The organism is Ensifer canadensis (assembly GCF_017488845.2).
Lineage (GTDB): Bacteria > Pseudomonadota > Alphaproteobacteria > Rhizobiales > Rhizobiaceae > Ensifer > Ensifer canadensis.
In genome coordinates this window covers 3,568,609-3,683,951 of record NZ_CP083370.1, presented here as the reverse complement: position 1 = coordinate 3,683,951, position 115,343 = coordinate 3,568,609, and the positions used below count along the sequence as shown (strand labels likewise).

General features: G+C 61.9%; 87 protein-coding genes and 2 pseudogenes (2 of these 89 only partly in view). 52 read left to right on the top strand and 37 right to left on the bottom strand.

What is annotated here, in order from left to right:
- Together J3R84_RS17815 and J3R84_RS17810 are read left to right on the top strand one after the other, a co-directional pair.
- Window positions 1–251: the final stretch of a GntR family transcriptional regulator gene (locus tag J3R84_RS17815; RefSeq protein WP_025425319.1), read on the top strand. The gene continues 628 nt to the left of window position 1, outside the view; only the last 251 of its 879 coding nucleotides appear in the window; its start codon lies beyond the left edge, outside the window; the stop codon is at window positions 249–251.
- Between the two features lie 20 nt (window positions 252–271).
- A complete protein-coding gene (locus J3R84_RS17810) occupies window positions 272–1,360 on the top strand; it encodes a mannitol dehydrogenase family protein (RefSeq protein ID WP_025425318.1) in 1,089 nt (362 codons plus the stop codon).
- Here the strand turns inward: J3R84_RS17810 and hpaI are convergent.
- Together hpaI and gabD are read right to left on the bottom strand one after the other, a co-directional pair.
- On the bottom strand, window positions 1,354–2,160 hold the full coding sequence (gene hpaI / locus J3R84_RS17805) for a 4-hydroxy-2-oxoheptanedioate aldolase (protein ID WP_203529141.1): 807 nt from the start codon (window positions 2,158–2,160) through the stop codon (window positions 1,354–1,356). The genes J3R84_RS17810 and hpaI overlap by 7 nt on opposite strands.
- A gap of 109 nt (window positions 2,161–2,269) precedes the next feature.
- Window positions 2,270–3,724, bottom strand: coding sequence for an NADP-dependent succinate-semialdehyde dehydrogenase (gabD, locus tag J3R84_RS17800; protein WP_025425316.1), 1,455 nt, complete (start codon window positions 3,722–3,724; stop codon window positions 2,270–2,272).
- Between the two features lie 276 nt (window positions 3,725–4,000).
- Here gabD and J3R84_RS17795 point away from each other — a divergent pair, with 276 nt between their 5' ends.
- A complete protein-coding gene (locus J3R84_RS17795; protein ID WP_025425315.1) occupies window positions 4,001–4,597 on the top strand; it encodes a nitroreductase family protein in 597 nt (198 codons plus the stop codon).
- A 166-nt stretch (window positions 4,598–4,763) separates the two neighbouring features.
- Here the strand turns inward: J3R84_RS17795 and gyrB are convergent, their stop codons facing one another.
- From gyrB to J3R84_RS17770, 6 genes and pseudogenes are all read right to left on the bottom strand, one after another.
- Window positions 4,764–7,199: a DNA topoisomerase (ATP-hydrolyzing) subunit B gene (gene gyrB, locus J3R84_RS17790; RefSeq protein ID WP_057206475.1), complete on the bottom strand. Its 2,436-nt coding sequence runs from the start codon at window positions 7,197–7,199 to the stop codon at window positions 4,764–4,766.
- Between the two features lie 135 nt (window positions 7,200–7,334).
- Complete coding sequence (locus J3R84_RS17785; protein WP_025425313.1) at window positions 7,335–7,712, bottom strand: helix-turn-helix domain-containing protein; 378 nt, start codon at window positions 7,710–7,712, stop codon at window positions 7,335–7,337.
- Window positions 7,709–8,056: pseudogene (locus tag J3R84_RS39030) on the bottom strand (Smr/MutS family protein); the annotation flags it as partial. The pseudogene J3R84_RS39030 and the gene J3R84_RS17785, both read right to left, overlap by 4 nt.
- A 110-nt stretch (window positions 8,057–8,166) precedes the next feature.
- Window positions 8,167–8,278, bottom strand: a pseudogene (locus J3R84_RS39025) (Smr/MutS family protein); the annotation flags it as partial.
- Window positions 8,271–9,377: a murein transglycosylase A gene (mltA, locus tag J3R84_RS17775; protein WP_025425311.1), complete on the bottom strand. Its 1,107-nt coding sequence runs from the start codon at window positions 9,375–9,377 to the stop codon at window positions 8,271–8,273. The pseudogene J3R84_RS39025 and the gene mltA, both read right to left, overlap by 8 nt.
- Window positions 9,378–9,392: 15 nt before the next feature.
- Window positions 9,393–10,097, bottom strand: coding sequence for a Tim44/TimA family putative adaptor protein (locus J3R84_RS17770; protein WP_025425310.1), 705 nt, complete (start codon window positions 10,095–10,097; stop codon window positions 9,393–9,395).
- Window positions 10,098–10,227: 130 nt separating this feature from the next.
- Between J3R84_RS17770 and J3R84_RS17765 the strand changes: the two genes are divergently transcribed.
- Both J3R84_RS17765 and secB read left to right on the top strand, forming a co-directional pair.
- A complete protein-coding gene (locus tag J3R84_RS17765) occupies window positions 10,228–10,734 on the top strand; it encodes an FxsA family protein (protein WP_025425309.1) in 507 nt (168 codons plus the stop codon).
- A gap of 80 nt (window positions 10,735–10,814) precedes the next feature.
- Window positions 10,815–11,318, top strand: coding sequence for a protein-export chaperone SecB (secB, locus tag J3R84_RS17760; protein WP_025425308.1), 504 nt, complete (start codon window positions 10,815–10,817; stop codon window positions 11,316–11,318).
- A gap of 57 nt (window positions 11,319–11,375) precedes the next feature.
- On the opposite strand, the gene dnaQ is transcribed toward secB, so the two are convergent.
- Genes dnaQ through J3R84_RS17735 form a run of 5 tightly spaced genes read right to left on the bottom strand, consistent with a single transcriptional unit; the run spans window position 11,376 to window position 14,977 of the window.
- A complete protein-coding gene (dnaQ, locus tag J3R84_RS17755; RefSeq protein WP_025425307.1) occupies window positions 11,376–12,083 on the bottom strand; it encodes a DNA polymerase III subunit epsilon in 708 nt (235 codons plus the stop codon).
- Window positions 12,076–12,675, bottom strand: coding sequence for a dephospho-CoA kinase (coaE, locus tag J3R84_RS17750; RefSeq protein ID WP_203530126.1), 600 nt, complete (start codon window positions 12,673–12,675; stop codon window positions 12,076–12,078). The genes dnaQ and coaE overlap by 8 nt, the downstream gene beginning before the upstream one ends.
- Window positions 12,672–13,532 carry a shikimate dehydrogenase gene (locus tag J3R84_RS17745; RefSeq protein WP_025425305.1) on the bottom strand — a complete coding sequence of 287 codons (861 nt, stop codon included), beginning with the start codon at window positions 13,530–13,532 and terminating at the stop codon, window positions 12,672–12,674. The genes coaE and J3R84_RS17745 overlap by 4 nt, the downstream gene beginning before the upstream one ends.
- Window positions 13,525–14,124, bottom strand: coding sequence for a Maf-like protein (locus J3R84_RS17740; RefSeq protein WP_025425304.1), 600 nt, complete (start codon window positions 14,122–14,124; stop codon window positions 13,525–13,527). The genes J3R84_RS17745 and J3R84_RS17740 overlap by 8 nt, the downstream gene beginning before the upstream one ends.
- A gap of 31 nt (window positions 14,125–14,155) precedes the next feature.
- The gene (locus J3R84_RS17735; protein ID WP_025425303.1) at window positions 14,156–14,977 is read right to left on the bottom strand and encodes a pyruvate, water dikinase regulatory protein; all 822 of its coding nucleotides are present in this window, start codon (window positions 14,975–14,977) and stop codon (window positions 14,156–14,158) included.
- Window positions 14,978–15,383: 406 nt separating this feature from the next.
- Between J3R84_RS17735 and hemE the strand changes: the two genes are divergently transcribed.
- From hemE to J3R84_RS17695, 8 genes are all read left to right on the top strand, one after another.
- The gene (hemE, locus tag J3R84_RS17730) at window positions 15,384–16,415 is read left to right on the top strand and encodes a uroporphyrinogen decarboxylase (protein WP_025425302.1); all 1,032 of its coding nucleotides are present in this window, start codon (window positions 15,384–15,386) and stop codon (window positions 16,413–16,415) included.
- The gene (gene hemJ / locus J3R84_RS17725; protein WP_025425301.1) at window positions 16,415–16,954 is read left to right on the top strand and encodes a protoporphyrinogen oxidase HemJ; all 540 of its coding nucleotides are present in this window, start codon (window positions 16,415–16,417) and stop codon (window positions 16,952–16,954) included. Before hemE ends, hemJ begins: the two co-directional genes overlap by 1 nt.
- Window positions 16,955–17,145: 191 nt before the next feature.
- On the top strand, window positions 17,146–18,411 hold the full coding sequence (gene rho, locus J3R84_RS17720) for a transcription termination factor Rho (RefSeq protein ID WP_025425300.1): 1,266 nt from the start codon (window positions 17,146–17,148) through the stop codon (window positions 18,409–18,411).
- A gap of 404 nt (window positions 18,412–18,815) precedes the next feature.
- On the top strand, window positions 18,816–20,141 hold the full coding sequence (gene mnmE, locus J3R84_RS17715) for a tRNA uridine-5-carboxymethylaminomethyl(34) synthesis GTPase MnmE (protein WP_025425299.1): 1,326 nt from the start codon (window positions 18,816–18,818) through the stop codon (window positions 20,139–20,141).
- A gap of 95 nt (window positions 20,142–20,236) precedes the next feature.
- Complete coding sequence (gene mnmG, locus J3R84_RS17710) at window positions 20,237–22,120, top strand: tRNA uridine-5-carboxymethylaminomethyl(34) synthesis enzyme MnmG (RefSeq protein WP_203529735.1); 1,884 nt, start codon at window positions 20,237–20,239, stop codon at window positions 22,118–22,120.
- On the top strand, window positions 22,117–22,758 hold the full coding sequence (gene rsmG / locus J3R84_RS17705; protein ID WP_025425297.1) for a 16S rRNA (guanine(527)-N(7))-methyltransferase RsmG: 642 nt from the start codon (window positions 22,117–22,119) through the stop codon (window positions 22,756–22,758). The genes mnmG and rsmG overlap by 4 nt, the downstream gene beginning before the upstream one ends.
- A gap of 15 nt (window positions 22,759–22,773) precedes the next feature.
- Window positions 22,774–23,568: a ParA family protein gene (locus J3R84_RS17700; RefSeq protein ID WP_025425296.1), complete on the top strand. Its 795-nt coding sequence runs from the start codon at window positions 22,774–22,776 to the stop codon at window positions 23,566–23,568.
- Window positions 23,569–23,603: 35 nt separating this feature from the next.
- Window positions 23,604–24,491: a ParB/RepB/Spo0J family partition protein gene (locus J3R84_RS17695; protein WP_025425295.1), complete on the top strand. Its 888-nt coding sequence runs from the start codon at window positions 23,604–23,606 to the stop codon at window positions 24,489–24,491.
- A 153-nt stretch (window positions 24,492–24,644) separates the two neighbouring features.
- Here the strand turns inward: J3R84_RS17695 and holA are convergent, their stop codons facing one another.
- The 3 genes from holA to leuS all read right to left on the bottom strand — a co-directional run bounded on the left by holA (window position 24,645) and on the right by leuS (window position 28,934).
- Window positions 24,645–25,679, bottom strand: a complete 1,035-nt coding sequence (gene holA / locus J3R84_RS17690) for a DNA polymerase III subunit delta (RefSeq protein ID WP_025425294.1) — start codon at window positions 25,677–25,679, stop codon at window positions 24,645–24,647.
- Between the two features lie 113 nt (window positions 25,680–25,792).
- Window positions 25,793–26,317 (bottom strand): LPS assembly lipoprotein LptE, encoded by a 525-nt coding sequence (gene lptE / locus J3R84_RS17685; protein ID WP_025425293.1) that lies wholly within the window; start codon window positions 26,315–26,317, stop codon window positions 25,793–25,795.
- Window positions 26,304–28,934, bottom strand: a complete 2,631-nt coding sequence (leuS, locus tag J3R84_RS17680; protein WP_203529740.1) for a leucine--tRNA ligase — start codon at window positions 28,932–28,934, stop codon at window positions 26,304–26,306. The genes lptE and leuS overlap by 14 nt, the downstream gene beginning before the upstream one ends.
- Window positions 28,935–29,158: 224 nt before the next feature.
- On the opposite strand from leuS, the gene J3R84_RS17675 reads away from it, so the two are divergent.
- Window positions 29,159–29,818, top strand: coding sequence for a YggS family pyridoxal phosphate-dependent enzyme (locus J3R84_RS17675; RefSeq protein WP_025425291.1), 660 nt, complete (start codon window positions 29,159–29,161; stop codon window positions 29,816–29,818).
- 113 nt (window positions 29,819–29,931) lie between these two features.
- Window positions 29,932–31,839, top strand: a complete 1,908-nt coding sequence (locus J3R84_RS17670) for an AMP-binding protein (protein WP_025425290.1) — start codon at window positions 29,932–29,934, stop codon at window positions 31,837–31,839.
- A gap of 122 nt (window positions 31,840–31,961) precedes the next feature.
- Here J3R84_RS17670 and J3R84_RS17665 read toward each other — a convergent pair whose 3' ends face one another.
- Window positions 31,962–32,831, bottom strand: coding sequence for a LysR substrate-binding domain-containing protein (locus J3R84_RS17665; protein ID WP_025425289.1), 870 nt, complete (start codon window positions 32,829–32,831; stop codon window positions 31,962–31,964).
- A 137-nt stretch (window positions 32,832–32,968) separates the two neighbouring features.
- On the opposite strand from J3R84_RS17665, the gene J3R84_RS17660 reads away from it, so the two are divergent.
- Window positions 32,969–33,355: an ectoine synthase gene (locus J3R84_RS17660; protein ID WP_025425288.1), complete on the top strand. Its 387-nt coding sequence runs from the start codon at window positions 32,969–32,971 to the stop codon at window positions 33,353–33,355.
- Between the two features lie 63 nt (window positions 33,356–33,418).
- Here J3R84_RS17660 and J3R84_RS17655 read toward each other — a convergent pair whose 3' ends face one another.
- A complete protein-coding gene (locus J3R84_RS17655; protein WP_025425287.1) occupies window positions 33,419–34,120 on the bottom strand; it encodes a DUF1013 domain-containing protein in 702 nt (233 codons plus the stop codon).
- 223 nt (window positions 34,121–34,343) lie between these two features.
- Between J3R84_RS17655 and acs the strand changes: the two genes are divergently transcribed.
- Window positions 34,344–36,293 carry an acetate--CoA ligase gene (gene acs, locus J3R84_RS17650; RefSeq protein WP_025425286.1) on the top strand — a complete coding sequence of 650 codons (1,950 nt, stop codon included), beginning with the start codon at window positions 34,344–34,346 and terminating at the stop codon, window positions 36,291–36,293.
- A 237-nt stretch (window positions 36,294–36,530) separates the two neighbouring features.
- Here the strand turns inward: acs and J3R84_RS17645 are convergent, their stop codons facing one another.
- A complete protein-coding gene (locus J3R84_RS17645) occupies window positions 36,531–36,731 on the bottom strand; it encodes a DUF1674 domain-containing protein (protein WP_038575773.1) in 201 nt (66 codons plus the stop codon).
- 125 nt (window positions 36,732–36,856) lie between these two features.
- On the opposite strand from J3R84_RS17645, the gene htpX reads away from it, so the two are divergent.
- From htpX to purH, 4 genes are all read left to right on the top strand, one after another.
- Window positions 36,857–37,819 (top strand): zinc metalloprotease HtpX, encoded by a 963-nt coding sequence (htpX, locus tag J3R84_RS17640; protein ID WP_025425285.1) that lies wholly within the window; start codon window positions 36,857–36,859, stop codon window positions 37,817–37,819.
- Window positions 37,819–39,231 carry an RsmB/NOP family class I SAM-dependent RNA methyltransferase gene (locus tag J3R84_RS17635; RefSeq protein ID WP_025425284.1) on the top strand — a complete coding sequence of 471 codons (1,413 nt, stop codon included), beginning with the start codon at window positions 37,819–37,821 and terminating at the stop codon, window positions 39,229–39,231. Before htpX ends, J3R84_RS17635 begins: the two co-directional genes overlap by 1 nt.
- A gap of 334 nt (window positions 39,232–39,565) precedes the next feature.
- A complete protein-coding gene (locus J3R84_RS17630) occupies window positions 39,566–41,251 on the top strand; it encodes a heparinase II/III family protein (protein WP_203529741.1) in 1,686 nt (561 codons plus the stop codon).
- Window positions 41,252–41,385: 134 nt separating this feature from the next.
- Window positions 41,386–42,996 carry a bifunctional phosphoribosylaminoimidazolecarboxamide formyltransferase/IMP cyclohydrolase gene (gene purH / locus J3R84_RS17625; protein WP_025425282.1) on the top strand — a complete coding sequence of 537 codons (1,611 nt, stop codon included), beginning with the start codon at window positions 41,386–41,388 and terminating at the stop codon, window positions 42,994–42,996.
- A gap of 144 nt (window positions 42,997–43,140) precedes the next feature.
- On the opposite strand, the gene J3R84_RS17620 is transcribed toward purH, so the two are convergent.
- Window positions 43,141–44,574 carry an MFS transporter gene (locus J3R84_RS17620; protein WP_025425281.1) on the bottom strand — a complete coding sequence of 478 codons (1,434 nt, stop codon included), beginning with the start codon at window positions 44,572–44,574 and terminating at the stop codon, window positions 43,141–43,143.
- 239 nt (window positions 44,575–44,813) lie between these two features.
- Window positions 44,814–49,607, bottom strand: coding sequence for an NAD-glutamate dehydrogenase (locus tag J3R84_RS17615; RefSeq protein WP_025425280.1), 4,794 nt, complete (start codon window positions 49,605–49,607; stop codon window positions 44,814–44,816).
- Between the two features lie 282 nt (window positions 49,608–49,889).
- Here J3R84_RS17615 and pdxY point away from each other — a divergent pair, with 282 nt between their 5' ends.
- Together pdxY and J3R84_RS17605 are read left to right on the top strand one after the other, a co-directional pair.
- Window positions 49,890–50,771 (top strand): pyridoxal kinase PdxY, encoded by an 882-nt coding sequence (gene pdxY, locus J3R84_RS17610; protein WP_025425279.1) that lies wholly within the window; start codon window positions 49,890–49,892, stop codon window positions 50,769–50,771.
- Between the two features lie 69 nt (window positions 50,772–50,840).
- Window positions 50,841–51,488, top strand: a complete 648-nt coding sequence (locus tag J3R84_RS17605) for a carbonic anhydrase (RefSeq protein WP_025425278.1) — start codon at window positions 50,841–50,843, stop codon at window positions 51,486–51,488.
- A 223-nt stretch (window positions 51,489–51,711) separates the two neighbouring features.
- Here the strand turns inward: J3R84_RS17605 and J3R84_RS17600 are convergent, their stop codons facing one another.
- The gene (locus J3R84_RS17600; RefSeq protein WP_025425277.1) at window positions 51,712–52,533 is read right to left on the bottom strand and encodes a lytic murein transglycosylase; all 822 of its coding nucleotides are present in this window, start codon (window positions 52,531–52,533) and stop codon (window positions 51,712–51,714) included.
- Between the two features lie 207 nt (window positions 52,534–52,740).
- Window positions 52,741–53,775, bottom strand: a complete 1,035-nt coding sequence (locus J3R84_RS17595) for an aspartate-semialdehyde dehydrogenase (RefSeq protein ID WP_025425276.1) — start codon at window positions 53,773–53,775, stop codon at window positions 52,741–52,743.
- A 388-nt stretch (window positions 53,776–54,163) separates the two neighbouring features.
- Here J3R84_RS17595 and J3R84_RS17590 point away from each other — a divergent pair, with 388 nt between their 5' ends.
- The 5 genes from J3R84_RS17590 to J3R84_RS17570 all read left to right on the top strand — a co-directional run bounded on the left by J3R84_RS17590 (window position 54,164) and on the right by J3R84_RS17570 (window position 60,493).
- Window positions 54,164–55,915: an alkaline phosphatase gene (locus J3R84_RS17590; protein ID WP_025425275.1), complete on the top strand. Its 1,752-nt coding sequence runs from the start codon at window positions 54,164–54,166 to the stop codon at window positions 55,913–55,915.
- A 109-nt stretch (window positions 55,916–56,024) separates the two neighbouring features.
- Window positions 56,025–56,489: a hypothetical protein gene (locus J3R84_RS17585; protein WP_025425274.1), complete on the top strand. Its 465-nt coding sequence runs from the start codon at window positions 56,025–56,027 to the stop codon at window positions 56,487–56,489.
- A gap of 3 nt (window positions 56,490–56,492) precedes the next feature.
- Window positions 56,493–57,182, top strand: coding sequence for an ABC transporter ATP-binding protein (locus J3R84_RS17580; RefSeq protein WP_025425273.1), 690 nt, complete (start codon window positions 56,493–56,495; stop codon window positions 57,180–57,182).
- Window positions 57,179–58,432: an ABC transporter permease gene (locus tag J3R84_RS17575; RefSeq protein ID WP_025425272.1), complete on the top strand. Its 1,254-nt coding sequence runs from the start codon at window positions 57,179–57,181 to the stop codon at window positions 58,430–58,432. Before J3R84_RS17580 ends, J3R84_RS17575 begins: the two co-directional genes overlap by 4 nt.
- Window positions 58,433–58,603: 171 nt before the next feature.
- Window positions 58,604–60,493 carry an MFS transporter gene (locus J3R84_RS17570; protein WP_025425271.1) on the top strand — a complete coding sequence of 630 codons (1,890 nt, stop codon included), beginning with the start codon at window positions 58,604–58,606 and terminating at the stop codon, window positions 60,491–60,493.
- A 62-nt stretch (window positions 60,494–60,555) separates the two neighbouring features.
- On the opposite strand, the gene J3R84_RS17565 is transcribed toward J3R84_RS17570, so the two are convergent.
- Together J3R84_RS17565 and leuB are read right to left on the bottom strand one after the other, a co-directional pair.
- On the bottom strand, window positions 60,556–61,245 hold the full coding sequence (locus J3R84_RS17565) for a phosphatase PAP2 family protein (RefSeq protein WP_025425270.1): 690 nt from the start codon (window positions 61,243–61,245) through the stop codon (window positions 60,556–60,558).
- Between the two features lie 292 nt (window positions 61,246–61,537).
- On the bottom strand, window positions 61,538–62,650 hold the full coding sequence (leuB, locus tag J3R84_RS17560) for a 3-isopropylmalate dehydrogenase (protein WP_057258488.1): 1,113 nt from the start codon (window positions 62,648–62,650) through the stop codon (window positions 61,538–61,540).
- Window positions 62,651–63,165: 515 nt separating this feature from the next.
- Between leuB and J3R84_RS17555 the strand changes: the two genes are divergently transcribed.
- From J3R84_RS17555 to J3R84_RS17545, 3 genes are all read left to right on the top strand, one after another.
- Window positions 63,166–63,807, top strand: a complete 642-nt coding sequence (locus J3R84_RS17555; RefSeq protein WP_025425268.1) for a LysE family translocator — start codon at window positions 63,166–63,168, stop codon at window positions 63,805–63,807.
- A 132-nt stretch (window positions 63,808–63,939) separates the two neighbouring features.
- A complete protein-coding gene (locus J3R84_RS17550) occupies window positions 63,940–66,003 on the top strand; it encodes a M3 family metallopeptidase (protein WP_203528726.1) in 2,064 nt (687 codons plus the stop codon).
- 92 nt (window positions 66,004–66,095) lie between these two features.
- Window positions 66,096–66,233: a hypothetical protein gene (locus J3R84_RS17545; protein ID WP_156408076.1), complete on the top strand. Its 138-nt coding sequence runs from the start codon at window positions 66,096–66,098 to the stop codon at window positions 66,231–66,233.
- Window positions 66,234–66,298: 65 nt separating this feature from the next.
- Here J3R84_RS17545 and J3R84_RS17540 read toward each other — a convergent pair whose 3' ends face one another.
- Window positions 66,299–67,471, bottom strand: a complete 1,173-nt coding sequence (locus J3R84_RS17540) for a dihydrodipicolinate synthase family protein (protein ID WP_025425266.1) — start codon at window positions 67,469–67,471, stop codon at window positions 66,299–66,301.
- 317 nt (window positions 67,472–67,788) lie between these two features.
- Between J3R84_RS17540 and J3R84_RS17535 the strand changes: the two genes are divergently transcribed.
- The 5 genes from J3R84_RS17535 to J3R84_RS17515 are packed head-to-tail and all read left to right on the top strand — an operon-like array spanning window position 67,789 to window position 73,734.
- A complete protein-coding gene (locus J3R84_RS17535; protein ID WP_025425265.1) occupies window positions 67,789–68,832 on the top strand; it encodes a LacI family DNA-binding transcriptional regulator in 1,044 nt (347 codons plus the stop codon).
- Window positions 68,829–69,830 carry a Gfo/Idh/MocA family protein gene (locus J3R84_RS17530; protein WP_025425264.1) on the top strand — a complete coding sequence of 334 codons (1,002 nt, stop codon included), beginning with the start codon at window positions 68,829–68,831 and terminating at the stop codon, window positions 69,828–69,830. Before J3R84_RS17535 ends, J3R84_RS17530 begins: the two co-directional genes overlap by 4 nt.
- Window positions 69,831–69,834: 4 nt before the next feature.
- On the top strand, window positions 69,835–71,454 hold the full coding sequence (locus tag J3R84_RS17525) for an acyl CoA:acetate/3-ketoacid CoA transferase (RefSeq protein ID WP_025425263.1): 1,620 nt from the start codon (window positions 69,835–69,837) through the stop codon (window positions 71,452–71,454).
- Window positions 71,447–72,226: an enoyl-CoA hydratase/isomerase family protein gene (locus J3R84_RS17520; RefSeq protein WP_025425262.1), complete on the top strand. Its 780-nt coding sequence runs from the start codon at window positions 71,447–71,449 to the stop codon at window positions 72,224–72,226. The genes J3R84_RS17525 and J3R84_RS17520 overlap by 8 nt, the downstream gene beginning before the upstream one ends.
- The gene (locus J3R84_RS17515) at window positions 72,226–73,734 is read left to right on the top strand and encodes an aldehyde dehydrogenase family protein (protein WP_025425261.1); all 1,509 of its coding nucleotides are present in this window, start codon (window positions 72,226–72,228) and stop codon (window positions 73,732–73,734) included. The genes J3R84_RS17520 and J3R84_RS17515 overlap by 1 nt, the downstream gene beginning before the upstream one ends.
- 202 nt (window positions 73,735–73,936) lie before the next feature.
- On the opposite strand, the gene J3R84_RS17510 is transcribed toward J3R84_RS17515, so the two are convergent.
- Window positions 73,937–75,001, bottom strand: coding sequence for a LacI family transcriptional regulator (locus J3R84_RS17510; protein ID WP_025425260.1), 1,065 nt, complete (start codon window positions 74,999–75,001; stop codon window positions 73,937–73,939).
- Between the two features lie 316 nt (window positions 75,002–75,317).
- On the opposite strand from J3R84_RS17510, the gene J3R84_RS17505 reads away from it, so the two are divergent.
- The 9 genes from J3R84_RS17505 to J3R84_RS17465 all read left to right on the top strand — a co-directional run bounded on the left by J3R84_RS17505 (window position 75,318) and on the right by J3R84_RS17465 (window position 85,257).
- Window positions 75,318–76,550 (top strand): ABC transporter substrate-binding protein, encoded by a 1,233-nt coding sequence (locus J3R84_RS17505; protein WP_371412274.1) that lies wholly within the window; start codon window positions 75,318–75,320, stop codon window positions 76,548–76,550.
- A gap of 179 nt (window positions 76,551–76,729) precedes the next feature.
- A complete protein-coding gene (locus tag J3R84_RS17500) occupies window positions 76,730–77,611 on the top strand; it encodes a carbohydrate ABC transporter permease (RefSeq protein WP_025425258.1) in 882 nt (293 codons plus the stop codon).
- On the top strand, window positions 77,608–78,489 hold the full coding sequence (locus J3R84_RS17495; RefSeq protein WP_025425257.1) for a carbohydrate ABC transporter permease: 882 nt from the start codon (window positions 77,608–77,610) through the stop codon (window positions 78,487–78,489). Before J3R84_RS17500 ends, J3R84_RS17495 begins: the two co-directional genes overlap by 4 nt.
- A gap of 4 nt (window positions 78,490–78,493) precedes the next feature.
- Entirely contained in the window at window positions 78,494–79,609 is a 1,116-nt protein-coding gene (locus J3R84_RS17490) for an ABC transporter ATP-binding protein (protein WP_025425256.1), read from the top strand.
- Window positions 79,610–79,615: 6 nt separating this feature from the next.
- Window positions 79,616–81,115, top strand: coding sequence for an FAD-dependent oxidoreductase (locus J3R84_RS17485; protein WP_025425255.1), 1,500 nt, complete (start codon window positions 79,616–79,618; stop codon window positions 81,113–81,115).
- A complete protein-coding gene (locus J3R84_RS17480) occupies window positions 81,112–81,891 on the top strand; it encodes a 3-ketoacyl-ACP reductase (protein WP_025425254.1) in 780 nt (259 codons plus the stop codon). Before J3R84_RS17485 ends, J3R84_RS17480 begins: the two co-directional genes overlap by 4 nt.
- A gap of 107 nt (window positions 81,892–81,998) precedes the next feature.
- Window positions 81,999–83,654, top strand: a complete 1,656-nt coding sequence (locus J3R84_RS17475; protein WP_025425253.1) for a GMC family oxidoreductase — start codon at window positions 81,999–82,001, stop codon at window positions 83,652–83,654.
- 8 nt (window positions 83,655–83,662) lie between these two features.
- Entirely contained in the window at window positions 83,663–83,980 is a 318-nt protein-coding gene (locus J3R84_RS17470) for a Dabb family protein (RefSeq protein ID WP_025425252.1), read from the top strand.
- A gap of 5 nt (window positions 83,981–83,985) precedes the next feature.
- Window positions 83,986–85,257: a glycerate kinase type-2 family protein gene (locus tag J3R84_RS17465; RefSeq protein WP_025425251.1), complete on the top strand. Its 1,272-nt coding sequence runs from the start codon at window positions 83,986–83,988 to the stop codon at window positions 85,255–85,257.
- Window positions 85,258–85,344: 87 nt separating this feature from the next.
- Here J3R84_RS17465 and aptA read toward each other — a convergent pair whose 3' ends face one another.
- Window positions 85,345–86,682, bottom strand: a complete 1,338-nt coding sequence (gene aptA / locus J3R84_RS17460) for an omega-aminotransferase AptA (RefSeq protein ID WP_025425250.1) — start codon at window positions 86,680–86,682, stop codon at window positions 85,345–85,347.
- Window positions 86,683–86,831: 149 nt separating this feature from the next.
- Between aptA and J3R84_RS17455 the strand changes: the two genes are divergently transcribed.
- Window positions 86,832–87,380, top strand: a complete 549-nt coding sequence (locus tag J3R84_RS17455) for a cupin domain-containing protein (RefSeq protein WP_025425249.1) — start codon at window positions 86,832–86,834, stop codon at window positions 87,378–87,380.
- A gap of 182 nt (window positions 87,381–87,562) precedes the next feature.
- Here the strand turns inward: J3R84_RS17455 and J3R84_RS17450 are convergent, their stop codons facing one another.
- The 4 genes from J3R84_RS17450 to hglS are packed head-to-tail and all read right to left on the bottom strand — an operon-like array spanning window position 87,563 to window position 93,200.
- Complete coding sequence (locus J3R84_RS17450) at window positions 87,563–88,795, bottom strand: pyridoxal phosphate-dependent aminotransferase (RefSeq protein ID WP_057210881.1); 1,233 nt, start codon at window positions 88,793–88,795, stop codon at window positions 87,563–87,565.
- 9 nt (window positions 88,796–88,804) lie between these two features.
- Complete coding sequence (gene amaB / locus J3R84_RS17445) at window positions 88,805–90,337, bottom strand: L-piperidine-6-carboxylate dehydrogenase (protein ID WP_025425247.1); 1,533 nt, start codon at window positions 90,335–90,337, stop codon at window positions 88,805–88,807.
- Between the two features lie 30 nt (window positions 90,338–90,367).
- Window positions 90,368–91,789 (bottom strand): FAD-binding oxidoreductase, encoded by a 1,422-nt coding sequence (locus J3R84_RS17440; protein WP_025425246.1) that lies wholly within the window; start codon window positions 91,787–91,789, stop codon window positions 90,368–90,370.
- Window positions 91,790–91,799: 10 nt separating this feature from the next.
- Window positions 91,800–93,200, bottom strand: a complete 1,401-nt coding sequence (hglS, locus tag J3R84_RS17435) for a 2-oxoadipate dioxygenase/decarboxylase HglS (protein ID WP_025425245.1) — start codon at window positions 93,198–93,200, stop codon at window positions 91,800–91,802.
- Window positions 93,201–93,313: 113 nt separating this feature from the next.
- On the opposite strand from hglS, the gene J3R84_RS17430 reads away from it, so the two are divergent.
- From J3R84_RS17430 to J3R84_RS17420, 3 genes are all read left to right on the top strand, one after another.
- Window positions 93,314–94,207 (top strand): LysR family transcriptional regulator, encoded by an 894-nt coding sequence (locus J3R84_RS17430; RefSeq protein ID WP_025425244.1) that lies wholly within the window; start codon window positions 93,314–93,316, stop codon window positions 94,205–94,207.
- Window positions 94,208–94,577: 370 nt separating this feature from the next.
- Complete coding sequence (gene ndvB / locus J3R84_RS17425; RefSeq protein ID WP_203528727.1) at window positions 94,578–103,193, top strand: cyclic beta-(1,2)-glucan synthase; 8,616 nt, start codon at window positions 94,578–94,580, stop codon at window positions 103,191–103,193.
- Window positions 103,194–103,405: 212 nt separating this feature from the next.
- Complete coding sequence (locus tag J3R84_RS17420; protein WP_025425242.1) at window positions 103,406–104,563, top strand: OpgC family protein; 1,158 nt, start codon at window positions 103,406–103,408, stop codon at window positions 104,561–104,563.
- 248 nt (window positions 104,564–104,811) lie between these two features.
- Here J3R84_RS17420 and J3R84_RS17415 read toward each other — a convergent pair whose 3' ends face one another.
- Together J3R84_RS17415 and J3R84_RS17410 are read right to left on the bottom strand one after the other, a co-directional pair.
- Entirely contained in the window at window positions 104,812–105,114 is a 303-nt protein-coding gene (locus J3R84_RS17415) for a hypothetical protein (protein WP_025425241.1), read from the bottom strand.
- 349 nt (window positions 105,115–105,463) lie between these two features.
- The gene (locus J3R84_RS17410) at window positions 105,464–107,221 is read right to left on the bottom strand and encodes a glucan ABC transporter ATP-binding protein/ permease (RefSeq protein WP_025425240.1); all 1,758 of its coding nucleotides are present in this window, start codon (window positions 107,219–107,221) and stop codon (window positions 105,464–105,466) included.
- A gap of 388 nt (window positions 107,222–107,609) precedes the next feature.
- Between J3R84_RS17410 and J3R84_RS17405 the strand changes: the two genes are divergently transcribed.
- Together J3R84_RS17405 and pyc are read left to right on the top strand one after the other, a co-directional pair.
- Entirely contained in the window at window positions 107,610–108,350 is a 741-nt protein-coding gene (locus tag J3R84_RS17405; RefSeq protein WP_057210879.1) for a helix-turn-helix transcriptional regulator, read from the top strand.
- Between the two features lie 115 nt (window positions 108,351–108,465).
- Window positions 108,466–111,924 carry a pyruvate carboxylase gene (gene pyc, locus J3R84_RS17400; RefSeq protein WP_025425238.1) on the top strand — a complete coding sequence of 1,153 codons (3,459 nt, stop codon included), beginning with the start codon at window positions 108,466–108,468 and terminating at the stop codon, window positions 111,922–111,924.
- Window positions 111,925–112,238: 314 nt separating this feature from the next.
- Here the strand turns inward: pyc and J3R84_RS17395 are convergent, their stop codons facing one another.
- The 3 genes from J3R84_RS17395 to J3R84_RS17385 form a co-directional block, all read right to left on the bottom strand.
- Window positions 112,239–113,000, bottom strand: coding sequence for an amino acid ABC transporter ATP-binding protein (locus J3R84_RS17395; RefSeq protein WP_025425237.1), 762 nt, complete (start codon window positions 112,998–113,000; stop codon window positions 112,239–112,241).
- A complete protein-coding gene (locus J3R84_RS17390; RefSeq protein ID WP_025425236.1) occupies window positions 112,997–113,677 on the bottom strand; it encodes an amino acid ABC transporter permease in 681 nt (226 codons plus the stop codon). The genes J3R84_RS17395 and J3R84_RS17390 overlap by 4 nt, the downstream gene beginning before the upstream one ends.
- Window positions 113,678–113,889: 212 nt before the next feature.
- Window positions 113,890–114,663: an amino acid ABC transporter substrate-binding protein gene (locus tag J3R84_RS17385; protein WP_025425235.1), complete on the bottom strand. Its 774-nt coding sequence runs from the start codon at window positions 114,661–114,663 to the stop codon at window positions 113,890–113,892.
- Window positions 114,664–114,935: 272 nt separating this feature from the next.
- On the opposite strand from J3R84_RS17385, the gene J3R84_RS17380 reads away from it, so the two are divergent.
- A protein-coding gene (locus tag J3R84_RS17380) for a DeoR/GlpR family DNA-binding transcription regulator (RefSeq protein WP_025425234.1) crosses the window boundary here: on the top strand, window positions 114,936–115,343 show its 5' portion. 375 nt of this gene lie beyond the right edge of the window; 408 of the gene's 783 nt are visible here — the first part of the coding sequence; the start codon lies at window positions 114,936–114,938; its stop codon lies beyond the right edge, outside the window.

Here is a 115,343-nt window from a genome sequence, read left to right as displayed (position 1 = left end):
GCTTCCACCTCCTGGTGCACAAGTCGTCGAGCAATCGTTTCATCGTCGATTTCTACGACATCATCTCGATCGTGTTCCACTATCACTACCAATGGAACAAGACCAACGCGCGGCAGCGAAATGCGCGCGCGCTTGAAGAGCACCTTGCTTACATCGAAGCGCTCAGGTCTCACGATCCAAAACGTGCCGAGGAAGCCTGCCGGCGACACCTGCGCTCGGCACGCGAGACCCTGCTGCAATCCATTCCATAGCCAGCTACCGGAGCACCGGCATGAAGACCCCATTTGTGCAGTTTGGAACGAGCCGCTTTCTTCAGGCGCATGCCGATCTCTTCATCAGCGAGGCGCTGGAAAGGCAGGAAGCACCGGGGCGGATCACGGTGGTACAGACGACCGGCTCAGCGGAACGGTCGGGACGCCTGGTGGCACTGACGCAACCCGATGGTTATCCCGTGATGATCCGTGGCCTTGCCGACGGCAAGCCGGTGGACAAGATCGAGCGGGTCAAGAGCGTCGTCCGGGCCGTGTCAACAAACGACAACTGGGATGCTGTTTGCCATATCGTGGCGGACGAGGCCGAATTCCTGATCTCGAACACCGGTGATACCGGCTACGACGTTTCCGGCGACGACCTGTCGACATACGTGCCGCTGTCTTTTCCCGGCAAACTTCTCCTGCTTTTGAAAGCCCGCTTCGATGCCGGCGGCAAACCGCTGACCATCCTTCCGTGCGAACTGGTGTCGCGCAATGGCGACGTGCTGAAAGCCATCGTGCTGGAGCTCGCGCGCGAGCGCCTCGGCGACCCGCAATTCGTGTTCTGGCTGGCGAACGCGATAATCTGGGCCAACACGCTGGTGGACCGGATCGTCTCGGAACCGATCGAGCCCGCCGGCGCCGTGGCCGAACCCTACGCTTTATGGGCGATCGAGAAACAGCGGGGGTTGAGAGCGCCTTGCGCGCACGAATGCGTGATACTGGTCGACGACCTGACGCACTACGAAAAATTGAAGCTTCATATCCTCAACCTCGGCCACACGGTGCTCGCGGATATCTGGCTGAGGCAGGGCCGCGATCCCGACGAAACAGTCCGGCAGATCCTTGCCGATGCGGACGTCGCCAGGCGGCTCGAGGATATCTACGCACAAGAAGTCGTTCCTGCCTTTGCCGCCAAGGGCCTCGGGCGACAGGCGAGTGCCTATGTCGCAACGACGCTCGACCGCTTCCGAAATCCGTTCCTTGACCATCGCATGGGCGATATCGCCAACCATCACACTGAAAAGATCGTGCGACGGATTGCCGAGCTCCGGCGCTGGAGCCCTGAAGTTGCCATGCCGATGCTCAGCGCGATCTGCGATCAGTAGCCGGATTCCAGCTTGTCGGGTTTATGCCCCTGCTCGTCGGTAAATTCCTGGCGCAGCTCCTGTGTCGCCCGAACCAGGGATGTGACATCGGTGCCGATCGCCATGAAATCGGCCCCGAGATCGCGATACTCGCGTGCCTGCGCGAGATCGAGCGTCATGATTCCGCGCGCTTTTCCGGCCTTGTCGATGCGCGCGAAGGCATCGACAATCGCCGCCCGTACATCCGGGTGTCCTGGGCTGCCGAGATAGCCCATATCCGCGGCGAGATCCGACGGTCCGATGAACAGGCCGTCGACGCCTTCAAGAGCGGCAATCTCATCGATCGCCGCCAGGCCGGCGCGGCTCTCGATCTGCAAGAGAAGGCAGATCTGGTCATTTGCGGTGTGGAGATAGTCGGCTATCCGGCCGAATTGCGATGCACGCGCCAGTGCCGCGCCGACACCGCGAATGCCATGCGGCGGATAGCGGGTTGCTCGAACAAGTTCCCTGGCCTGCTCGGCGCTTTCGACCATCGGGATCAGCAGCGTCTGGACGCCGACATCGAGGATCTGCTTGATCAGCGCGGTATCGCCGACAGGAAGGCGAACGATCGGGTGGCTGGCGGATGCCGTCACTGCCCGGAACTGCGCCGACAACAGCGGCAGGTCGTTGGGCGCATGCTCGCCGTCGATCAACAGCCAGTCATAACCGCTGTTGGAGACGACTTCGGCCGCATAGGGGCTCGCCAGCGCGACCCAAAGCCCGAGTTGAAAGCGCTGCTCGCGAAGGGCGGCCTTGAAGGGGTTGGTTGGTGCCGGCATCGCGTCATCTCCTCTTTTCACGACGTCAACTTCTGTACCGGCAAACGAAAAAACCGGCCAGAGCTTTCCGGCCGGTTTCGCGATCAGATTGTATCGGACTGCAAATGCGTCAGGCGATGCCGCCGAGGCAGACATATTTGATCTCGGTAAACTCCTCGATCCCGTACTTCGAACCTTCGCGGCCGAGGCCCGAGAGCTTGACGCCGCCGAACGGTGCTTCCGCCGTGGAGATCAGCCCGGTGTTGACGCCGACCATGCCGTATTCCAGCGCCTCGGCCACGCGGAACACCCGCGCCAGATCCTTGGCATAGAAATAGGAGGCCAGCCCGAACTCGGTGTCATTGGCCTGTTCGACGACATCGGCCTCATCCTTGAAGCGGAACAGCGGCGCGACCGGGCCGAAGGTTTCCTCGCGGGCGACTGCCATCGCCTGGGTGACATCGGCCAGAACCGTTGCTTCGAAGAAGGTGCCGCCGAGCGCATGGCGCTTGCCGCCCTGGATGACGCGCGCGCCCTTGGCGGTGGCATCGGCGATATGCTCTTCCACCTTCTCCAGTGCCGCCTTGTCGATCAGCGGGCCGAGGATGACGCCCTGGTCGAGACCATTGCCGATCTTGAGCTTGGCAACGGCCGCCGCCAGCTTGTCGGAGAAGGCATCATAGACCTTGTCCTGCACGTAGATACGGTTAGCGCAGACGCAGGTCTGGCCGTTGTTGCGGAACTTGGCGATCAATGCGCCTTCCACGGCCGCATCGAGATCGGCGTCGTCGAAGACGATGAACGGCGCATTGCCGCCGAGTTCCAGCCCGAGCTTCTTGATCGTGCCGGCGCTCTGGCGATAGAGCTCGGCGCCGACCTCGGTCGAGCCGGTAAAGGTCAGCTTGCGCACCACCGGATTGGCGGTCATTTCGGCACCGATTTCGCGGGCCGAGCCGGTCACGACGCTGAAGAGCCCCTTGGGCAGGCCGGCGCGCTCGGCAAGAACGGCGATGGCAAGGGCCGAGAACGGCGTCTGCGACGCCGGCTTCAACACCATGGCGCAACCGGCGGCAAAGGCCGGGCCGGCCTTGCGGGTGATCATCGCGTTGGGGAAGTTCCAGGGCGTGATCGCAGCGACGACGCCGATCGGCTGCTTCATCACCATGATGCGCTTGTCCGGCTGATGGCCTGGGATCAGGTCGCCGTAGATGCGACGGCCCTCTTCGGCAAACCATTCGACGAAGCTGGCGCCATAGACGATTTCGCCGGTCGCCTCTGCCAGCGGCTTGCCCTGTTCGAGCGTGAGGATGCGGCCGAGATCGTCCTTGTTCTCGATCATCAGCTCAAACCAGCGGCGAAGCACACCGGCGCGATCCTTGGCGGTGCGGGCAGCCCAACCCTTCTGCGCCAGACGCGCCGCTTCGATTGCCGCCTTGGTTTCCTTGCCTCCAAGCTTCGGTACGCGGCCGACGAGTTCGCCCGTTGCCGGGTTCACCACATCGATCGCATTGGCGGCATCCGCTTCGATCCATTCGCCGCCAATCAAGGCAGCCTGGCGAAACAGTGACGGGTCCTTAAAAGTCATCGCGCGTCCTCTCTCAGAAAAATCTACAGAACTTATACAACTTTTTTATCGATCTCGACAATCACCCGAAACGCCGTTTCTGCATATTCCGTTTTAGCACCGGATCGGGCCGACAAAAGGACCGACGATCCGCGCGCAAAGCCGGTTTCATCGCTCCTCGATCCCATGTAGCGTCCGCAGCGAATCTCGCCCTACGTCTCGCTAACGACGGCAATCGTCATCGACGGCGGCGCGCTCCTCCCACGGGATTCCCGATACGATAAAAGAGGTATGTTCATGACGGAAAGCAATCACAGAACCGCCGACCACCCGATCGACACCATGTTCCTGAAACGCTGGTCGCCACGTGCGTTCACCCAGGAGGAGATCAGCGAAGAAGAACTGCTCTCACTGCTCGAAGCCGCCCGCTGGGCACCCTCGGCGAGCAACAGCCAACCCTGGCGGTTCGTCTATGCCCGCCGCGGCACCGAGCATTTCGCGCGCCTGCTGGATATTCTCAACGAGAGCAATCAGCGCTGGGCGAAGCATGCCGCAGCCCTGGTGATCGTTATCTCCAAGACGCACACGCAGGCAGCCACCGGCGAGATGCGGGCCGCCTACACCCATGCCTTCGACACCGGCGCCGCCTGGTTCAGCCTTGCGCTCCAGACAACCGCTGCCGGCTGGCACGCGCATGCAATGGCGGGCATTGATCGCGACAAGGCGATGACGAGCCTTGGCGTGCCCGCGCACTACCGGGTCGAGGCGGCGGTAGCAATCGGCCGGCTTGCCGACCCCTCGACGCTTCCGGACGATCTGCGTGAGCGGGAAAAGCCGAGCCAACGCAAGCCGCTTGCCGAACTGGCCTTCGAAGGCCGGTTCAAGGGGGAATAGAGCCTTTCCAAGAAAGGTGCGGAACGGTCTTCCGCCAGGAAGTGCGCAAAAACAAAGAGATAGAGCGTTTCTGCGTCTCAGTTTAAGCCGGAGACACTCCAGACAAAAAAGATCCCGGTGCCTTGCGGCACCGGGATCATTAGAAGTGCGGCTGATCGTATTGCGATCAGATATCGAGGTTGGCGACGCTCAGCGCGTTTTCCTGGATGAAGTCGCGGCGCGGCTCGACCTCGTCGCCCATCAGGCGCGAGAACAGGCCATCCGCGTCCGTCGCGTCGTTCACCCGAACCTGCAGCAGCGAACGCACGTTCGGATCGAGCGTCGTCTCCCAGAGCTGCTCGGCATTCATCTCGCCAAGACCCTTGTAACGCTGCATCGACAGACCCTTGCGGCCTGCTGCGAAGATTGCATCCAGAAGCGCGCGTGGGCCGCTGATATCTTGCCCACCATCGCGGCGGCGAAGCACCGGAGGCGCGGAATAGATCTCCTTGAGCTTCGATGTCAGCTGGTCGATGTGGCGGGCGTCGGACGAGCCGATCAGCGCCATATCGAGGATGGCGACTTCCTTGACGCCACGAACCATGCGTTCAAGCTTGAGACCGCCTTCGGCGGTGACCGCTCCGGTCCAGCCGCGTTCAGTCTCTTCGGCGATCACATCAAGCCTGCGCGCCACTTCGATCGCGACCTGCTCGTATTGTTCGCGCTGGCCGTTGAGTTCGACATTCAAGGCGCCGGCAATGGCTGCCTGTTCGACAATCGAACGATTGTAGCGCGAGTGAAGACCATCCATCAGGTTACGCACGCGCAACGCATCGTTGATGACTTCGCGCAGGTCCTGACCGGCGCGAACCTCACCGGAAGCAAGCTCCAGCGTAGCTTCCTCGAGGCCCATCGAGATCAGGTAATCTTCCAGCGCCTGCTCGTTTTTCAGGTACTGGGCGGACTTGCCGCGCGTCACCTTATAAAGCGGTGGCTGGGCAATATAGAGGTGGCCGCGCTCGATCAGCTCCGGCATCTGCCGGAAGAAGAAGGTGAGCAGCAGGGTGCGGATGTGGGCGCCGTCGACGTCGGCGTCCGTCATGATGATGATCTTGTGGTAGCGCAGCTTGTCGGCGTTGAACTCGTCTTTACCGATCGATGTGCCGAGCGCGGTGATCAGCGTGCCGATTTCCTGGCTCGAAAGCATCTTGTCGAAACGCGCGCGTTCGACGTTCAGGATCTTGCCACGCAGCGGCAGGATCGCCTGGTTTTCGCGCGAGCGTCCCTGCTTGGCCGAACCGCCTGCCGAATCACCCTCCACCAGGAAGACTTCGGATTTTGCCGGATCGCGTTCGGAGCAGTCCGCCAACTTGCCCGGCAGCGAGGAGATGTCGAGCGCGCCCTTGCGGCGCGTCAGTTCGCGTGCCTTGCGCGCCGCCTCGCGTGCGGCGGCCGCTTCGACGACCTTGCCGACAAGGATCTTGGCGTCGGAGGGATGCTCCTCCAGCCAGGTGCTCAAGGCTTCGTTGACGAGGCTTTCGACCACCGGACGAACTTCCGAGGAAACCAGCTTGTCCTTGGTCTGCGATGAGAACTTCGGATCCGGCACCTTGACCGAGAGAACGGCGGTCAGGCCTTCGCGGCAGTCGTCGCCGGTCAGCGTGACCTTTTCCTTCTTGGTGATACCAGAGCTTTCGCCATAGGAGGTGATCTGCCGGGTCAGCGCACCGCGGAAACCGGCCATGTGCGTGCCGCCGTCGCGTTGCGGAATGTTGTTGGTGAAGCAGAGCACGTTCTCGTGGTAGCTGTCGTTCCACCACATCGCGACTTCGACGGTGATACCGTCCTTTTCGCCGCGGATCGAAACCGGCTTCTGCACGAGCGGCTTCTTGGCCCGGTCGAGATAGGCAACGAAGGCTTCAAGGCCGCCGTCATACATCATCTCGTCCTGGCGCACGTCCGAATGGCGCTTGTCGGTCAGGACGATGCGCACGCCGGAATTCAGGAAGGCGAGTTCGCGCAGGCGATGCTCGAGCGTGCCGTAGTCGAAGTCCGTCTTGGTAAAGGTGTCTGTGCTCGGCAGGAACGTCACTTCGGTGCCGGTATCGGTGCCGGCGTCGCCGATCACCTTCAGCGGGCTGTCAGCCACGCCGTGGGTGAAGCTCATCTCATGGATCTTGCCCGCACGGCGGATCTTCAACCGCAGCATGACGGACAGCGCGTTGACCACCGAAACGCCAACGCCGTGCAGACCGCCGGAAACCTTGTAGGAATTCTGGTCGAACTTACCGCCGGCGTGGAGTTGCGTCATGATGACCTCGGCCGCCGAGACGCCCTCTTCCTTGTGGATGTCGGTCGGGATGCCGCGGCCGTTGTCGGTTACCGTCACCGAGCCGTCGGCATTGAGCGTCACCGTGACGATATCGGCGTGGCCTGCGAGAGCCTCGTCGATGGCGTTGTCGACCACCTCGTACACCATGTGATGCAGACCGGAGCCGTCGTCGGTGTCGCCGATATACATGCCCGGCCGCTTGCGTACGGCATCCAGGCCCTTCAACACCTTGATGGAGTCGGCACCATATTCGGCGGCGGCGCCGGTATCGGTTTCAGGAATATCGGTCATTCGGCTTCGGGTCTTTCCAGGTTCTTCGGACGGGGTGATTCGTTGCGAATCACGTCTCGGACGCCTCGCGGACTATAGAAAATTTGTCCACGGTTCCAAATCCCGGACCGCGCGCAGCGGCCGGAAAACAGCTGTTCATCCCCTGTCATTAGCAGGAAATGTGGCTTTTTCCAAAACATCTTCCAGGGCGCGGATCGTGTCGATGGACAAATAGCGGATTTGCCCTCTCAAGCGGTTGGCGAAGGCCGTGTATTCCGGCGCCAGCCCGGACGTATCCAGCACCACTTTCGGCGCGGAGACCTGGGCGATCTGGAACAATTCCTCGGCATCGTCCCAGATGACATTGAAATAGCCGGCGACCCTTTGCAGAAAATCGAAGCTCGGCGCGCCGCGCTTTCCATGTTCGAGCGCTGAGAGATAGGCGGCAGAGACGCCGATCGCCGCGGCCATCTGCTTCTGCGACACCCCCTTCTTGCGCCGCAACGCGCGCACCGCCACGCCAAAGGGGGTCACGTCGTACTTCCCTTGCTGCGCGCCAGGCGGACATACAGCGCACCATCGCCGCCATGATTGCGGGCCGCGGGCTCGTAGCTCGAGATCAATGGCCGGAACTCCGGCAGCGAGAACCAGAGCGGCACGGCACGCTTCAAGGCGCCGTCGCTGCCGATCGACGTTCCCTTGCCGGTGATGACAAGAACGTGGCGCAGCCCGCGCTCATGCGCTCTCAAAAGAAAATGCAGGAGGAAGCCATGGGCCTCGCTCTGGATCATGCCGTGGAGATCGATCCGCGCTTCAAGCGCGAGGTGCCCCTTCGACAGCTTGCGCTTGACCGGCTTTTCAAGCGGATAGTGGTGTCTGCCGTTCGCGGTCTTGCTGAGGGCAATTCCCTGCTGGTCGTCGGCACCACTCGGCGAGGCCGTGGCCTGCGTCTTCTGCGGCTCGTCCTTGGGCTCGGCCGGAACATCCTCGCCGAGGAATTCCCGGAGATCGTCGAGACGGCCAGGCATGGGCCTGGTCGTGCGTGCCACCTTTCCCCAGAGGATCCGCTCTTCGGCCGAAAGCTTCTTGCCCCTAGCCATTGCCGTATCTTGCCGCGGCCGCACGAGGGATGAAGATGTAGAAATCGGCTTCGTTGCGAACCGCACCCGCAAGCTCGCCCGCCCTGTCACCGGATCCGGTGAAGATGTCGCCGCGGGCCGGGCCGACGATCGCCGATCCGGTGTCAAGCGCCAGCATCAGCCGCCGAAACGGCCGCCCGGCATCGAGACGCGTCAGGCTGTCGCTTGAGATGAAAAACGGCACGCCGAAGGTATGGATCAGCCGATCGACGGCAAGCGATCGTCCCGGCTCCAGCGAAACCTTGGCGGCAGCGACCGGCCCCAGCCGCTCGTCTTCGACGTCCGCCTCGCGGAAAAAGATGAAGGAACGATTGTGCCAAAGTACCTCGTCGATCTTATCCGGATTGGCGGCGAGCCAACCCCGGATGCTCATCATCGACACGGTGGCGGCATCGATCTCGCCGCGATCGATCAGCAGCTTTCCGATCGGGGAAAAATAATGACCGGTCTTGGCGGCATAGGTGATGCGCCGGCGCGAACCGTCGGGATAGACGAGCCGGGCAGCACCCTGGACGTGGACGAAGAACACATCGACCTTGGATCTGGCATAGGCAATCTCCAGACCGCGCCCCGCCAGAAAGCCCTCATCGATCGCGCGACGGTCGGGATATTCGCCAACCACGCCGTCATGCAGCCGGCCGAAGGCGAAATAGGGATCCATATCGGCCGGCCGGTTGGTGTCGTCGACGTCGACGAGATCGATTGGGCGCCGATAGATCGGATAGCGGAAGACTTCGTCGGGTGTCGCTCGCACGTCGATCTCGGGCTCGTAGAACGCCGTCACGAAACCGGTCTTGGCGTTTTCCGGCCTGATCCTGAAGGCGACGAACTGTTGCTCGAAGAATGCGCGGGCTGCAGCCGCGTCGGCAACATCTGCGCTTGCAGCCGAAAACGCGGGCACCAAATCATCGACAGAAATGCCCAGCGAACCGGTGCGGTAAGGCTTTGCCGTCGAGACATGGTGGTGACAGCGGCGCAGCGCGTCGATCACCGCCGTTGGATCGTCGTCCTGCCACCCCGGTAGATCGGAGAAGGTGACAGGCTCAAGTCGAAGCGTCATGGTCGCCCCTTCCGATCAGTTTTCGGATTCGGTAGCGATCAGCTTCCAATTCGGATCACGTGAACGAATGTCGCGCGAGAAAGTCCAGAGATCGTTGACTTCGGCCACCGACTCCGCGTCTCCATCGATGATGGCGCCCTGCTTGTCGTAGGTCGCCGAGATCAACTGGCTGACGATCCGGACCGTGATGTTTTCTTCGCTGTCCTTGACCTCGGCGTGGATGATGTCGGCCTTCTCGATGCCGACGAAGGTAGATTTCACCACCTCGCCCTTGCGCTCGCGCTCGGCAATCGCGGCGTCGAAGCCTTCATAGACCTCGCGCGACAACAGGTTCTTCAGCGTCTTTCGGTCGCCGTCGGCAAAAGCCATAACGATCATCTCGTAGGCCATCTTCGCCCCGTTGACGAACTCCTTCGGGTCGAAGCCGGTGTCGGCGTCGGTCAACGAACGGAGCTGATCGTTGAGCGGCGTCCCCGCCTTGGCAAAGGCGTCAATCGCGGCATAGCGGGCCGAATCGTCCTCGACATTGTCGCGGCGCGGCAGCTGGACGACCTTGCCATTGTCGGCCTTTTCAGGCCCCTGACTCATGTCTCTCGGAGAATAGGGATCAAACGGTGGCCGCTCGCTGCCGGTCCGGCGACCGAGAACGCTGCGCAACTGCAGGAAAATGACCACTGCGGCGATCAAGAAAAAAAACGTGATGAAGTCGAAAGAGCCCATTTCCACCTGAAACCGCTGTTAGAATTTCTCGTAGCTATTCCATATAGTCCGCAAGGATAGATCATTCAAACAGCGTTGTCGCACCCTTAGATCGGAGGTGACGATGCGAAGACCCTTTCAGGCACCGCTAATGCGCTCAATGTTAATTCCCCTGGTCGTTCTTGGACTGCCCCTTGCCGAGATTGCCGGCTTCGTCATCGTCGGCCGCGAAATCGGCCTGGCGATGACGCTGCTGCTCGTTCTGTCGAGCGCAATCGCCGGGGTCGTCCTCCTTCGCTTCCAGGGTTTCGCCATGATCAGGCGCATGCAGGAAGCAACGCGCACTGGCAGCGATCCCGGCCGCGAGGTCCTCGGCGGTGCCTTGATGTTCGTCGCAGCCCTGTTGTTGATCGTGCCCGGCTTCATCAGCGACATCTTCGGTCTGTTTTTATTTGTGCCGCCTGTCCGGCAGGCCGTGGCCGGCTATCTGAGGTCAAAAATGACGATTGTAACCGCTGCCTCGAGCCAGTCCTGGCGCGGACCGAGCCATTCACCGGAAGAGCGCGCCCAACCGCGCGTCATCGACCTTGGCGAAGGCGAGTTCTCAAGGACCGATGATGACGAACCAAACCCGTCCGAAGAGCGCCGGCGGCAATAGCAAAGGCCTGTGGCGCAGGGTTGTAAGCCCTATGACGAAATGCTAGATGGCCTCACCGAATTGAAGTCGAGGAAACCCTTATGACGACTGATACCGCATCCAACGGCAACGGCAGCGCGCAGCAGAGCCCGTCGCTCAACATCCTCGCCCAGTATGTCAAGGATCTCTCGTTCGAGAACCCGGGCGCACCGCGTTCGCTGCAGGCCCGTGACAATGCGCCGTCGATCAACATCAACGTCAACGTCAACGCCAATCCGCTTGCCGAGAACGATTTCGATGTCGTTCTCTCGCTGAACGCGGAAGCCAAGGACGGTGAGCGCGTTCTGTTCAACGTCGAACTTTCCTACGGCGGCGTTTTCCGTGTTGCCGGCTTCCCGCAGGAACACATGCTGCCGCTGCTGTTCATCGAATGCCCGCGCCTGCTGTTCCCGTTCGCGCGCCAGATCGTTGCCGACGCGACCCGCAACGGCGGCTTCCCGCCGCTGATGATCGACCCGATCGATTTCGCTCAGATGTTCGCCCAGCGCATGGCCGAAGAAAAGGTCCGTTCTCAGGTGTCGAACACCAACGAGACCGCCAACTGATCTTGTTCGGTCTGGATCGCAATTATTAGTAAAAAGCCCGGTCGAGCCGGGCTTTTTTCATTCCTGCAGATCGTATTTGGCCCAGATTGCCTTGGGCCCCAGCTTCGCAACCAGCGCGGCATGAGCCTCCTCATCCGCTTCGGACAATCGGTTCGGCAAAGGCCTTGGGCGCTGCGCAATGACGATCGGCGCATCGTCGTGTGCGACGGTTTGTCCCGCGACCTTGTTGCTCGACACCAGACCCAAGGCGGCCTGACGACCGCCGAGCATCTCGATATAGACTTCTGCAAGAAGCTCGGAGTCGAGAAGGGCGCCGTGCTTGGCGCGATGAGAATTGTCGATGCCGTAACGACGGCAAAGCGCATCGAGCGAGTTCGGGCCCATCGGGTGCTTCCGGCGAGCAAGCGCTAGCGTATCCGTCACCCGTTCGCCGGCAATGACCGGCAACCCGATGCGACCGAATTCGGCATTAATGAAGCCCATGTCGAAGGTGGCATTGTGCGCCACCCAGCGGGCATCGCCGAAGAAGTCGAGGATCTGCTGGGCAACATCGGCAAAAGGCGGCTTGTCCTTCAGGAAATCATCGGTGATGCCGTGAATGGCAAGCGCATCCGGATGAACCTTGCGATTGCCGGGATTGACGAAGATATGCAGCGTACGGCCGGTCGGAAACTGGTTTTCCAACTCGACGCCACCGATTTCGATCACCCTGTCCTCGCGATTGTCGAGGCCGGTCGTTTCCGTATCGAAAATGATCTCACGCATCGGGCGCTCCATTCGTGGTGAGGTCATCGACGATCGCCCTCACCTGTTGGCGTGTGTTGTCGAAGCTGTCGCTGGTATCGATGATATAGTCGGCGCGTTCACGCTTCTGACTGTCCGGCACCTGACGCGCCAGGATCATAGCAAATTTCTCTTCAGTCATGCCGGGGCGTTTCATCGCTCGCTCTCTTTGAATCTCGGGCGCGCAGCTAACCACGACCACTTTATCGACCCGCGCCTCGGCGCCCGTCTCGAACAACAACGGAATATCGAGCACGACGAAGGGCACCTCAGCCGCAGCATTCCTGTCGAGGAACTCGCGTTCTTTCTGGCGAACGAGCGGATGCACGATGTTTTCGAGTTCGCGTAGCCTTTCCGGTGTTGCCAACAACTGGCGGGACAGTTCGGCGCGATCGATCGCCCCGTCCCTGACTGTTCCCGGAAAGGCGGCTTCAATCAGTGCGACGGCTTCGCCGCGATAAAGCGCGTGCACCACTTCATCGGCGTCGTTGACCGGCACCCCGAACTCGCGGAACATCTGCGCCGTTGTCGACTTGCCCATTGCCATCGATCCGGTCAATCCGACAATCATCATGCGTGCGTCCCCATATCATCGATGACGAGTTGCCGGAGGTTAGCGTCGACCACGGGCCGGCGGCCGAACCAGAGCTCGAAACCAGGCGCAGCCTGGTGCAGCAGCATGCCAAGTCCATCGACGATGGCGTAGCCCTGCTCCTCCGCCTGGCGAAGCAAAGGCGTCTTCAACGGGACATAGACGATATCGGTGACCACCGCACCCCTGGCCATGACGGTGAAATCGATCTGCGGTGCATCCTGTCCATCCATGCCGAGAGACGTGGTGTTGATGAAGAGGCCAGCGCCGGTCATCACCTCGTTCAATGCCTCCATCGGATGCGCATGCACGGCCGACCCGAAACGGTCGGACAACTCCTGAGCCCTCGCCACCGTGCGATTGACGACATGGATGGTGCTAATGCCCCGGTCGCGCACGGCCTGGATGACGGCGCGGCTGGCGCCACCGGCACCGAGCACAACCGCGGTCGAACATTGGTCCCAGCCGGCCGCCCGTTCGTCAAGATTGGCAACGAACCCTTGGCCATCGGTGTTGGTGGCATGGACTTCGCCGGCCTCGAGCCAAAGCGTATTGGCGGCGCCGAGTTCCAGACAGAGATCGTCAGGGCGATCTGCCAACCGATGGGCGACTTCCTTGTGCGGGATGGTGACGTTGCCGCCGCAAAAACCTGATGTGCCTTGCTTCAGCTCTGCGATGAAGGCCGAGAAATCGGCCGGCTTCACCTCGTGCGCGCGGTAGCTGCCGTCTATCCCGAGCTGTTTCAGCCAATAGCCGTGGATCAATGGCGACCTGGAATGCTTGATCGGATAACCGGTGACGAAGGCGTGGTTAACAAATGTTTCACGTGAATCACGCATCGATCGTTCCCAATTCCCGAAGTTTTGCGAGCAGCGGCAGCATCGGAAGACCGAGGATGGTGAAATAGTCACCATCGATCTTGTCGAACAGCTGGATGCCCTCACCCTCCAGCTGGTAGGCGCCGACACTGGACAGGGCCTTGCTGCCGACACGCTGCAGATGGCGATCGACGAATTCCGGCGTCAGTGTGCGCACTGACATATTTGCGGACGAGACATGGCGCCAAAGGATCTCATCGCCGCGCAAGAGGACAATCGCGCTGTTCAGGCGATGGGTCTTGCCGGAGAGCGACAACAGATGCTGTCCGGCTTCGACCATGTCCTTCGGTTTGTGATAGACACGCTGGCCGAGCGACATGGTCTGGTCGGAACCGATCACCAATGCCTCGGGAAAATGCCGGGCGACATCCCTCGCCTTGGCTTCGGCCAGCCTCATCGCGACATCTTCAGGAACTGCACCTTCTTCCTCAAGTGGTTTTTCAAGCGCCCGCTCGTCGATCTCGGCGGCGCGTGCGGTAAACACCAAGCCGGCATTTTCCAGAAGCGCGCGACGGAACGGGCTTGCTGAAGCCAGAACGAGTGAAGGTGTCATCATCGAAGTTCCCGAATTGTTCGGATTCGCTCTATCGCAGCCGCGGACGCAGGGCAACAATTGCGGCGGCGGTTTCCTCGATCGAGCGGCGGGTGACGTCGATGAGCGGCCAGTTGTTGCGCGCGCAAAGCGCGCGGGCATATTTCAGCTCCTCGGCGATCGCTGCCCTATCGGTATATTGATCGCCGTGAAAGCCTTGCGTGGTGCCAAGCACCCGATGCTGACGAACTTGGGAAATGCGGTCGGCGGTGGCAATCAGGCCGACGACCAGTGGCTTGGTTGCCGCCATCAGCCGATCGGGAAGCGGCACGCCCGGGACGATCGGAATATTGGCCGTCTTTATGCCGCGGTTGGCGAGGTAGATGGATGTCGGCGTCTTCGATGTTCGGCTGATGCCGATTAACACCACATCGGCATCATCGAAATCGGCCGGCAGCTGACCATCATCATGGTCCATGGTGAAATTCAACGCATCGATCCGCGCGAAGTAATCGGCATCCATCACGTGCTGCGCGCCGGAACGGCGTCGCGACGGCGAGCCGAGATAGGACTGAAACAGTTCGATGATCGGATCGAGCACGGAGACGCACGGCACGCCCATCTCGCGACAGCGCTGATCAATGATATCAGCCAGCTCGCGATCGACGATCGTATAAAGCACGATGCCGGGGGCGCCATCGATCGCATCGAGAACCTGCAGCAACTGCCGGCGATTCCTGATCAGCGGATAGACATGCTCGAGCGCATGCGACGCCTGGAATTGCGCCGCTGCCGCCCGCCCCGCAGCGATCAAGGTCTCCCCCGTCGAATCGGAGATCAGATGCAGGTGGAAGTAGTTTTTCTTGTTCTCCACGCAATTCTCCGGGTGCTGTTGATAAACCGGGATAAAAGAGGCTACCGGCGCCGCGACGGCCGAGGCAAGGGGAAAACTGCCGACTTATTCACAATTGGTGCGACGCCGAAGAAAGCTTCGCGGGGGATGTGGACAAGACTCACAGCAATGACAAAGTGTCACGCGTTTCGACTCATTGTCCACAGCAAATCGCTTTCTCTCAAAGACGGCAATCCTCTGATTCAAATCGGATTTTTGCACTTATCCACGAAATGCATTCATGACCGCTGCTCTGCTTCCCACTCGGATTAATCCGATCGGGTGGCCGTGGATGAACTGTGGCCATCTTTTAATCCTTGATACCCACCGACTCTAAGAAATAGAAAGAGTCTAAATATCTTTGTTTATATATTAGGAGAGACCATCCGTGGCCGAGACACGAAGGAAAGTTCTGGAGGTTTTGGAGGGGAAGACGGTCAGTCCTCCTCCCGTCTGGCTCATGCGCCAGGCCGGCCGGTACCTTCCCGAATATCGAGCAACGCGTGCCGTCGCCGGAAGTTTCCTCGATCTCTGTTACACGCCTGATCTCGCTGTCGAAGTGACGCTTCAACCGATCCGTCGTTATGCTTTTGACGCAGCCATTCTTTTTTCCGACATCCTCGTCATCCCGGACGCGCTGAAGCGCAACGTTCGCTTTGAGGAAGGCCATGGTCCGAGAATGGATCCGATCGACGTTGATGGCATCGATGCTCTGAAGGCTGACGGTATCTCCAATCACCTGAAACCGGTCTTCGAAACGGTATCGCGTTTGCGTGGGGAACTTCCGGCGGAGACGACGCTGCTCGGATTTTGCGGTGCGCCCTGGACCGTTGCGACCTACATGATCGCTGGTCAGGGAACACCGGATCAGGCCCCTGCCCGGCTGTTCGCTTACCAGAACCCGGAAGCCTTCGAACGGCTTTTGACGTTCCTGGCCGATGTGTCGGCGGACTATCTGGTCGAGCAGATCGATGCCGGCGCCGATGCGGTACAGATTTTCGACTCCTGGGCTGGCGTTCTGGGCGAAGAGGAATTCGAACGATTTGCCGTCAAGCCGGTCGCGCGAATCATCGCTTCGGTGCGGACGCGACGTCCGCAGGCCAAGATCATTGCCTTTGCCAAGGGCGCAGGGCTTCTCCTGAAGCATTATCGCCAGAAGACGGGTGCCGATGCCATCGGGCTCGATTGGACCGTCCCACTGTCCTTTGCTGTCGATTTGCAGAAGGACGGACCGGTGCAGGGTAACCTTGATCCGATGCGGGTCGTTTCCGGCGGTGCCGCCCTCGAGCAGGGCATAGATCGTATTCTCGATGCGCTCGGCAACGGACCGCTCATTTTCAACCTCGGTCACGGGATTACGCCGCAGGCCGATCCGGAGAACGTCTCGGCGCTGGTGTCGCGCGTTCGCGGAGCACGCTGATGGATGAACGCCAGAGGGATCGCGGTCCAGGCAACAGGGCGCGGGTCAGAGCAATGATTGCGCTTGGCGGTTTTGCCGCGTCGCTCATCGGGCTTTTCGTCTGGCAGCCCGACAGCCTCTATCTCTGGATCAAGGCGCTACACGTGATTGCGGTGATGTCGTGGATGGCAGCGCTGCTCTACATGCCGCGCCTGTTCATCTACCACACCGACGCAGCACCCGGTTCCGAACAGTCCGAAACCTTCAAAATGATGGAACAGCGGTTGCTGACGGTCATCATGAACCCGGCGATGATGATCTCCTGGGTGCTCGGGCTTTACCTCGCCTGGAGCGTCTACGACTTCCAGGGCGGCTGGCTTCACGCCAAGCTGCTATTCGTGGTGATGCTGACCGTCGTGCACATGCGCTTCAGCCGGGCGGTTCGGGCGTTCCAGCGGGACGAAAATCGCCGCACGGCACGCTACTGGCGGTTGATGAACGAAGCCCCGACGCTGCTGATGATCCTGATCGTCATCATGGTCGTGGTGAAGCCGTTTTGAATTTTAACGATTGCTAATTGTAATAGTTCTCGCTAATTTTCGTCAGCCCCTTGCGGCGTTTCACGTGAATCGCTATTTTCTCCCATCTCCTCTTCATGGCTTGTGACAAAGACCAGAGCCTGCCCCTCCTGCCGCAGCTCCCTTCAGAAAACACGCCGTCTTTCCATTCCCAGACGAAACATGGATCCTTCATGGCTGAAATGAAGCTACAAGAACTTAAGAACAAGACGCCGACCGATCTTCTGGCCTTTGCCGAAGAGCTCGAGGTGGAAAATGCGAGCACCATGCGCAAGCAGGAGCTGATGTTCGCAATCCTCAAGATGCTCGCCTCCCAGGATATCGAAATCATCGGTGAAGGCGTCGTCGAGGTTCTGCAGGACGGATTCGGCTTTCTGCGCTCTGCCAATGCCAACTACCTTCCCGGCCCGGACGATATCTACATCTCCCCCTCCCAGATCCGCCGCTTCTCGCTGAAGACCGGCGACACGGTCGAGGGACCGATCCGCGGACCGAAGGAAGGCGAACGCTACTTCGCGCTGCTGAAAGTCAACACCATCAATTTCGACGATCCCGAAAAGATCCGTCACAAGGTTCACTTCGACAACCTGACGCCGCTCTATCCAAACGAGCGCTTCAAGATGGAACTCGATATCCCGACGTCGAAGGACCTTTCTGCTCGGGTGATCGACCTGGTCGCGCCGCTCGGCAAGGGCCAGCGCGGTCTGATCGTCGCTCCGCCGCGCACCGGTAAGACCGTTCTCCTGCAGAACATCGCCCACTCGATCACCGCAAACCATCCGGAATGTTACCTGATCGTTCTGTTGATCGACGAACGGCCGGAAGAAGTCACCGACATGCAGCGCTCCGTGAAGGGCGAAGTGGTTTCCTCTACCTTTGACGAGCCGGCGACGCGCCACGTGCAAGTCGCCGAAATGGTGATCGAAAAGGCAAAGCGCCTGGTCGAGCACGGCCGCGACGTCGTGATCCTGCTCGATTCCATCACCCGCCTCGGTCGCGCCTATAACACCGTTGTTCCTTCATCCGGCAAGGTTCTGACCGGTGGTGTCGACGCCAACGCCCTGCAGCGCCCGAAGCGCTTCTTTGGTGCCGCCCGCAACATCGAAGAAGGTGGTTCGCTGACCATCATCGCCACGGCGCTGATCGATACCGGCAGCCGCATGGACGAAGTCATCTTCGAAGAGTTCAAGGGTACCGGCAACTCGGAAATCGTGCTCGACCGCAAGGTCGCCGACAAGCGCATCTTCCCGGCGATGGACATTCTCAAGTCCGGCACGCGTAAGGAAGACCTGCTGGTTCCACGCCAAGATCTGCAGAAGATCTTCGTTCTTCGCCGGATTCTGGCCCCGATGGGTACCACCGACGCGATCGAGTTCCTCATCGACAAGCTGAAGCAGACAAAGAACAACGGCGACTTCTTCGACTCGATGAACACCTGATACGGCCGAACGCCGATATCGTGATTGAGACCGGGCAGGTGATCTTGCCCGGTCTCTTTATTTCCAGCGATCACGTTGATTAGCCGGATTCAACGATGGACCGGCTTCCTCGGCGAGCCTTTCGATTCGCTATCGCAATGATCTTGGATCCCCTCATCCGGTGTCGCCTTCTGTCAGTTCAGTGATTCACGTGAAACACATTCGGGCGATCCCGCGGCTAAGGCTTGATCTTCTCCCGACTATTCGGCATAAGCTCGCAACCGCTCGACACCTCTGTGAACGCCGGGAACGCCGACTAACGCGTTTCATTCAGCTATCGATATGAGGCCGCCTCACCCGCCGGAACTTGTTTCCGGCGCAGGCGTGCGTAGAGCAGGAACTCTCTTTGGATCTCAGGTGACACGATGCCATCGGTGGATACGATATACGCGCTTTCCAGCGGGGCGTTGCCAGCCGGCGTAGCGGTGATCAGGATAAGCGGACCAGAAACAAACGCTGTCCTGAAGTCATTGTGTGGTGCCGTCCCTGAGCCGCGTTTGGCGTCACTGAAATCGATTCGCTCTCGCAACGGTTTCATGATCGATAGCGGCCTGATCATCTACTTCCGCGGCCCGGCCTCGTTTACAGGGGAAGACTGTGCCGAGTTGCACGTGCATGGCAGCCGTGCCGTTGTTCAAATGCTGCTGCATGAGTTGTCTGGCTTTGCGGGGCTGCGCCACGCTGAGGCCGGCGAGTTTTCACGGCGAGCCTTCCATAACGGCAAGATGGATCTTGTCGAGATTGAGGGCTTGTCGGATCTGATCGCTGCGGAGACCGAGATGCAGCGTCGTCTGGCGCTGGAGCATTCCGCCGGCGGCCAGTCTAAGGTCTATGACGATTGGGCCAAGCGTCTGACCCATGCGCGCGCGATGATCGAGGCGGAGCTCGATTTCGCCGATGAGGAGGACGTGCCGGGCTCGGTCAGTGACCGGATCTGGAAAGATATGGAATTGCTGCGTCGCGAGATCGACGCGCACATTGCCCAGGCGCCGATTGGCGAAATCATCCGGGATGGCCTGAAGATCGTCATTGCCGGCGAACCCAACGCCGGCAAGTCCAGCCTGCTCAATGCCTTGGCAAAACGTGATATCGCGATCGTGACAGAGATAGCCGGAACGACGCGCGATGTGCTTTCCGTCGACCTTTCATTAGCCGGATTCTCCGTCAAGTTGTTCGATACTGCCGGGCTGCGCGAGACCGACGAGACGGTGGAGCGTGAAGGTATTCGCCGCGCTCGCGATGTAATTGCAAACGCCGACCTTGTGCTGCTTCTTTCCGAAAACACAGAAGGTTTTAACACCCTTGACGACCTCGCTCTTACGGCTGTGCCGGTCTTGCGGGTCGCAACCAAGATCGACCGAGCCGGCAGCGATACCATTCCGGGCGCCGAGGTTTCGATTTCGACCACAACGGGTGCGGGGATGGACCAGCTCTTGAACGTCATATCGGGCTATCTACCTGATTTGTCTGGGGTTACCGCCCTCTCTATCCCCTCCAGACGCAGGCATGTTGACGCCTTGCGCCAAGCCAGCATTGCGCTTGCGGAAAGTTTGCGCCTGAACCAAGACGGCCTGGATATACGCGCTGAGCTGCTTCGTGTCGCAGGGGATGCAATCGGACGCATCACCGGGCGTGTGGATGTTGAAAACCTGTTGGATGTGATATTTTCCGAATTCTGTATCGGTAAATGATGTTCGACTAAAACAATACAACGCTAGCGAGTCATGCGAAGCGTTTCACGTGAAACGATTCGAATCCGGAACGCGTTTGATCGGAGATGATAAAAATGGTCCATTTTGACGTTATCGTCATTGGTGGAGGTCATGCCGGCTGCGAGGCTGCGGCGGCGGCCGCGCGCCTCGGTGCACGCACCGCTCTGATTACCCATAAGGCGTCGACCATTGGCGTGATGTCGTGCAACCCGGCGATTGGGGGTCTAGGCAAAGGCCACCTCGTGCGTGAGATCGATGCGCTTGATGGCTTGATGGGTCGCATCGCCGATGCGGCTGGAATTCAGTTTCGCCTGCTCAATCGGCGCAAGGGGCCGGCTGTTCGTGGCCCACGTACCCAAGCCGACCGGCGACTCTATCGCGAAGCCATGCAGCGAGAGATTGACGCCATTGAAAACCTGACCGTGATCGAAGGTGATGCTTTCGACCTTCTTGAACAGGACAGCAAGATTGCCGGCGTGGTGATGAAGGATGGCAGATCCTTTGCTGCGGCGGCGGTGGTGCTGACGACCGGGACCTTTCTAAAGGGACTGATCCATATCGGCGACCATAAGATACCGGCGGGTCGTATTGGCGAAGAGCCGTCGCTTGGCCTCTCCGCCACCTTGGCGCGCTACGGCCTTCGTTTGGGACGGTTGAAGACGGGGACGCCAGCACGCCTGGACGGCAAGACTATTGATTGGGATCGCGTCGGACGCCAGGGGCCTGACGAAGATCCGGTGCCCTTCTCCTTCATGACCGATCGGATCGTCAACCGACAGATCGACTGCGGTGTGACCCGAACCACCGAAGCCACGCATAAGATCATTGCCGACAATATCGGCAAGTCGGCGATGTATTCCGGTCAGATCGAAGGTGTCGGTCCGCGCTACTGCCCCTCGATCGAGGATAAGATCGTTCGCTTTGGCGAACGGGACGGTCACCAGATCTTCCTTGAACCGGAAGGCCTGGACGATGATACCGTCTATCCCAACGGCATTTCGACATCCTTGCCGGCAAACGTTCAAGCCGCGTTTATTCGCACAATCCCCGGCCTTGAGAGTGTCGTGATCCTCCAGCCGGGTTACGCGATCGAATACGATCACGTCGATCCGCGTGAGCTTGATGCGACGCTGGCGGTGCGCAAGATCCCGGGCTTGTTCCTCGCCGGCCAGATCAATGGCACCACGGGCTATGAAGAGGCCGGGGCACAAGGCCTGGTCGCCGGCTTGAATGCTGCCAAGGCAGCGACGGGGCGCGAAGCCGTCATCTTCAGCCGCACCGATTCCTATATCGGCGTGATGGTCGACGACCTGACCTCTCGGGGTATTACCGAACCCTATCGCATGTTCACGTCACGCGCCGAATACCGATTGTCCCTGCGTGCCGACAATGCAGACGTGCGCCTGACACCGAAGGCAATCGAAATCGGTTGCGTGTCTGAAGCGCGGCAGGCGCGCTTTGTCGAATGGAAGGCGCAGTTTGACAGCGGTCGGGCATTGCTCAAGCAATTGTCGGTGACGCCGGCAGAAGGCAACCGTCATGGACTCAAACTGAACCAGGATGGCCAGCGGCGAACGGCGTTCGAAATCCTATCCTATCCTGACCAGAGTGTTGGTGCCTTGCTGATCCTGTGGCCCGAGTTGAAAGACATTCCGTCCGCGGTGGTGGAGGCACTCGAAATCGATGCTGCCTATGCCGTCTATATGGACCGCCAGGCATCGGACATTGCTGGCATCCGCCGCGAAGAGGATTTAGCGATTCCAAGCGATTTTGACTTTTCGGCATTAGCTGGTCTATCGAATGAGCTGAAGCAGAAGTTGACGCTGCAGGCGCCGCGGAATCTGGCCCAGGCGCTGAAGGTCGATGGGATGACCCCGGCCGCGGCCTCGTTGATCTTGGCTTGGTTGAAACGAATGAGTCGTTCCGCGGAACGGGAAGAAAAGGTAAGTGCGCAATGAAAACGAGTCCCTTCGCTGGCTTGAACGGACTGCGTGTTTCACGTGAAACGAAGGAACGACTAGAGCACTTCGCAGCGCTGTTTCAGAAATGGGCGAAGTTCATCAATCTGATTGCTCCGTCGACGCTCGACGACCTGTGGCGGCGGCATATCGTCGATAGTCTACAATTGGCGCAACTTGCGCCGGGTCCGAAGACCTGGGTCGATCTCGGTAGCGGTGGTGGATTTCCCGGAGTGATTACCGCCATCTACCTCCAGGAATTTTCCGACGGCTGGGTACATTTGATCGAGAGCAACAACAAGAAAGCCGCTTTCCTGCGTGTTGCGTTGACGGAGACCGGTGCGCGCGGATCCGTTCATCCGATTCGAATCGAAGATGCCAGCTCTGTCGCACCAAAATGCGATGCGATTTCCGCCCGTGCGCTGGCGGATCTGAGCCTACTGCTCGATTATTCATCGCCTTGGCTGACGGCCGAAGGTGGCAAAACGGTCGCCTACTTCCACAAAGGGCGGGATTACCAGCGTGAGATCGACAAAGCCGTTGGCCGCTATGCGTTTGATCTGGTAAAACACCCAAGCATCGTTGAGCCAGATTCTGTTGTGCTCGAGATCGCAAATCTTTCGCGAAGAACTCAGTGATTGGCGAGCGGAAACATGTTTGGCGCAAAAAATCGGATCATCACGATAGCGAACCAGAAGGGGGGCGTCGGCAAAACGACGACGGCGATCAATCTGGCAACGGCATTGGCCGCCATCGGCGAAAAGGTTCTGATCGTTGATCTGGACCCGCAGGGCAATGCCAGCACCGGCCTCGGCATTCAGCGCCGCGATCGCCATCTCTCCTCCTATGAATTGATGGTTGGATCGCACTCGATAGGTGAGATCGTCCAGCAGACAGTTGTGCCGAATCTGGCTATCGTGCCCTCGACGATGGATCTGCTCGGCGTCGAAATGGAAATCTCCAGGGAGGTCGATCGCGCCTTTCGTCTTCGCAAGGCCTTGGAGAGCCCCGAGGCATTGGAGTATTCATACGTTCTCGTCGACTGCCCGCCATCGTTCAATCTGCTGACGATGAACGCTATGGCTGCCGCACATTCGGTACTGGTGCCGCTTCAGTGCGAATTCTTCGCGCTGGAGGGTTTGAGCCAGTTGCTGGAGACGGTTGACCAAGTGCGCCAAACGGTCAACCCGAACCTGGACATCCAGGGTATCGTGTTGACGATGTTCGATTCTCGCAACAATCTGGCACAGCAGGTGGTGAGCGATGTCCGCACCCATCTTGGGGATAAGGTCTACCACACGCTCATTCCGCGGAATGTGCGTGTATCGGAAGCACCGTCCTATGGTAAGCCGGCCATCCTTTACGATCTGAAATGCGCAGGCAGCCAAGCCTACCTTCAACTCGCATCGGAAGTAATCCAGCGCGAGCGGCAGCGCAAAGCCGCATAATTGTTTCGGTACCGGAATTTAAATCGGGTGACACTATGAACGACGACAGCTCGAAGAGAAGGCTTGGCCGGGGACTGGCTGCATTGATCGGCGAGATGGATCAGCCGATACAGGCCGGCGCCTCCCCTGCTCCGGTTAACCCCGATCGGAAAGTGCCGATCGAGTTCGTATCGCGCAACCCGCGAAACCCGCGTCGACAGTTCGACGAAGGTGAACTGCAGGACCTCGCCAGTTCCATTCGGCAGCACGGCATCGTCCAGCCGGTCGTCGCTCGCACGATCGGCACTGACCGTTACGAGATCATCGCCGGGGAACGCCGCTGGCGTGCAGCGCAGCTCGCCGGCTTTACCGAAATTCCGGTTATCATCCGCGACGTTGACGATCGCACGGCGCTCGAAATCGCGATCGTCGAGAACGTGCAGCGGTCCGACCTTAACCCGCTCGACGAAGCGCTTGGCTACGAGCAGCTGATTGCCGAACACGGCTACACCCAGAACGATCTCGGCGAGATCATCGGCAAGAGCCGCAGCCATGTCGCCAACAGCCTGCGGCTTTTGAAGCTGCCCGAGCCGGTGCGGGACATGTTGTCAGAAGGAAGCCTGTCGGCAGGCCATGCGCGCGCGCTGATCCCGACGTCGGATCCGGCAACGCTCGCCCGCAACATCGTCGCAAAGGGTCTCTCCGTTCGCGACGCTGAGCGGCTGGCGCAGAACGATATTCGCGCCCAGAACGATCCCCACTACGCCAAGGCCGCACGTCGTGACGAGAAGGACGCCGATACGTTGGCGCTGGAGCGGACACTGTCCGACAGCCTCGGGCTTGAAGTCACCGTCAGTCACAAGGCTTCAGGCGGGCACCTCAGGATTTCCTACAAGACGCTTGATCAGCTTGAAGAGATCTGCCGCCTGCTCGAGCGCCGCTAGAGTGTTTTCGATTTAAACCGAACTACAGAAACGCTCTATCTCTTTGTTTTTACGCATTTCCTGACGGAAAACCGCTTCGCACCTTTCCTGGAAAGGCTTTAAGCGCGCTTCCAATTGCCCGATAGGCTGATTTGAGCCTGCTTTTGCGGGCTCTCAGCGTCTGGCTGACTGCACGGCAATCGCCAACAGGTTCTGCAGCACCATGCTCTCCTCGAGGCTCTGGCGCGTGCGGCTCTGATAGATCGTATTTTGAAGCCGTGTCAGTTCGCGGCGGATCGCCGGCGAAGACCAATGTCTGAGGGCTGCTTCGATGATGGGCTTGCGACGAAAATGCAGGTGCCGGCCCATGGTGGCGATAACCTGGCCGGCCTGCTGGCGGCTGGCATCCATTTCGGCGCGCATCAGATCGAGCTGCTGAAACTGCCTGAGGCACCCCTGCAAAACGAGGAAGGCGGGCGTTTTTGACGTGGTTATCTTCTGCATCGCATGCAATAGACCGTCAAGGTCACCCTTCAGGACCGCATCGACAGCATCATCAACGGAAATGGCGCTGGCATCGCCGACAATGTCGGTCACATCCGATTCGTCGACGGTGCTCTTGCCACGGCAATAGAGTGCAAGCTTGCGTACTTCGTTGCGCGATGCCAGGCGGTCGCCGCCAAGCGCTTCCATCAGCCGTTCACGTGCCGCCGGAGTAATGCCGAGTTTTTCTTCGCCCAATTCCTTGTCGATCAACGCCTGCAGGCTGCGGGCGTCGTCGCTGTAGCAGGCGATAGTCGCGATCGAACGTGCCGTCTCGGCCACCTTGCGCAGCGCCGATCCCTTCTTGAGATCACCCGCTTCGACGACAACATAGCTACCGGTCGGCGGTTCGCCGGCCAAAATCTGCAGACCATCGACCAACGCCTTCTCGTTGGCGGCTCCGCGGACCCAGATGAGCCTTTCGCCACCGAAGAGGCCGATCGAATTGACCTCGTCGAGCAACCGGCCGGGGCTCTGTTGCAGATCCCCGGCATCGAGCTTGGTGATGGAAAATGGGTCGTCGAGCGCAACGCCGCTGCGCGACGCGATCGCCTCTGCCCGCTCCGAAACCAGCCCGCGGTCTGGTCCGTAGAGGACAAAGAGGCGATAAAGTGCCGCTGACTTCTGTAGGAAAGAGTCGAATTCGTGCGACTTGACTTCGCTCATTCCGTCACCGCCTAGAGCGTTTCCAGTTTAGACTGACTCCCAGAAACGCTCTATCCCTTTGTTTCAACGCAATTCCTGCCGGAAAACCGCTTCGCACTTTTCCTGGAAATGCTCTATCGGCTGAGGGCCGCGGCGATATCGGCCCGGATCAGCTCTGCCAGTTCCCTTGCAGCGCGGTTCTCGCCATCGCGGACGGCGCGGACCTTGGCAAACTCCTGGACGGGAAAGTCGACAAGCGCGACGGCCGTGCGGTTGCCTGACTTGATGGTTTCGCCCGTGCCGGCCCTGGACAGGTTATAGTCCGCTTTCACGACGATACGCCCTGCGGCTGCCCGGTCCCGTGCCTGATCAAAGAGCGTGCCCATGACGCGGGTCGTGACGTTCAGCGCCAGATGATATTGCGGGTTCGCCGGTTCTCCCTGGCCGCCGGCGGCCAGGAAGATCAATGCGTTGCGCACCTCCTGCTCAACACGGTCATCCGCATCGGAGATTTCGATCGACGCAAGCGCTGCCGATGTGCCGACCGCATCGGAATAAAGTGGCCTGACCTGGCAGCCGGCGAGCGCGGTCAACATAAGAACACCAGCCAGCATCGGGAGCGACCGGATGCTGGAGCCAGCTCTATCAGACAACGACATTGACGATCCTCTGAGGCACGACGATGATTTTCTTGGGGCTGCTGCCGTTGAGAACGGACTTGACGGCATCGAGAGCGAGAACGGCATTCTCGATCGCAGTCTGATCTGCATCGCGCGCGATTGTCAAATCCGCGCGCTTCTTGCCGTTGATCTGGACCGGCAGCGTGACTTCATTCTCAACGACGAGCGCCGCATCAAACTTCGGCCAGCCGCTTTCGGCGATCAGGCCCTTGCCGCCGATCGCCTGCCAGCATTCCTCGGCCAGGTGCGGCATCATTGGGGCGATCAGGTTGACCAGGATCGATGTTGCTTCCTTTGCAGCCGCTGCCAGCGCCGCATCGGCCTTGCCGGCAGCAACCTGGGTCAAGGGGGCCGCAATCACGTTCACGAGCTCATAGATACGTGCCACGGCCTTGTTGAAGGCCAGCTTGTCGTAATCGGCTTCAACCGCGCGCAGCGTCCTGTGGGCCGCCTGTGAGAGAACGAGTCCGCTGCCTTCATGGGCTGGCGCCGCCTCGACTGTGCGAAGTGTTTCCGCCGCCTCGCCGATCAGGCGCCAGACGCGCTGAACGAAGCGATGGGCGCCTTCGACGCCAGACTCTGACCAGATGACGTCACGGTCGGGCGGCGAGTCGGACAGAACGAAGAAGCGTGCGGTATCGGCGCCGTAGGAGGCGATGATATCGTCAGGATCAACGACGTTCTTCTTCGACTTCGACATCTTCTCGATCGAGCCGATGGTGATGTCTTCGCCGGTCTCGAGCAGAACGGCGCGGCGCTGTCCGTCGACCTCGTCGATGCGGATTTCCGCCGGCGTGATCCATTCGCGCTGGGCGCCTTCGCCGCGGCTGTAGGTCTCGTGCACCACCATGCCCTGGGTGAACAGGCCCTTGAACGGTTCGTCCAGGGCAACATGGCCGGTCGCCTTCATCGCGCGGGTGAAGAAGCGCGAATAGAGCAGATGTAGGATCGCGTGTTCGATACCGCCGATATACTGGTCGACGGGCAGCCAGTGGTTGGCCGTCTTCGGATCGGTCGGGTCGTCCTCCCAAGGAGCCGTGAAGCGCGTGAAGTACCAGGACGAATCGACGAAGGTGTCCATCGTGTCGGTCTCGCGACGGGCGTCCTTGCCGCAATGCGGGCAGGCCACGTGCCGCCAGGTCGGATGGCGGTCGAGCGGGTTGCCCGGCTTGTCGAAGGTGACGTCCGGCGGCAGGATGACGGGCAGGTCGGCCTTGGGAACGGGAATGACGCCGCAGTCATCGCAATGGATGACCGGGATCGGGCAGCCCCAATAGCGCTGGCGGGAAATACCCCAGTCGCGCAGGCGGAAATTGACCTTGCGTTCGGCGCGCGGCGCGCCGGCCAACACGCACTTTTCCAGCTTCGATGCCACGGTTTCGAACGCGTCTTCCGTCGACAGGCCGTCGAGAAAACGCGAATTGATCATCACGCCGTCGCCGATATAGGCCTCGTCACCGATCGCGAAGCTTTCGGCATCGGCATCCCTCGGCATGACGACCGGAACGACTGGAAGCCCATACTTGCGGGCGAAGTCGAGGTCGCGCTGGTCGCCGGACGGGCAGCCGAAGATCGCGCCCGTGCCGTAGTCCATGAGGACGAAGTTGGCGACGTAGACCGGCAGCTCCCAGCTTTCGTCGAGTGGATGCCTGGCGCGGATGCCGGTGTCCATGCCCTTCTTTTCAGCGGTCTCGAGCGCTGCAAGTGAGGTCCCGGCGCGCCGGCACTCCTCGCAGAAGGCCTCGATTGCCGGATCCTTTGCCGCTGCCTGCCTGGCAAGCGGGTGATCGGCGGAAATCGCCAGGAAGGAGGCGCCGAACAGCGTGTCCGGACGGGTAGTGTAAACGATCAGTTCCGTGGTGTCGGCGGCGGCGGTGCCTTCGACGATCTGCCAGCGAATGGACAGGCCCTCGGAGCGGCCGATCCAGTTCTTCTGCATCAGGCGTACTTTTTCCGGCCACTGGTCCAGCGTGTCCAGAGCGTCCAGCAGTTCCTGGCTGAAGTCGGTGATGCGGAAGAACCACTGCGTCAGCTCGCGCTGCTCGACGAGCGCGCCGGAACGCCAACCGCGGCCGTCAATGACCTGCTCGTTGGCGAGAACGGTATTGTCGACCGGGTCCCAGTTGACCTTGGACTGCTTGCGGTAAACCAGGCCCTTCTCGAGAAAATCGATAAACAGGTGCTGTTGGCGCTGGTAGTATTCAGGGTCGCAGGTCGCGAATTCGCGGTTCCAGTCAAGCGACAGTCCCATGACCTTCAGCTGCGCCTTCATCGAGGCGATGTTCTGATAGGTCCAGCTGGCCGGATGCACGCCGCGCTCCATGGCGGCGTTTTCCGCCGGCATGCCGAAGGCATCCCAACCCATGGGGTGAAGCACGTTGAAGCCCCGGGCGCGCTTGTAGCGGGCGACGACGTCGCCCATCGTGTAGTTGCGCACGTGGCCCATGTGGATGCGCCCGGACGGATAGGGGAACATCTCGAGCACGTAATATTTTTCGCGCGGATCATCGTTCTCGGTCTTGAAGACCTCGCCGTTTTCCCATTCCTGCTGCCAACGCGGCTCGGCATCACGCGGATTATATCGTTCGGTAGACATGTCTTTTAGGTGTTCCGGAAGTTCTGCGGGGCAAGGGAGCGCCCTCATGATAGTTGGGGTGACCTTCATCATGAAACCGCTTGGTGGTCAAGTTTTCGAAGGGTTTGGCGCGACACTTTGGCGGATTTGGGCCGGCTCGAGCGGCGATGGCCTTGGCAAGGCGCGCAAGTTTGCCTAATCCGCTAGTTATCGCCCGGAAGGTCGTTATGTCGGAGAATATATCCATGGAAGTTCAAGAGCGGTTACAGGATGTCGTGAGCCGGATTCACACGGCGGAAAGGGCGGCAAAGCGCCCAAAGAATGCCGTCAGCCTCGTTGCCGTTTCCAAGACATTCGACGCTGACGCGATCCGTCCGGTGATCGAGGCCGGCCAACGCGTGTTCGGCGAAAACCGCGTGCAGGAAGCACAGGGCAAATGGCCGCTGCTGAAGGGCGAAAGCCCCGATCTGGCGCTGCATCTGATCGGGCCGCTGCAGTCCAACAAGGCGGCAGAAGCCGTTGCCCTGTTTGATGTCATCGAGACCGTCGATCGCGAGAAAATTGCCCGGGCGATCTCGGCGGAAATGAAGCGCCAGGACAGGACGCTTCGTCTCTATGTCCAGGTCAACACCGGTCTGGAACCGCAGAAGGCCGGAATTGCGCCTGCAGAAACCATCGCGTTCGTGACCTTCTGCCGCGAGGAACTGGATATGGTTATCGAGGGTCTGATGTGCATTCCGCCTGTCGACGAGAACCCCGGTCCGCATTTTGCGCTGTTGGCGAAACTAGCCGGCGCGTGCATGCTCGACAGGCTGTCGATGGGCATGTCCGGAGATTTCGAAACGGCGGTCCAGTTCGGCGCGACCAGCGTGCGCGTCGGTTCGGCAATTTTCGGATCACGCTGACGGCCAAAACGTCGCATTACGCTTTCGTCGGGGTTCACCTTCGTTCTCATTAGCCTATCCTTGTGCACGAGGAGGCCGGGCATCGCCCGGCATGCATTGGGAGGAGAACGGATATGGCGAGCCGCTATTCCGAAGTGTACGGCGCGTGGAAGACGGATCCGGAGGGGTTCTGGTCTGAGGCGGCAGAGGCGATCGACTGGTTCGAGAGGCCGGAGCGCGCCTTCGAGGCTGAAGGGGGCATTTATGGCCACTGGTTTCCCGGCGGGCTGACCAACAGCTGCTACAATTGCCTGGACCGGCATGTCGAAGCCGGTCGTGGCGAGCAGATCGCCTTCATCTACGACAGCCCGGTCACGTCTAGCATCGAGCGCATCTCCTATGGAGCGTTGCTCGACGACGTCAAGGCGCTGGCCGCCGTCTACCGCAAGCTCGGCGTCGACAAAGGCGATCGCATCATCATCTATATGCCGATGATCCCGCAGGCGGCGGTGGCGATGCTTGCCGCCGCGCGCATCGGCGCGGTGCATTCGGTGGTGTTTGGCGGCTTCGCCGCCAACGAACTCGCCGTTCGCATCGACGATTGCCGGGCCAAGCTCATCGTGTCGGCCAGCTGCGGCATCGAGCCCGGTCGCACGGTCGCCTACAAGCCGCTGCTCGATGCGGCGCTGACGATCGCCGAACACAAACCGGCGCATTGCCTTGTCTATCAGCGCGAGATGCTGCAGGCGGATATGACGCCGGTGCGCGATATCGACTATGCCACAGCGCTTGCGGCGGCAAAGGATGCGGGCGACGAGGCCGGTTGCACGCCGGTGGCGTCCACCGATCCGCTTTACGTGCTCTATACCTCCGGCACCACAGGCCAGCCGAAGGGCGTGGTGCGCGACAATGGCGGCCACATGGTTGCGCTCAAATGGTCGATGCAGAATTTCTTCGGCGTTCAGCCCGGTGAGGTCTTCTGGGCGGCGTCCGACATCGGCTGGGTCGTCGGGCATTCGTTCATCGTCTATGGGCCGCTTCTCAACGGCAACACCTCGATCCTGTTCGAAGGCAAGCCCGTCGGCACGCCGGATCCCGGAACCTACTGGCGGATTATCGCGGAACACGGCGTGGCCGTCATGTTCACCGCTCCGACGGCGCTGCGCGCCATTCGCAAGGAGGATCCGGATGCGTCGCTGGTGACGAACCATGATCTTTCTCGGTTTCGTGCGTTGTTTCTGGCCGGTGAACGGGCCGACCCCGACACGATCTGCTGGGCGGAAAGGGCGCTCGGTGTGCCGATCATCGACCATTGGTGGCAGACGGAAACGGGCTGGCCTGTTGCCGGCAATCCGCTCGGACTCGGACTCCTGCCTGTCAAATACGGATCACCGGCTGTTCCGTTACCCGGCTACGATGTCCAGATCCTCGACGACGCCGGTCATCCGGTCGAAGCGGGCACGCTGGGCAACGTCGTGGTCAAACTGCCTTTGCCTCCAGGGTGTCTGCCGACACTCTGGAATGCCGACCATCGGTTTCGCGCGGCCTATCTCGAGGAGTTTCCCGGCTACTACAAGACGGCCGATGCCGGCTACCTCGACGATGACGGCTATGTCTTCATCATGGCGCGCACCGACGACATCATCAATGTCGCCGGTCACCGGTTGTCGACGGGCGCCATGGAGGAAGTGTGCGCCAGCCATCCGGATGTGGCGGAATGTGCCGTCATCGGCATCGCCGACGCGCTGAAGGGTCAGATCCCCGCCGGCTTTCTGGTCATCAACTCGAATGTTTCCCGTGAAACATCCGAGATCGAACGGGAGGTCATCAGCCTCGTGCGTGATCGCATCGGGCCGGTGGCCGCCTTCCGCGTGGCGATGTGCGTCAAGCGGCTGCCGAAAACCCGATCCGGCAAGATCCTGCGCGCGACGATCCAGAAGATCGCCGATCGCCAACCGTGGAAAATGCCGGCGACAATCGACGACCCAGCGATCCTCGATGAGATTGCCGCGGTGCTTCATTCCAAGGGTATCGGCATCTGATCGTGCATTCTACAGCGCCGCGCGTCTTATTAGACGCGCAAAGGTCGCTGTAGCACTTTGAATGGCTGCATGTTTTTATCCTTAAATCGAATAGGATTTAAGGAAACATGCAGGAGCATGCCTCAGATTCGAACGACGGAACTGAACCACGTGCTGAAGGCCGCCACCGGTTTGCTGCGCAGGTTCTTGGTGATGAGGTAGTAACTCTCGTCTTCAAGTGTGGCGATCGGCGAGAGGACGATGAGATCGCCGTGCTCGATCTCGCGGCGAAAGACTTCGACCGGGCAGAGCGCCACGCCATGGCCGGCGATCACGGCCGTCGCCAGCAGGTTGAAATCCTGGAAAACCGGACCGCGGCGCGGCGGTCGAGCCATGGGCAGGCCGGCTGTCGCAAACCATTCTTGCCACCGCGCGATCGTCTCGTCGTGAAGCAGGTCGGCGGTGGTGATTGCCTCTGGTGTGTCGAGCGCGCCTTTGCGCTCGATGTAACGAGGGCTGGCGACCGGGCGGTTCGCACGCGAAAACAGCCGGTCGCATTGCGTCCCGACGGATAGGTCCGCACCGAGCGTGATGAGCACGTCGCAACCCGTCTCCCGCAGCCTCTGCTCGGCCATCGCGTAGATTACCTTTACATCGACGTCCGGGTGCCGTTCGAGGAAATCGCTGAGCGCCGGTATCAGCCAGCGCGTGGCGATCGATGGGATGCAAGCGACGGTGATCGATGATTTGGCGTTGGCGCGCAGCATTTCTGTTTCGATCGCGATGCGCGCAAAACACGATGTCAAGGCGTCGGCCAACCGCTCGGCGTCAGGAAGGAGACCGACGCCGCGCTTTTCCCGCCGGAACAACGGCCGGCCGAACCATTCCTCGAGCAGCCTTATCTGATGGCTAACTGCAGCGTGTGTGACATGCAGCTCGTCCGCGGCACGTGAAAAGCTGGCGAGCCGGGCGGCGGCCTCGAATGCGCGAAGCATGCCGAGTGGCGGAAGCATCTGCAAATTCTCCTCAACCACCTCTTGAGAAATCGTTGTTTTTCTATCGAAAAGTCCCGTGGGATAAGGATTTCAACATCACGAGAACGCATTCCGGTCTTCGTCATGTAAGAATTTCTCATAGGAGGATATAGCACATGTTCGTGCGCAGCCTGCAGGATATCGAGGCCACCGATCATTTCGTCGAATGGGGGAGCGGCACCAGCCACCGACTGCTGACGGAAAAAGATGGCATGGGTTTTACCGTTTGCCACACCGTCGTTCGCGCCAATACGGTCTCATTGCTGGAGTACCGCAACCATCTTGAGGCTTGCTACTGCATCGCCGGCCAGGGCGAGGTGGAGGATATGCAGGGCAATGTCTTTCCGATTCGTCAGGGCGACATCTACGTGCTCGATCAGCACGACAAACATTTCCTGCGGGGAGGAAAAAATGAGGATCTCATCCTCGTCAGTGTCTTCAATCCACCGCTCAAGGGGACCGAGCGCCACAATCTGAAGGACCAGTCCGGTTCGGCCTACTGAATCTGGCAAACAAAAAAGCCCGGATCGAGCGATCCGGGCTTTCGTCAGGTCATGACAAGTCGATCAATATTGATCGTCTTCGTCCTCGTCCTTGCGATCCGACTTCAGCGACTTGAGCTTGGCGAAGACGGCATCCGCATCGATTTCCTTCTCTTCTTCGCGCTCGTAGCTGAAGTTGAGCTTTTCTGTTTCCTGGGCTGCTTCGAGCGTCGCGCCGAGCTCGGCGGCTGTCGGCAGCGGACGGCCCTTGGCGGCGCGTTCGACTTCAAGGTCGAGATCGATCTGCGAGCACAGGCCAAGCGTTACCGGATCCATCGGCGTCAGGTTCGTCGAGTTCCAGTGGGTGCGCTCGCGAATCTGCTCGATCGTCGACTTCGTGGTGCCGACGAGGCGGGAAATCTGCGCGTCCTTCAGCTCGGGATGGTTGCGAACCAGCCAGAGAATGGCATTCGGGCGATCCTGGCGCTTGGAGACCGGCGTGTAGCGCGGGCCCTTGCGCTTGGAGTCGGGAACACGGACTTTCGGCTCCGAAAGCTTGAGCTTGTGGTTCGGATTTGCCTCGGCGCGGGCGATCTCGTCGCGCGACAGCTGTCCGGTTGCGATTGGATCTAGACCCTTGATGCCCTGTGCCGATTCACCGTCTGCGATCGCCTTCACTTCGAGCGGATGCAGCTTGCAAAACGTTGCAATCTGTTCGAACGACAATGCCGTATTGTCGACGAGCCAGACGGCTGTTGCCTTGGGCATAAGCAGTTGCTGAGCCATGGATATAGTCCTTTTGTCCGCCGCGCCGGTGTCGCGGGCCGTGGAGTCTACCACTGATTTCCGGGAATTGAGCGCCTCTATAGCGTCGTTGTCTCAAAATTGCAATTCTCCAGTTCCAAATGTCCTTTTGTCTAATTGCGGCGCGGCTTTGACCTGCTATGACTCGTCGCCGAGGCGGGGTCCCCGGGAGGGACCTCAGACAGGAATGCGCAGGGAGGAACGAATGTCCGCCAAGATCTATCCGGTGTTGAAGTCTGCCAAGAGCCGGACGCTGCTCGATAACGCGACCTATCTGAAGTGGTATGAGGAAAGTGTCGAGGACCCGGCCAAGTTCTGGGGCAAACACGGCAAACGGATCGACTGGTTCAAGCCCTATACCAAGGTCAAGAACACCTCTTTCAAGGGCAAGGTCTCGATCAAGTGGTACGAGGACGGCCTCACCAACGTCTCCTACAATTGCATCGACCGCCACCTGAAGACGCACGGCGAAAAGACGGCGATCATCTGGGAAGGCGACAACCCCTATATCGACAAGAAGATCACCTACAACCAGCTCTACGAGCAGGTTTGTCGGCTTGCCAACGTCCTGAAGAAGCATGGCGTCAAGAAGGGCGACCGCGTCACCATCTACATGCCGATGATCCCGGAAGCATCCTACGCGATGCTTGCCTGCGCGCGCATCGGCGCCATTCATTCGGTCGTGTTCGGCGGCTTCTCGCCGGACGCGCTCGCCGGCCGCATCGTCGACTGCGAATCCACCTTCGTCATCACCTGTGACGAGGGCGTGCGCGGTGGCAAGCCGGTGCCGCTGAAGGAAAATACCGACACCGCGATCGACATCGCCGCCAAGCAGCACGTGATCGTCAACAAGGTGCTGGTCGTGCGCCGCACCGGCGGCAAGATCGGCTGGGCGCCGGGCCGCGACCTCTGGTACCACCAGGAAACTGCGACCGTGAAGCCGCATTGCGAGCCGGCGAAGATGAAGGCGGAAGACCCGTTGTTCATCCTCTACACCTCGGGCTCGACCGGCAAGCCGAAGGGCGTGCTGCACACCACCGGCGGCTACCTCGTCTATGCCTCGATGACCCATGAATACGTGTTCGACTATCGCGACGGCGATATCTATTGGTGCACGGCGGATGTCGGCTGGGTGACCGGCCATTCCTACATCGTCTACGGACCGCTCGCCAACGCGGCGACCACCGTGATGTTCGAGGGCGTTCCGAACTTCCCCGACGCAGGCCGCTTCTGGGAAGTCATCGACAAGCACAAGGTCAACGTCTTCTACACCGCGCCGACGGCAATCCGCTCGCTGATGGGCGCCGGCGACGATTTCGTCAAGCGCGCCTCGCGCTCGTCGCTGCGCCTGCTCGGTTCGGTCGGCGAACCGATCAACCCGGAAGCCTGGGAATGGTACTACAACGTCGTTGGCGATCAGAAATCGCCGATCGTCGACACCTGGTGGCAGACGGAAACCGGCGGCATCCTGATCACGCCGCTGCCGGGCGCGACCGATCTCAAGCCCGGATCGGCGACGCGGCCCTTCTTCGGCGTCCAGCCGCAGCTGGTCGACAACGAAGGCAACGTGCTCGAAGGACCTGCCGACGGCAACCTCTGCATCACCGACAGCTGGCCCGGCCAGATGCGCACGATCTATGGCGATCATGCACGCTTCGGCCAGACCTACTTCGCCACCTACAAGGGCAAGTATTTTACGGGTGACGGCTGCCGTCGCGACGAGGATGGCTACTATTGGATCACCGGCCGCGTCGACGACGTGCTCAACGTCTCCGGACACCGGCTGGGCACGGCCGAAGTCGAATCGGCGCTTGTCTCGCACCATCTGGTGTCCGAGGCAGCCGTCGTCGGCTATCCGCACCCGATCAAGGGACAGGGCATCTACTGCTACGTCTCGCTGATGGCGGGTGAGGTCGGCAATGACGATCTGCGTCAGGCGCTGGTAAAGCACGTCCGCTCGGAAATCGGCCCGATCGCGACGCCAGACAAGATCCAGTTTGCCCCCGGCCTGCCGAAGACCCGCTCGGGCAAGATCATGCGCCGCATCCTGCGCAAGATCGCGGAAGACGATTTCGGTGCGCTTGGTGACACCTCAACGCTTGCCGATCCGGCTGTTGTGGAAGACCTGATCGCCAACCGGCAGAACAAGGCTTAACAGCAACGCACGGTAAAAAGGGCGGCTTCGAGCCGCCCTTTTTTGTATGATGTTTCGTACCGAGGCGGTGGACTGAATAGACGACTGGGTCATCGACGGGCGTTTGTGAGCCGGATTCCGATTGACGGTAAGCGGAGTTCCCGGGCGGCAGCAGGAGATCGATATGACCCACGGTTGTTTTCGGACGATCCCAAAGAAGGAAATGTTCCTTCGCTTCAAACCCGTCTGAGAGCATTCTCAGAAATCGATCGCCCTACCCTTGATTTCCCAGTCGCCGAAGCGTGCCGGGTCGGCGCCGCCGCGGCCGCCGATTTCTGTCGGCATAACCTTCTCCGCTTCAGCCTGCCGACGCTCCTCCGCTTCCTTCAGCGCGCGCATGGCCGCGGCAGGCAGCGGCTTTTTCGGGCGGTCGGGGGCATTGTCGTTGTCGTTCTGCATCTCGCCAGTATCCGGATTCGTGCATCTGTATTGAAGAACGGGGCATTTGCACCCATCATATAAGGCGCCGTTGTCCGAACGGAAACCCTGATTCACGTGAAACGTCGACGACCCGGAGCCTCTTCATGAACCTCGTTCGCACCGCCATGCTGCTTGCAGTGATGACCGCCCTGTTCATGGCGGTTGGCTTCGCCATTGGTGGACGTGGCGGCATGATGATTGCGTTCGTCATCGCCGCCGGTATGAATTTCTTCTCGTACTGGTATTCCGACCGCATGGTGCTGCGCATGTACCGTGCGCAGGAGGTCGATGAACGCAGCGCCCCGGAATATTACGGCATCGTGCGCGATCTCGCTGAGAATGCCGGCCTGCCGATGCCGCGGGTCTATGTCATCGACAACCCGCAGCCGAACGCCTTTGCAACCGGACGCAACCCGCAGAACGCCGCCGTTGCCGCCTCGACCGGACTGCTCAACGCGCTCTCCTACGACGAGGTCGCCGGCGTCATGGCGCATGAACTGGCGCACGTCCAGAACCGCGATACCCTGACAATGACGCTGACAGCCACGCTTGCCGGCGCCATTTCGATGCTGGGCAACTTCGCCTTCCTGTTTGGCGGCAATCGCGAAAACAACAACAACCCGCTCGGTTTTGTCGGGGTGCTGATTGCAATGATCGTCGCGCCGATGGCGGCCATGCTGGTGCAGATGGCGATCAGCCGTACCCGGGAATATTCCGCCGATCGCCGTGGCGCCGAAATCTGTGGCAAGCCCCTGGCTCTCGCCTCGGCGCTGCAGAAGATCGCTGGTGCTGCCCATCGGATTCACAATGACGATGCCGAGCGCAACCCGGCAACCGCGCATATGTTCATCATCAATCCGCTCTCAGGCGAGCGCATGGACAACCTGTTTTCGACCCATCCGAACACTGAAAACCGGATTGCGGCCCTGCAACAGATGGCGCAGGAGATGTCCATGGGGTCGACGCCGCCGGTTCGGGCTGATAATCCGGTGCGCAAATCGCGCTCTGTTCCCTCTACCGGTTGGGGTCGCGGTGGTTCCGAACCGCCGAAAGGTCCCTGGTCCTGATGTCTGCCGAAAACAACAACGATTCACGTCCGAAACAAAACCGCTCGCGCAAGGAGCCGGCAAAGTCGAAGAGGCCTGCGCAAGAGCAGCGCGGTCCGGAGAAGCCCGGACTGCGCACGCGACAGGCAGCGGCCAAGATTCTCGGGGCGGTCGTCGATCGCAAGACCTCGCTCGATGGCATGCTCGATCATGAGCACGGAAATCCGGCCTACCGCGAACTGAGCGAGGCCGACCGGGCGCTGGTGCGCGCCATTCTCAATTCGGCATTGCGTCATCTGCCGCGCATCCAGGCGGCAATCGGCTCGATGCTGCAGACGCCGCTTCCGGAAGGCGCGCGCGCTCTCGACCATGTGCTCGCAGTGGCTGCCGCGCAGATCCTCTATCTCGACGTTCCTGATCATTCCGCCGTCGATCTTGCCGTCGAGCAGGCGCAGGCCGATCCGCGAAACCGCCGGTTTGCCAATCTGGTCAATGCCATCCTTCGCCGCCTGTCGCGCGAGAAGGACACGATCCTGGAAAATCTGCGAACCGTTCCTGCGATGCCGGACTGGTTCTTCGACAGGCTGGTCGAGCGTTATGGACGCGAACAGGCCGATCTCATCGCCGAAGCGCAACTGACCCCAGCGGCGATCGATCTGACTGTCAAGTCGGATCCGGATGCCTGGGCCGAGCGGCTCGGCGGTACGGTGCTGCCGACAGGCTCAGTCCGCCTTGCAGAATTCTCGGGCTCTATCCCCTCCTTAGCCGGATTCTCCGATGGCGAGTGGTGGGTTCAGGATGCGGCCGCATCCATCCCTGCCCGTCTTTTCGGGTCGATTGCCGGGAAGACCGTCGTCGATCTCTGCGCGGCACCCGGTGGTAAGACGGCGCAGCTTATCCTCGCCGGTGCCGAGGTGACGGCGCTTGATCAGTCGTCGAGCCGGCTGAGGCGTCTGAAGGGCAATCTCGAGCGATTGGGCCTGGAAGCGCAGATGAAAGAGACCAACATGGCCGACTTTCGGCCGGACGAACTTTTCGATGCCGCCTTGCTCGATGCCCCCTGTTCGTCGACCGGAACGACCCGCCGTCACCCGGATGTGCTTTGGACCAAGGGTCCGGAGGACATCGAGAAGCTTGCGCTGCTTCAGGAGCGCCTGCTGCGCCACGCGCTGACGGTGGTCAAGCCGGGCGGCATCGTCGTGTTCTCCAATTGCTCGCTTGACCCACGCGAAGGCGAGGAAGTGGTCGACCGGGTGGTCGCAGCCGGCGATGATTATGAGCGGGTGCCGGTTCTGGCTGAGAATTGGCAGGGCCTTGAAGATGCGATCACCCCGCTCGGCGAAGTGCGCACCACGCCATCGATGTTCCCGCTCGATCCACCCTTTGCCGGTGGACTCGACGGATTCTACGCCGCCGTGATTCGCCGCAAATAAGTCTGGAAAAGTCGATTCGTTCTTCGGAAAGGCTCGGCCACGGGCTGTTTTGGCGCGTCATTTGACGCTTTAAGGCCATGAGCCTATCAAAGACGATAAAATTGATAAAAGTTTAATGATCTTTCCGGCACCATCCAGAGTTCACGCGGAGCGCCGCGCGTCCTTTCGGACAGAGAAGAACGCTCTGACATTTTGAAACGGCGCATCGTGCGTACCGGAGATCGAATAGGGATTTTCGGGCAACCCTGCGCGAGTGATACTGGCGCGAAGCCGATGCAGCCGTTCGTTCGTCTCGAACGGCTTGCTTCAGGATTAAGGAAATCGACGGGCGTTGATGGTGTTTTCCGGCAGGCGAAGGCTTTCTTATCTGTATGCGCGCGAAGGTTGGCGCCGCGTGTCGCGGCGACTTTCGGTCGGCCGCGTCTCGTCGCTGCGCTTTACCGGATCGACGCCCGGCCGCCTGATCGTTGCGCCGACGGACCTCAGAGCCGTCGATCCCTTCGTTGCCGAGGAGATCCTCGAGGGTCGCTTTCCGCTGGCTGGGCGGGTGCTCGACACCGAGGGCGAATCGCCCTTCGAGATCGACCTGCCGTCGCTGGAATTTGCCACCCGCCTGCATTCGTTCGGCTGGCTCAGGCATCTGCGGGCGATCCGCGAGGATGCCGGCTTCGTGCGCCTGCGGCAGATCGTTGACGACTGGATTGCCACCCACGGCCGCAATTTCGGAGGCATTGCCTGGGATGCCGACGTCATCGCCCAGCGCATCATCGCATGGCTCTCGCATTCGCCGGTGGTCCTGCGCAATGCCGAGCACGGCTTTTATCGCCGCTTCCTGAAAAGCCTGGCCTTCCAGGTTCGTTATCTCCGTCACATTGCCGAAACGGTCAGGGATGGCGAGGCTCGCCTGCGTGTGCGGATGGCGCTTGCCATGGCATCGGTTTCGATGCCGTCGACGCCGTCGGCGATCCGCAAGGCGTCGCGCCATCTCGATTTCGAGCTTGATCGGCAGATTCTCGCCGACGGCAGCCACTTTTCGCGCAGCCCGCGGGCCGGGCTTGAGTTGCTGCTCGACCTGCTGCCGCTGCGCCAGACCTATGTCAATCTGGGGCATGACGTGCCGTCGCGCCTGATCCCTTGCATCGATCGTATGTATCCGGCACTGCGCTTCTTCCGCCACCAGGGCGGCGAACTGGCGCTTTTCAACGGCGCGACCTCGGTGCTGGCGCATGAGCTTGCCTCGGTGCTGCGCTATGATGAAACCGCCGGCGAGCCATTCCGCTCGCTGCCTCTCGCGCATTACGAGCGCCTGTCGATCGAAAACACCGTGGTCATCGTCGATACCGGCCGGCCGCTTTCAGTCGACCTGTCGCGTAGCGCCCATGCCGGCTGCCTCTCGTTCGAAATGTCCTCGGGCAAGACGCGTTTCGTGATCAATTCGGGCGCGCCGAAATTTGCCGGCGAACGATTCCGCCAGATGGCACGGATGACCGCCGCCCACTCCACCGTGACCGTCAACGACACGTCCTCCTCACGCTTCTCGCAGTCACGGTTTCTGGGCCCGATCATCACCAGCGGCGTCTCGCGCGTCGTCGTCGAGCGCAAGGACGAACCGGGCCGCCAGGAATCCGTCATGGCAAACCATGACGGTTATCTCTCGTCCTTTGGGATCCTGCACGAGCGCGACATCGGCGTGCTGAACGGCGGCCGGATGATCCGTGGGCGTGACCGGCTTTCGCGCGCCGACGGCAGCGATCCTGATGAAACGAACCTGGCCGTGGCAGTCGCCCGCTTCCATATCCACCCGGCCGTCACTATTCGCCAGAACAACGGCCGCGAGATCTATCTGACCGCGCCCGATGGTGAAATCTGGCTGTTTGCCTGCCAGGACGGCGAGCTGGCGGTCGAGGAAGACATCTTCTTTGCCGATCCCTCGGGCATTCGCGCCTCGTCGCAGCTGACGGTGACCTTCGCCGTTGCCAGGCAGCCGGAGATCCAATGGACCTTCTCGCGCACGAACTGAGGCCAACTGCGCCCCTTATTTTAGGATGTTGGCCTGCCGAGGTTTCTTCGGCCGGCAAGCTATGCTAACGGGCAGCCATCCCAATCGCCGGAGCATCCTCCCGGGCGTCCGGCGCCGCCAAAGGAGCATGGTTGATGGCTGTCGCCTCCAAGAAAATTCCCGCCCCGAACGAGGTTCCAGTCCGGACCGCTCTTCTTTCCGTGTCCGACAAGACCGGTGTCGTCGAGCTTGCCCGTGCGCTGCATGAAAAAGGCGTACGTCTGGTTTCGACCGGCGGCACCCACAAGGCACTGTCGCAGGCGGGGTTGCCAGTCAGCGACGTCGCCGAACTCACCGGCTTTCCCGAGGTTATGGATGGCCGGGTCAAAACCCTTCACCCGGGCGTGCATGGCGGCCTGCTGGCAATCCGCGACGATGCCGAGCATCAGGCGGCGATGTCGGCACATGGCATCACCGCGATCGATCTGGCGGTGATCAATCTCTATCCCTTCGAGGAGGTTCGCGCGCAGGGCGGCGATTATCCGACGACGGTCGAGAACATCGATATCGGCGGCCCGGCGATGATCCGCGCATCCGCCAAGAACCACGCCTATGTCACAATTGTCACCGATCCGGCCGACTATCCGGTCCTGCTCGAAGAACTTGCAGCAGGCGCGACGACCTATGCCTTCCGCCAGAAGATGGCGGCCAAGGCCTATGCCCGCACGGCCGCCTATGACGCAGCCATTTCCAACTGGTTTGCCGAGGCGCTCGACACGCCGATGCCGCGCCACCGCGTTCTCGGCGGCGTCTTGAAGGAGGAGATGCGCTACGGTGAGAATCCGCACCAGAAGGCGGGCTTCTACGTCACCGGCGAGAACCGTCCGGGCGTTGCCACAGCTAAGCTGCTGCAGGGCAAGCAGCTTTCCTACAACAACATCAACGACACCGATGCCGCCTTCGAACTCGTCGCCGAGTTCCTGCCGGAAAAAGCCCCGGCCGTGGCGATCATCAAGCATGCCAATCCTTGCGGCGTGGCCACGGCCCCGACGCTGGTCGAAGCTTATCGACGCGCGCTTGCCTGCGATTCCACCTCAGCTTTTGGCGGCATCATCGCGCTCAACCAGATGCTCGATGCGGAAACGGCCGAAGCGATCGTCAAGCTCTTTACCGAAGTGATCATCGCGCCTGAGGTCAGCGATGAGGCCAAGGCCGTCATCGCCCGCAAGCCGAACCTGCGGCTCTTGACCACGGGCGCCCTGCCGGATCCGCGCATCCCCGGCCTTTCCGCCAAGACCGTATCCGGCGGCCTTCTCGTCCAGACCCGCGACAACGGCATGGTCGAAGACCTGGAGCTGAAGGTGGTGACCAAGCGTGCACCGACGGCGCAGGAACTGGAAGACATGAAGTTTGCCTTCAAGGTGGCAAAACACGTCAAGTCGAACGCCGTCGTCTATGCCAAGGATGGCCAGACCGCAGGCATCGGCGCCGGGCAGATGAGCCGGGTCGATTCGGCCCGCATCGCCGCGATCAAGGCCGAAGAAGCCGCCAAGGCGCTCGGCCTCGCAACGCCGTTGACGCGCGGCTCGGCCGTCGCCTCCGAGGCTTTCCTGCCGTTTGCCGATGGCTTGCTGTCGGCGATCGCTGCCGGTGCCACGGCGGTGATCCAGCCCGGTGGTTCGATGCGCGACGAGGAAGTGATTGCCGCGGCCGACGAGCATGGCGTTGCGATGGTCTTCACCGGTATGCGCCACTTCCGCCACTAAACCGGATCGGTTGCATTTTCAGTTGCTACTGCATGTTTCCATAAATCCTATTCGATTTAAGGATAAAAACATGCAGCAATTCAAAGTGCTACAGCGACCTTTGCGCGTTAATAAGACGCACGGCGCTGTAGTAAAGTCCGAGTTTTATTCCTCAGAGCCGTCGCGTCCCCAGGACGCGGCGGCTTTCGTATGTCCGGCATTCGCCGGATAAGGCGTGCGCAGCAGGATCAGAAAACCGAGGACGAGGAAGACGACGAGCGCCATCATGCCGATGCGGGCGGAGCCGGTCATGAGCGTGATCGTGGCGACCGACGCGGGCGCAAGAAACGACGTCGCACGGCCGGAAAGTGCATAGAGACCAAAGTAGCGCCCTGCTTCGTCCAGGCTGACGCTGCGCGCCAGATAGGAGCGCGACGACGCCTGAACCGGCCCGAAGGCGATACCGACGAGCAGGCCGTAGACGATATAGGCCTTCTCGGCTGCAGTGCCGAAGATGCCGCCCGAATCGTCCGTCGGCAGGGGAAGCAGACCGAAGAAGGTGAAGCCCGGTCCTGTCGAGACGATGCCAAGCGTGGCAATGATCAGGCAGACCAGGCTGGCGATCACGATGGTCTTTGAACCGAGCCGGGCATCGAGCTTGCTTGCATAGAGGCAGCCACCGATGGCAACGACGTTGAGGATGATGCCATAGATGCCGAGTTCCATGGTTTGCCAGGCGAACATGGCGGCGGCGAAGGTGCCGCCCAGTGCCAGCAGGCCATTGACCCCATCCTGAAAGATCATGCGGGCGATGAGGAAGCGCAGGATGCCGCGCCTTTGCCTGAGTTCGCCGAGTGTGCCTTTCAGTTCGCGCAGTCCCGTTCGGGTCGCCCCTGCAAGCGACATGGTCGCCTTGGTCGCATCCGGCGTGAACAGGAACATCGGAATGATGAACACGAGGTACCAGAGCGCCGATATCGGCCCGGTGATGCGCGCGTCCTCGCCCTTTGCCGGATCGAGCCCAAACAGCGGATCGATGCCGAGAGCGGTCTTGCCGGTTTCCGGATTTCCGGCAAGAAGCGCCACGACAGCGATGAGCACGATCATCCCGCCGAGATAGCCGAGGCCCCAGGCGATGTTGGAAATGCGGCCGATGTCCTTCTCGTCCACAAGTCGCGTCATCATCGAATCATTGAACACGATCGAGAATTCGGCAGCGACGGTGGCCAGCACCATGAAGATGACGGCGTAGATGATCGGTGAGCCGGGGGCGGCAAACCAGAGCATCGCCAGCGATACGATCTTGATGATGGCGAAAAAGCCGATCCACGGCTTGCGCGGTCCGGTGGCGTCGGCGATCGAGCCGAGAACCGGGGAGAGAATGGCGATGATGATGCCGGAAATGGTGAGCGTATAGCCCCACATCGCCTGGCCGATAGCATGATCCTCAGTCAGCCGGGAAACGAAGTAGGGGCCGAAGATGAAGGTGGTGATCACCGTGAAGAACGGTTGGGCCGCCCAGTCGAACAGCATCCATCCGGCAATGCCGAGACGGGTCGTTCCCGGCTTGTCTGCAGCCCTGTCCGCCGAAATCGCCAATTACCCCTCCCGGAAATGACTGCGCCGTGCGTTCTAATGAACGCGCGGCGCAGAAAGATCGTCATATCTCGCTCATCGAGACCGGGTTGACGGAGCATCCCCGGCCCGATCTTGCGCTACTGCATGTTTCCTTAAATCCTATTCGATTTAAGGATTAAACCATGCAGCAATTCAAACTGCTACAGCGACCTTTGCGCGTCTAATAAGACGCCCGGCGCTGTAGTCCGGGGCGGACTGTGTCATTTCACCCTGCCGCGTGCAAGGTCGTTGAGCAGACCCGCGGCAACCGTGATCTTGGCAAGCGTGGTCTCGCCCTTCTCAGTCAGGAGCGTCAGCTGGCCGCCCGCGCGTGAAACGCGTTCGCGGTCGTTTTCCTGCCAGGCCTGGACGGGATTGCGCTCGCTCTTCTGCTCGCGCAGCGCCGCTGCGGTGATGTCGCGTCTGGCGCCGGCAATGTCCGAGATCGCGCGCGACAGCGCCATTGCCTCGAACTGCTCGGTTGCCGGTACGCGGTCGGCTGCCGCCAGCAGGCGGTTGATCCGCAGCGTTTCGGTGACGGCAAAATAACCCTGTGCCGTGCGGCTCAGCGTCTCGCCGGTTTCAGCTGATATCTGCATGATTTCGGGCACGAGGGTCATCAGCGCCAGTTCCAGGATCTCATCCGCCAGTTTCTCCGGCACGCCGCCCTCGACGAAGGCTGCGGTCTTTACCCGAGCTTCGTCGGCGGTTTCGCCTGAAATCGCGGTGCGCATGGTGCTGCGCAGCTTCTGCAGCCCGTCGCGCAGGCGCGTCACGGCTTCCGAAACCGAACCCGTTGCCGCATGGGTGCGCAGGGCCCGCTCCGTCACGAGCGTGAAGATGCGCCCGACTTCCTGGTAGAGCGCATTCTGGAGGGCGCCGCTGATGCGATTGTCCAGGGCATCGATCTCGTCATAGATCCGCGGCAGGTCGAAGCCATCGAGTGCCAAAACAGCCGCCTTGACGACGTCTGCCGAGAGGAAGCCGGTGGCATCCGTCAAGGTCGAGACGAAAGCGGGGCCGCCGCGATTGATGGTTTCGTTGGCCAGCACCGTCGCGATGATCTCGCGGCGCAGCCGGTGGCCGTGGATGTCGCCGGCATAAGTCTTGCGCATCTTGCCGGGGAAGTAGCGTTCCAGGGTCGCCGTGAAATACGGGTCGTCGGGAAGCTCGCTGGCGATCAGCTCGTCGAACAGCACCAGCTTCGAGTAGGACAGGAGGACGCCGATCTCCGCGCGTGTCAGCGGCTTGCCGGCCTGATAGCGCTCGGTCATGACCTGGTCGGTCGGCAGCGTCTCAACCTTGCGGTTGAGGTGGCCGTCGGCTTCGAGTCGCGTCATCAGGCGGCCGAGCGTCGTGCGGTTTCCGGTACCCTGCAGTTCGGTGAGCGAGATTGCCAGCGACTGCTCGTAGTTGTTGCGCAGTACGAGATGGCCGACTTCCTCGGTCATCGACGCCAGCAGCGTGTTGCGCTTCGGCCGGGTCAGGCGACCGTCGCGCATCGCCGAGGCCAGCGCGATCTTGATGTTGACCTCGACGTCGGACGAGTTGACGCCCGCCGAGTTGTCGATGGCGTCGGAGTTGCAGCGACCGCCATTGAGGCCGAAGCCGATACGGCCCTTCTGGGTCACGCCGAGGTTTGCGCCCTCGCCGATGACACGGGCGCGGACCTCTTCGGCGACCACACGGATCGCGTCGTTGGCGCGGTCGCCAACCTCGGCATCCGTCTCGTTGCTGCCGCGCACATAGGTGCCGATGCCGCCGAACCAGAGAAGATCGACCTGGCTCTTCAGGATCGCGTTCATGATCTCGAACGGCGTGGCCTTCTGCTTGTCGATGCAGATCGCCGCCATGGCTTCCGGTGTCAGCGTCACCGACTTTTCGGCGCGGGAAATGATCATCCCGCCTTCGGAGAGCGTCTTGCGATCATAGTCCTGCCAGCTCGAACGTGGCAGGGCGAACATGCGCTTGCGTTCGGCGAAGGAAACATCCGTATCCGGATTCGGATCGATGAAGATGTCGCGATGGTCGAAGGCCGCGAGCAGACGGATCTTTTCCGAAAGCAGCATGCCGTTGCCGAAGACGTCGCCCGACATGTCGCCGACGCCGGCGACGGTGAAGGGAGTGGTCTGGATGTCGATGTCCATCTCGCGGAAGTGCCGCTTGGCGGTCTCCCAGGCGCCACGGGCGGTGATGCCCATCTTCTTGTGGTCGTAGCCGGCCGATCCGCCTGAGGCGAACGCGTCATCGAGCCAGAAGCCTGCTTCCTGGGCCAGGCCGTTGGCCGTGTCCGAGAAGGTCGCCGTGCCCTTGTCGGCGGCAACGACGAAGTAGGGATCGTCACCGTCGCGGCGCAGCGTGTCGGCCGGCGGCACGACATCCTGGCCGACAATGTTGTCGGTGACCGACAGCATCGTGCGGATGAAGGTCTTGTAGGCTTCGGTTCCGGCCTTGAACACCTCGTCGCGGTTGCCGCCAACCGGCAGCTGCTTCGGGTAGAAGCCACCCTTGGCGCCAACGGGCACGATGACGGCGTTCTTGACCTGCTGTGCCTTCACCAGGCCCAGTACTTCGGTGCGGTAGTCCTGTGCGCGGTCGGACCAGCGAAGACCGCCACGGGCGACCTTGCCGAAACGCAGATGCACGCCTTCGACTTCGGTGCCGTAGACGAAGATTTCGCGGAACGGACGCGGCTCGGGCAAGCCTTCGAGCTGCTTGGGATCGAGCTTGACGGCAAGGACCGCACGCGGCTTTCCGTCGGCATCCTTCTGGAAGTAATTGGTGCGGAGCGTCGCCTCGATGGCGTTGACGTAGCGGCGCAGGATCCGGTCCTCGTCGAGGCTCGGTACCGCCGACAGTGCGGTCTCGATCGATGCGATCAGGGCGTTGCACTTCTTGGCACGCGGCTTCTCCTCGATCGCCGGGTCCATGCGGGTGACGAACAGCTTGAAGATATCGGCGGCAATCGCCGGATATTTGTTCAGCGTGTCGGCGATATAGCCCTGCGAATAGGTGATGCCGGCCTGGCGGAGGTAGCGGGCATAGGCACGCAGCACCGTCACTTCGCGGGCGTTCAAGCCGGCGAGCAGGATCAGCCTGTTGAAGTTATCATCCTCGATCGTGCCGTTCCAGGCGGCGAGGAAGGCTTCCTCGAGCGCCGCACCCGACTTGTCGAGATTGAGCGCATGGCCGTCGCGATGGATCAACTCCATGTCGTGCAGCACGACGCGATGCTGGTCCTCGCCATGCTTGCCGACGTTGAGGTCGTAGGTCTGCTCGCTGATGACCCGGAAGCCGAGATTTTCGAGCAGCGGCACGCGGCGCGAAAGCGATACGGGTTCGCCGGCGTGGAAGATCTTCAGCTCGGCCGTATCAGGACGATTGACCGGGCGGTTGTAGTGGTAGAACGAGATCCGGATCGGATCTTCCGCCTTGCAGGCGGCGATATCGGCGAGATCGGCATAGGCTTCGGCCGGTGCAAAGGCCGCCTGGTAGGCTTCGCCAACGCTGAGCTCGATGCCATCCTTGCGGGCAAGCAGGTCGAAGCGATCGATCCAGCGCGTGACGATGCCTCGCACGGCCTCCTCGAGCTTGGCCTGGGGGATGCGCGGCGTCTTGCCGCTGGTCCGGCCGATGATGAAGTGCACGCGCGCCAGACCGCCCTCGGGGAAGGCCGGGTAGTAGGCCGAAACACGACCGTCATAAGCCGTCTTCAGATAGTCCCCGATCTTCTCGCGAACGTCGGAATCATATTGCTCGCGCGGTACGAAGACGATGACCGAAACGAAGCGGTCGAAATGGTCGATGCGTGGCAGAACGCGGATGCGCGGACGGTCGCCGAGCTCGTTGATCTGTTCGCAGAAGGCGGCGAGCAGGCCGACGTCGATCTGGAAGAGATCGTCGCGCGGGTAGGATTCGAGCGTGTTGTCCAGCATCTTGCCGGAATGGCTCTGCGGATCGTAGCCGAAATGATCGACGATCTTCTCGATCTTGTGGCGCAGCAGCGGGATTTCCGCGGCCTGACGGGTATAGGCCGAGGAGGTGAACAGGCCGACGATGCGCAGCTCGCCGGCGACATTGCCGTCGGCATCGAAACGCTTGACGCCGATGTAGTCCATATAGGCGCGGCGGTGCACGACCGACTTCACATTGGCCTTGGTGACGATCAGGAAATCCGGGCTTTCGAGGAAGGCCAGAATCTCCGGCGTGGTCAGAACTGCGTCCTTGCCCTGGCGCAGCACGCGCACATCGGGATTGGAAAGGATGCCGAGGCCCCTGCCCTTGCCGCGCTCGACCGTCGCCTTCCCGCCCTTGCCCGAATAGGTGTATTCGCGCATGCCGAGGAAGGTGAAGTTGTTGTCCCTGAGCCAGCGAAGGAAGGCCAGCGCTTCGTCGCGGTCGCTCTTCTTGCGCGAGGCGTTGTAGTCCTCGAGTTCCTTCATCGCGTGATCGAGCAGCGTCGTCATCGCCGGCCAGTCGTGCACGGCCTGATGAACCTGTTCGAGCACATCGCGGATACGGTTGCTGAGCGATTGCGCCTCGACCGGCGTCAACTTGCTCAGGTGGATCTGGATGTGGCTGATCCGGTGTGCCGGATCGCTCGGCTCGTCCGGATCGAACGGCTTGGCGGGCTTGCCCGGTTCCTGGACCAGAATGGGATGGATCGCGAGATGGATATCGCGGTGCGTGGTCGTCACCTCGCCCATGACCGAATCAAAGAGGAACGGCATGTTGTGTTCGGTGACGGCAATGATCGAAACCTCGGTGCCGCCAGGCGCAACGCCGGCCACGGTTTCAACCGACACTTGAGGTTTGCCGCCGTCCCAGCGTGCGAGTTCGCTTCTCGCATGGGCCGCCGTCAGTGCCAGCATGTCCGCCGAATAAAGATCGAGGTCGTCGTTGCTGGCCCCGCCGAAGAGGATCTCGGGCGCCAGCGCGTCGGTGCCCAGTTTGATGGCCGCCGCCTTCGCTGCGTCGATGTGTCTGTCCCGCTTCGGATTGTATTTCACGCCCATGAAGTTTCTCCCATTCATGATAGGCTAGACCCTATCAGAACCTTGGCTAATGGCGACCGCTTTTTATGACGATTTCGGCAAAAACGAGCCGAGAATCGGAGAATCTCACGTGAAAACAGCTCAAATCCATTTAAATCGAAGGCAGATTGGCGAAAATTGCTCGAATTTCGATGAAAAAGCACGAAAACGCCAGCGGCTCGTGCGGAACCTGTCTGCCATAGCCTGTTGACATGGCGGTGACAGTCGGTGATCAGAGTTCAAATCGAAGGATTGGACTGGCCGATGCCCGAAATGCCCTCCTTGCCTGGTGCCGTCATCGTCATTTCTAGTCACGTGGTTCGCGGCACCGTCGGCAATCGGGCGGTTGTCTTTGCCTTGGAGACGCTTGGCCATCCCGTCTGGGCTCTGCCGACCGTCATTCTGCCCTGGCATCCCGGCCATGGCCATTCGACGCGCATCACGATACCGGACGCGGAATTCCAGTCGGTGATCGACGATCTGGCTCAGGCGCCCTGGGCCGGCGAGGTCCGGGCAGTCCTGTCAGGCTATCTCGGCTCGGCGAGCCAGGCAGAGGGCGTTGCCCGGCTGGTGACCGCCTTGCGCGCCCGCAATCCTGATCTCGTCTATGCCTGCGACCCGGTGATCGGTGATGCCGAAGGGCTCTACGTGCCCGAAGCGACGGCGATTACCATCCGCGACCGGCTGTTGCCGCTTGCAAGTCTCGCCACGCCCAACCGGTTCGAACTGGCCTGGCTTGCCGGCGCGACGCTCGAGACCAATGCGGCAATCCTTGACGCGGCGCTGGGGCTTGGTCCCTCGCGCATGCTGGTCACGTCGGCGATTCCGATGATGAAGGGCGGGACGGGAAATCTCTATCTCTCCGGCAACCATGCGCTGCTCGCCGAACACCGGCTGATCGAGAACCCGCCGAACGGCACGGGCGATCTGCTGGCGGCGGTGTTCCTGGCGCGGCTGCTGGAAGGCCTCTCCGAGGAGCGCGCGCTTCAGATGGCGACAGCCAGCGTGTTCGAAATTATCGCGCGCACGGTCAAGCGCGGCGCCGATGAACTGACGCTCGAACAGGATGCGTCCAGTCTCTCGACGCCGATGGCGATGGTGCAGATGCGGCGCTTGCTGCATCCGAGCCAGATGCGGCGGAAATAGAAGAAGCTGTTCACGGCACGCCGTCGGATGGCTTGGTGGATTGAACTCTCGACAGCAGCGGGGTAACCGATGGATATGCAGCGTTTTCCAGACCACCTTCTGAACGGCTATCATAACTTCATGAGTGGTCGCTTCAGCGAACAGCAGCAGCGTTACAAGACATTGGCGGATAGCGGGCAGAAGCCCAAGACCATGGTCATTGCCTGTTGTGACTCCCGGGCAGCGCCCGAGACGATCTTCGACAGCGGCCCGGGCGAGCTCTTCGTCGTGCGCAACGTCGCCAATCTCATGCCGCCCTACGAGCCGGACGGACACTACCACTCGACGTCGGCAGCTCTGGAATTTGCCGTCCAGTCTCTGCGTGTCAGCGACATCGTCGTCATGGGCCACGGACGCTGCGGCGGCATCAAGGCGGCGCTTGACCTGGACGCCGAGCCCCTGTCGCCGGGTGACTTCATCGGTCGCTGGATGCACCTCTTGAAACCGTCCGCCGAACAGATCCAGAGCAATGACGTGATGACCCAGGCCGAGCGGCAGCGCGCTCTGGAGCGGGTTTCCATCCGCAACTCGATCGCCAATCTTCGCACCTTCCCCTGCGTCCAGATTCTCGAATCGAAGGGCAAGCTCCAGCTTCACGGCGCCTGGTTCGACATTTCGACCGGCGAGCTCTGGGTGATGGATCCGAAGAGCGGCGACTTTGCCCGTCCAGGTATGTGATAGAAGCCAGAGAAAAAGCCCGGTCCTTTCGAACCGGGCTTCTTTTATTTCATAAGCTTTGATCTTTTGTTTTTGCGCTGTCGTTATCGCAAAACCGCTGCGCACCTTTGCGCAACATGCGTTAGAGCGTCTGCGGTTTAAGCGGAGTCGCAGAAACGCTCTATCTCCTTGTTTCTACGCATTTCCTGACGGAAAACCGCTTCGCACTTTTCCTGGAAATGCTCTAGTCGCCGTCAATTTCCGCGCCGATGATGGCGATCGCCTGCTGATAGACGCTGGCGGCGTTCCAGCCCTGGATCGCGCCGAAATTGGCCTGTCCCGGCTGATATCCGGCGCCCGGCTGCCAGCCGTGTCCACGCAGGAAGTTCGCGGTCGAAGCAAGCGCGTCAGCCTTCGAGCGGACCATGTCGATATGGCCGTTGCCGTCACCGTCGACGCCGTATTTCAGAACGTTTGCCGGAAGGAACTGGGTCTGTCCGATTTCGCCATGGGCAGCGCCGCGTGCAGCCGGGCTGAGATCGCCGCGCTGGACGAGCTGGAGCGCCGCATAGAGCTGGTTGGTGAAGTAGTCGGACCGGCGGCAGTCATAGGCGAGCGTCGAAACGGCTGAGAGCGTATGCTCCTTGCCCATGAAGCCGCCAAAGCCGGTTTCCATGCCCCAGATGGCGATCAGCGGGCCGGCCGGTACGCCGTAGCGCCGTTCGATGCTGTTGAAGAGCGCCGCATTCTGGGCCTTCATCTTCTTGCCGCGCGAGATGATCGTCTGACCGCCACGCTTCTGCATGAACTGGCTGAGCGAGAGCTTGAAGCTTTTCTGGCCGCGGTCGGCGCGGATCGTCGCCTTGTTGTAGGAAACGCCGGAGAGCGCCTTGTCGAGCGCCGCAGGGCTGATGCCGTTGCCGGAGGCTTCCTGCTTGAACTGCGTCATCCAGGCCGCGAAACCGCTGCCGTCGTTGCCGCACTGTGCCGCCGACGCGGTCGCCGGAAGGATCGCCGTTGAAATCAGGGCCGCAAGCCCAATCGCTACGCACTTTGCCGTGTGCATGAAATACCCCGTCATTGCCCAAATCTGGTTGCCGTTAGGAAGATGCCAGCCTTTGCCGGCTCTGTCACCCGCCCCTCATTGGCGGAAATTTCCTAACGGTTTCACGTGAATCCGATCAATTTTGCGCACGGATCCGTGAAACAGGAAACCCCGCAGGCCGATAACGGGCCAGGCGGGGTTCTTATTCGTGCTTTACCGTCTGTTTGTTCAGGCGGCCTGCTTCTTGGCGCGGATCAGACCGCGGTTGATGAGCAGCTCGGCGATCTGGATCGCGTTGAGTGCCGCACCCTTCCGCAGGTTATCGGAAACGACCCAGATGTTGAGGCCGTTTTCGACGGTTGCGTCTTCGCGGATGCGCGAGATGTAGGTCGCGTCTTCGCCGGCGCACTCGTAAGGCGTTACGTAGCCGCCGTTCTCGTGCTTGTCGACAACAAGGCAACCCGGTGCTTCGCGCAGGATATCGCGCGCCTCGTCAGCGGTGATCTCGTTTTCGAACTCGATGTTGACCGATTCCGAATGGCCGATGAAGACCGGGACGCGCACGGCCGTGCAGGTCACCTTGATCTTCGGGTCGAGCATCTTCTTGGTCTCGGCCAGAACCTTCCACTCTTCCTTGGTGTAGCCGTCTTCCATGAAGACGTCGATGTGCGGAATGACGTTGAAGGCGATGCGCTTGGTGAACTTCTTCGATTCGATCGGGTCGGCAACGAAGACCGCACGGGTCTGGTTGAAGAGTTCGTCCATGCCGTCCTTGCCGGCGCCGGAAACCGACTGGTAGGTCGAGACGACGACGCGCTTGATCTTGGCGTGGTCGTGCAGCGGCTTCAGCGCGACGACGAGCTGGGCGGTCGAGCAATTCGGATTGGCGATGATGTTCTTCTTGGTGAAGAGCGTGATCGCGTCCGGGTTCACTTCCGGCACGATCAGCGGCACTTCGGAGTCGTAACGCCAGGCCGAGGAATTGTCGATGACGACGCAACCCTGCTGGCCGATCTTCGGCGAATACTTCAGCGAAACCGCGCCGCCGGCCGACATCAGGCAGATATCGGTATCGGAGAAATCGTAGTTTTCGAGGTTCTTGACCTTGAGCGTCTTGTCGCCGAAGGAAACTTCCGTGCCCTGGGAACGGGCGGAAGCAAGGGCGACCACTTCATCGGCGGGAAAGCCGCGTTCCGAAAGGATGTTCAGCATCTCCCGGCCGACATTGCCGGTGGCGCCTGCGACTGCAATCTTGAAACCCATGATCTAAGCTCTCTTTTTTGTCTCTCCTCGTCGGGTGGAGGGGGAAACCGCGCGATCCGCCGCGAGGGTTCCTGTCCCCGGCCAAACCGGGGAGAGAGCGGAGGGCCAGAGACGTCAGACGGTTTTCGTCGTCGTTTTGGCCGTTGTTTTGAAGGAAGCTGGAAAACGCATATCCTGCCCGGCGATTTCTGCCAGGACGCTGCTGTCAGCGAAGTTGTGTTCGCGGCGAAGCATGGAATGCCTTCCTTTCCGAGGCTCGTAATAATTGTTTCTATCGGCGAGTCAAGCGTGCGATGCTTGGCGCCTGCAAACGTGATCGCAATGTCATGTCGCTGTCATCGCCGGGCGTTACGACCGCGCAATCCGACACCTCAAAGGGACGATTGCCATGCGTATGCTTCTTGCCACCCTCTTTGCCACGACGGTTCTGGCCCACGCCGCTCAGGCCGCAGACGTCTATCCCATTGATCGCGCGACAATTCTTGCCGGTTCCCCGTTCGATTTCAAGGTCGAGCTCAAGAGCGCCGTCAAGGCGGAAGACATCAAGGTGACCGTCAACGGCCAGGACTACAAGGCAGCGCTCGGTGCCGAAGCCGCCTATGTCGCGATGGAAAAGGGCAAGGAAGACAAGGAGCTCGGTTCGGCCCTGCTCCTGCGCAACGCTATAATTGGCGCACCGGGCAGCTACAAGGTCGAAGTGACGGCTGGCGGAGAGACGAAGACCGTGACCTGGCACGTCTATGCCACGGCGGAGCAGCCGAAGGTCAAGAACGTCATCTTCCTGCTTGGCGATGGCCTTTCGGTTGCGCACCGCACCGCCGCCCGCATCATGTCGAAGGGCATGACCGAGGGTAAGGCCAATGGCCGCCTCAACATGGACGACCTCGAGCGCATGGCCTTCATCGGCACGTCGGCGACCAATTCGATCGACACCGACAGCGCCAACACCATGTCGGCCTACATGACCGGCCACAAGACCGTGATCAACGCCGTGGGCGTCTATGGCGACCGCACGCCCGACAGCCTCGACGATCCACGGGTCGAGACCATTGCCGAAGCGCTGCGCCGCCAGACGCAGAAGTCGATCGGTCTCGTCACGACCTCGGAAATCGAGGACGCCACGCCGGCCGCCGTCGTCGCCCACACCCGCAACCGCAGCGACAAGGCCGAGATCGTCGGCATGATCTACGACGTCAAGCCGGAGGTCATCCTTGGCGGAGGCTCGGCCTATTTCCTCGGCAAGGAGACGCCCGGCTCCAAGCGCAAGGACAACCAGGACTACATCAAGCTTTTCCAGGAAGCCGGTTATGCGCTTGCGACCGACAAGAGCGAACTTGCCAATGCGCCCGCCGACGGCAAGCTTCTCGGTCTGTTCCACACCGGCAACATGGACGTGACGCTTGATCGCGAGTTCCTGAAGAAGGGCACGGTCGAAAAGTTCCCCGGCCAGCCAGGCCTTGTCGACATGATCAAGACCGCGCTCGACAGGCTGTCGAAGAACGAAAACGGCTTCTTCCTGATGGTCGAGGGCGCCTCGATCGACAAGATGAGCCATCCGCTCGACATGGAGCGCGCCGTCGTCGAGACCATCGAGTTCGACCAGGCGGTCGGCGTTGCCCGCGCGTTCGCGAAGAACAACCCGGATACGCTGGTTGTCGTGACCGGCGACCATACCCATGGCGTCTCACTGCTCGGCATCATCGACGACACCGTCGAGGGCAAGGAAGGCCGCGACAAGGTCAAAACAGGCGCTTCGGCGGGCTTCCCGAACTATACCGACGAGAACAAGGACGGCTTCCCCGACAAGATCGACGCGAGCCGTCGTCTGGCGATGTTCGTCTCAAACTTCCCCGACTACTACGAAACCTTCAGCCCCAAGCTGGACGGGCCGTTCGAGCCGGCGGTGAAGAACGAGAAGGACGAGTATGTCGCCAACGAAGCTTACAAGGACATGCCCGGCGCCGTGCTGCGCGTCGGCATCCTGCCGAAGGACGAAAGCACCGGCCAGCACACGGTCGACGACGTCGTGCTGCAGTCGGAAGGTCCGGGCAGCGAGGGCTTCAGAGGCTACATGGAGCAGAGCGACGTCTACCGCGTTCTCGTCGATGCGCTTGCCCTCGGCGTGAAGCAGACCAACTGATCGTTTGAAACCCGCCTCCTCCCTGAAACGGGGAGGAGGCTTCACGCTGACGTTCATTCCCGGCCACATCACGCCCATGCGCTGCCGGGGTACTCTTGGCGATAAGACGATGACCCTACCGACACCCATATCCTTGAGCCGTCGAGCTGTGCTCGGCCTGATTGCCGGCGCGGTTGTCGCGTTCGACGGGCATGCGGCCCTGGCCGACGCCAGTCTCACTTTCGATGAGCTCTACGGCAAGGTCAGTGTACTCGGCCTCGAATTCTCGACAAAGGTGAAGAGCCTTGCCGGTCAGGAAGTCCGCATGCGCGGCTTCATGGCGCCGCCGCTCAAGGCAGAGGCAGCGTTCTTCGTGCTGACGGAAGTTCCGATGGCGCTTTGCCCGTTTTGTTCGTCGGATTCCGATTGGCCGGACAATATCGTCGTCGTCTATCTCGGGGAGAAGCAGACCTTCGTGCCGCCCGGCCAGACGATCGAGGTTCGCGGGACACTGGAGGTCGGCTCCTGGACCGATCCGGAGACCGGATTCGTCAGCCTGCTGCGTCTGCGCTCGTCTCAATTTTACGCGGTCTAGGGCATGCTTGGTCTTCAACTCGCAGGCGTCGATGTCAGCTTTCCCGGACTTGCCGCACCCGCTCTTGCGATCGACAGCCTTGACGTCGCCGCCGGCAGCCGTGTGGCGCTCACAGGTGCGTCAGGATCCGGCAAAAGCACGCTGATCAGCATCCTGACCGGGCTCGAGCGGGTCGGACAGGGCCGCATCCTCTGGGGCGATGTCGATATCTGCGCGCTCTCCGAGGGCCGTCGTGACCGTTGGTGCGGCGCCAATATCGGTCTGGTCCTGCAGGACTTTCATCTTTTCCCCGGCCTCAGTGCTCTGGACAACGTTCTGCTGCCGACAAGGCTCTCCGGCGCGATGAGCCGTGATGTCGGCGCCCGTGCTGAACATCTGCTTCTGCGTGTCGGCCTCACCCGGCCGACCCAGATGATCGAAACCATGTCGCGCGGTGAAATGCAGCGGGTGGCGATCGCCCGCGCGCTTTTGCGCAAGCCGGGTGTGGTCATTGCCGACGAGCCGACCGCCAGCCTCGACAGCGACGCCGGCGAGACCGTCGGCGACCTGCTGCTCGAGCTTTCACGCGAAAGCGGCTGCACGCTGATCGTTGCGACGCACGATCTGGCGCTGACGCGGCGTATGGACCGTCGCATCCGGCTTGCCGCCGGGCGCATCGTCGAAGATGGCCTCATCGAGGAGCGCGCGGCATGATCGGTTTCATCCTTGCGGATCTGCGCCGCCTCTGGGCCGGTTCGCTCGTCGTCGTCCTCCTGGTTGCGTTGGCGACGGCGCTCGGCGTCGCCGTCACCTTGCAGGAACGGGCGCTTCGGCTCGGCAGTGCGCGTGCTGCCGACAAGTTCGACCTCGTGATCGGCGCCCCCGGCAGCGAGACCCAGCTCGTGCTTTCATCGATCTTCCTGCAACCCTCGCCGCTGCCGCTGATGGAAGGCACGGTTCTGCCGCGCCTTCTTGCCGATCCGCGCGTCGCCTCCGCAGCACCGGTCGGCTTCGGTGACAGCTTTGGCGGCTATGCCGTTGTCGGCACCTCCACCGGGTTGCTTGCGGAACTCGAACAGCTTGCCGAAGGCCGCGCCTTTGCCGCCCTTGGTGAAGCGGTTGCCGGCGCCGCCGTCGATTTGCCACTCGGTTATACGGTCAAGCCGACCCATGGACTTGCCGAACTCGGCGGCCACGCCCACACGGAACTCGCCTATCGCATTGTCGGGCGCCTCAAGCCCACGGGCACCGCCTGGGACCGTGCCATTTTGGTTCCGATGCAGGCGGTCTGGGCGCTGCATGGAATGGAAGCGGCGGAACACGATGATGCCGACGATCACGCGCATGACGAGGCCGCGTCCGGTGTCGAGGCGGATCACCCTCATATCGATGCGGACGCGGCGCTCGACGAGAATTGGAGCAAGGCCACGCCCGGCCTGCCCGCGATCCTCGTCAAACCGAAATCGATCGCCGACGCCTACAAGCTCCGGCAGGACTATCGCAGCAACTCGACACTGGCGGTTTTTCCCGGCGAGGTGCTGACGAACCTCTATGCGACACTTGGCGACGCCAAGCGGGTGCTCGTGGGAGTGACGACGGGCGCTCAGGTTCTGGTCGCAGCCGCGATCCTGCTCGTCACGATCCTGCATGTCGGCCAGCGCCGACGGCAGATCGGGGCGCTTCGTGCCTTCGGCGCGCCGCGCACGGCGGTGTTTGTCATCGTCTGGAGCGAACTGTTTGCGCTGATTGCCGCCGGTGTGCTTTCCGGTTTCGCGCTTGGCTTCGGTGCCGCAAAGTTCATAGCCGGATATCTTTCCGGTGAGAGCGGCGTTGCCATGCCTGTCATGTTCGCTGCCGGCGACGGATTTCTTGTCTCTGCCATTCTCGTCTTCGCCGCCATCCTCGCCGTCCTGCCGGCCATGATCGCCTACCGGCAATCGCCGGCGGCAGCCCTTCGCGCCTGAGGTCTCTGGCTTCTTAGACGAAAGTCATAAGCCGAAAGCATCCCTGCCTGCGGCCCTCCTTTTCTGACATCCTGTGATCAGGCGCACCACGTTCGGACGTTCAAGGGAGGAATTGTCCGAGCCAGCCAATGGGCGCTCCAATGGGCTGTTTTGGAGTGGAGGATAAACAAAATGGCAAATGTCGCGACAGCGGACGACACAAAAGCACGTCCGATGACCGGCGAGGAGAAGAAGGTCATCTTCGCCTCGTCGCTTGGTACCGTATTCGAATGGTACGATTTCTATCTCTACGGTTCGCTCGCCGTTTACATCGGCGCGACCTTCTTCAGCTCCTACCCGGAAACGACGCGAAACATCTTCGCGCTTCTGGCGTTTGCCGCGGGCTTCTTGGTTCGCCCGTTCGGCGCTCTGGTCTTCGGTCGCCTCGGCGACCTCGTCGGCCGCAAATACACCTTCCTCGTGACGATCCTGATCATGGGTCTGTCGACCTTCCTGGTCGGCATCCTGCCTGGCGCTGCCTCGATCGGCATCGCTGCGCCGATCCTGCTCATCGCTCTGCGCATGCTTCAGGGCCTGGCGCTCGGCGGTGAATATGGCGGCGCTGCAACCTACGTGGCCGAACACGCGCCGCACGGGCGTCGCGGTTACTTCACCTCGTGGATCCAGACCACGGCAACGCTCGGTCTGTTCTTGTCGCTGGTGGTGATCCTGCTCGTCCAGTACCTGGTGGGCAAAGAAGCGTTTGCAGCCTGGGGCTGGCGCGTTCCGTTCCTGGTCTCGGTCGTGCTTCTCGGCGTTTCCGTCTGGATCCGCCTGAAGATGAACGAGTCGCCGGCCTTCAAGAAGATGAAGGAAGAGGGCAAGGGTTCCAAGGCACCGTTGTCGGAAGCCTTCGGCCAGTGGAAGAACGCCAAGATCGCGCTTCTGGCACTGTTCGGCGCCGTCGTCGGCCAGGCCGTCGTCTGGTACTCCGGTCAGTTCTACGCGCTGTTCTTCCTGACGGGCGTGCTCAAGGTGGACGGCCAGTCGGCCAATATCATGGTCGCCGCCTCACTGCTGATCGGTACGGGCTTCTTCGTGCTCTTCGGCTGGCTCTCCGACAAGATCGGCCGCAAGCCGATCATCATGGCCGGCCTGCTGCTTGCCATGCTCACCTACTTCCCGCTGTTCAAGGCGCTGACCTGGGCCGGTAACCCGGCGCTCGCTCAGGCCCAGGCAACGGTACGGGCGACCGTGACCGCGGCACCGGGCGACTGCAAGTTCCAGTTCAACCCGACCGGTACCGCGAAGTTCACGACCTCGTGCGACATCGCAACCGCGTTCCTGACCAAGAACTCGGTTCCCTATGACGTGGTAACGACAGCTGCGGCGGGGACTGCCGCGACTGTGGAGGTCGGCGAAACGACGATCAACAGCTATGACGCGATCGCTGCAGGCGATGGTGCCAAGGCTGCCAACGCCGGCTTCGAAAAGCAGACCAACATGGCTCTCCATGATGCCGGCTACCCGCTGGTTCGTGGTGCGGCAAAGGTTCCGGAATCCAAGCTTGACGGCTTCGTCGCCGCCAATCCGGAACTGGCGCTTGATGCCGCTGCCGTTCGCGGCGGCGAAAAGACCATGGTTCCTGCCGACAAGCTCATTGCCGACAAGCTCCTGACCAAGGACGAAGTCGGCGCCGCCACCGAAATGGCTGTCTACACGATCGCCAAGGGCGGCAGCTACGCAATGGTGGCGGATCCTGCCAACGTCAACTGGACGATGATCATCGCCGTTCTGACCGTTCTCGTCATCTACGTGACGATGGTCTACGGCCCGATTGCCGCCCTGCTGGTCGAACTGTTCCCGACCCGCATCCGCTACACCGGCATGTCCCTGCCCTACCATATCGGCAACGGTTGGTTCGGTGGCTTGCTGCCGGCCACGGCCTTCGCGATGAGCGCGGCTCAGGGCGATATCTACTACGGTCTCTGGTACCCGATCGTCTTTGCGGGCATCACCCTGGTCATCGGCATGTTGTTCCTGCCGGAAACCAAGGATCGCGACATCCACGCGATGGACTAAAGACTTCCCCGAGAGGCATCACGGCTCTCCCGACTCCGGCGCGGCTTTCCGCGCCGGCTTTTTTATGGGCGGGAGCCTGTTCGCTTTGGGATAGGCCAACCGCCCTCGTCGGCGCGGAAAAGCCAGCCGCGTTTGGCGAAGAGAAACGCCACCATCATAGATGTCCATAGGCCAAGCAGCAGCCCGGCAGCAACGTCGCTCGGATAGTGGGCGCCGACGATGACGCGCGAGACCCCGATGACCAATGCCATCACGAAAAACAACGGCCGCAGCTTCGGCAGAAGCATGGCAAAGGCGCCGAAAAAAGCACCCGCCGCCGTCGAATGACCGGATGGAAAGCTTTCGAACAGGGTGTCGCCGGTAAACGGCGTCAGGCTGTAGGCACCGAGATCCACCAGAAGCTCGGGCCTTGCCCGCCCGATCAGGAACTTCAGCACATGCACGAGCACACTGGCAGTGCCGATCGTCAGCAAGAAATAGGCAGCAAGGTTGCGGACAGTTCGGGCTTTGCGCTGAAACGGCGCCTGGCCAACGGCACGCTGCAGGATGAAGGCGACGGCAAGCACCAGACCCGAGACATAAATCATCCAGCCGAAGGTGCCGAAGTCGGTAATCAGGCGATTGAAGGCGACGATGCCCTCGGGCAGTTCCTGCGCCCGCGTCGACAGAAACGGATCGAGCGGAATGAAGGCGAGTACGAGGATCAGTGTCGTCACCAGGATCCATCCGGTTGATGCGAGCGGTCGGTTCATGTCGGCCTTTCCAAACGGTCTGCATGCGAGAATGCGGTCCCTCGCCGCCCCTCATTGCTCGCAGCATCTGCCTGCATGTGTCGGTTCGGCCGTCGAATTCAAGACTGTCGAATGCAAAACACCTCCGGATCGCTCCGGAGGTGTTCTGACAACTTGCGGGGCGCTGCCCGATCGGGCGCGCCTCTTGCTTGAACGTTTCCGCTTCAGACGATGCCGCGGAAACGTTCAAGCTTTTTGTTTTACGCATTTCCTGGCGGAAAACCGCTTCGCACTTTTCCTGGAAATGCTCGTATCAGGCAGACAGCGCCTTGAACTCGGAGAGGATGGCTTCGCCCATTTCGACGGTTCCGACCTGGCGTGCGCCTTCGGCCATGATGTCGCCGGTGCGGATGCCCTTGTCGAGCACGGTGGCGATCGCCTTTTCCAGGTTGTCGGCTTCCGTCACCAGGTTGAAGGAGTAGCGCAGGCACATGGCAAACGAGGCGATCATGGCGATCGGGTTGGCGATGCCCTTGCCGGCAATGTCAGGGGCCGAACCGTGCACCGGCTCGTAGAGCGCCTTGCGCTTGCCGGTGACACCATCCGGTGCACCGAGCGAGGCCGAAGGCAGCATGCCGAGCGAGCCGGTCAGCATCGCCGCCACGTCCGACAGCATGTCGCCGAACAGGTTGTCGGTGACGATGACGTCGAACTGCTTGGGCTGGCGCACCAGCTGCATGCCGCCGGCATCGGCCAGCATATGCTCGAGCTGGACATCGGAATATTTCGCCTTGTGGGTTTCGGTCACCACCTGGTTCCACAACACGCCCGACTTCATGACGTTGCGCTTTTCCATCGAGCAGACGCGGTTGTTGCGGGTGCGGGCCAGTTCGAAGGCAACGCCGGCGATGCGCTCGATCTCGTAGGTGTCGTAGACCTGGGTGTCGATGCCGCGCTTCTGGCCGTTGCCGAGATCGATGATTTCCTTCGGCTCGCCGAAATAGACACCGCCGGTCAACTCGCGCACGATCAGGATGTCGAGGCCTTCGACCAGTTCCGGCTTCAGCGACGATGCGGCGGAAAGCGCCGGATAGCAGATGGCCGGGCGCAGGTTGGCAAACAGCTGCAGGTCCTTGCGCAGGCGTAAGAGACCGGCTTCGGGACGGACCTCGTAAGGCACGGCATCCCACTTCGGACCGCCGACGGCACCAAACAGCACGGCGTCGGCGGCAAGCGCCTTGGCCATGTCCCCTTCCGAAATCGCCTGGCCGTGGGCGTCATAGGCAGAACCGCCGACGAGGCCTTCGTCCGTCACGAAGCCGGCGCCAAGCTCGGCATTCATGTAGGCGATGATTTTGCGGACTTCCGCCATGGCTTCCGGGCCGATGCCGTCGCCGGGCAGAAGGAAGAGATTGCGCACTGTCATGGAAAGTCCTTCTCGCGGGGAAAACTCGCGCGCGTCTTAGCGCAACTTCGTATCGAGGGAAATGATCGCGACGAAAGAATTGTGCGCCAACATCCCGGCCCCGCGCCGGTTACCGGAGAAACAGCGTGCACGCCGAAAGGGTGGAATTCTCACATCCGCGGCCCGAAGCCGCAACGCCCGCACACACACGGAAAAGGATCGAGATCATGCGCAATTTCACTCACGAGATCACGACGCTTCTCGGCGCCAGCGTCAATGCCCTTGTCTTCGGCAACCGTCGAGCCAGCGGTTCCCGTCGCTAGAACACAGTTCTTCGTGTCACTGCATGCCGCCACTCTTCGGTGGAGGTCTGTCTTGCCGTTCGCGCCTACCGATTTTCGCGAAGCGACCGTGCGCCTGGAAATCCTGGAGCGTTTTTGCAGTTCCCGTTTCGACATTCTCTCGGAGCAGCCTTTCCGCTTGACGGAATCGTTGGCTGGGGATCGAATGGTCGCTGACACAACCGGGGACCCGCCATGTCCGAGACGCTGCTGATCGGTGCCTTTCTCGCCGCCCTTTCCTATACGCTCATTCCCGGGCCGGCTTTTCTGGCCTTGCTCGGCATCGGTGCCGGCCAGGGCCGCAAGGCAGGCGCCCTGTTCATGGGCGGCCATCTCGCCGGCGATATCCTCTGGTCGGGCTTGGCGCTGGTTGCGATCGTCGGCGCGCGTTCGGTCGGCACGACGATCTTCGACATTCTCGGCCTCTTCTGTGGCCTCTATCTCGGCTGGATCGGCTGGACCGCGCTGCGCGCCCGGCCGACGGGCGAAAACAGGGCGCTGATCACGGTGGAGCGACCGCTCCGGCGCGGGCTTATCTTCGGCCTGACAAACCCGAAGGGGTATCCGGTGGCGCTCGCGACCTTCACCGCCCTGCTCGCCGGCTCCGCCAACGCGCTTGAATTCGACGCCCTGCCGATGCTGCTCGGCGTCTCGCTTATCGGCTTTCTCGTTGCCGACCTGATCCTGATCGTAATCATCGGCGCGTCGGTCGTTCGGCGTTTCTATCGCCACCATGAGCTGGCGATCGTTCGGCTCTCAGGGCTGCTGTTCATCGGCTTTGCCGTCCAGGCCGTGTGGCACGCCGCCCCCGGCCTTCTCGGTCTGCGCAAGCCCTGAAACCCAAGCCCAAGTCTTGACGCTGGGGCCGCCAGCAACCACCTCAAGCTCTTCCGCCCGACGTTGTCTCCAGCTGCGTGGGCGCTCCCCTCCCCGGCCATTAGCCGGCATCCGCATGCGAAAGGATCCTTCATGACCGCCAGCACCCCGCTCAATCCTGCCCTGACGACCTGGACCGGACATGAGGGCTTGCCCCGCTTCGACCTGGTGAAGGACACGGATTTCGCGCCCGCCTTCGAGGCGGCCTTCAAGGTGCATGAAGCGGAGATCGACGAAATCGCCGGAAGCACTGATGCGCCGACCTTCGACAACACCGTGATCGCGCTTGAGATTGCCGGCGATGAGCTGTCGCGCATCTCCTCGCTCTTCTGGAACAAGGCCGGCGCCGACACCAACGAAACCATCCAGGCGCTGGAACGCGACATCGCGCCGAAAATGTCCCGGCACTATTCCAGGATCGGCACGAATGCAGCGCTGTTCAAGCGGATCGACACGCTGTGGGAAAACCGCGAAACCCTCGGTCTCGACCTTGAGGCGACGCGGGTCCTGGAGCGGCACTGGAAGGGTTTCGTCAAATCCGGCGCGAAGCTGGCGAAGGATGAGCAGGAGCGGCTGGCGGCGATCAACGAGACGCTTGCCGGCCTCGGCGCCAAGTTCGGTCAGAACGTGCTTGCCGACGAAAAGAACTGGGCCCTCTTCCTTGAGAGCGACGAGGATCTGGCCGGGGTGCCGGACTTCCTGCGCGACGCCATGGCGGCTGCCGCCAGCGACCGCGGCGAAAAGAGCAAATATGCGGTGACGCTGTCGCGTTCGATCATCGAGCCGTTTCTGACCTTCTCCGACAATCGCGAGCTGAGGGAGCAGGCCTTCCGGGCCTGGATCGCCCGCGGTGAGAATGGCGGCGAGACCGACAATCGCGGCCTCATCGCCGAAACGCTGGCTCTGCGGGCCGAGAAGGCCAGGCTGCTCGGCTATGCCAATTACGCGGCGCTGAAGCTCGACAACACCATGGCCAAGACACCGGCAGCCGTGAACGGCCTGTTGATGCAGGTCTGGGAAAAGGCGGTCTCCCGTGCCCGCGAGGAAGAGGCCGATCTTGCCAAGCTGATCGCAGCCGAAGGCCGCAATCACGACGTCATGCCGTGGGACTGGCGCCACTATGCGGAAAAGCTGCGTGCCGAAAAGTTCAATTTCTCGGAAGGCGAGCTGAAGCCCTATCTGCAGCTCGAAAAGATCATCTACGCCTGCTTCGATGTCGCCCAGCGCCTGTTCGGCATCACCGCGACGGAAAAGAAGGGCATGGCCGGCTATCATCCGGATGTGCGCGTCTTCGAGATCCGCGACGCCGCCGGCAAGCTTGTGGCGCTGTTCCTCGGCGATTACTTCGCGCGTTCGTCGAAGCGCTCCGGCGCCTGGATGAGTTCGTTCCAGTCTCAGCACAAGCTGACGCTCAAGAACGGCACCGTCGGCGAACTGCCGATCATCTACAACGTCTGCAACTTTGCCAAACCCGCTGAAGGCAAGACGGCGCTCCTGTCGCTCGACGACGCGCGCACCCTCTTCCACGAGTTCGGGCATGCGTTGCATGGCATGCTATCCAACGTCACCTACCCCTCCGTATCCGGTACGGGCGTGTCGCGAGATTTCGTCGAACTGCCTTCGCAGCTCTACGAACACTGGCTGACGGTGCCGGATATCCTCAAGCGCTATGCGGTGCACTACCAGACCGGCGAGCCGATGCCCGAGGCGCTGCTCGACAAGGTGCTGGCCGCACGCACCTTCAACTCCGGCTTCGCCACGGTCGAGTTCACCTCGTCCGCCTTGGTCGACATGGCCTATCACACGGCGGAAACGCAGGGTGAGCCGATGGCGCTCGAAACGGCGACACTGGAAAAGATCGGCATGCCGAAGTCGATCGTCATGCGGCATCGCAGCCCGCATTTCCTGCATGTCTTCTCCGGGGACGGCTACTCTGCGGGGTACTATTCCTACATGTGGTCGGAAGTGCTCGATGCGGATGCGTTTGCCGCCTTCGAAGAGACGGGCAATCCTTTCGATCCCGTCATGGCGCGCAAGCTCAGGGACAACGTCTATTCGGTCGGCGGCTCCATCGATCCGGAAGACGCCTACAAGGGGTTCCGCGGCAAGCTGCCGAGCCCCGATGCCATGTTGGCCAAGAAGGGCCTGGCGGCCTGAGGCATGATTGTCGGTCCTACCGCGCCATCTGGCGCGATCGGCCCGACCACAGTGCGCGCGCCGTGTTGCGCGCCGCCTCGAAGTCGGAGGCGTTGCCAAGACTGCTCGGCGAAGGCCTGACCCTCAGTGCCGCCGTCTACAATCTCCTGGACAAGAAGGTCGAGCAGACGGATTTCAACACGGTGATGGAGGGCCGCCGTTTCTGGATGAGCCTGACGACAACGTTCTGAGGCCATCCGCCGGGGTCGCTGCCCCGGTCATCGACGGCGCCCGTTGCGGGCGCCGTTTTTCGTTGTCAGCCGGCCTGTTCGACGCCGAGGGTCGTAACAAAGCTCTGCATCCGCTTTGCCGCCAACTCGGGTCGATCAAGCACGTTGGCCTTGTCGGCAAGCCGGAAGATGTCGGAGTAGTGCAGCAGGCCACGCGCCGACTGCATGCCTGCCGGCATGGTGAAATGGCCCTGGTGGCCGTTCAGCCAGGCGAGGAAAACGACGCCGGCCTTGTAGTACTGTGTCGGCGTCTCGAAGATCTTGCGCGACAGCGGCACGGTCGGCTCGATGACGCCACGGAAAGTGGCCACATCGCCCTTGGCCAATGCCGCAAGCGCCTTGGAGGCGGAAGGTGCCACCGCATCGAAAATGCCGAGAAGTGCGTGACTGTATTTCGCGCCGTCGCCCTCGATGAGCTCCGCATAGTTGAAGTCATCGCCGGTGAAGCAAAGTACGCCCTCCGGCAGTCGGTTGCGCAAGGCGACTTCTTTGGCGTTGTCGAGCAGGGAGATCTTGATGCCTTCAACCTTGTCGCGGTTGGCCTGGATGATCGACAGCACCGCGTCGAGTGCCTCATTGAAATCGTCAGAGCCCCAGTAACCCTTGAGCTGCGGATCGAACATGTCGCCGAGCCAATGCAGCACGACCTTGTTTTTTGTCTGGCGCAGAATGTGACCGTAGACGTGGCGATAATCGTCGGGCGAGCGGGCGACGCGGGCAAGCGCGCGGCTTGCCATCATGATGGCGCGGCCGCCCTCACCCTCGACGAATCCGATTTGTTCCTCGTAGGCGGCAATCACGTCGTCGAGCGAGCGTGCCTCAGTGGGCGCCAGGTGATCGGTGCCCGCACCGCAGGCAAGGTCAGCGCCCGGCACGCTTCGCGCCTCGGTGAGGGAGCGGCGGATCAGTTCCTGCGCGCCCGGCCAGGCGAGGCCCATGCCGCGCTGGGCGGTGTCCATCGCCTCGGCGATCTTGAAGCCCAGGCCCCAGAGATGATGGCGGAAGGCCATCGTCCGCTCCCAGTCGATGGCGGCATTGCCCCAGGGATCGGCATCGCGAAACGGATCCGACACAACATGAGCGGCGGCATAGGCAATGCGATTGAAGGTTGGGGCGGCGCTTGGCCGCTCGATCGGGATGCCCGCCAGACTGTATCGCTCAAGTGAACCGTCATGGCGTGGCAGCGTCAGGCTTGTCATCGGCTTTCTTCTCCTCCTCGGATCGTTGCATTCGAATAATTTAGATCGTTCCAAATTTCAAGTGGGAAATCTGGCATCCGATGCCAATCGAGGTGCCAAGGCTCCGGAATGAAAAGAAAAATATGGCATAAGCCATTGTAAACAAGGATATTTATAAACAATTACAACGGTGATGCCGTGGATCTATTACCTGTATCGCTGGGACTGAGATGGCCATAGAATAGTACGGAAACCAAAAAAGTGATCCTCCACCTCTTGACGAATTTGGAACGTTCCAATTATGAATGTGAAAAATAAGGCGGGTTTGGGAGGGTGCTTTGGTCAAGGAACGGGTAACGGTGGTGGATATCGCACACGCAGCCGGCGTGTCGAAGTCGACCGTGTCGCTCGTCCTTCAGGGCAGCTCGCTGGTCAACGAGGTGACGCGCGCCAAGGTCAACGCGACCATTCGCGAGCTTGGTTACGTCTACAATCGCAGCGCTGCCAACCTGCGCCAATCGAAGTCGAAGATCATCGGCATCGTCGTCAACGACCTGACCAACAGCTTCTTTGCCGAACTGGCGGTTGGCGTCGATACCGTGGTGCAGTCAGCCGGCTTCGTCCAGTTTCTCGCCAACACGAATGAAAAGATCGAGCGGCAACGCGAGGTCGTGGCGTCCATGCGCGAGCATGGGGTCTCCGGGCTGATCATCTCCCCGGCGCGCGGCACCGAGGCTGCCGATCTGGCGCCTCTGGTCGATAGCGGCATCCCCGTCGTGCTCGTCGTTCGCGATATCGCCGACGCGGGCGTTTCATCGCTGACGTCTGACAATCATGCCGGCGCCATGGCGGCGGTGCGCCACCTGATCGAGCGGGGTCATCGGCGCATCGCGTTCCTCGGTGGTTTCCACGACACCGCCGTATTCGAGGCGCGCATGCGCGGCTACCGCGAAGCTTTGCTCGAGGCGGGACTTGATGCGGCCGAGGCGCTTGTCATCGGCTCGGCGCCATCGCGCGCCGGCGGTGTCACGGCCATCGAGCAGGCGATGATGCTTTCCGACCGGCCAACGGCCGCGCTCTGCTTCAACGACGCGGTCGCATTCGGTGTCTGCGACGGCCTGCGGGCGCGGCGGCTGGAGCCGGGCGCCGACTTTGCTGTGATCGGCTTCGACGATGTGATCGAGGCGAAGACGGCGGTGCCGGCACTGACGACCGTGTCCGTCGATCCGCAAGGCATGGGGCAGAGGGCGGCGGAATTGCTGCTGAAGCAGATCAATGCGGGCAAGGCGGAGGCCGAAGCGATTATCGGTTCGGTGCGTCTCGTCGTTCGCCAGAGCTGCGGTGCTGCGATCGAGCGCAGAACGAGGGAGGCATTGTCATGAACAGATGGGGTCTGATCGGCGCGAGCACGATCGCGCGCGAATGGGTCATTGGCGCAATTCGCGCCACCGGTGGCGAAGTGGTTTCGGTGATGAGCACCAGCGCTGAGCGCGGTGCTGCCTATGCCACGGAAAATGGCATCGGCAAGTCGGTGACGTCGGTCGAGGAACTGGTCGGTGATCCCGATGTTGATGCCGTCTACGTCTCGACCACCAACGAGCTGCACCGCGAGCAGACGCTGGCGGCAATTCGGGCCGGCAAGCACGTGCTATGTGAAAAGCCCTTGGCGATGACGCTGGAGGATGCGCGCGAAATGGTTGTCGCCGCACGCGAAGCCGGCGTGGTGCTTGGCACCAACCATCACCTGCGCAACGCCGCTGCCCACCGGGCGATGCGGGATGCCATCGCCGAAGGGCGGATCGGCCGGCCGATCGCGGCACGGGTCTTCCATGCGGTCTATCTGCCGCCGCATCTGCAGGGCTGGCGGCTGGAGCGGCCGGAAGCCGGTGGCGGCGTCATTCTCGACATTACCGTGCACGATGCCGACACCTTGCGCTTCGTCCTTAACGACGATCCGGCCGAAGCCGTTGCCATCAGCCATAGCGCCGGCATGGGCAAGGAGGGGGTGGAGGACGGCGTCATGGGGGTGCTGCGCTTCCAGTCGGGCGTCATCGCCCAGTTCCACGATGCTTTCACCACCAAGTTTGCCGAGACCGGGTTCGAAGTCCACGGCACGGAGGGGTCGCTGATTGGCCGCAACGTCATGACGCAGAAGCCGGTCGGCACCGTCACCTTGCGTAATGCCGAGGGCGAAAGCCAACTGCCGCTCGATCCGGCCAATCTCTATGAAACCGCCCTTGCGGCGTTTCATTCAGCGATCGAAGGCCATGGCCAGCCCTCGGCAACCGGCGAGGACGGTGTCTGGTCGCTGGCAACCGGCCTTGCGGTCGTCAAGGCGGCAGCGACCGGTCAGGCGGCTGCGATCGAAACGGGACTTTGAGTTGATGTCGATGAACAAGCATATTTCACCCACTGAGGCCGCCGCGCTGATCCCGGATGGTGCCGTCGTTTCGGTCTCGTCGTCGAGTGGTCTTGGCTGCCCCGATCTGATGCTAAAGGCGATCGGCGAGCGTTTTGACGCAACCGGCCATCCTCGCGACCTGACGACGCTGCACCCGATCGCCGCCGGCGACATGAGCGGCATCAAGGGTGTCGATTACATCGCCAAGAAGGGACTTTTGAAGAGGATCATCGGCGGCTCCTATCCCTCGGGTCCGTCGAGTGCCGAACCGCCCCTGATCTGGCAGATGATCGGCGCCGACGAGGTTGCAGCCTACAATATCCCCTCCGGCGTTCTCTTCGACATGCACCGCGAGGCCGCCGCCAAGCGCCCTGGCGTTATGACCAAGGTCGGGCTCGACACCTTCGTCGATCCGTCGCGCGAAGGCTGCGCCATGAATGCCTCGGCGTCAGTCGAGCCGGTGGTCAAAAAGGTCGCCTTTGAGGGCGAGGACTGGCTCTATTTCAAGGCGATCGCACCGCAGGTGGCGATTATTCGCGCGACGACTGCGGACGAGCGCGGCAATCTTACCTATGAGCACGAGGGTGCCTATCTCGGTGGTCTCGATCAGGCGCTGGCCGCCCGCAACAATGGCGGCATCGTCATTGCCCAGGTCAAGCGCATCACCAAGGAAGGCTCGTTGAAGCCGCACGACGTGCGTGTGCCGGGCGTGCTCGTCGACTATGTCGTCGTCGATCCCGACCAGAAGCAGACGACGCAGACGCTCTACGATCCGGCCATCTCCGGCGAGATCTTCCGTCCGCTCGACAGTTTCCGCGTGCCGGAATTCAACATCCAGAAGGTGATTGCCCGCCGGGTGGCGCAGGAGTTGCAAACGGGCAGCGCCGTCAACCTCGGCTTCGGCATTTCGGCCAACGTGCCGCGCATCCTGCTCGAGGAGGGCCTGCATGGCGCCGTCACCTGGGTGATCGAACAGGGGGCTGTCGGCGGCGTACCGCTCCTGGATTTCGCCTTCGGCTGCGCGTCGAACGCTGACGCCTTCATGCCTTCGCCCTACCAGTTCACCTATTTCCAGGGCGCGGGCTTCGATGCCTCGCTGCTCTCCTTCCTCGAAATCGACCGCAACGGTTCGGTTAATGTCTCGAAGCTCTCCTTCCGGCCGCATGTGACGGCCGGCGCCGGCGGCTTCGTCGACATTACTGCTCGAGCCAAGAAGATCGTCTTTTCCGGCATGTTCAACGCCGGCGCGAAGCTTGCCGTCGCCGATGGCAAGCTGGTGATCGAGAAGGAAGGCAAGCTGAAGAAGCTCGTCAACGAGGTCGAACACGTCACCTTCTCGGGCCGCCGCGGCGTCGAGCAGGGGCAGGACATCACCTATGTCACCGAGCGCTGCGTGATGAAGCTGACGCCCGAAGGCGTGATGCTGACCGAGATCGCGCCGGGTGTCGACCTGCAGGCACATATTCTCGACCAGTCCGAATTTCCGCTCCTTGTATCCGATCGATTGAAGACCATGGATGCGGCACTTTTCCACGAGGCGCCGATCGGCCTGAAACTGCCGGTCAAGGCTGCCCGTACGCTTGCGGGAGGCGCCCGTGTCTGAGGAGCGCATCCAGATCGCAGTCGACGGCCCGATCGCGACGATGACTGTCGCGCGTCCGGACAAGCTCAATGCCTTCGACATCGACATGCTGAAGGCGCTCGCTGCCGCCTGCGATACGGTGGAAGTGATGCGCGACGTGCGCGTGCTGATCCTGACGGGTGAGGGCAAGGCCTTCTCCGCCGGTGGCGACATCAAGGCCTGGGGCGGCATGGATGCCGCAGCCTTCGGTCATGATTGGGTGCGCTTTGGCCATCGCGTCTTCGAGCGGCTGGCGACGTTGAGAATGCCCGTCATCGCAGCGCTCAACGGCCATGCCCTCGGCGGCGGCCTGGAACTAGCCGCGGCGGCTGACATCCGGATCGCCGAAAGCCAGATCAAGATCGGCCTGCCGGAAACGAGCCTCGGCATGGTTCCCGGCTGGTCGGGCACGCAACGTCTCGTCGTCCGTTTCGGCGCGCAGATCGTGCGGCGCATGGTACTCGGCGGTGAGATGTTTACGGCAGAGACGGCGAAGGCCGAAGGCCTTGTCGATGGGGTCGTCGAGACCGGAACAGTGATGCAGGCGGCGCGCGACTACGCAGCCCGCGTGGCAAAGCGCGGCCCGGCCGCGCTCGAGATTTCAAAACTGATGATCGCCTCGGCGAACGGCGAGGACAATGGTGCCGCGGTCGAAGCGCTGGGGTCCATCCTCGTCGCCAAGACAGGCGACCTCAGGGAAGGGGTCGCTGCCTTTTCCGAAAAGCGCGAAGCCCAGTTCAAGGGAGAATGGTAATGACGGTTCTGGTGAGGCCCAAGGCACTTAGCGATCACAAGGTGCGCACGTTCCAGATGCTGATCGACGGCAAATGGGTCGACAGCGCCGACGGACGCACGATCGAGCGCGTCGCCCCCGGCCACGGCGTCGTCGTCAGCCGCTATCAGGCAGCAGCGAGCGGCGATGCCGAGCGGGCGATCTCTGCTGCCCGTCGCGCCTTCGACGATGGCCCCTGGCCGCGCATGACGGCGTCCGAGCGGTCTCTGATCCTGCTCAAGGCGGCCGACATGATTGCCGCGCGCGCCGACGAGCTTGCTTTCCTCGACGCCATCGAATCGGGAAAGCCGATCAGCCAGGCCAAGGGCGAACTGGGTGGCGCTGCCGATATCTGGCGTTATGCTGCTGCTCTTGCCCGTGATCTTCACGGCGAAAGCTACAATACGCTGGGAGACGGCACGCTCGGTGTGGTTCTGCGCGAAGCGATCGGCGTCGTTTCGATCATCACGCCGTGGAACTTCCCGTTCCTGATCGTCAGCCAGAAGCTGCCTTTTGCGCTTGCCGCCGGCTGCACGACAGTGGTCAAGCCTTCCGAACTGACCTCAGCCTCGACGCTCGTGCTTGGCGAAATTCTCGAAGCGGCCGGCGTACCGGCCGGTGTCGTCAACATTCTCACCGGCACGGGTCCCGAGGTCGGCGCGCCGATGACGACGCACGCGGATGTCGACATGATCTCCTTCACCGGCTCCACCGGCGTCGGCCGTCTGACGATGGCCAATGCGGCGCAGACGTTGAAGAAGGTATCGCTCGAACTCGGCGGCAAGAACCCGCAGATTGTCTTCCCCGACGCCAACCTCGACGAGTTCATCGATGCGGCCGTGTTCGGCGCCTACTTCAACGCCGGCGAATGCTGCAATGCCGGCTCGCGGCTGATCCTTCACCGCGACATTGCCGAGGAGGTGACGGCGCGCATCGCCGCACTCGCGGCCAAGGTCAAGGTCGGCGATCCGCTCGATCCGGAAACCCAGGTCGGCGCGATCATCACGCCGCAGCATCTGGAAAAGATTGCCGGCTATGTTTCTGCCGCATCGAAGGATGGTGCCGCTGTCGCTCATGGCGGCGCTGCACTCGATCTCGGCATGGGACAGTTCATGGCGCCAACCATTCTTTCACAGGTGCGACCCGACATGGCTGTTGCCCGCGAGGAGGTTTTCGGGCCGGTGCTGTCGGTGCTGACCTTCGAGACCACCGACGAGGCAATCCGCATCGCCAACTCCATCGACTACGGTCTGTCGGCCGGTGTCTGGAGCCGCGATTTCGACACCTGCCTGACGATCGGCCGCCGCGTGCGCGCCGGCACGGTCTGGATGAACACCTTCATGGATGGGGCTTCCGAGCTGCCGTTCGGCGGTTATCGCCAGTCCGGCCTCGGCCGCGAACTCGGTCGGCATGCGGTCGAGGATTATACCGAAACCAAAACGCTCAACATGCATATCGGCGCCCGCACCGGCTGGTGGATGCCGCGCTAACTTAGAGCATTTCCAGGAAAAGTGCGAAGCGGTTTTCCGTCAGGAAATACGTAAAAACAAAGAGATAGAGCGTCGCCGTGACTCCGTTTAAACCGGAAACGCTCTAGGGGACAAGGGGAGACGGATGATGTCGGCAGGGATCGCAGCAACGAAACGGGCAGGGGCGTCATGGCACGCCGCCGGCCTGTCGTTGTCGCGCGGTTCAGTTCGATGCCGACCAGTTGGCGGGGATCTGCGGAGAGAGCAGAAGCTGCAGTTTGTTGACGTCGGTTTCGCCGCCGATGCGCTGGAGCAGCACGCGGCCCATGTCCTCGCCCGTAGCCGTCAGATCCTCATAGATCGTTTCCACCTGGGGCTGGATCGCGCCCAGGAGGTGCGACGTCTGCTTGGCGACAATGTCGTATTCGTTGCCGAGCGTCAGGCCGCAATCGCTCATGCCGGTAATGGTGGCGAGAGCACAGACTTCGCCACCGCACATGAAACTATCAGGCGGGTCGGGCTCGGCGTAACGCTGGCGAACACGGTCGCGGATGTCGCCGGCCGGGCTGTCGAGATCGATACCGGAGAGAATTTCGTAGGCGCAGCCCGCCTCGCGCACGGCGGTCATGAAGCCGTGCTGCAGGTGGCCGCCGAAGGTGAAGTCGGTTGGGCCGCTGATCAGTGCCGGCTTGCGGCGCCCCTTGGCGATCAGCCGGCGGGTGGCCTGGTAGGAGAAGGTGAAGTTGTCGTAGTCGACATAGGCGTGCGGGGTCGAAAGCTCGGTGCGTCCGTGGGTGACGAACGGAAAGCCGATCTCCGAAAGCAACATGACGCGCGGATCGAGCGGTTCGGTGCGCGAGAAGATCAGACCATCAGCCATGCTGTTGCGGGTGATGTAGTTCACCGCCTCGACATTGGTCGTGTTGAGGAAGTTCGGCATGACGATCAGGTGATAGGACGTGCCCTGCAGCGCCTTGGCGATGCCGCTCATGATCGAGGTGCCATAGCCGAGGATTTCCTCGTGTGGGTCGAGCAGGACGGCGATGACGTTGGTGCGGCCGGTCTTCAGGCGCTGGGCGGCGCGATCGGGCGAATAGCCGATTTCGATCGCCACCTCGCGAACCCGCTTGCGGGTGTCGGCGGAGATTTGCGGCGCTTCGGCGAGGGCGCGCGAAACGGTGGTGACCGCAAGCCCGGTGATCTCGGCGATCGTGCGAAGGGTCGGCTTGCCCCGTCTGGCGGGCGAACCAATGTCTTCGGAACGGGCGGGCTTGGGGGAATCGGCCAATGCTAGTCATCCTCAAGGCGGTCAAGAGCGGCTTTTGTAACGTGGCACGAACGCTTAGGCAATCGAATCATGAAAACGTTTTAAATCTCGCGACGCGGCATGAATTGCTGCACTGCGAAACGCAAACTGTTGTATATAATTCAGCAAATTCAATTGCTTCGTGAGGTGAGGAAGTGCACGCGTGCGGAATGCTTGACTTGCTGAATTTATAACGTTTTAAATTGGCCAGCCGCTGCCTTAGGCGGTGCGATATCCGAGGCGGGAGGAGGTTCCGCTTCGATAACTTGCAAACGGGAGGATAACGATGCGCAAGTTGATGACGACGACGGCTGTTGTGGCGCTGATGATGGCGGCCACCGCCGCGCGCGCAGCAGAAAACGTGGAAGTGCTGCACTGGTGGACTTCCGGCGGTGAGGCTGCTGCGCTCGACGTTCTGAAGAAGGACCTCGAAAGCAAGGGTATTTCCTGGACCGATATGCCGGTCGCCGGCGGCGGCGGCACGGAAGCCATGACCGTGCTTCGCGCCCGCGTCACCTCGGGCAACGCTCCGACCGCAGTGCAGATGCTCGGTTTCGATATTCTCGACTGGGCCAAGGAAGGCGCACTCGGCAACCTTGACGATACCGCTTCCAAGGAAGGCTGGGACAAGGTCATCCCGACGGCCCTGCAGCAGTTCTCGAAGTATGACGGCCACTGGATCGCCGCTCCGGTCAACGTCCACTCGACCAACTGGGTCTGGATCAACAAGGCTGCCCTCGACAAGGCCGGCGGCAAGGAGCCGGCGAACTGGGACGAGCTCATCGTCCTTCTCGACAACTTCAAGGCTCAGGGCATCACGCCGATCGCCCATGGCGGCCAGCCGTGGCAGGACGCGACGATCTTCGACGCCGTCGTGCTCTCGCTCGGCAATGATTTCTACAAGCAGGCCTTCATCGATCTCGATCCGGCAGCGCTCGGTGGCGACAAGATGAAGGAAGCCTTCGACCGCATGACGAAGCTGCGCTCCTATGTCGACGACAACTTCTCCGGCCGCGACTGGAACCTCGCTTCGGCAATGGTGATCGAGAACAAGGCCGGCCTGCAGTTCATGGGCGACTGGGCCAAGGGCGAGTTCCTGAAGGCGAAGAAGGTGCCAGGCACCGATTTCGTCTGCATGCGCTTCCCGGGTACGCAAGGGTCCGTCACCTTCAACTCCGACCAGTTCGCGATGTTCAAGGTTGCTGACGACAAGATCCCGGCACAGCTGCAGATGGCCTCGGCGATCGAAAGCCCGACCTTCCAGTCGGCCTTCAACGTCGTCAAGGGTTCGGTTCCTGCACGCACCGACGTTCCGGATACGGACTTCGACGCTTGCGGCAAGAAGGGCATCAAGGATCTCGCCGAAGCCAACACCAACGGCACGCTGTTCGGTTCCATGGCCCATGGCCATGCCAACCCAGCTGCCGTCAAGAACGCGATCTACGACGTCGTGACGCGCGAGTTCAACGGTGAATTGACCTCCGATGAGGCGGTCAAGGAACTCGTCGCCGCCGTCGCGGCTGCGAAGTAACGGGCGAGGCCCGGTCCGGGACGCGAGCAAGCGTCCCGGACACTCATTCTGACATGCAAGCGTCTTCGAAGCGTCGCGTCCATCGCGGACGCAGGGGAGCGGTTTGATACAAAGAACCTGCGCGGATGCCGATACCAGGGAGTTTCCCGACGGCAGAGCGCCAGAAGTGGTGAACGTTCATGGATAACCGCAGTCGACTGCAGGACCTGATACCGAAGCTGGTCCTTGCCCCGAGCTTCGTTATCGTCCTGATCTTTGTTTATGGCTTCATCGCCTATACCGGCTTCCTGTCGATGACGGACAGCAAGATGCTGCCGTCCTACAATTTCGTCGGTTTCAGCAATTATCAGAAGCTCTGGGCCCTGCCGCACTGGTGGCGGGCGGTGAGCAATCTGGCGATCTTCGCTTCGCTCTATATCGCCATCTGCTCGGTGCTGGGGCTTGGACTTGCGATCCTGCTCGACCAGAAGATCCGGGCGGAAGGCTTCCTACGGCCGATCTACCTCTATCCGATGGCGCTGTCGTTCATCGTGACCGGCACGGCCTGGAAGTGGTTCCTCGATCCCGGCATCGGGCTTGAAAACACCATGCACCTCTGGGGCTGGGAGAGCTTTTCGTTCAACTGGATCAAGGACCGCAACTACGCGATCTATTGCGTGGTGATCGCCGCCGTCTGGCAATCGACCGGCTTCATCATGGCGATGTTCCTTGCCGGTCTGCGCGGCGTCGACAACGAGATCATCAAGGCGGCGCAGATCGATGGCGCACCGACATCGACGATCTACCGGCGGATCATCATTCCCTTGATGCGGCCGGTCTTCCTCTCCGCCTTCGTCGTTCTCGCCCATCTGGCGATCAAGGCCTACGACCTGATCATCGCGCTCACCGGCGGCGGGCCGGGCCAGGCGACCGAATTGCCGGCGACTTTCATGTATTCCTACACCTTCACCCGCAACCAGATGGGCATCGGCGCCTCGTCGGCCATCATCATGCTGGTGATGATCTTCTCGATCATCGTTCCCTATCTCTACTCCGAAATCCGCGGAGGAAAACGCCCATGAGCGCCCCCAGCCCAGACAATGTCATCTCGCACAACCGCCTGACGCGTGCCCTGATCTACACGGTACTCATCGTCTTTGCGCTCTATTCGCTGCTGCCGCTCTATGTCATGCTGGTCAACTCGCTGAAACCGCTCGACGAGATCCGCCAGGGCGGCATGCTCAACCTACCGCAGACCCTGACACTGGAACCCTGGCTTTCGGCCTGGTCGACGGCGCAGATCGGAGTTCAGCCGACAGGCCTGAAGCCGTTCTTCATCAACTCGATCCTGATGGTGGTGCCGGCCGTCGCGATCTCGACGATGATCGGCGCGCTCAATGGCTACGTCCTGACCAAGTGGCGCTTTCCCGGTGCCAACATCTTCTTCGGCATGCTGCTCCTGTCGTGCTTCATCCCGTTCCAGATCGTGCTGATCCCGATGGCGCGCGTGCTTGGCATCATCGGCCTTGCCGGATCGATCTGGGGCCTGATCTTCGTCCACGTGATCTACGGCCTCGGCTTCACCACGCTCTATTTCCGCAACTACTACGAAGCCTTCCCGACGGAACTCGTGCGTGCGGCGCAGATCGATGGCGCCAGCTTCTTCCAGATCTTCTGGCGGATCCTGCTGCCGTCGTCCGGTCCGATCATCGTCGTCTCGGTCATCTGGCAGTTCACCAATATCTGGAACGACTTCCTGTTCGGGGCATCCTTCTCCGGCGCCTCTTCGACGCCGATGACGGTGGCGCTCAACAACCTCGTCAGCTCGTCGACCGGGGTCAAGGAATACAACGTTCATTTCGCGGGCGCGATCCTCGCCGCCCTGCCAACGCTCATCGTCTACATCGTGTCCGGCCGCTACTTCGTGCGCGGGCTGATGTCCGGCGCCGTGAAAGGATAAGCTCATGTCGTTCCTCAAAATCAGCAACCTGCGCAAATCCTACGGCTCGCTCGAGATCCTGAAGGACATCAATCTGGAGATCGACGAAGGCGGCTTCCTCGTGCTCGTCGGCCCGTCCGGCTGCGGCAAGTCCACCCTGCTCAACACCATTGCCGGGCTGGAGCCAATCACCTCGGGCGAGATCGCCATCAACGGCCGGTCGGTCGCCGATCTGCACCCGTCCAAGCGCGACATCGCCATGGTGTTCCAGTCCTACGCGCTCTATCCGAACATGACGGTTGCGGGCAACATCGCCTTCGGCATGGAAATCCGCGGCGTGCCGAAGGACGAACGCGAGAAGGCGATCAAGCAGGTCGCCGACATGCTGCAGATCGGCCATCTGCTCGATCGCAAGCCGAGCCAGCTTTCCGGCGGCCAGCGCCAGCGTGTCGCCATGGGCCGCGCCCTTGTGCGCAAGCCGCAGGTCTTTCTCTTCGACGAACCGCTGTCGAACCTGGACGCCAAGCTGCGCGTCGACATGCGCACCGAGATCAAGCGTCTCCACCACCGGATGAAGACAACCATCGTCTACGTCACCCACGACCAGATCGAGGCGATGACGCTGGCGACCAAGATCGCGGTATTGAAGGATGGCGTGCTGCAGCAATTCGGGACGCCGGCCGAAATCTACAACAATCCGGCCAACATGTTCGTCGCCGACTTCATGGGTTCGCCGGCCATGAACCTGCTGACGGCCCGGATCGAAAGGAACGGCGCCGATGTTGCCGTCACGCTCGCGCGCCCGAACGCCGAGCCGATGAAGCTCACCGTTCCGCATGCCAGCGGCGCACTCTCTACCTATGCCGGCAAGGACGTCGTCTTCGGCATCCGCCCGGAAGCACTGACCGACCCTGACGGTGCCGACCGCAATGCCAAGGCGATCGTCGAAGGCGAATGCCTGATCGAGGTGGTCGAGCCCGCCGGTTCGGACACCTTTGCGGTGACCCGCCTTGGCGGCAAGGAGGTCGTCGCCCGCCTGCGTGCCGATGCGCGCATCGCACCCGGCCAGACGTCGCAGCTCGCCTTCAATCTCGACAAGGCGGTGTTCTTCGATCCTCAGACGCAGCAACGGATCGCGTAACGGCCGATGGAGCAGCAGCCGGATATCGTCATCATCGGGTCGGGCATCGGCGGCTCCACCGTTGCGGCGGGGCTTGCCGGCTCCGGGGCGCGCATAGCCATACTCGAGCGCGGCGAGCGCCTGCCCGACACACCGGAAGCGCGCAGCTATAGTTCGATCTTCGTCAAGGGCCATTTCCGGCCCAAGGAGATGTGGCGCGAAGCCGACGGCACGGAGTTCAATCCGGGCAATTTCTATTTCGTTGGCGGCAATTCCAAACTCTTCGGTGCGGTGCTCTTGCGCTACCGTGCAGAGGATTTCACCGAGATGCAGCATCTTGGCGGCGTTTCGCCGGCATGGCCCTTTCTCTATGAAGAGCTGGAGCCGTGGTACGGCAAAGCCGAGCAACTGTTCGAGGTGCGTGGCGAATTGGGTCAGGACCCTACGGAGCCGTTCCACGCCTCGCCCTACCCTTATGGCCCGGTACCGGACGAGCCGGCAATTGCTCGCGCGCGCGCCGAGTTGAAGGCGCAGGGGCTCAATCCGGCGACGCTGCCGCTTGGCGTCGACATCGAGACGTGGCTGGCAGGCGGGCGCACGCCATGGGACGGGTTTCCCAACACCGGCAAGGGCAAGAAGGATGCCGAGACCGCATCGCTCGCCTCCGCGCTGAATGACCCCAACATCGAGCTGATCACCTCCGCGCATGTCGACACGCTGGAGAAAGGTCGGGGCGGCCGGATCGAGGCGGTCCATTACACCCATAGGGGCGAGAAGAAGCGCCTGTCGCCCAAGTTGGTGATCCTGTCGGCGGGCGCGATCAACTCGGCCGCCATCTTGCTGCGCTCCGGCGATGGCAAGGGGCTCGCCAACGCCTCCGGCCAGGTCGGCCGCAACTTCATGAACCACAATTGCAGCGCCATGCTGGCGATCAATCCGTTCAGGCGCAATGACAGCATCTACCAGAAGACGCTGATGCTGAACGATTATTACCTGACCGGCGGCAGGGACGGTTTGCCACTCGGCAATGTCCAGCTGCTCGGCAAGATCAACGGTGACATCCTCAAGGCCAATGCGCCGGTCTGGGCGCCGCGCTTCGCATTGGATTTCATGGCCGGTCATGCGGTCGACTGGTACATGATGACGGAGGACCTGCCGAACCCGGAAAGCCGCATCATGGTCGACGGCAAGGGCATCATCATGCAGTGGCGGCGCTCGAACATGGAGGCGCTTTCCGGGCTCGAAGCGAAGATGCGCGCCCACTTCAAAGCTGCAGGCTATCCGATCGTGCTCTCCCAGGCCTTCGACAAGCGCACGCCGTCGCACCAGTGCGGCACGATCCGGATGGGCACCGATCCCGGTCAGGCGCCGCTCGACGTTTATTGCCGCGCCTTCGATCATCCGAACCTCTTTGTCGTCGATGCCGGCTTCCTGCCAACGTCCGCTGCGGTCAACCCGGCGCTGACGGTGGCGGCACAGGCGCTGCGCGTTGCCGACCATATCGTTGCGAAGGAGCTGAGAGCATGACGACATCGACGCGTCCCGTGGCTGTTGTCACCGGTGGCCGGCGCGGAATCGGACTCGGCGTGGCCCGGGCACTGGCGCGCGACGGCTTCGACATAGCGCTGACGGGGCTCGGTGCGGCGGATCAAGCGACGCAAGCCACGCTCTCCGAGCTATCGGCGCAAGGCGGTCGCGCCATCTACCTCGAGGCCAATCTCGCCGATATCGGCGCGCATGCCGCCACCGTCGCCTGCATCCGCCAGGAACTGGGCCCGATCCGCTGCCTCGTCAACAACGCCGGCATCGCCTCCGTCGTGCGCGGCGACTTTCTCGACCTTCTGCCGGAGAATTTCGACACGATCGTCGCCACCAACTTGCGCGGCACAGTGTTCTTCACCCAGGCCGTGTTGCTCTCGATGCTCACCGAGCCGCCAGGTGCGGCACCACGTTCAATCATCAACATCACATCGGTTTCCGCGACCATGAGTTCGCCCGAGCGGCTCGACTATTGCATGACCAAGGCCGGCCTTGCCGCCTTCAGCCAGGGGCTCGCCTTGCGGCTGGCCGACACAGGCATCTCCGTCTTCGAAATCCGGCCCGGGGTCATCCGGTCTGACATGACCGCTGGCGTCTCGGCGAAATACGACGCCCTGATCGACGGCGGACTGGTGCCGATGAAACGCTGGGGCGAGCCAGAAGACATCGGCAACATCGCCGCAGGGCTTGCCAGCGGCAAATTCGGCTTTGCGACCGGCTCAGTCATCCAGGCCGATGGCGGCCTGTCGATCGGTCGACTCTAGAAAATAGTGCAGGGCAGTCCGGGGCTCGCAACGGCGAGCAGGTTTCGAGTTTAACACGTCGGAAATTTGGAACGTTCCAAATGCCGTGCCGTGGAGGAAGACAGGCAATGACATACGACTATATCATCACCGGTGCCGGCCCTGCCGGCTGCGTTCTCGCCAACCGTCTCTCTGAGGATCCGTCGGTCCGCGTCCTGTTGCTGGAGGCGGGTGGCGGCGACTGGAACCCGCTGTTTCACATGCCGGCCGGTTTTGCCAAGATGACCAAGGGAGTTGCAAGTTGGGGCTGGGAGACCGTGCCACAGAAACACATGAAGGGCAGGGTGCTGCGCTACACCCAGGCCAAGGTCATCGGCGGCGGTTCGTCGATCAATGCCCAGCTCTACACCCGCGGCAATGCGGCCGACTATGACCTCTGGGCGTCCGAGGACGGCTGTGCCGGCTGGGACTATCGCAGCGTTCTTCCCTATTTCAAGCGCGCCGAAGACAACCAGCGCTTCGCCGACGACTATCATGCCTATGGCGGTCCGCTCGGCGTCTCGATGCCGGTTTCTACCTTGCCGATCTGCGATGCCTACATCCGCGCCGGCCAGGAACTCGGCATTCCCTACAATCACGATTTCAACGGCCGTCAGCAGGCCGGCGTCGGCTTCTACCAACTGACGCAGCGCAATCGCCGGCGTTCGAGCGCGTCGCTTGCCTATCTCTCACCGATCAAGGACCGCCGGAACCTTACCGTTCGCACCGGAACGCGCGTCGCCCGGATCGTGCTCGAGGGTACGCGCGCCGTCGGCGTCGAGGTGGTGACGGCGAAGGGAAGCGAGACGATCCGGGCGGAGCGGGAAGTTCTGGTCACGTCGGGCGCCATCGGTTCGCCGAAGCTGCTCCTTCAATCCGGTATCGGCCCGGCGGATCACCTGAAGTCGGTGGGCGTGCCGGTAAAGCACGACCTACCCGGCGTCGGTGGCAATCTGCAGGACCACCTCGATCTGTTCGTCATTTCCGAATGCACCGGCGATCACACCTATGACAACGTCGCGAAGCTGCACCGGACGCTCTGGGCCGGCCTGCAATACGTGCTTTTCCGCTCCGGCCCGGTGGCATCGAGCCTGTTTGAGACCGGCGGCTTCTGGTACGCCGACCCGGATGCCCGCTCGCCGGATATCCAGTTCCACCTCGGCCTCGGCTCCGGCATCGAGGCTGGCGTCGCGCGACTGAAGAACGCCGGCGTGACGCTCAATTCCGCCTATCTGCATCCGCGCTCACGCGGCACCGTCAGGCTTTCCGACGCTGATCCGGCCGCAGCGCCGCTGATCGATCCGAATTACTGGGAAGATCCGCACGACCGCAAGATGTCGATCGAGGGGCTGAAGATAGCCCGCGAGATCATGCAGCAGGCCGCCCTCAAGCCTTTCGTGCTGGCGGAACGTTTGCCGGGCAACACTGTCGTCTCCGACGAGCAGTTCTTCGACTATGGCTGCGCCAATGCCAAGACCGACCACCACCCGGTCGGCACCTGCAAGATGGGCACCGACGCCATGGCCGTGGTCGGACTCGATCTGAAAGTGCGTGGGCTGGAGGGCCTTCGCGTCTGCGACAGTTCGGTCATGCCGCGCGTTCCCTCTTGCAACACCAACGGGCCGACGATCATGATGGGCGAAAAGGGCGCCGACATCATTCGCGAGCGCCAGCCCTTGCCGCCGGAGATCTTCGCCCATGAACGAAACGATGCCCGGCCACGTGCCCGCGCCGATATCCGTTGAGGAAAACCATGATCCGCCACTGTGTCTTCATTCGCTTTCGTCCAGACGTTTCGGCGGATGAGAAAGCGTCGATCTTCGCCGAGATCGCGGCGCTAAAAAGCCGGCTTCCCGGCCTTCTCGCGACCTATGCCGGCGCCAATGTCAGCCCGGAAGTGGGCATGGACAAAGGGTATGCCGAGGGTTTCATCGTCGATTTCTCCGACGCAGCCGCGCGTGACGCCTATCTCGACGATCCGGAGCATCGGCAGACCGGTGCAAAGATCGTCGCGGCGGCGCAAGGCGGCATCGACGGCATTTTCGTCTACGATCTCGAAATCGCGGGCTGAAGACGATGGCGGCCTTCGAAGCGCGTCCCTTTCTCACCGCCCTTTTCGACGCGGCCGTCCGCGCCGCCGATCCCTATGAGGCGATCCGCGCGCATCTGCCGGAAAAGCCGAAGGGACGAACGATCGTTGTCGGCGCGGGCAAGGCCGCAAGCCAGATGGCCGCAGCTTTCGAAAAGCTGTGGGATCACCCGCTGACCGGCGCCGTCGTTGCGCGCCACGGGCCGATTGAACGCTGCGAGCGCATTCGCGTGTTGCAATCCGCCCATCCGGTGCCGGATGAGGCTGGCCTTCGGGCGTCGGAAGAGCTGCTGAAGCTGGTGGAAGGCCTGACCGCTGACGATCTGGTTGTCGCTCTGATTTCGGGTGGTGGATCGTCCTTGCTGCCGGCGCCGCCGGAGGGTTTGATGCTTGCCGACGAGATCGCCGTCAACCGGGCGCTGCTTGCCTCCGGCGCACCGATTTCCGCGATGAACGTCGTGCGCAAACATGTGTCGCGCATCAAGGGAGGCCGTCTTGCGGCGGCCGCTGGGCCGGCGCGTGTCGTCAGCCTCGTCGTTTCCGACGTTCCCGGCGACAACCCCGCTTTCGTTGCCTCGGGCCCGACAGTGCCTGACGGGTCGACGGTGGAGGAGGCGCTGGAGATCGTCGGCCGCTATCGCATGGCTCTTCCCGATGGCGTGGTGGCCCACTTGCGATCCGGTGCCGCGCGGGCACCTGATCCGTCCGAACCGGTTTTCCGTCGGCACGAATGCCACGTGATTGCGTCGGCGCGTGTCTCGCTGGAGGCTGCAGCAAGGACGGCGCAGGAATTGGGTGTAGAGGCGCGCATTCTTTCTGATGCGATTGAAGGCGAGGCGCGCGATATCGGCCGCATGCATGCGGCGCTGGCGCGTGAAGTCGCCCAGCGCAATCAACCTTTCGAAAAGCCGGTCGTGCTGCTTTCCGGCGGCGAAACGACTGTGACGATATCGGGCAAGGATTACGGCAAAGGCGGCCGCAACAGCGAGCTGTTGCTGTCGCTGGCGCTCGACATCGAGGGGCTCGACGGGATCGATGCCCTGGCGGCGGATACGGACGGCATCGACGGGTCTGAGGACAATGCCGGCGCCTTTGCCGATGGCGGCAGCGTCAGTCGCATGCGTACTGCCGGTGCTGATCCGCGGGCGCATCTGGCGCGCCACGATGCCTGGTCGGCATTCTCAGTGAGTGGCGATCTTTTCGCGCCCGGTCCGACTGGAACCAATGTCAATGACTTCAGGGCGATGCTAATCCGTTAGCCGGATTCTCCGGCTCAAGGCAGAACAGAAAATCTGCGTGTCATGGTCGCCGCCAAACGTTTCGGCGGCGACCATGATCTCTTGTTTTTACTTGGCGCGCTTCAAGGCATCGCCGAGGATCGAGACGATTTCGCCGAAGTGATTTTCGTCGGCGATCAGCGGCGGCGAGAAGGCGATGATGTCGCCGGTCACGCGGATCAGCAGCCCCTTTTCGAAGCAATCGACGAAGACCTCATAGGCGCGGGCGCCGACAGCACCCTCGCGTGACTGCAGCTCGATGCCGGCGATGAGGCCGATGGTGCGGATGTCGATGACATGCGGCAGGCCGTTCAGCGAATGCATGGCATCATGCCAGGCGTCCTGCAGCTCGGTGGCGCGGGTCATCAGGCCCTCATCGCGATAGATGTCGAGCGTGGCGATACCCGCGGCGCAGGCGGCCGGGTGGCCGGAATAGGTGTAGCCGTGGAAGAGCTCGATCTGGTTTTCCGGGCCGTGCATCAATGCGTCGTGCACCTTGCGGCTGGCAAAGACCGCGCCCATTGGGATGGCGCCGTTGGTGAGCCCCTTCGCCGCCGTCACCAGGTCCGGGGTGACGCCGAAGAAGTCGGTGGCGAACGCAGCGCCAAGGCGACCGAAGCCGGTGATGACTTCGTCGAAGATCAACAGGATGCCGTGTTTGTCGCAGATCGCGCGCAGCCGCTCGAGATAGCCCTTCGGCGGGATGAGCACGCCCGTCGAACCGGCAACCGGCTCGACGATGCAGGCGGCGATGGTTTCGGCGCCGTGTAGCGCCACCAGCCGTTCGAGATCGTCGGCAAGTTCGGCGCCGTGCTCGGGCTGGCCCTTGACGAAGGCATTCTTGGCAAGGTCGTGGGTGTGGCGCAGATGGTCGGAACCGGGAAGCTGCGGGAAGACGCGGCGGTTGTTGAGGATGCCGCCCACCGAAATGCCGCCGAAGCCGACGCCGTGGTAGCCGCGCTCGCGCCCGATCAGCCGCGTGCGAGTGCCCTGGCCGATCGCGCGCTGATAGGCGATGGCCATCTTCAGCGCCGTGTCAACCGATTCCGAGCCCGAGCCGGTGAAGAACACGCGGTCGAGCTTCTGGCCTTCCGGCCCCGGCGCGATTTCGGCAAGGCGTTCGGCAAAATCGAAGGCGATCGGGTGGCCCATCTGGAAGGAGGGGGCGAAATCCATCGTCGACAGCTGGCGTTCGACGGCTGACGCGATCTGGCGGCGGCCGTGGCCGGCGTTGACGCACCAGAGACCGGCGGTGCCGTCGAGGATCGTGCGGCCATCGGTGCTGGTGTAGTGCATGCCCTCGGCGGAGGCGAGCAAGCGCGGTGCCGCCTTGAACTGCCGGTTGGCGGTAAAGGGCATCCAGTAGCTGTCGAGTACGGGGGCGTTGGGTTTGGTGTGCTGGTTCATGGCATCCTCCTGAAGATCAGGGGATTGACGCCATGATTTGAATTGCCAAACAAGTCCTTTTCTGTTGTCGTTCAAGCCATTGAATTTTATACAACGAGGTTTGCGAAATTGCGATATTTCGAACAACCTGAACACCGAGATGGACACCCATGAGCGTCGACATTGGAAACCGGCTTCGCCACCTCCGGCTGATGCACAATCTTTCGCAGCGCGAACTTGCCAAGCGAGCGGGCGTGACCAACTCGACGATCTCGCTGATCGAGTCGAATGCGTCCAATCCGTCGGTCGGCGCACTGAAGCGCATCCTCGACGGCATACCGATCGGACTTGCGGAGTTCTTTTCGTTCGAGCCTGAACGGCCGCGCAAGGCATTCTACGCCGCAGAGGAACTGGTCGAGATCGGCAAAGGGCCGATCTCCTATCGCCAGATCGGCGACAATCTCTTTGGCCGCAGCCTGCAGATCCTGAAGGAATGTTATCAGCCGGGCGCGGACACTGGAAAAGTGCCGCTGGTGCATGAAGGCGAGGAGGGCGGCATCGTGCTGTCGGGGCGCATTGAGGTCACCGTCGACGACGAGCGGCGGATTCTCGGGCCTGGGGATGCGTACTATTTCGAAAGCCGGCGACCGCACCGATTTCGTTGCGTCGGGCCGGTACCTTGCGAGGTGATCAGCGCCTGCACGCCGCCGACGTTTTGAAGGAAGGGAGCGGGCGCCCCTCATCCCGCTGCCGCGACCTTCTCCCCGCCTGCGGGGAGAAGGGATATGCCGCCAGCGCCTCATACTCTCTTTGCGAACAGGAGTAGAGAGGCAGCTGTTTGCGCGACCGTCCCCTCTCCCCGCAAGCGGGGAGAGGGCTAGGGTGAGGGGCTACTTCCGAGTTACGAAAGCCGAGCGCAGGCGTCGGCGATGCGCATGAGCGCTTCCTTCAGTTCCGCTTCCGACGTCGCATAGGAGATGCGGAAGAACGGCGACAGGCCGAAGGCCGAGCCGGGGACAACGGCGACATGGGCGTCGTCGAGCAGGTAGGCGCAGAAGTCCGTGTCCGTCTCGATCGTCTTGCCCGAAGGCGTCACCTTGCCGAGCATGCCGGCGCAGCCGGAGAAGGTGTAGAAGGCGCCTTCCGGAACGCGGCAGTCGAGACCGTCGATGGCGTTGAGGCCGTTGACGACGAGATTGCGGCGGTGCTGGAAGCTGGCCGTGCGTTCCTTCAGGAAATCCTGCGGGCCGGTCAGGGCTGCCACCGAAGCGGCCTGGCTGACCGAAGACGGGCAGGAGGTCGCCTGGCTCTGGACGACAGCCATCGCCTTGATCAGCTCGCGCGGACCACCGGCATAGCCGATGCGCCAGCCGGTCATGGCATAGGCCTTGGAGACACCGTTGACCGTCAGGGTGCGGTCCTTGAGCCGAGGCTCCAGTTGGGCCGGGGTGACGAAGCGGAAGCCGTCATAGACGATGTGCTCGTACATGTCGTCGACCAGCAGCCACACATGCGGATGCCTCAAGAGCACGTCGAGCAGCGGCCGGTAGTCGTCAGCGCTGTAGGCGGCACCCGAAGGGTTGGAGGGTGAGTTGAGAAGCACCCAGCGCGTCTTCGGCGTGATCGCCGCTTCGAGCTTGTCGGCGGTGAGCCGGAAACCGGAGGCCGCGTCGCAGGGGATCAGCACCGGCTTGCCTTCGCAGATCTGGACGATATCCGAATAGGAGGTCCAGTACGGCGTCGGAATGACAACTTCGTCGCCGGCGTCGATCGTCGCCATCATGGCGTTGAACAGGATCTGCTTGGCGCCGGTGGCAATGGTGATCTCGTCCTGTTCGTAGGCGAGGCCGTTCTCGCGCTGGAACTTTTCACGGATCGCCTTCTTCAGTTCCGGCGTGCCGTCGAGTGCGGTGTATTTGGTTTCGCCGCGCTGGATCGCCTCGCAGGCGGCCTGCTTGACGTAGTCAGGCGTGTCGAAATCCGGCTCGCCTGCGCCGAGAATAATGACCGGCTTGCCCTCGCGCTTCATCGCTTGCGCGCGCGCGCCGATCTTGAGGATTTCGGATACTCCGATCGAAGAGATCCGCGAGGCGGGCTTGAAGCCCGCCTCCTTGACCGTTGCGTTGATGGTCATCGCTTGGTCCTACTCGATATCGAAGGAGACGCCCTGTGCCAGTGGCAGGGCCTTCGAGTAGTTCACCGTGTTGGTGGCGCGACGCATGTAGGCCTTCCACGAATCGGAGCCCGATTCGCGGCCGCCGCCGGTTTCCTTTTCACCGCCGAAGGCGCCGCCGATTTCCGCACCTGAGGTGCCGATGTTGACGTTGGCGATGCCGCAATCCGAGCCGTCGACGGCCAGGAACCGTTCGGATTCCTGCATGTCGCGGGTGAAGATCGACGAGGACAGGCCGGCTGCAACCGCATTGTGGTCGGCAACGACTGCGTCGAAGTCGCTGTACTTCATGACGTAGAGGATCGGCGCGAAGGTTTCTTCGAGGACCGGGCCTGCCTGCTCAGGCATTTCGACCAGGGCGGGCTTGGCGTAGTAGCCGTTGGCATAACCGAGCTCGACGCGTTCGCCGCCGGTGACGGCGCCGCCATGGGCCTTGGCTTCGTCGATTGCCTTCTGCATGCCGTCGAAAGCGGCCTTGTCGACCAGCGGGCCGACGAGTGCGGTGGTTTCCAGCGGATTGCCGACCGAGACCGAGCCATAGGCCTTCTTCAGGCGGGGAACGAGCTGGTCGTAGACGCTTTCATGCACGAACAGGCGGCGCATGGTCGTGCAGCGCTGGCCGGCGGTGCCCATGGCGCCGAAGGCGATGGCGCGCAGCGCCATGTCGAGATCGGCCGATGGGCAGACGATACCGGCATTGTTGCCGCCGAGTTCGAGGATGGCGCGGGCGAAGCGCTTGGCAAGACGCGGGCCGACGTCGCGGCCCATGCGGGTCGAGCCGGTGGCCGAGACCAACGGAACCTTCGGGTTGTCGACGAGGACTTCACCGACGGCGCGGTCGCCGATCAGAACCTGCGACAGGCCTTCCGGGGCGTCGCCGAAGCGGGCAAGCGCGCGTTCGAAGATAGCCTGCGATGCAAGCGCCGTGAGCGGGGTCTTTTCCGACGGCTTCCAGACGACGGAGTTGCCGCAGACGAGCGCCAGCGCCGTGTTCCACGACCAGACGGCGACCGGGAAGTTGAAGGCGGAGATGACGCCGACGACGCCGAGCGGATGCCAGGTTTCCATCATGCGGTGGCCGGGACGCTCCGTGGCGATCGTCAGACCGTAGAGCTGGCGGGAAAGGCCGACTGCGAAATCGCAGATGTCGATCATTTCCTGAACTTCGCCGAGGCCCTCGGAGGTGATCTTGCCGGCTTCGATCGAAACGAGGCGGCCGAGGTCGGCCTTGAAGGCGCGTAGCTCTTCGCCGAGCAGGCGGATCAATTCGCCGCGCTTCGGTGCCGGAACGAGGCGCCAGGCCTTGAAGGCTTCATGCGCCTTGTCGATCTTGGCGGCAGCCTCCGTGGCCGAAACCGTCTTCAGGCTGGCGATCTGTTCGCCCGTGACCGGGCTGAACGACGGCATGTCGCCGCCGGTGTAGAGTTCCTTGGCGACGCCCATCTTCTCGAGGAGGGCTGCTGCCTCCTTGGTGACGTCGATCTTCTTCGTTGCAATGTTCATCTGGTCTGACTCCCGTTTTCCTGCCCTGGCCTATCCGAAGCGCACGCTGCCGAGTTTCCCCGGCGAGGTGAGCGTCTTCAGGCCCGCGGCCATGTCCTTGAGTTTGTCGGTTGTATAAACGTCGTAGTAGGCCTGGTTGCGGCGGCCTATCGCATGTTCCGCGCTGAAACTGCCGTGATACTCCTCGACCGCCACGGCGAAAACCCATTCTCTCAAACGCTGCTCGAATGTCGGATCGCTGAGCAGCGCGCTGTCCTTCGGCACCACGAGATTGAAGTGTACACCACCATCGCCGATATGGCCGAAGTCGCAGACGGTGACATCAGGAAACCTCGTCGGCATTTCGGCCTTCATATGGTCGCAGAAGGCCATGATGTCACCCCTGCGGAAGGAGACGTCGAAGGCGATCAGCTTGCCCAGGTGTTTCACACCTTCCGAAAGTGCGTGGCGCAGCGCCCAGACCTCATGCGGCGGGCCGACGAACGCGTCGGCGAGCGGTGCCGTCTCCATCTCCCAGATCTCGGCCAGCACCGTTTCAAGCACGGCGTCGAGCGATTGCTCGCCTTCGCGTGGGGCCCAGGTGCGGCTGATTTCCGCGAGAATGACGTATTCAGGGACGTGTCCGCCCTGGAACGGGTTCTTCAGCGAAGGCACATGCGCGAACGCCGCCTTGACGGCGTTGCTCGACATGCCCTCGAAGGCCGAGAGGTAGGCGCCGAGCCGCTCTTCCATGGCGCGCAGCAGCGGCAGCACATGGGCGCCGCTTGCCGGCACCAGCAATGCGGTCGCCGTCTGCTGCGGCAGGCGCTCCAGATTGAGCACGCATTCCGTGATGATGCCGAAGGCGCCCGACGTGCCGACGAAGACCTGCTTCCAGTCGACGCCGGTGTTGTTCTTGCGCAGGTCGCATTGAAGATCGAGCACGGTGCCGTCTTCATCGGCGAGAACCACGGTGAGGCCCAGCGTGTTGCGGCGCACGTCGCCGTATTTCAGGAAACGCGAGCCGCCGGTGTTGGTGGCGATCATGCCGCCGATGCGCGGATCGGCGCCGAGATCGATCGGGAAAAACAGGCCATGTTCTTCCAGCCGGCGGTTGAGATCGGAAAGCCTGAACCCGGCATCGACGCGCACCGAACGATTGTCGAGATCGAGTTCGAACGCTTTGGTGAGGCGGTCGAGGCTGAGGATCGCTTCGTTGCCGGAACTATCAGGGGTCGAGCCCGAGACCAGTCCGGTATTGCCCGATTGCGGGATCAGGGCGATGCCATGACGCACGCAATAGGCAACGGTTGCCGAGGTTTCCACTGTTGTCGCCGGCCGCAGAACGACCGAAGCCCGGCCACGATCGTAGCGCGCGCCGGTCTCGTAGGCTTCCATGTCTTCAGCACGCGTGACCACACCCTTGTCGCCAAGGATGCCGGTCAGCGCGTCTATGTGTACCTGTTCAATCATCGTGAACGCATCATTCCGCAGCCATGGCTGCGGTCAAGGCCCGCAGGCAGCTTTCGATCGATGCCTCTTCGATGCCGGCATAGTGATCGAACTCGTTGAGCACTGTGGCGCCGAGGTCAATCTCGAAGCGCTTCTGGTTCGGGCTTGCGACAAAAGCCTGCTGCGCGCCGTCGCCGAGATTGGACTGGAAGATGCCTGCGGCGCTGACCGGCAGGAAGTCTTCGTAGACGATGGCGTCGAACTGCACGAGGCCGTCGGCGATCAGCGTGTTGATATCGCGGCGGTCGGAAATCCGGGTCTTCAAGCCCTTCTCGGTCAGTGAATAGCTGAAATAGCCAAGGCCGGCTTCGCGAATGCCTGCCCAGGTGTCGGGGAAGCTTTCGAAGGCTTTGGCAAGCGCGGCTTCATAGTCGCGGGCGTTGGAGCCGTCGGCTGCCGGGCGCACGATCTTGCGCGAGGCTTCCAGAAGCTCGTCGTAGAGCGCACGGCCCTTGGGAGTGAGCGCAATGCCGCGCTGCTCGATCTCGCCGAAGCGGGCGGTGTGCGAGCCGGCTTTCCAGTCGCCGCCGCCATCACGGAAGGAAACGGCCTCTTCCAGCGCCTTGAACGAGGTCTGGCGAAGCAGGATTGGGCATTTGCGGGTCGGCGGACCTTCGACGACGGCCTTCGGCGCGATGCCGAATTCGGGCATCAGCGCCTGGACCTGGTCGATATCCAGCGTGCGCGGCGTCAGGTGGTTGATATGCGGGCCCTTGAACGACACGACGTCGGCGATCAGCCGGTGGGCGTCATGCAGGCGCTTGTACATGTCGGCGCTGACATTGGCCCTGTCGTGCCAGCGGAAGGTCTCCAGCACTTCGGAGACGAAACGCTCGGCGTCGGCCTTGTCGAGGCCGCCATCACGCTCGGCCTTTTCGGCGAGTTCGATGGCAACAGGCGTAAAGATCCGACGCTCGGCCAGGATCGCCTCGGATGCGGCGCGCAGACTCTCGTCCGCAATCAGGTCAAGGCGAAGAAGCGAGGTGAAGACACGGAAGGGATTGCGCTTCAGAGCGGTTTCGCCAACCGGGCGGAAGGCGGTCGAGTGCACCGGTACGCCGGCGGTCGAAAGATCGTAGTAGCCGACCGGGTACATGCCCATGACAGCAAAGACGCGACGCATCATCGAGAGTTCAGCAGGCGTGCCGAGACGGATTGCGCCGTGGCGCTCCTCGGAAATGCGATCAAGCGAATCCGTCGCATCGAGGCGCTCTTTCAGCGCCGGGTCGGCATTGAGCGTATCGTCGTTGACCTTGGCAACCAGTTCCATCAGCGTGCCGTAAGCAGGCACTTCCTCGCGGTACATGACCGACATGGCTGCGGAAAAGGCCGAACGGATATCATCGGCGGATACGAAACTATTCTCTTTCACTGGGGCTCGCCTCGCGCTATGGGTGAAGGACAAGGTCATTCTCATTTCGGATCATATCCAAAGGAAGCGGCCATTGATCGCGCTGCTTGTGACTATGTTGATGCGAGGCTGGAATGAAGTTAAGCCGCAGACTGGTTCCTGATGTTACGACGCTGCAGGCTTTCGAATGCGCGGCACGGCACGGCAGCTTCACGCAGGCAGCCGCCGAACTCAATCTGACCCAGAGTGCCGTCAGCCGTCAGATCAAGGATCTGGAGAACCAGCTCGGCGTTCTCCTGTTTGAGCGGGTGCGCCAGCGCGTCATTCTCTCCGAGGCCGGGCAGAAGTTCCTGCCCGAGGTTCGCCGCCTGCTCAACCAGACCGAAGAGCTGATGGTGCGGGCAATGGCCTCGGCGCGCGCCGACTCGACATTGTCGATCGCGTCGCTGCCGACCTTCGGCAGCCGTTGGCTGGTGCCGCGGCTGCCGGATTTTCTTCGCCAGCACCCCGATACCGTGGTCAATATCGCGTCGCGGTCGGCACCCTTCGATTTCGACGAGCAGAACTTCGACATCGCCATCCACTACGGCCAGCCGGTTTGGGCGCATGCCACCTGCAGCTATCTCTGCAGCGAGATCATCGTGCCGGCGGCAAGCCCGACCCTGCTTGCGGCCAATCCGGTGGCGACGCTGGAGGATATCGTCGGCGGTCCGCTGCTGCACCTGGCGACGCGACCCAAACTCTGGGCGCAATGGTTCGAGGCCAACGGCATGGATGGAAGGGGTGCCTATCGCGGTAACCGCTTCGATCAGTTCTCGATGGTGATCGAGGCGGCCACGGCCGGTCTCGGTTTCGCCTTGCTGCCCCGCTATCTGATCGAACAGGAGCTGGCAGCGGGAACATTGCGCATCGTTCTCGACCGGCCGATGCAGACGGAGAACAGTTATTATCTCGCGGTTCCGGAAGGCAAACTCGAAAACCCGATCAGTCTCGCCTTCCGCGAATGGATCACTGAACAGGTCGGGTAGGTTTCCCATCCTCGAACATGTTTCGACCGATGGCCGGAACCTTCCTGACGCCGTCGGCGTTTCGCGACGGACTGCTACCCAGAGATGCGCCGGGAAGGGGCAAAATTGATACATAGATTTGAGGTTGCCATAGGCGAGCGCGGACTATTGCGTTTTCGCCCGATGAGAGTGTGCGCAATTCGTCCAAACTTGCGCCGCCGATCCTTGCAAGCTGTTGGCACCACGGCTAAAAAATGCCACTTTCATGCATCACGCGGCCTTGAAAACCAATGCGCCGCCGGCTTTGCTTTCTCTGATGCCCAGTTCAAGGGCGGCGCCAGTTTCCGCCAGTTTCCGGTTTGCCGGAAAATGACGGCGGATGGGAGGACACATGACCGTGTCTAGCAACGTGCCGGCCAAGCCTGGAACTTCAGGACCGCAGCCAACCCGGCAGAACAACGAGAGCCGGGCCGATCAACCCCGGTTGGATTCAGAACCAGCACCCATGCCCCTTCACAACACGCCGACCTCCTCTTCTCGCGAACCGGAAGCGAAACAGATCGATTACAACGATTCGATCCGCTCGACCTTTTTCTCGATGGAGGATCTGCGGCAAAGCGGCGAGACCCTTGCGCTCAAGGGCGCACCGTCCCTGCCGGGCTTCTTCCCGTTCGAATTCCGCCCGCGCCACCGCGAGAATGAAAACGAAATCCTGAGGGTGTATCGGGCAACAGCGGCTGATGTCGAAGCGGGGGCGTCGATCACGCCGGCCGCCGAATGGCTGCTCGACAACCACCACGTGGTCGAGGAAGCGATCCAGGAAGTCCGCCGCGACTTCCCGCGCAAGTTCTATCGCCAGCTGCCCACGCTGTCCGTCTCCGGAACAGTCATTCCGCGCACGATGGCGCTCGCCTGGCTCTATGTCGCCCATACGCACAGCACGGTCTCGCGGGAAAGCATTACCGCGATGGTCGAGGGCTTCCAGAAGCACGACACGTTCAAGATCGGCGAATTGTGGGCCTTGCCCTCGATCCTGCGCTTCGTTCTCATCGAGAACCTGCGGCGCATCGCCATCCGCGTCGAGCGTTCGCGCGGCATGCGGCGCAAGGCCAACGACATCGCCGACCAGATCATCCGTCACAACGACCCGGAAAAGTTGCGAGCGCTGCTGGCCGAATCCGAGGCGCTTGCGGCGGACAATACCTTCGTCGCCCAGCTGCTCTACCGCATGCGCGATGGCTCGCAGACCTCCGGCTCGGTGATCGCCTGGATCGAGGAACAGCTCGAGAAGCGCGGCAGCGACGTCGAGGACGCGCTGGTCGCCGAGCAGAACCGCCTGTCGTCAGGCAATGCGACGATGAGCAACATCATCCGCAGCCTGCGCGAGATCGACGATACCGACTGGGCCGTCTGGTTCGAAAGCGTCAGCAAGATCGATGCGGCGCTGCGCGATGGTTCCGATTACGCCGCGCTCGAATTCGGCTCGCGCAACAAATACCGCGATACGATCGAAAAGCTGGCGCGCCGCTCCGGCCACAGCGAATACGAAGTCACCCAGATCGCCATCGAGATGGTGAAGGAAGCGGAAGCGGTGGCTGCAGTCGAGCCGGAGCTTCATGAGCCGAACGTTGGCTCCTTCCTTGTCGGCAAGCAGCGCAAGGCGCTCGAGCAGAAGATCGGCTACCGGCCGTCGGTGCTGCAGAGCATCATTCGCCTCAGCCGCAAGCTCGACTGGTTTGCGATCGCCGGACCGAACATTCTCCTGACGATCCTGGCGATGGTCGCCGTCTATGCCTTCGTCAGCCCGATGGATATTCCGAACGGCGCGAAGCTGATCATGCTTCTGCTGTTTGCGCTGCCGGCGTCCGAAGGTGCGATGGGTCTGTTCAACACGCTCGTCACGCTGTTCGTCAAACCGTCGCGCCTGGTCGGCTATGAGTTCCTCGATGGCGTTCCGGAATATGCCCGCACGCTCGTCGTCGTGCCCTGCCTGATCTCCAAGCGCGACCATGTCGACGAACTCGTGCGCAATCTCGAGGTTCACTACCTCGCCAATCCGCGCGGCGAGATCTCTTTCGCGCTGCTCAGCGACTGGATCGACAGCAAGTTCGAGGAAACCCCGGCCGATACCGATGTTCTCGACTATGCCCGGCGCGAGGTTGCCGAGCTTTCGGCGCGTTATGCCTATGACGGCAGGACGCGTTTCTTCCTGCTGCACCGCCGCCGCCTCTTCAACGAGGCGGAAGGCGTATGGATGGGTTGGGAGCGCAAGCGCGGCAAGCTGCATGAGCTGAACATGCTGCTGCGCGGCGATCGCGACACCTCGTTCCTCCAGGGCGCCAATACCGTGCCGGAGAACGTTCAATATGTCATGACGCTCGACGCCGATACGCGCCTGATGCGCGACGCGGTGACGAAGCTCGTCGGCAAGATGTACCACCCGATCAACCGCCCGATCGTCGACCCGGAAACACAGAAGGTGATTGCCGGCTACAGCCTGCTACAGCCGCGCGTGACGCCGTCGCTGACGACTGGAAGCGAAGCCTCGGCCTTCCAGCGCATCTTCTCGGCCAATCGTGGCATCGACCCCTATGTCTTCACCGTTTCCGACGTCTACCAGGACATCGCTGGCGAAGGCAGCTTCACCGGCAAGGGCCTCTATCACGTCGATGCTTTCGAGGCCGCGCTCAAGGGGCGGATCGAGGAAAATGCCGTTCTCAGCCACGACCTGCTCGAAGGCTCGTTTGTGCGCTGCGCGCTGGTGACGGACGTCGAACTCGTCGAGGATTTCCCGACCCGCTACGAGGTAGAGATGTCGCGCCAGCATCGCTGGGCCCGCGGCGACTGGCAGCTGCTGCCCTATATCTTCAACCCGTCGAACGGCCTGTCGATGCTCGGCCGGTGGAAGATGTACGACAATTTGCGCCGTTCGCTGATCCCCTGCGCCTGGCTCGTCGCCTCTGTCATGGGCTGGTACTACATGCAGCCGACCGAGGCGCTGATCTGGCAGATCGTGCTGATCTTCAGCTTGTTCGTCGCCCCGACGCTGTCGCTGATCAATGGCCTCCTGCCGCGCCGCAACGACATCGTCGCCCGTGCCCACCTCCATGCTGTGCTGACCGAAGTTCGTGCCGCCAATGCCCAGGTCGCCCTTCGCATCGTCTTCATCGCCCATGGCGCGGCGATGATGGGCGACGCGATCGTGCGTTCGCTCTACCGCACCTTCGTCAGCCGCAAGCTGATGCTGGAATGGCGCACCGCTGCCCAGGTGCAAAGTGCCGGGCATGGAAGCATCGGTGATTATTACAAGGCGATGTGGATCGCACCGGCGCTGTCGGTTCTGTCGCTGGCGCTTGCGGCGATTTCCGATACCGGCCTGCCCTTCATCGGCATTCCCTTTGCCCTGCTCTGGGCGCTTTCTCCCGCTGTCGCGTGGTTCGTCAGCCAATCGGCCGAAACCGAGGACCAGCTGGTCGTTTCCGACGAGGCGATCGAGGAAATGCGCCTGATCGCGCGGCGCACCTGGCGCTATTTCGAGACCTTCGTGACCGCCGAGCAGAATTTTCTGCCGCCGGACAACTTCCAGGAAACGCCGCAGCCGGTGCTGGCCGAGCGCACCTCGCCGACCAATATCGGCGTCTACCTACTCTCGGTCATGTCGGCACGCGACTTCGGCTGGATCGGCTTCGAAGAAACGATCAACCGCCTGGAGCAGACGATTGCGACCATCGACCGGATGCCGAAATATCGCGGCCACCTGTTCAACTGGTACCGCACCAACACGCTCGAAACGATGGAGCCGCGCTACATCTCGTCGGTCGACAGCGGCAATCTTGCCGGCCACCTGATCGCCGTGTCGTCCATGTGTCGGGAATGGGCGGAAGCGCCGTCGGCGCATGTCCAGGGCAGCCTTGACGGCATTGGCGACGTCGTCGCCATTCTTGCCGAGGTGCTGAACGACCTGCCTGACGACCGCAAGACCGTTCGCCCGCTGCGCCGCCTGATCGAGGAGCGCATCGTCGGCTTCCAGAATGCTCTGGCTGCCGTCAAGCGCGAGCATGAATTCGCATCAATCCGCGTGATCAATCTCGCCGTTCTGGCGCGCGACATGCACAAGCTGACCGTCAACCTCGACCATGAGGTTCGCACGGCCCAGAGCAGCGAAGTGACGAAGTGGGCGAACGCGCTGGTCACCACCTGCGAAGCGCATATTGCCGACGGCGTGTTCGATCTTGGCGCCATCGAAGCGCTGCGCCAGCGCTTGGCGGTTCTAAAGGATCGTGCTCGCGACATCGCCTTCTCGATGGATTTCGGCTTCCTGTTCCGGCCCGAGCGTCGCCTGCTGTCAATCGGCTTCCGCGTCAACGCCAATGAGCTCGACGAGGCCTGCTACGATCTTCTGGCGTCCGAGGCCCGTCTGACCAGCCTGTTCGCGATCGCCAAGGGCGACCTGCCGACCGAGCACTGGTACAAGCTCGGCCGTCCGATCGTGCCGATCGGCGCGCGTGGCGCGCTGATCTCCTGGTCCGGTTCGATGTTCGAATATCTGATGCCGCCGCTGGTGATGCAGGAGCGGCAGGGCGGTATCCTCAACCAGACCAACAATCTGGTGGTCAAGGAGCAGATCAATCACGGCCGCCGTCTCGGCACGCCGTGGGGCATCTCCGAAGCGGCCTTCAATGCGCGCGACCACGAGCTGACCTACCAGTACACCAACTTCGGTGTGCCGACGCTTGGCCTCAAGCGTGGCCTCGGGCAGAACGCCGTCATCGCGCCCTACGCCTCCATTCTCGCCTGCATGTACGATCCGAAGGCGGCGCTCGCCAATCTCGGTCGACTGCGCGAAGTCGGGGCGCTCGGCGTTTACGGCTTCCACGATGCCGTCGACTTCACGCCGACGCGCGTGCCCGAGGGGCAGAAATGCGCCGTCGTGCGCAACTACTATGCCCACCACCATGGCATGTCGATCGCCGCTGTCGCCAACGTCGTATTCACCGGCAGGCTGCGCGAATGGTTCCACGCCGATCCGGTAATCGAGGCGGCCGAACTGCTGCTGCAGGAAAAGGCGCCGCGCGATATTCCGATCATGAACGCCAAGCGCGAGCCGGAATCGCTCGGCAAGGGCCAGGACGATCTGTTGCGTCCGGAGGTTCGGGTCATCGAAAACCCGCTCGCCCAGGACCGCGAAACCGTGTTCCTGTCCAACGGCCACTACGCCGTCATGCTGACGGCAACCGGTGCCGGTTATGCCCGCTGGAACGGCCAGTCGGTCACCCGCTGGAAGCCGGACCCGGTCGAGGACCGCACGGGCACCTTCATTTTCCTGCGCGACACGACGACGGGCGACTGGTGGTCGGCCACCGCCGAGCCCCGGCGCGCCGTCGGCGAAAAGCTCCTGACGCGGTTCGGTGACGACAAGGCCGAATTCGTCAAGACCGTCGGCGACCTCACCAGCGAAGTCGAGTGCATCGTTGCCACCGAGCACGATGCCGAAGGCCGCCGCGTCATCCTGCTCAACACCGGAACGCAGGACCGCTTCATCGAGGTGACGTCCTATGCCGAACCGGTGCTGTCGACCGACGAGGCCGACAGCGCGCATCCCGCCTTCTCCAAGATGTTCCTGCGCACGGAGATCAGCCGGCGCGGCGACGTCATCCATGTCAGCCGCAACAAGCGCAGCTCAGGCGATCCGGATATGGAAGTGGCGCATCTCGTCACCGATAATGCCGGCAGCGACCGTCCGACCGAGGCGGAGACCGACCGTCGCCGCTTCATCGGCCAGGGGCGCACCCTTGCCGAGGCCGCCGCCTTCGACACCGACGCGGTGCTTTCGGGAACCGATGGCTTTACGCTCGACCCGATCATGTCGCTTCGACGTGTCGTTCGGGTTCCGGCCGGCAAGAAGGTCAGCGTCGTCTTCTGGACGATCGCGGCCCCGAACCGCGAGGCCGTCGACCGCGCCATCGATCGCTACAGGCACACGGAAACCTTCAATCACGAGCTGATCCATGCCTGGACGCGCAGTCAGGTGCAGATGCGCCATGTCGGCGTCACCTCGCAGGAGGCCGCAAGCTTCCAGATGCTCGGACGCTACCTCGTCTACCCCGACATGCACCTGCGCGCCGATACCGCAACGGTTCAGGCGGGGCTCGCGTCGCAGTCAACGCTCTGGCCGCTGGCAATCTCGGGCGACTTCCCGATCTTCTGCCTGCGCATCAACGATGACGGTGACCTCGGCATCGCTCGTGAGGCCCTCAGGGCACAGGAATATCTGCGCGCGCGCGGCATTACCGCCGATCTGGTGATCATCAACGAGCGGGCCTCGTCCTATGCCCAGGACATGCAGCACGCGCTCGATTCGATGTGCGAGAACCTGAGGCTTCGCGGCCTCTCCGACGGTCCGCGCCAGCACATCTTCTCGGTGCGCCGCGACCTGATGGAGGCGGAGACCTGGTCGACGCTCTTGTCGGCTTCCCGCGCCGTCTTCCATGCCCGCAACGGCACGATCTCCGACCAGATCGCCCGCGCCAATTCGCTCTATTCGACGCCACCGGTGAAGGGCAGCGAAAGCAACTTCGCTCTGCTCGCCGCCCCGCAGCAGCCGGCCGACGCCGTCGATGCGGAGATTGTCGGTGACGGTCTCGATTTCTGGAACGGCTACGGCGGCTTTGCCGAAGGTGGGCGCGAATATGTCGTGCGCCTGCGCGGCGGCGAGGCGACACCGCAGCCGTGGATCAACGTCATCTCCAACGAGCAGTTCGGCTTCCACGTTTCGGCCGAAGGGGCCGCCTTCACCTGGAGCCGCAACTCGCGCGACTACCAGCTGACGCCGTGGGCCAACGATGTGGTCGTCAACCGGCCGGGCGAAGCGGTCTTCATCCGCGACATGGCGAGCGGCGCAGTGCTGACGCCATACGCTGCCCTGTCGCGCAGCCGGTCGGTCGTCTTCGAGACGCGCCACGGACTTGGCTATTCGACATTCCGCAGCACACAGGACGATCTCGATATCGAGGCAGCCCACACGGTGCACCGGACCTTGCCGGCCAAGCTGGTCCGCATCTCGATCCGCAACCGCTCCACGGCTGCCCGCCAGCTGAAGGTCTACGGCTTTGCCGAATGGGTGCTCGGCAACAACCGGGCCCGCATGGCGCCCTTCGTTCTGTCGACCTGGGACGAAGCCTCCGATGCGCTGGTTGCAACCAACCCCTACAGCATCGACTATGCCGGTCGTTCGGCCTTCTTTGCTGTCGATGGCGGTGAAGGTGTGAGCCATACGGCAAGCCGTCGCGAGTTCCTCGGGCGGGTCGGCGGCATTCTGGTGCCGCAGGCCGTTTTCGCTGGCGCCGAGCTTTCCGGCTCGATCGATGTGGATGGCGACGCCTGTGCGGCGTTGGCGACCGATCTGGTGATCGAGCCCGGTGCCGAAAAGCAGCTCACCTTCATCCTCGGCGACGCCGACAACGACGAGCAGATGCGCTCGGTTCTCGGCGAGTTGCGCCAGACTGCGTTCGACACCGTCATGGACGCCGCCAAGTCCTTCTGGACCGAGTTCACCGACATCGTGAAGGTGGAAACGCCGGATGCGGCCTTCAACACCATGATCAACAACTGGCTGCCCTATCAGAGCCTTGGTTGCCGGATCATGGCACGCTCGGCCTTCTACCAGGCGAGCGGCGCCTTCGGCTTCCGCGACCAGCTGCAGGATACGCTGGCGTTCCTGATCCATCGGCCGGAACTGGCACGGGCACAGATCCTCAACGCGGCCGCGCGGCAGTTCGTCGAGGGTGACGTGCAGCATTGGTGGCTGCCGGGCACCGGCGCCGGCGTGCGAACAATGATCTCGGACGATGTCGTCTGGCTTGCCCATGCCGTCACGCACTACTGCGAAGTGACGGGGAACGCCGACATTCTCGGTGAGAAGATCGCCTTCATCACCGGACCGGCGCTCGAGGAAGGGCAGCACGACAGCTTCTACAAGCCGGAGATCTCGGACGAGATCGCCGACGTCTACGAGCATTGCGCCCGCGCACTCGATCTCGCGATCAAGCGCAGCGGCGAAAATGGCCTGCCGCTCATTCTCGGCGGCGACTGGAACGACGGCATGAACCGCGTCGGCATTGCCGGCCGCGGCACCAGCGTCTGGCTCGGCTGGTTCCTGGCGGGCACGCTGCGCGGCTTCCTGCCCTTTGCCCGCGAGCGCAAGGACAAGGCGCGCGTCAGCCATTGGGAAGCGCATCTCGCCACCTTGAAAAAGGTGCTCGACGAAGCCGGCTGGGATGGTGACTACTATCGTCGCGGCTACTACGACGATGGCGCGCCGCTCGGATCGAGCGAAAGCGACGAATGCCGGATCGATTCGATCGGCCAGTCTTGGAGCGTGCTTTCAGGCGAGGGTGACGAGCAGCGATCGCAGAATGCGATGGATGCGGTCATGGCCGAACTCGTCGATCCGGATCGCCGCATTGTCCGGCTGTTCACGCCGCCGCTTGAAAGAACCAGGCAGGACCCGGGCTATATCAAGGCCTATCCGCCTGGCGTACGGGAGAACGGCGGCCAATATACCCATGCGGCGACCTGGGTGGCGCTGGCCTTTGCCGAGCAGGGAAGGGCCGAGGAAGCCTGGCGTGTCTTCCAGATGCTGAACCCTGTCTCGCATGCCCTCAGCCGCGAAGACGCGGACCACTATCGGGTCGAGCCCTATGTGGTCGCCGCCGATATCTATGGCGAAGGCGCGCTCGCCGGACGCGGCGGCTGGACCTGGTATACCGGGTCGGCCGGCTGGCTCTACCGCGCCGGCGTCGAGGGTATTCTCGGCATCCGCCGACATGGCGACAAGCTGGTCATCCGACCGGTGTTGCCGGAGGCCTGGGACGGCTACTCGGCGGAAGTGACGCTGAACGGCACGAAGCACAAGATTTCGGTCAAGCGCGATGCAAAAAGTCGCGAGCCGATCGTCAGCATCAATAATAGTGTCACAAAAAACGCGCATGAAGGCATTTTGCTGTAACTGCCGGTATTGAATGAACGTTGGAACCGGCTTTGCACCCGAACGGGCAAGGCCGGTTTTTTCTTGCTGATTTGCCGGCGGCACGAACCCTGACGGGCTCGTGCATCGATCGACGGCATCGAACATGCGCTTGCCCCTGGGGCTAAGCGCATGTCCGGTGCCCGTTTCAACAGGGGTGGGGCAGGGGCGCCAGATCCCGGATACTAGACCGCATGCTGCAAAACACATTTGGGGGCGGCTCGAACCCGACGATATCCGCCCGCATGGTTCCCAAGGAGCGCGACACGCGCCTCGACGTGTTGAGGGCGCTCTGCCTTCTGACGATCTTCGTCAACCACGTGCCCGGGCAATATCTCGAATATCTGACCCACAAGAACTTCGGCTTCTCGGATTCGGCCGAGGCCTTCGTGCTCATCTCTGGCCTCTCCGTCGGGCTTGCCTATGGCGGCAAGTTCGTGTCCGGCGCATGCCTGGCGCTGACGCTCAAGATCTGGCGGCGGGCGCTGGCGCTCTACGTCGCCCATATCATGACCAGTATCGTCACACTGGCGATCTTTGCCGGCGGCGCCCTCTATTTCGGCCGGCAGGACCTGATCAGCGAGATAAACATCCGACCCTTCGTCGAGCAGACCGAGCAAGGCATCGTCGCGATGGTCCTGCTCGGGCACCAACTCGGCTATAACAACATCCTGTCGATGTATGCGGTGCTGTTCCTGATGCTGCCCGGCATCCTCTGGCTGAACGGCATCAGCAGCCGGCTGCTCCTCGTGTTTTCCGCGCTGCTCTGGCTTGTGGCCGGGGTGTTCAAGCTGGTGCCCTCCAACTTCCTCGACGAGGGCTACTGGTTTCTCAATCCGTGGTCCTGGCAGTTCCTCTTCGTCATCGGCATCGTCTCGATGACCGCGATCCGCCAGGGCGCAGTCCTGCCGCGCAGGCCGCTGCTGATCGCGATCGCCGCGATCTATCTCGTCGTTTCGGCGCTGTGGGTTCTCTTCTCCTGGTGGAACATCGACCTGTCCTTCGGTCTTCCGGCGGTGCTGACCGGTTTCGACAAGACCTTCCTGTCACTGACGCGGCTAAGCCATGTTCTCGCGATCGCCTATCTCGTCGCCGTCATTCCCGCCGTCAATCGCCTCGCCCGGCTCGATGCCGACCACCCGCTGGCGATGGTCGGCCGCCATTCCCTGCCGATCTTCATTTTCGGCACTATCCTGGCGATGGTCGGTCAGGTGCTGTTGTTCGTGACCGGCCGGAACCCGATCGCCGGCACGCTCTTCGTGATCGTCGGCATCGGCCTGCACTTCGTTTACGGCTACTATCTGGAATGGTTGCGGGGCGTCGTCAGCGCGAAACCGATGCGAGCGACATGATGAAACGATAAGGACGACCAAGGGTTTGCATCAAGGCTCGGCCGCCGGTTCAAATGTGTAGGCAGCCGGCCGCGGAACTTGGGGGCCCCTACCCTCGAGTTCGATCGTCTTGCCATTGGCGCGCAGGACAGTAATTCCGCCTGCTTCGCAGGGCCCAGAGATACACGCGGTACCGATCATCGCCATCTACTGCATGTTTCCTTTAATCTTATTCGATTGAAGGACAAAAACTGCAGCCATTCAAAGGGCTACAGCGACCTTTGCGCGTCTAATAAAGACGCCCGGCGTAGGCCGACGTCACTCAGGGTGCGAAGTCCGGTCGACACGACCATGGCGTCCAGATGCCCCGCAGGAACGCGAACATGAACCTCTTGAAGATAGTCAGTTAGCCCGGCTATGACGATTTGGCCTGACGTGTGGAGCCGTCCGATGACGACATGATCCGCATTTTCGATGTCGATCTTCGGCATCTGTTCGTGCAGTTCCACGATAACCGCAACATCCCTGTTCCGAGCAGTCACGACGACCAGCGCATCGTTGCCTGCAAGCATTCGGATCTTGAAGTCTTCGTCTGTCCAGTTCGATGGGAGATGTAGGTTGTTGGAAGCGTCTGCGAGCTAGAACTGATGATAATCAGCCATGACCCGACCATCGAATAAAACGGTCAATCGTGACCTACCTTCCGAAGGATGTTCGCTGGCCTTCGCTAACGCCGAATTCGCTGGCCGTTCTGACCGAGAACCCATGACGCCAATGGCGGCTGCATGCAGTGCCGTCCAGCAAACGACGGCGCAGTACTTGAACGGGATTGCAAGAGCCAAGTCAATGCGAGCGGCATGAACGAAAAAAGCCCCGGAGGGTCCGGGGCCTTTTGCATTGCGTGATCTATAAGGCGTCGGCTCAGGCCGCCGTGTGGCTCATGCGGACGTCTTCGTCCGTCAGGATGCCGCTGGCGCGAAGCAGGGCGGCGAAGCGGCCGTTGCTCTGGCTGAGCTCGTTGAAGCCGCCCATCTCGACGATCCGACCTTGATCCATGAAGATCACCAGATCGGCCTCGCGCACCGTCGACAGGCGGTGGGCGATGATGAAGGTGGTGCGGTCCTTGCGAAGCGCATCGATCGCATCCTTCACCCGAGCCTCGGTCTCGACGTCGAGCGCGCTGGTCGCCTCGTCGAGCACCAGGATCGGTGCGTTCTTGAGGATGGCGCGGGCAATCGCAACGCGCTGGCGCTCGCCGCCAGACAGGCGGTTGCCGCGTTCGCCGACGACGGTGTCGTAGCCATTGTTGCGGCTTTCGATGAAGTCGCTGGCGGCAGCCGCTTCGGCGGCAGCCATCACTTCGTCGAGCGACGCGTCGTCGCGGCCAAGCCGGATGTTTTCGCAGATCGAGCGGTTCATCAGGCCGGCGTCCTGGAAGACGGTGGCGATCGAGCGGCGCAGCGACTTGCGCGTGACCTTGGCGATATGGACGCCGTCGATCAGGATCTGGCCGTCACGCGGTTCGTGAACGCGCTGCAGCAGGTTGACGAGCGTGGTCTTACCGGCGCCGGTCGGGCCGACGATCGCGATCGTCTGGCCGGCCTTGGCCGTGAAGGACACGTTGCGCACGCCCTGCGTGGTGTTGGCGAAGTCGAAGGACACGTCGCGGAATTCCACTTCGCCCTTGACCGCGCCCAGGTCCATCGCACCGGCCGGCTCTTCGCGTTCGCGCACCGAATCTTCGAGCTGGAAGAAGTCTTCAAGCTTGGCGCGGGCTTCGAAGATCTGCGTAACGAAAGCCTTCATCTGGTCGAGACGGCCGATCAGCAGGTTGGCAAAGCCGATGAAGGCGATGACTTCGCCGACGCCGAGTTCGCCGCGCTGGACGAGCACGGTGCCGATGACGAGGATCGTCATCATCGAGATGGTCGAAGCGACGCGGTTGAGCGCGCTTGCCAGCGCCCACCAGTCAAGCACGGGGAACTGGGCGGAGATCAGGCGTTCGGTGAACTTCTTGAGTTCGCGCGTTTCGGCTTCGATGCGGTTGTAGCTGTGAACGACCGAAACGTTGCTGATGGCGTCGGAAACGTGGGAGAAAACCGTGTGATAGTGGTTCTCGACCGAGGCCTGGCCTTCCTTGGTGCGGTTCATGACAGCCTTGCTGACCAGCACATAGGAGACACCGAGGACGACGAGCACCAGCGACAGGCGTACATCCATCGCAAACGCGGTCGGGATGAGCAGGACGAGCGCTACCGCCGTTGCCAGATGCTGGCGCATGAATTCGAGCCAGAGACCGAACAGCGTTTCACAGGCGCGAAGCAGCGTATGCAGCGCGTTCGACGTACCGCGCTGGCTGTGCCAGGAGAGCGGCATCGAGACGATGCGGCCGAAGGCTTCCGTCAGCAGCGTGGCGCGACGGCCATGGGCCAGCCGATCCGCTTCGCGGGCGACGAGGACGAAGGCGACGGTGTTGAACACACCCAGGCCTGCCCACATCAGCAGCATCGGCGTTACTGCGCCTTTGGAGGAAATGGCGTCGATGATGCGACCAAACAGGATCGGCTCCGCAATCGTGATGACGGCGAGCACGACGTTGGCGAGCACGATCGCCGAGACACGGAACTTGTGAACCGCAAGATACTGAAGCGCTCTTGCATACACTTGGAACAATGACACTGTCTCACCCCTTCCGGGTACCGGATTTTGCGCCGCACCAAACATTCGTGCGGCAAATGCGTCACGCCTCAACACCTCCGGCCGTCGGGCACGAGGCCGCGATTTGCCGGCCGCCAAGGCCGCTCTGGGACGGTCATTTGCGATATTTTAGGAAAAACAGGAGCTTGAGGCGGTTTTGATAGCGAAACTCCGTTCGCCCGTCGTTGGGCTTGGCGAGAGTATTCATAGTCTGCTATCTTTTCCGTCCAATTCCGATTTCTCGCGATTTTCGCACAAGACCGGGCGTGGTATGTCGAATTATCGCGGGTGCAACATGAATGGCCCCTGAACGGTTCATTCATGTCCGGTTTCCGGCCCTCGCACACGTGTTCTACCTGGAAGGTGATCCATGAATATCACGCTGCTTGTGCAATTTCTTGCGCTGATCGAAGAGATGAAGACGCGCGAAGAAATCGTACCGGAGTTCGAACGGTTGCTCGACCGCTGCGGCTTCGACTTCTACGGGGTCGTCAGGCAGCCGAAGCCTCACGAAAACCCGTTGAGGCTGCTGCTCGCCGGTCGCTGGCCGGAAGGCTGGCCGCAGATCTACATCCGCAAGAAGTTTGTCGTGATCGATCCGACCATCCGCTACCTCGGTCACGCCCAGCGCGGCTTCCGCTGGCGCGACACACTGTTTGCCTTCCGTTCCGACCCGCATCGCAAGCGCATGGAAAGCATGATGATCGAGGCCCGCAACCACGGCCTCTATGACGGTTACATCTTTCCGGTGCACGGCCGCCGCGGCCTGTTGGGCAATCTCACGGTCGGCGGCCGCGTCGTCGATTTGAGCCCTATTGAAATCAGCCTGTTCGACCAGATTGCCAAGCGTCTGTTCTGGAAACTGCTGGAACTGACCGATCCGGAGATTTCAGCCGAACTCGCATCGCGTGTCGAAGTGCAGATGACGCGGCGCGAAATGGAAGCGCTCAACTATCTCGCCGACGGCATGACCTCGAACGATATCAGCAAGGTGCTCGATATTTCCAGTCACACAGTCGATTGGTACATGAACGGCATCCAGGAGAAACTGAAGGGCAAGAACCGTCACCACGTCGTGGCGATCGCCTTCCGGCTGGGGCTCATTTCCTGATCCATTTCTCTCGGATTTCCGCTCGACTCTGAAATTGCGCTTCATTCCGCGACCCGCTAATACTTTACTTCGCGGGTGCAGCATTTCCCGCGTTTCAAGTCTTGAGGAGTCCGACTTGCCCATTTCGAAGATCCTTGTTGCCAACCGTTCCGAAATTGCAATCCGCGTGTTTCGCGCGGCCAATGAACTAGGTCTGAAAACGGTCGCGATATGGGCTGAAGAGGACAAACTGGCGCTGCACCGCTTCAAGGCGGACGAAAGTTATCAGGTCGGCCGCGGCCCGCATCTGTCGCGGGACCTCGGGCCGATCGAGAGTTACCTGTCGATCGAGGAAGTGATCCGCGTCGCCAAGCTTTCCGGCGCCGATGCCATTCATCCGGGCTACGGCCTGTTGTCGGAAAGCCCCGAATTCGCCGAGGCCTGCGCCGAGGCCGGCATCACCTTCATCGGCCCGAAGCCGGAAACCATGCGCCAGCTCGGCAACAAGGTTGCCGCCCGCAACCTGGCGATCTCGATCGGTGTACCGGTCGTGCCGGCGACGGAACCGCTTCCCGAAGACATGGCTGAAGTGGCGAAGATGGCCGAGGCGATCGGCTATCCGGTGATGCTGAAGGCTTCCTGGGGCGGCGGCGGGCGCGGCATGCGCGCGATCCGCGACCCGAAGGATCTCGCCCGCGAGGTGACGGAAGCCAAGCGCGAGGCCAAGGCCGCCTTCGGCAAGGACGAGGTCTACCTCGAAAAGCTGGTCGAGCGTGCCCGCCACGTCGAAAGCCAGGTTCTCGGCGATACCCACGGCAACGTCGTGCATCTGTTCGAGCGCGACTGCTCCATCCAGCGGCGCAACCAGAAGGTCGTCGAGCGCGCGCCGGCGCCTTACCTCAACGCCAGCCAGCGCGAAGAGCTTGCCGCCTATTCCAAGCGCATTGCCGAGGCGACTAACTACATCGGCGCCGGTACTGTCGAGTATCTGATGGATGCCGACAGCGGCAAATTCTACTTCATCGAAGTCAATCCGCGCATCCAGGTCGAGCACACGGTGACCGAGGTGGTCACCGGCATCGATATCGTCAAGGCGCAGATCCACATCCTCGACGGTTATGCCATCGGCACGCCGGAATCCGGCGTGCCGTCGCAGGAAAATATCCGCCTCAACGGCCACGCGCTGCAGTGCCGCATCACCACGGAAGATCCCGAGCAGAACTTCATTCCGGACTATGGCCGCATCACTGCCTATCGCGGCGCAACCGGCTTCGGCATCCGGCTCGATGGCGGCACCGCCTATTCGGGCGCGGTCATCACCCGCTACTACGATCCGCTGCTGGAAAAGGTGACGGCCTGGGCGCCGAACCCCGACGAGGCGATCCAGCGCATGATCCGCGCGCTGCGCGAATTCCGCATCCGCGGAGTGGCCACGAACCTGACCTTCCTCGAAGCGATCATTAGCCACTCGAAATTCCACGACAACACCTACACCACGCGCTTCATCGACACGACGCCGGAGCTTTTCCAGCAGGTGCGCCGCCAGGACCGCGCGACCAAGCTCCTGACCTATCTCGCCGACGTTACCGTCAACGGCCATCCGGAAGCCAAGGGCCGTCCGCGTCCGTCGGATGAGATCGCCGCCCCCGTCGTGCCGTTCATCGGCGGCGAGATCAAGCCGGGCACCAAGCAGATGCTCGACCAACTCGGCCCGAAGAAATTTGCCGAATGGGTCAGGGCGCAGCCGCAGGTGCTCGTCACCGACACGACCATGCGCGACGGCCATCAGTCGCTGCTCGCCACTCGCATGCGCACCTACGACATCGCCCGTGTCGCCGGCACCTATGCGCGGGCTCTGCCGAATCTGTTTTCGCTCGAATGCTGGGGTGGGGCGACCTTCGACGTCTCGATGCGCTTCCTCACCGAAGATCCATGGGACCGGCTGGCGCGCATCCGCGAGGATGCGCCGAACCTCTTGCTGCAGATGCTTCTGCGCGGCGCCAACGGCGTCGGCTACAAGAATTATCCTGACAACGTCGTCAAATACTTCGTCCGCCAGGCGGCAAGGGGCGGCATCGACGTCTTCCGCGTGTTCGACTGCCTCAACTGGGTCGACAACATGCGCGTCTCGATGGAGGCGATCGCCGAAGAGAACAAGATCTGCGAAGCGGCGATCTGCTATACCGGCGATATTCTCAATGCCGCCCGGCCGAAATACGATCTCAAGTACTACACCGCGCTTGCCGCCGAACTGGAAAAGGCCGGTGCACATATCATCGCGGTCAAGGATATGGCTGGCCTGTTGAAGCCGGCTGCAGCCCGCGTGCTGTTCAAGGCGCTGCGTGAGGCGACCGATCTGCCGATCCACTTCCACACCCACGACACGTCGGGCATTGCCGCCGCGACCGTTCTGGCTGCCGTCGATGCCGGCGTCGATGTCGTCGATGCGGCGATGGATTCGCTCTCCGGCAACACCTCGCAGCCCTGCCTCGGCTCGATCGTCGAAGCCTTGCGCGGCTCCGAACGGGACCCGGGCCTTGATCCGGAATGGATCCGCCGCATCTCGTTCTACTGGGAAGCGGTGCGCCATCAGTACGCCGCCTTCGAAAGCGATCTCAAGGGACCGGCATCGGAAGTCTATCTGCACGAAATGCCGGGCGGCCAGTTCACCAACCTCAAGGAGCAGGCCCGCTCGCTCGGTCTGGAAACCCGCTGGCACGAAGTGGCGCAGGCCTATGCCGACGCCAACCAGATGTTCGGCGACATCGTCAAGGTGACGCCGTCCTCGAAGGTCGTCGGCGACATGGCGCTGATGATGGTCAGCCAGGACCTGACCGTTGCCGACGTCGAGAACCCGGCCAAGGACATCGCCTTCCCGGAATCGGTTGTGTCGATGCTGAAGGGCGACCTCGGCCAGCCTCCGGGCGGCTGGCCGGAAGGCCTGCAGAAGAAGGCGCTGAAGGGCGAAAAGGCCTATGTGGTTCGCCCGGGCTCGCTGCTCGAAGCTGCCGATCTCGATGCCGAGCGCAAGACGATCGAAGAGAAGCTGGAACGCGAGGTCAACGACTACGAGTTCGCGTCCTATCTGATGTATCCCAAGGTCTTCACCGACTATGCGCTGGCGGCGGAGACTTATGGTCCCGTCAGCGTGCTGCCGACGCCGGCCTATTTCTACGGCATGGCGCCGGGCGAGGAGCTGTTCGCCGACCTTGAAAAAGGCAAGACGCTGGTCATTCTCAACCAGACCCAGGGCGAGATAGACGAGAAGGGCATGGTCAAGGTGTTCTTCGAACTCAACGGCCAGCCGCGCCCGATCAAGGTTCCCGATCGCAACCGCGGTGCTTCCAGCGCCATCCGCCGCAAGGCGGAGGCCGGCAACGCTACGCAGCTCGGCGCGCCGATGCCGGGCGTGATCTCGACGGTCGCGGTGCACGCGGGCCAGGCGGTCAAGGCGGGCGACGTGCTGCTGTCGATCGAAGCGATGAAGATGGAAACGGCCTTGCATGCGGAGAAGGACGGCACGATTGCCGAAGTTCTGGTGCGCGCCGGCGACCAGATCGATGCCAAGGACCTGCTGATCGTTTTCGGCGCCTGAGGTTTCGGGCAAGAATAAATAGAAACGGCCGGGCGTGAGTCCGGCCGTTTTCGTGAGAGGGGATAGGCCGCCATCCCTGTCGTCATCCTCGGGCTTGACCCGAGGATCCAGCCGCAAGCACGGCCCTCCGCCGCGCCTCAAGACGCCTTGGTACGCAGTTCTTGCCGGTGAGCTCCACCCTCTCCTCCGTCATCCTCGGGTCAAGCCCGAGGATGACGGAGGAGAGGGTGGAGAATGGCGAATGAGAGATAGTTCGCCCTCCACCGACCCTGGCCCGCTATCAGTCACCCGGGCGATCGGCCCCCAAACGTCGCTCAGATGTCGTAGCTGTGCGGCGCACTCAGCGAGGCGATGAACTTCTTGGTGCGTTCGCGCTCGGGCGTCGAGAAGATCGTCTTCGGCGCGCCGCTTTCGACGATGACGCCACCGTCGAGGAAGACCACCTTGTCGGCGACGCGCGAGGCTAACCTCAGGTCATGCGTCGCCATCACCATGGTCGTGCCTTCGCGGGCAAGCCGGCTCAGCACTTCGACGACTTCTTCTGCCAGCTCCGGATCGAGCGCCGAGGTCGGCTCGTCACAGAGAAGAACGCGTGGCGACGGCGCCAATGCGCGGGCGATCGCCACGCGTTGCTGCTGGCCGCCGGAAAGCGTGGCCGGCCAGGCATCGGCCTTATGGGCCATGCCGACCTTTTCAAGCAGCTCCATGGCGCGGGCGCGCGCCTTGTCGGCGGGCCATTTCAACACGGTGACAAGGCCTTCCATGACGTTGCCGAGTGCGGTCTGGTGCGGGAAAAGCTGAAAATTCTGGAACACCATCCCGGTCTGGCGGCGCAGGCGCTGGATCGCCTGCCAGCCGGTCTTGCGCCCGGGCTGAAAGTCCAGCGCCTCGTCGCCAAGTCGAATCGAGCCCGATGTCGGGATCTCCAGGAGATTGATGCAGCGCAGGAGCGTGCTCTTGCCGCCGCCGGAAGGGCCGACCAGCGCCGTAACCGTGCCTTCGGCCAGCGTCACGGAGATGTCCTTCAGCACGAGATTGTCGCCGAAGCGTTTTTCGATGTGGGAAAGCTCGATCATGTCCGGGCCTCCAGGAAGCCGCCATAGCGGGCGAACCGGCGCTCCAGCCGCACTTGCAGGGCTGACAGTACCGAACTCATGGCGAGATAGATCAGCGCTGCCTCAATATAGAGGATCAGCGGCTCGTAGGTGGTGGCGACGATGCGCTGGGCGGTCTGGAAAAGCTCTGGAACCGTGATCGCGGCGGCAAGCGAGGTATCCTTCACCAGCGAGATGAAGGTGTTCGACAGCGGCGGCACGGCGACGCGGGCTGCCTGCGGCAGGATCGTGCGACGCATCGCCTGGCTCCAGCTCATGCCGATGGAATAGGCCGCTTCCCATTGCCCGCGCGGCACCGAGGAGATCACCGCGCGAATGATCTCGGAGGTATAGGCCCCGACATTGAGCGTGAAGCCGATCAGCGCGGCCGGGAAGGCGTCGAGCAGGATACCCATGCTCGGCAGGCCGTAGAAGATCACGAAGAGCTGGACGAGCAGCGGCGTGCCGCGGATGACCCAGACATAGAACCGCGCGACGGCAACGACGGGCGCCGGCCCGAAGAGGCGGGCGATGGCCGTTGCCAGGCCAAGCGCCAGGCCGAGAATGAACGAAAGCAGCGTCAGCGGGATGGTGAACGTCAGCCCGGCCCAAAGCAGGGACGGCAGCGAATCCAGCATGAGTTGAAGCCAGGTGGGCAAGGGATGGGCCTTTCGAAAAAGCGCGATCCGCTCCGGAGGCCGGAACGGATCGCGATTCATACTGCATGATGCCTTAAATCGAAATTGGTTTGAGGCGGGGGCATGCAGCGAGCTTGAAGTGTTACCGCGTCCTTTGCGCGTCATGTCCGACGCGCGGCGCCGTAGCGAGCAAGGCCGGGGGAGAAGCTGCCGGCCTTAATGTCAGGCGGGTGTTACTTCGAGACGTCGGCGCCGAAGTACTTCTGCGAGATCGTCTCGTAGGTGCCGTCGGCCTTGATTTCGGCAAGCGCCTTGTTGACGGCTTCGAGAAGTTCCGGCTCGCCCTTGCGGATGATGATGCCGGAATAGTCGGCGTCGGCCTGTTCGGCGGCGATCTTCACGTTGGCATCAGGCTTCTGCTTCTTGAAGTCGAGGAAGGAAAGGCTGTCGTTGATGGTCGCATCGGCGCGGCCGGTCAGAACCAGCTGGATCGATTGGTCGAAGCCGTCGGTGCCGACCAGCTCGGCGCCGGAAGCCTGCGCAAGCTTGCCGAAGTTGCTCGTCAGCGACTGGGCGGACTTCTTGCCCTTGAGGTCGGCGAAGTCCTTGATTTCGGCGTCGTCGCCCTTGACGATCAGCACGGCCTTGGAGGCGATATAGGGCTCGGAGAAGTCGTACTTCTTCTTGCGCTCCTCGGTGATGCCGACCTGGTTGATCACCGCGTCGTAACGGTTGGCGTCGAGGCCGGCGATCAGGCCGTCCCACTTGCCTTCCAGGAACTCGGCCTTGACGCCCAGCTTCTTGGCCACTTCCTGGCCGATCTCGACGTCGAAGCCGACGAGCGCGCCAGATTTGTCGTGATAGGTGAAGGGCGCATAGGTGCCCTCTGTGCCGATCTTCAGCACGCCGGCGGACTTGATCTGGTCGAGGTTCTCACCGGCCATAGCGGGGACGAAGGCGGCAACCTGCAGGAGGGCGGCGGCGAAAAGCGTGGGGAGGAGTTTCATCTTGTCTTTCCATCTTTTTTGTGTTCCGGCCCGTCGTCCGGATTGAGGAGAGAATCTCATAAAAAAATCGCCGCTTGAGCGCATAAAACTCCAATTGCTGAGCGTTTTTGTGAAGATTTTTCCCCGGACCGGTAGAATTTTCATCCGAAACACGCGCCTGTCGGCAAATCTGGCCCTTTTCGATTTTGTCGCCGGATCGCGGTTGAAATCGCTTTCAAAATTCGCTATGCACATTTACATCGATTCATGCACGTTTATGCACGATTGGCCAAATGTCCACGGAACTCCTTCTTCGCGAACGAAAGACACTCATCCAGGAACGGCTGAAGGCCGACGGCCGGGTGCTGGCGGCCGACCTTGCCGCCGAGTTCCGGGTCTCCGAAGACACGATCCGGCGCGATCTGCGCGAGATGGCCGCGGCCGGCCTGTGCGAGCGGGTCTATGGTGGCGCGTTGCCGCTTGCGCCAAGCGCCCTGTCGCTCAGCCAGCGCGTGGCGATGGCGCCGGAGCGCAAGGCCGCGCTGGCGCGCGCCTCGGTCGGCTTCATAGCGCCCGGTAGCACGGTATTCCTCGACGCCGGCTCGGCCAATCTTGCTATCGCCCAGCGTATCGAGCCGGACCTGAAGGCGACCATCGTCACCAACACGCCGTTGATCGCCGCCGCCTTGATGGAGAAGCCG

What these genes read in the sequence shown, in the direction of transcription:
- J3R84_RS17515 (WP_025425261.1), top strand. Translation starts at nt 72,226, where the DNA reads ATGACGGTTCTGGTGAGGCCCAAGGCACTTAGCGATCACAAGGTGCGC.
- J3R84_RS17745 (WP_025425305.1), bottom strand. Translation starts at nt 13,532, where the DNA reads ATGCGTGATTCACGTGAAACATTTGTTAACCACGCCTTCGTCACCGGT.
- holA (WP_025425294.1), bottom strand. Translation starts at nt 25,679, where the DNA reads ATGAGCGAAGTCAAGTCGCACGAATTCGACTCTTTCCTACAGAAGTCA.
- mltA (WP_025425311.1), bottom strand. Translation starts at nt 9,377, where the DNA reads ATGACGCTTCGACTTGAGCCTGTCACCTTCTCCGATCTACCGGGGTGG.
- J3R84_RS17550 (WP_203528726.1), top strand. Translation starts at nt 63,940, where the DNA reads ATGACCGCCAGCACCCCGCTCAATCCTGCCCTGACGACCTGGACCGGA.
- J3R84_RS17810 (WP_025425318.1), top strand. Translation starts at nt 272, where the DNA reads ATGAAGACCCCATTTGTGCAGTTTGGAACGAGCCGCTTTCTTCAGGCG.
- J3R84_RS17480 (WP_025425254.1), top strand. Translation starts at nt 81,112, where the DNA reads ATGACGACATCGACGCGTCCCGTGGCTGTTGTCACCGGTGGCCGGCGC.
- J3R84_RS17770 (WP_025425310.1), bottom strand. Translation starts at nt 10,097, where the DNA reads ATGGGCTCTTTCGACTTCATCACGTTTTTTTTCTTGATCGCCGCAGTG.
- mnmE (WP_025425299.1), top strand. Translation starts at nt 18,816, where the DNA reads ATGCCATCGGTGGATACGATATACGCGCTTTCCAGCGGGGCGTTGCCA.
- J3R84_RS17615 (WP_025425280.1), bottom strand. Translation starts at nt 49,607, where the DNA reads ATGGGCGTGAAATACAATCCGAAGCGGGACAGACACATCGACGCAGCG.
- J3R84_RS17600 (WP_025425277.1), bottom strand. Translation starts at nt 52,533, where the DNA reads ATGCACACGGCAAAGTGCGTAGCGATTGGGCTTGCGGCCCTGATTTCA.
- J3R84_RS17430 (WP_025425244.1), top strand. Translation starts at nt 93,314, where the DNA reads ATGAAGTTAAGCCGCAGACTGGTTCCTGATGTTACGACGCTGCAGGCT.
- J3R84_RS17420 (WP_025425242.1), top strand. Translation starts at nt 103,406, where the DNA reads ATGCTGCAAAACACATTTGGGGGCGGCTCGAACCCGACGATATCCGCC.
- mnmG (WP_203529735.1), top strand. Translation starts at nt 20,237, where the DNA reads ATGGTCCATTTTGACGTTATCGTCATTGGTGGAGGTCATGCCGGCTGC.
- J3R84_RS17395 (WP_025425237.1), bottom strand. Translation starts at nt 113,000, where the DNA reads ATGATCGAGCTTTCCCACATCGAAAAACGCTTCGGCGACAATCTCGTG.
- J3R84_RS17500 (WP_025425258.1), top strand. Translation starts at nt 76,730, where the DNA reads ATGGATAACCGCAGTCGACTGCAGGACCTGATACCGAAGCTGGTCCTT.
- J3R84_RS17565 (WP_025425270.1), bottom strand. Translation starts at nt 61,245, where the DNA reads ATGAACCGACCGCTCGCATCAACCGGATGGATCCTGGTGACGACACTG.
- J3R84_RS17450 (WP_057210881.1), bottom strand. Translation starts at nt 88,795, where the DNA reads ATGACCATCAACGCAACGGTCAAGGAGGCGGGCTTCAAGCCCGCCTCG.
- J3R84_RS17665 (WP_025425289.1), bottom strand. Translation starts at nt 32,831, where the DNA reads ATGCTTCCGCCACTCGGCATGCTTCGCGCATTCGAGGCCGCCGCCCGG.
- J3R84_RS17530 (WP_025425264.1), top strand. Translation starts at nt 68,829, where the DNA reads ATGAACAGATGGGGTCTGATCGGCGCGAGCACGATCGCGCGCGAATGG.
- gyrB (WP_057206475.1), bottom strand. Translation starts at nt 7,199, where the DNA reads ATGACCGATATTCCTGAAACCGATACCGGCGCCGCCGCCGAATATGGT.
- ndvB (WP_203528727.1), top strand. Translation starts at nt 94,578, where the DNA reads ATGACCGTGTCTAGCAACGTGCCGGCCAAGCCTGGAACTTCAGGACCG.
- J3R84_RS17605 (WP_025425278.1), top strand. Translation starts at nt 50,841, where the DNA reads ATGGATATGCAGCGTTTTCCAGACCACCTTCTGAACGGCTATCATAAC.
- leuB (WP_057258488.1), bottom strand. Translation starts at nt 62,650, where the DNA reads ATGACAGTGCGCAATCTCTTCCTTCTGCCCGGCGACGGCATCGGCCCG.
- J3R84_RS17580 (WP_025425273.1), top strand. Translation starts at nt 56,493, where the DNA reads ATGCTTGGTCTTCAACTCGCAGGCGTCGATGTCAGCTTTCCCGGACTT.
- rsmG (WP_025425297.1), top strand. Translation starts at nt 22,117, where the DNA reads ATGAAAACGAGTCCCTTCGCTGGCTTGAACGGACTGCGTGTTTCACGT.
- J3R84_RS17540 (WP_025425266.1), bottom strand. Translation starts at nt 67,471, where the DNA reads ATGACAAGCCTGACGCTGCCACGCCATGACGGTTCACTTGAGCGATAC.
- J3R84_RS17570 (WP_025425271.1), top strand. Translation starts at nt 58,604, where the DNA reads ATGGCAAATGTCGCGACAGCGGACGACACAAAAGCACGTCCGATGACC.
- J3R84_RS17455 (WP_025425249.1), top strand. Translation starts at nt 86,832, where the DNA reads ATGAGCGTCGACATTGGAAACCGGCTTCGCCACCTCCGGCTGATGCAC.
- lptE (WP_025425293.1), bottom strand. Translation starts at nt 26,317, where the DNA reads ATGTCGTTGTCTGATAGAGCTGGCTCCAGCATCCGGTCGCTCCCGATG.
- J3R84_RS17675 (WP_025425291.1), top strand. Translation starts at nt 29,159, where the DNA reads ATGGAAGTTCAAGAGCGGTTACAGGATGTCGTGAGCCGGATTCACACG.
- J3R84_RS17415 (WP_025425241.1), bottom strand. Translation starts at nt 105,114, where the DNA reads ATGCTTGCAGGCAACGATGCGCTGGTCGTCGTGACTGCTCGGAACAGG.
- J3R84_RS17700 (WP_025425296.1), top strand. Translation starts at nt 22,774, where the DNA reads ATGTTTGGCGCAAAAAATCGGATCATCACGATAGCGAACCAGAAGGGG.
- J3R84_RS17765 (WP_025425309.1), top strand. Translation starts at nt 10,228, where the DNA reads ATGCGCTCAATGTTAATTCCCCTGGTCGTTCTTGGACTGCCCCTTGCC.
- secB (WP_025425308.1), top strand. Translation starts at nt 10,815, where the DNA reads ATGACGACTGATACCGCATCCAACGGCAACGGCAGCGCGCAGCAGAGC.
- rho (WP_025425300.1), top strand. Translation starts at nt 17,146, where the DNA reads ATGGCTGAAATGAAGCTACAAGAACTTAAGAACAAGACGCCGACCGAT.
- J3R84_RS17645 (WP_038575773.1), bottom strand. Translation starts at nt 36,731, where the DNA reads ATGCAGAACGACAACGACAATGCCCCCGACCGCCCGAAAAAGCCGCTG.
- J3R84_RS17595 (WP_025425276.1), bottom strand. Translation starts at nt 53,775, where the DNA reads ATGGGTTTCAAGATTGCAGTCGCAGGCGCCACCGGCAATGTCGGCCGG.
- J3R84_RS17440 (WP_025425246.1), bottom strand. Translation starts at nt 91,789, where the DNA reads ATGATTGAACAGGTACACATAGACGCGCTGACCGGCATCCTTGGCGAC.
- J3R84_RS17495 (WP_025425257.1), top strand. Translation starts at nt 77,608, where the DNA reads ATGAGCGCCCCCAGCCCAGACAATGTCATCTCGCACAACCGCCTGACG.
- J3R84_RS17575 (WP_025425272.1), top strand. Translation starts at nt 57,179, where the DNA reads ATGATCGGTTTCATCCTTGCGGATCTGCGCCGCCTCTGGGCCGGTTCG.
- J3R84_RS17465 (WP_025425251.1), top strand. Translation starts at nt 83,986, where the DNA reads ATGGCGGCCTTCGAAGCGCGTCCCTTTCTCACCGCCCTTTTCGACGCG.
- J3R84_RS17470 (WP_025425252.1), top strand. Translation starts at nt 83,663, where the DNA reads ATGATCCGCCACTGTGTCTTCATTCGCTTTCGTCCAGACGTTTCGGCG.
- J3R84_RS17485 (WP_025425255.1), top strand. Translation starts at nt 79,616, where the DNA reads ATGGAGCAGCAGCCGGATATCGTCATCATCGGGTCGGGCATCGGCGGC.
- J3R84_RS17695 (WP_025425295.1), top strand. Translation starts at nt 23,604, where the DNA reads ATGAACGACGACAGCTCGAAGAGAAGGCTTGGCCGGGGACTGGCTGCA.
- coaE (WP_203530126.1), bottom strand. Translation starts at nt 12,675, where the DNA reads ATGATGATTGTCGGATTGACCGGATCGATGGCAATGGGCAAGTCGACA.
- gabD (WP_025425316.1), bottom strand. Translation starts at nt 3,724, where the DNA reads ATGACTTTTAAGGACCCGTCACTGTTTCGCCAGGCTGCCTTGATTGGC.
- J3R84_RS17795 (WP_025425315.1), top strand. Translation starts at nt 4,001, where the DNA reads ATGACGGAAAGCAATCACAGAACCGCCGACCACCCGATCGACACCATG.
- J3R84_RS17475 (WP_025425253.1), top strand. Translation starts at nt 81,999, where the DNA reads ATGACATACGACTATATCATCACCGGTGCCGGCCCTGCCGGCTGCGTT.
- J3R84_RS17590 (WP_025425275.1), top strand. Translation starts at nt 54,164, where the DNA reads ATGCGTATGCTTCTTGCCACCCTCTTTGCCACGACGGTTCTGGCCCAC.
- J3R84_RS17405 (WP_057210879.1), top strand. Translation starts at nt 107,610, where the DNA reads ATGAATATCACGCTGCTTGTGCAATTTCTTGCGCTGATCGAAGAGATG.
- J3R84_RS17525 (WP_025425263.1), top strand. Translation starts at nt 69,835, where the DNA reads ATGTCGATGAACAAGCATATTTCACCCACTGAGGCCGCCGCGCTGATC.
- J3R84_RS17740 (WP_025425304.1), bottom strand. Translation starts at nt 14,124, where the DNA reads ATGACACCTTCACTCGTTCTGGCTTCAGCAAGCCCGTTCCGTCGCGCG.
- dnaQ (WP_025425307.1), bottom strand. Translation starts at nt 12,083, where the DNA reads ATGCGTGAGATCATTTTCGATACGGAAACGACCGGCCTCGACAATCGC.
- J3R84_RS17655 (WP_025425287.1), bottom strand. Translation starts at nt 34,120, where the DNA reads ATGGCTCAGCAACTGCTTATGCCCAAGGCAACAGCCGTCTGGCTCGTC.
- J3R84_RS17555 (WP_025425268.1), top strand. Translation starts at nt 63,166, where the DNA reads ATGTCCGAGACGCTGCTGATCGGTGCCTTTCTCGCCGCCCTTTCCTAT.
- J3R84_RS17505 (WP_371412274.1), top strand. Translation starts at nt 75,318, where the DNA reads ATGACGACGACGGCTGTTGTGGCGCTGATGATGGCGGCCACCGCCGCG.
- htpX (WP_025425285.1), top strand. Translation starts at nt 36,857, where the DNA reads ATGAACCTCGTTCGCACCGCCATGCTGCTTGCAGTGATGACCGCCCTG.
- J3R84_RS17385 (WP_025425235.1), bottom strand. Translation starts at nt 114,663, where the DNA reads ATGAAACTCCTCCCCACGCTTTTCGCCGCCGCCCTCCTGCAGGTTGCC.
- acs (WP_025425286.1), top strand. Translation starts at nt 34,344, where the DNA reads ATGTCCGCCAAGATCTATCCGGTGTTGAAGTCTGCCAAGAGCCGGACG.
- leuS (WP_203529740.1), bottom strand. Translation starts at nt 28,934, where the DNA reads ATGTCTACCGAACGATATAATCCGCGTGATGCCGAGCCGCGTTGGCAG.
- J3R84_RS17585 (WP_025425274.1), top strand. Translation starts at nt 56,025, where the DNA reads ATGACCCTACCGACACCCATATCCTTGAGCCGTCGAGCTGTGCTCGGC.
- J3R84_RS17660 (WP_025425288.1), top strand. Translation starts at nt 32,969, where the DNA reads ATGTTCGTGCGCAGCCTGCAGGATATCGAGGCCACCGATCATTTCGTC.
- amaB (WP_025425247.1), bottom strand. Translation starts at nt 90,337, where the DNA reads ATGAACATTGCAACGAAGAAGATCGACGTCACCAAGGAGGCAGCAGCC.
- hpaI (WP_203529141.1), bottom strand. Translation starts at nt 2,160, where the DNA reads ATGCCGGCACCAACCAACCCCTTCAAGGCCGCCCTTCGCGAGCAGCGC.
- aptA (WP_025425250.1), bottom strand. Translation starts at nt 86,682, where the DNA reads ATGAACCAGCACACCAAACCCAACGCCCCCGTACTCGACAGCTACTGG.
- J3R84_RS17635 (WP_025425284.1), top strand. Translation starts at nt 37,819, where the DNA reads ATGTCTGCCGAAAACAACAACGATTCACGTCCGAAACAAAACCGCTCG.
- hemJ (WP_025425301.1), top strand. Translation starts at nt 16,415, where the DNA reads ATGGATGAACGCCAGAGGGATCGCGGTCCAGGCAACAGGGCGCGGGTC.
- J3R84_RS17670 (WP_025425290.1), top strand. Translation starts at nt 29,932, where the DNA reads ATGGCGAGCCGCTATTCCGAAGTGTACGGCGCGTGGAAGACGGATCCG.
- J3R84_RS17630 (WP_203529741.1), top strand. Translation starts at nt 39,566, where the DNA reads ATGGTGTTTTCCGGCAGGCGAAGGCTTTCTTATCTGTATGCGCGCGAA.
- pdxY (WP_025425279.1), top strand. Translation starts at nt 49,890, where the DNA reads ATGCCCGAAATGCCCTCCTTGCCTGGTGCCGTCATCGTCATTTCTAGT.
- J3R84_RS17490 (WP_025425256.1), top strand. Translation starts at nt 78,494, where the DNA reads ATGTCGTTCCTCAAAATCAGCAACCTGCGCAAATCCTACGGCTCGCTC.
- purH (WP_025425282.1), top strand. Translation starts at nt 41,386, where the DNA reads ATGGCTGTCGCCTCCAAGAAAATTCCCGCCCCGAACGAGGTTCCAGTC.